Annotated in this window: 89 protein-coding genes and 10 pseudogenes (2 of these 99 only partly in view); 55 read left to right on the top strand and 44 right to left on the bottom strand. The window is 58.5% G+C overall.

What is annotated here, in order from left to right; translation table 11 throughout:
• From BRAGE_RS0128485 to panC, 3 genes are all read left to right on the top strand, one after another.
• On the top strand, window positions 1-870 hold the 3' portion of the coding sequence (locus tag BRAGE_RS0128485; RefSeq protein ID WP_027562309.1) for an adenosylmethionine--8-amino-7-oxononanoate transaminase. 396 nt of this gene lie to the left of the window's left edge; 870 of the gene's 1,266 nt are visible here — the last part of the coding sequence; its start codon lies beyond the left edge, outside the window; the stop codon is at window positions 868-870.
• A 1,384-nt stretch (window positions 871-2,254) separates the two neighbouring features.
• Window positions 2,255-3,127: a 3-methyl-2-oxobutanoate hydroxymethyltransferase gene (gene panB / locus BRAGE_RS0128475; protein WP_027562307.1), complete on the top strand. Its 873-nt coding sequence runs from the start codon at window positions 2,255-2,257 to the stop codon at window positions 3,125-3,127.
• Between the two features lie 13 nt (window positions 3,128-3,140).
• Window positions 3,141-3,980 carry a pantoate--beta-alanine ligase gene (gene panC / locus BRAGE_RS0128470; RefSeq protein WP_027562306.1) on the top strand — a complete coding sequence of 280 codons (840 nt, stop codon included), beginning with the start codon at window positions 3,141-3,143 and terminating at the stop codon, window positions 3,978-3,980.
• 246 nt (window positions 3,981-4,226) lie between these two features.
• Here the strand turns inward: panC and BRAGE_RS53130 are convergent, their stop codons facing one another.
• Window positions 4,227-4,430 carry a hypothetical protein gene (locus tag BRAGE_RS53130; protein ID WP_084334696.1) on the bottom strand — a complete coding sequence of 68 codons (204 nt, stop codon included), beginning with the start codon at window positions 4,428-4,430 and terminating at the stop codon, window positions 4,227-4,229.
• A 1,001-nt stretch (window positions 4,431-5,431) separates the two neighbouring features.
• On the opposite strand from BRAGE_RS53130, the gene BRAGE_RS0128450 reads away from it, so the two are divergent.
• Window positions 5,432-6,535 (top strand): Fic family protein, encoded by a 1,104-nt coding sequence (locus tag BRAGE_RS0128450; RefSeq protein WP_027562304.1) that lies wholly within the window; start codon window positions 5,432-5,434, stop codon window positions 6,533-6,535.
• A 1,262-nt stretch (window positions 6,536-7,797) separates the two neighbouring features.
• Here BRAGE_RS0128450 and BRAGE_RS49465 read toward each other — a convergent pair.
• From BRAGE_RS49465 to BRAGE_RS0128440, 3 genes and pseudogenes are all read right to left on the bottom strand, one after another.
• Window positions 7,798-8,312: pseudogene (locus BRAGE_RS49465) on the bottom strand (IS91 family transposase); the annotation flags it as partial.
• Between the two features lie 9 nt (window positions 8,313-8,321).
• Window positions 8,322-9,067, bottom strand: a pseudogene (locus BRAGE_RS57620) (tyrosine-type recombinase/integrase); the annotation flags it as partial.
• A gap of 173 nt (window positions 9,068-9,240) precedes the next feature.
• On the bottom strand, window positions 9,241-9,987 hold the full coding sequence (locus BRAGE_RS0128440) for a C13 family peptidase (protein ID WP_027562303.1): 747 nt from the start codon (window positions 9,985-9,987) through the stop codon (window positions 9,241-9,243).
• 1,172 nt (window positions 9,988-11,159) lie between these two features.
• On the opposite strand from BRAGE_RS0128440, the gene BRAGE_RS56065 reads away from it, so the two are divergent.
• Entirely contained in the window at window positions 11,160-11,366 is a 207-nt protein-coding gene (locus BRAGE_RS56065; protein WP_027562302.1) for a hypothetical protein, read from the top strand.
• A 619-nt stretch (window positions 11,367-11,985) separates the two neighbouring features.
• On the opposite strand, the gene BRAGE_RS0128425 is transcribed toward BRAGE_RS56065, so the two are convergent.
• Window positions 11,986-12,189 (bottom strand): hypothetical protein, encoded by a 204-nt coding sequence (locus BRAGE_RS0128425; protein ID WP_027562301.1) that lies wholly within the window; start codon window positions 12,187-12,189, stop codon window positions 11,986-11,988.
• A gap of 263 nt (window positions 12,190-12,452) precedes the next feature.
• Between BRAGE_RS0128425 and BRAGE_RS49455 the strand changes: the two genes are divergently transcribed.
• The 7 genes and pseudogenes from BRAGE_RS49455 (at window position 12,453) to BRAGE_RS49445 (ending at window position 32,435) form a co-directional block, all read left to right on the top strand.
• A complete protein-coding gene (locus BRAGE_RS49455) occupies window positions 12,453-12,815 on the top strand; it encodes a hypothetical protein (RefSeq protein ID WP_322596961.1) in 363 nt (120 codons plus the stop codon).
• A gap of 311 nt (window positions 12,816-13,126) precedes the next feature.
• Window positions 13,127-14,296 carry a hypothetical protein gene (locus BRAGE_RS49450; RefSeq protein ID WP_051378090.1) on the top strand — a complete coding sequence of 390 codons (1,170 nt, stop codon included), beginning with the start codon at window positions 13,127-13,129 and terminating at the stop codon, window positions 14,294-14,296.
• A gap of 11 nt (window positions 14,297-14,307) precedes the next feature.
• A complete protein-coding gene (locus tag BRAGE_RS0128410; protein ID WP_141263209.1) occupies window positions 14,308-16,170 on the top strand; it encodes a caspase family protein in 1,863 nt (620 codons plus the stop codon).
• Complete coding sequence (locus BRAGE_RS0128405) at window positions 16,167-17,198, top strand: AAA family ATPase (protein WP_027562299.1); 1,032 nt, start codon at window positions 16,167-16,169, stop codon at window positions 17,196-17,198. Before BRAGE_RS0128410 ends, BRAGE_RS0128405 begins: the two co-directional genes overlap by 4 nt.
• 1 nt (window position 17,199) lies before the next feature.
• Window positions 17,200-20,970 carry an SAV_2336 N-terminal domain-related protein gene (locus tag BRAGE_RS0128400; protein WP_027562298.1) on the top strand — a complete coding sequence of 1,257 codons (3,771 nt, stop codon included), beginning with the start codon at window positions 17,200-17,202 and terminating at the stop codon, window positions 20,968-20,970.
• 715 nt (window positions 20,971-21,685) lie between these two features.
• Window positions 21,686-22,072 carry an ectoine synthase gene (locus BRAGE_RS0128395; RefSeq protein ID WP_027562297.1) on the top strand — a complete coding sequence of 129 codons (387 nt, stop codon included), beginning with the start codon at window positions 21,686-21,688 and terminating at the stop codon, window positions 22,070-22,072.
• 450 nt (window positions 22,073-22,522) lie between these two features.
• Window positions 22,523-32,435: pseudogene (locus BRAGE_RS49445) on the top strand (amino acid adenylation domain-containing protein).
• Between the two features lie 176 nt (window positions 32,436-32,611).
• Here BRAGE_RS49445 and BRAGE_RS0128385 read toward each other — a convergent pair.
• Window positions 32,612-33,409, bottom strand: a complete 798-nt coding sequence (locus BRAGE_RS0128385; RefSeq protein WP_027562295.1) for an IclR family transcriptional regulator — start codon at window positions 33,407-33,409, stop codon at window positions 32,612-32,614.
• Window positions 33,410-33,612: 203 nt separating this feature from the next.
• Here BRAGE_RS0128385 and BRAGE_RS0128380 point away from each other — a divergent pair, with 203 nt between their 5' ends.
• The 7 genes from BRAGE_RS0128380 to BRAGE_RS54910 all read left to right on the top strand — a co-directional run bounded on the left by BRAGE_RS0128380 (window position 33,613) and on the right by BRAGE_RS54910 (window position 40,989).
• Window positions 33,613-34,773, top strand: coding sequence for an aminotransferase class V-fold PLP-dependent enzyme (locus BRAGE_RS0128380; protein WP_027562294.1), 1,161 nt, complete (start codon window positions 33,613-33,615; stop codon window positions 34,771-34,773).
• Between the two features lie 52 nt (window positions 34,774-34,825).
• The gene (locus BRAGE_RS0128375) at window positions 34,826-35,617 is read left to right on the top strand and encodes an amino acid ABC transporter permease (RefSeq protein ID WP_027562293.1); all 792 of its coding nucleotides are present in this window, start codon (window positions 34,826-34,828) and stop codon (window positions 35,615-35,617) included.
• On the top strand, window positions 35,614-36,309 hold the full coding sequence (locus BRAGE_RS0128370) for an amino acid ABC transporter permease (RefSeq protein WP_027562292.1): 696 nt from the start codon (window positions 35,614-35,616) through the stop codon (window positions 36,307-36,309). The genes BRAGE_RS0128375 and BRAGE_RS0128370 overlap by 4 nt, the downstream gene beginning before the upstream one ends.
• 55 nt (window positions 36,310-36,364) lie before the next feature.
• The gene (locus tag BRAGE_RS0128365; protein ID WP_027562291.1) at window positions 36,365-37,132 is read left to right on the top strand and encodes an amino acid ABC transporter ATP-binding protein; all 768 of its coding nucleotides are present in this window, start codon (window positions 36,365-36,367) and stop codon (window positions 37,130-37,132) included.
• A gap of 29 nt (window positions 37,133-37,161) precedes the next feature.
• Entirely contained in the window at window positions 37,162-38,055 is an 894-nt protein-coding gene (locus tag BRAGE_RS0128360; RefSeq protein ID WP_035730135.1) for an amino acid ABC transporter substrate-binding protein, read from the top strand.
• 121 nt (window positions 38,056-38,176) lie between these two features.
• Window positions 38,177-39,529 (top strand): amidohydrolase family protein, encoded by a 1,353-nt coding sequence (locus BRAGE_RS0128355; protein WP_028146383.1) that lies wholly within the window; start codon window positions 38,177-38,179, stop codon window positions 39,527-39,529.
• Window positions 39,530-40,590: 1,061 nt separating this feature from the next.
• A complete protein-coding gene (locus BRAGE_RS54910; protein ID WP_156950882.1) occupies window positions 40,591-40,989 on the top strand; it encodes a hypothetical protein in 399 nt (132 codons plus the stop codon).
• Here BRAGE_RS54910 and BRAGE_RS0128350 read toward each other — a convergent pair.
• The 7 genes and pseudogenes from BRAGE_RS0128350 to BRAGE_RS0128320 all read right to left on the bottom strand — a co-directional run bounded on the left by BRAGE_RS0128350 (window position 40,978) and on the right by BRAGE_RS0128320 (window position 47,544).
• Window positions 40,978-42,717 carry an outer membrane beta-barrel protein gene (locus BRAGE_RS0128350; protein ID WP_231164282.1) on the bottom strand — a complete coding sequence of 580 codons (1,740 nt, stop codon included), beginning with the start codon at window positions 42,715-42,717 and terminating at the stop codon, window positions 40,978-40,980. The two genes, BRAGE_RS54910 and BRAGE_RS0128350, sit on opposite strands and share 12 nt — an antisense overlap.
• A 1,177-nt stretch (window positions 42,718-43,894) precedes the next feature.
• Window positions 43,895-44,248, bottom strand: a complete 354-nt coding sequence (locus BRAGE_RS56450) for a hypothetical protein (protein ID WP_027562287.1) — start codon at window positions 44,246-44,248, stop codon at window positions 43,895-43,897.
• A gap of 35 nt (window positions 44,249-44,283) precedes the next feature.
• Window positions 44,284-44,439: pseudogene (locus BRAGE_RS52150) on the bottom strand (DUF736 family protein); the annotation flags it as partial.
• Between the two features lie 191 nt (window positions 44,440-44,630).
• A complete protein-coding gene (locus BRAGE_RS0128330; protein ID WP_027562286.1) occupies window positions 44,631-45,956 on the bottom strand; it encodes a DUF3422 family protein in 1,326 nt (441 codons plus the stop codon).
• A 16-nt stretch (window positions 45,957-45,972) separates the two neighbouring features.
• Complete coding sequence (locus tag BRAGE_RS0128325) at window positions 45,973-46,176, bottom strand: hypothetical protein (RefSeq protein WP_027562285.1); 204 nt, start codon at window positions 46,174-46,176, stop codon at window positions 45,973-45,975.
• An 18-nt stretch (window positions 46,177-46,194) separates the two neighbouring features.
• Complete coding sequence (locus tag BRAGE_RS57955; RefSeq protein WP_430644510.1) at window positions 46,195-46,446, bottom strand: DUF2169 domain-containing protein; 252 nt, start codon at window positions 46,444-46,446, stop codon at window positions 46,195-46,197.
• 867 nt (window positions 46,447-47,313) lie between these two features.
• Window positions 47,314-47,544: a hypothetical protein gene (locus tag BRAGE_RS0128320; RefSeq protein ID WP_027562284.1), complete on the bottom strand. Its 231-nt coding sequence runs from the start codon at window positions 47,542-47,544 to the stop codon at window positions 47,314-47,316.
• Window positions 47,545-47,888: 344 nt separating this feature from the next.
• On the opposite strand from BRAGE_RS0128320, the pseudogene BRAGE_RS57950 reads away from it, so the two are divergent.
• Window positions 47,889-48,011: pseudogene (locus BRAGE_RS57950) on the top strand (recombinase family protein); the annotation flags it as partial.
• Between the two features lie 62 nt (window positions 48,012-48,073).
• Window positions 48,074-48,325 carry a recombinase family protein gene (locus BRAGE_RS57945; RefSeq protein ID WP_433994933.1) on the top strand — a complete coding sequence of 84 codons (252 nt, stop codon included), beginning with the start codon at window positions 48,074-48,076 and terminating at the stop codon, window positions 48,323-48,325.
• 654 nt (window positions 48,326-48,979) lie between these two features.
• Here BRAGE_RS57945 and BRAGE_RS49425 read toward each other — a convergent pair.
• On the bottom strand, window positions 48,980-50,152 hold the full coding sequence (locus tag BRAGE_RS49425; protein ID WP_051378529.1) for a TlpA disulfide reductase family protein: 1,173 nt from the start codon (window positions 50,150-50,152) through the stop codon (window positions 48,980-48,982).
• A 1,140-nt stretch (window positions 50,153-51,292) separates the two neighbouring features.
• Between BRAGE_RS49425 and BRAGE_RS0128300 the strand changes: the two genes are divergently transcribed.
• Complete coding sequence (locus BRAGE_RS0128300) at window positions 51,293-51,496, top strand: cold-shock protein (protein WP_027562282.1); 204 nt, start codon at window positions 51,293-51,295, stop codon at window positions 51,494-51,496.
• Between the two features lie 368 nt (window positions 51,497-51,864).
• On the opposite strand, the gene BRAGE_RS0128295 is transcribed toward BRAGE_RS0128300, so the two are convergent.
• On the bottom strand, window positions 51,865-52,044 hold the full coding sequence (locus BRAGE_RS0128295; RefSeq protein ID WP_027562281.1) for a hypothetical protein: 180 nt from the start codon (window positions 52,042-52,044) through the stop codon (window positions 51,865-51,867).
• A 199-nt stretch (window positions 52,045-52,243) separates the two neighbouring features.
• Between BRAGE_RS0128295 and BRAGE_RS0128290 the strand changes: the two genes are divergently transcribed.
• Entirely contained in the window at window positions 52,244-52,738 is a 495-nt protein-coding gene (locus tag BRAGE_RS0128290) for a DUF4142 domain-containing protein (protein ID WP_027562280.1), read from the top strand.
• 296 nt (window positions 52,739-53,034) lie between these two features.
• Here BRAGE_RS0128290 and BRAGE_RS53120 read toward each other — a convergent pair whose 3' ends face one another.
• Both BRAGE_RS53120 and BRAGE_RS0128285 read right to left on the bottom strand, forming a co-directional pair.
• On the bottom strand, window positions 53,035-53,361 hold the full coding sequence (locus BRAGE_RS53120) for a hypothetical protein (RefSeq protein WP_084334690.1): 327 nt from the start codon (window positions 53,359-53,361) through the stop codon (window positions 53,035-53,037).
• Window positions 53,362-53,390: 29 nt separating this feature from the next.
• A complete protein-coding gene (locus BRAGE_RS0128285; protein WP_036056158.1) occupies window positions 53,391-54,008 on the bottom strand; it encodes a type VI secretion system-associated protein TagO in 618 nt (205 codons plus the stop codon).
• 210 nt (window positions 54,009-54,218) lie between these two features.
• Here BRAGE_RS0128285 and BRAGE_RS53115 point away from each other — a divergent pair, with 210 nt between their 5' ends.
• The gene (locus BRAGE_RS53115; protein WP_084334686.1) at window positions 54,219-54,449 is read left to right on the top strand and encodes a DUF6894 family protein; all 231 of its coding nucleotides are present in this window, start codon (window positions 54,219-54,221) and stop codon (window positions 54,447-54,449) included.
• A 33-nt stretch (window positions 54,450-54,482) separates the two neighbouring features.
• On the opposite strand, the gene BRAGE_RS0128275 is transcribed toward BRAGE_RS53115, so the two are convergent.
• The 6 genes from BRAGE_RS0128275 to BRAGE_RS0128250 form a co-directional block, all read right to left on the bottom strand.
• Window positions 54,483-55,052: a hypothetical protein gene (locus BRAGE_RS0128275; RefSeq protein ID WP_028146381.1), complete on the bottom strand. Its 570-nt coding sequence runs from the start codon at window positions 55,050-55,052 to the stop codon at window positions 54,483-54,485.
• A gap of 1 nt (window position 55,053) precedes the next feature.
• Window positions 55,054-56,268, bottom strand: a complete 1,215-nt coding sequence (locus BRAGE_RS0128270) for a hypothetical protein (protein WP_141263204.1) — start codon at window positions 56,266-56,268, stop codon at window positions 55,054-55,056.
• Complete coding sequence (locus tag BRAGE_RS54885; RefSeq protein WP_141263202.1) at window positions 56,207-56,926, bottom strand: P-loop NTPase fold protein; 720 nt, start codon at window positions 56,924-56,926, stop codon at window positions 56,207-56,209. The genes BRAGE_RS0128270 and BRAGE_RS54885 overlap by 62 nt, the downstream gene beginning before the upstream one ends.
• A gap of 325 nt (window positions 56,927-57,251) precedes the next feature.
• On the bottom strand, window positions 57,252-57,455 hold the full coding sequence (locus BRAGE_RS53110) for a hypothetical protein (RefSeq protein WP_084334684.1): 204 nt from the start codon (window positions 57,453-57,455) through the stop codon (window positions 57,252-57,254).
• 281 nt (window positions 57,456-57,736) lie between these two features.
• Window positions 57,737-58,000 carry a DUF3892 domain-containing protein gene (locus tag BRAGE_RS52140; RefSeq protein WP_027562275.1) on the bottom strand — a complete coding sequence of 88 codons (264 nt, stop codon included), beginning with the start codon at window positions 57,998-58,000 and terminating at the stop codon, window positions 57,737-57,739.
• Between the two features lie 45 nt (window positions 58,001-58,045).
• Window positions 58,046-58,783: a hypothetical protein gene (locus tag BRAGE_RS0128250; RefSeq protein WP_027562274.1), complete on the bottom strand. Its 738-nt coding sequence runs from the start codon at window positions 58,781-58,783 to the stop codon at window positions 58,046-58,048.
• A gap of 351 nt (window positions 58,784-59,134) precedes the next feature.
• On the opposite strand from BRAGE_RS0128250, the pseudogene BRAGE_RS56055 reads away from it, so the two are divergent.
• Window positions 59,135-59,289, top strand: a pseudogene (locus BRAGE_RS56055) (SOS response-associated peptidase); the annotation flags it as partial.
• Window positions 59,290-59,763: 474 nt separating this feature from the next.
• Here BRAGE_RS56055 and BRAGE_RS54880 read toward each other — a convergent pair.
• Both BRAGE_RS54880 and BRAGE_RS0128240 read right to left on the bottom strand, forming a co-directional pair.
• Window positions 59,764-60,012 carry a hypothetical protein gene (locus tag BRAGE_RS54880; RefSeq protein ID WP_141263200.1) on the bottom strand — a complete coding sequence of 83 codons (249 nt, stop codon included), beginning with the start codon at window positions 60,010-60,012 and terminating at the stop codon, window positions 59,764-59,766.
• Window positions 60,013-60,042: 30 nt separating this feature from the next.
• Window positions 60,043-60,429 (bottom strand): hypothetical protein, encoded by a 387-nt coding sequence (locus BRAGE_RS0128240; RefSeq protein WP_027562273.1) that lies wholly within the window; start codon window positions 60,427-60,429, stop codon window positions 60,043-60,045.
• A gap of 216 nt (window positions 60,430-60,645) precedes the next feature.
• Here BRAGE_RS0128240 and BRAGE_RS49420 point away from each other — a divergent pair, with 216 nt between their 5' ends.
• From BRAGE_RS49420 to BRAGE_RS0128225, 4 genes and pseudogenes are all read left to right on the top strand, one after another.
• Window positions 60,646-60,858: a hypothetical protein gene (locus tag BRAGE_RS49420; RefSeq protein ID WP_035730128.1), complete on the top strand. Its 213-nt coding sequence runs from the start codon at window positions 60,646-60,648 to the stop codon at window positions 60,856-60,858.
• A 748-nt stretch (window positions 60,859-61,606) separates the two neighbouring features.
• Window positions 61,607-61,794: pseudogene (locus BRAGE_RS54875) on the top strand (IS481 family transposase); the annotation flags it as partial.
• 579 nt (window positions 61,795-62,373) lie between these two features.
• Window positions 62,374-64,272 (top strand): methyl-accepting chemotaxis protein, encoded by a 1,899-nt coding sequence (locus BRAGE_RS0128230; protein ID WP_181411723.1) that lies wholly within the window; start codon window positions 62,374-62,376, stop codon window positions 64,270-64,272.
• 1,284 nt (window positions 64,273-65,556) lie between these two features.
• Window positions 65,557-67,002, top strand: coding sequence for an NEL-type E3 ubiquitin ligase domain-containing protein (locus tag BRAGE_RS0128225; protein ID WP_231164283.1), 1,446 nt, complete (start codon window positions 65,557-65,559; stop codon window positions 67,000-67,002).
• A gap of 568 nt (window positions 67,003-67,570) precedes the next feature.
• Here the strand turns inward: BRAGE_RS0128225 and BRAGE_RS0128220 are convergent.
• Entirely contained in the window at window positions 67,571-69,028 is a 1,458-nt protein-coding gene (locus BRAGE_RS0128220) for a hypothetical protein (RefSeq protein ID WP_027562270.1), read from the bottom strand.
• A gap of 590 nt (window positions 69,029-69,618) precedes the next feature.
• On the opposite strand from BRAGE_RS0128220, the gene BRAGE_RS0128215 reads away from it, so the two are divergent.
• Window positions 69,619-70,344: a hypothetical protein gene (locus BRAGE_RS0128215; RefSeq protein ID WP_027562269.1), complete on the top strand. Its 726-nt coding sequence runs from the start codon at window positions 69,619-69,621 to the stop codon at window positions 70,342-70,344.
• Between the two features lie 180 nt (window positions 70,345-70,524).
• Here BRAGE_RS0128215 and BRAGE_RS0128210 read toward each other — a convergent pair whose 3' ends face one another.
• From BRAGE_RS0128210 to BRAGE_RS49405, 4 genes are all read right to left on the bottom strand, one after another.
• Complete coding sequence (locus tag BRAGE_RS0128210; RefSeq protein WP_027562268.1) at window positions 70,525-72,063, bottom strand: tyrosinase family protein; 1,539 nt, start codon at window positions 72,061-72,063, stop codon at window positions 70,525-70,527.
• Between the two features lie 132 nt (window positions 72,064-72,195).
• Window positions 72,196-73,338: a hypothetical protein gene (locus tag BRAGE_RS49415; RefSeq protein ID WP_035730126.1), complete on the bottom strand. Its 1,143-nt coding sequence runs from the start codon at window positions 73,336-73,338 to the stop codon at window positions 72,196-72,198.
• Window positions 73,339-73,340: 2 nt separating this feature from the next.
• On the bottom strand, window positions 73,341-74,399 hold the full coding sequence (locus BRAGE_RS49410) for an NAD(P)/FAD-dependent oxidoreductase (protein WP_051378082.1): 1,059 nt from the start codon (window positions 74,397-74,399) through the stop codon (window positions 73,341-73,343).
• Window positions 74,383-76,842, bottom strand: coding sequence for a hypothetical protein (locus BRAGE_RS49405; protein ID WP_063617206.1), 2,460 nt, complete (start codon window positions 76,840-76,842; stop codon window positions 74,383-74,385). Before BRAGE_RS49405 ends, BRAGE_RS49410 begins: the two co-directional genes overlap by 17 nt.
• 962 nt (window positions 76,843-77,804) lie before the next feature.
• Between BRAGE_RS49405 and BRAGE_RS54870 the strand changes: the two genes are divergently transcribed.
• Both BRAGE_RS54870 and BRAGE_RS0128175 read left to right on the top strand, forming a co-directional pair.
• Window positions 77,805-78,143 (top strand): hypothetical protein, encoded by a 339-nt coding sequence (locus BRAGE_RS54870; RefSeq protein ID WP_141263198.1) that lies wholly within the window; start codon window positions 77,805-77,807, stop codon window positions 78,141-78,143.
• A gap of 927 nt (window positions 78,144-79,070) precedes the next feature.
• Window positions 79,071-79,460: a hypothetical protein gene (locus BRAGE_RS0128175; RefSeq protein ID WP_027562266.1), complete on the top strand. Its 390-nt coding sequence runs from the start codon at window positions 79,071-79,073 to the stop codon at window positions 79,458-79,460.
• Between the two features lie 74 nt (window positions 79,461-79,534).
• On the opposite strand, the gene BRAGE_RS53105 is transcribed toward BRAGE_RS0128175, so the two are convergent.
• Entirely contained in the window at window positions 79,535-79,729 is a 195-nt protein-coding gene (locus BRAGE_RS53105) for a hypothetical protein (RefSeq protein ID WP_084334680.1), read from the bottom strand.
• A gap of 452 nt (window positions 79,730-80,181) precedes the next feature.
• Here BRAGE_RS53105 and BRAGE_RS0128170 point away from each other — a divergent pair, with 452 nt between their 5' ends.
• Window positions 80,182-82,653: a putative bifunctional diguanylate cyclase/phosphodiesterase gene (locus BRAGE_RS0128170; protein WP_027562265.1), complete on the top strand. Its 2,472-nt coding sequence runs from the start codon at window positions 80,182-80,184 to the stop codon at window positions 82,651-82,653.
• A 124-nt stretch (window positions 82,654-82,777) separates the two neighbouring features.
• On the opposite strand, the gene BRAGE_RS49395 is transcribed toward BRAGE_RS0128170, so the two are convergent.
• Complete coding sequence (locus BRAGE_RS49395) at window positions 82,778-83,608, bottom strand: polysaccharide deacetylase family protein (RefSeq protein ID WP_051378081.1); 831 nt, start codon at window positions 83,606-83,608, stop codon at window positions 82,778-82,780.
• A 405-nt stretch (window positions 83,609-84,013) separates the two neighbouring features.
• Here BRAGE_RS49395 and BRAGE_RS53100 point away from each other — a divergent pair.
• Window positions 84,014-84,136, top strand: a pseudogene (locus tag BRAGE_RS53100) (transposase); the annotation flags it as partial.
• 242 nt (window positions 84,137-84,378) lie between these two features.
• Here BRAGE_RS53100 and BRAGE_RS0128155 read toward each other — a convergent pair.
• From BRAGE_RS0128155 to BRAGE_RS0128130, 4 genes and pseudogenes are all read right to left on the bottom strand, one after another.
• The gene (locus BRAGE_RS0128155; protein ID WP_231164284.1) at window positions 84,379-85,014 is read right to left on the bottom strand and encodes a 50S ribosomal protein L11 methyltransferase; all 636 of its coding nucleotides are present in this window, start codon (window positions 85,012-85,014) and stop codon (window positions 84,379-84,381) included.
• Window positions 85,015-85,956: 942 nt separating this feature from the next.
• A pseudogene (locus tag BRAGE_RS0128145) lies at window positions 85,957-86,985 on the bottom strand (IS110 family transposase).
• A 930-nt stretch (window positions 86,986-87,915) separates the two neighbouring features.
• On the bottom strand, window positions 87,916-88,581 hold the full coding sequence (locus BRAGE_RS0128135) for an RraA family protein (RefSeq protein WP_027562260.1): 666 nt from the start codon (window positions 88,579-88,581) through the stop codon (window positions 87,916-87,918).
• A 21-nt stretch (window positions 88,582-88,602) separates the two neighbouring features.
• Window positions 88,603-89,811 (bottom strand): aspartate transaminase, encoded by a 1,209-nt coding sequence (locus BRAGE_RS0128130; RefSeq protein WP_027562259.1) that lies wholly within the window; start codon window positions 89,809-89,811, stop codon window positions 88,603-88,605.
• Window positions 89,812-89,952: 141 nt separating this feature from the next.
• Between BRAGE_RS0128130 and nac the strand changes: the two genes are divergently transcribed.
• From nac to BRAGE_RS0128065, 13 genes and pseudogenes are all read left to right on the top strand, one after another.
• Complete coding sequence (gene nac / locus BRAGE_RS0128125; protein WP_035730124.1) at window positions 89,953-90,891, top strand: nitrogen assimilation transcriptional regulator NAC; 939 nt, start codon at window positions 89,953-89,955, stop codon at window positions 90,889-90,891.
• Window positions 90,892-91,003: 112 nt separating this feature from the next.
• On the top strand, window positions 91,004-91,444 hold the full coding sequence (locus BRAGE_RS0128120; RefSeq protein ID WP_027562257.1) for an acetyl-CoA carboxylase biotin carboxyl carrier protein: 441 nt from the start codon (window positions 91,004-91,006) through the stop codon (window positions 91,442-91,444).
• Window positions 91,445-91,447: 3 nt separating this feature from the next.
• Window positions 91,448-92,800: an acetyl-CoA carboxylase biotin carboxylase subunit gene (accC, locus tag BRAGE_RS0128115; RefSeq protein WP_027562256.1), complete on the top strand. Its 1,353-nt coding sequence runs from the start codon at window positions 91,448-91,450 to the stop codon at window positions 92,798-92,800.
• Window positions 92,797-93,456 carry a 5-oxoprolinase subunit PxpB gene (pxpB, locus tag BRAGE_RS0128110; RefSeq protein ID WP_027562255.1) on the top strand — a complete coding sequence of 220 codons (660 nt, stop codon included), beginning with the start codon at window positions 92,797-92,799 and terminating at the stop codon, window positions 93,454-93,456. Before accC ends, pxpB begins: the two co-directional genes overlap by 4 nt.
• On the top strand, window positions 93,453-94,439 hold the full coding sequence (locus BRAGE_RS0128105) for a biotin-dependent carboxyltransferase family protein (RefSeq protein ID WP_027562254.1): 987 nt from the start codon (window positions 93,453-93,455) through the stop codon (window positions 94,437-94,439). Before pxpB ends, BRAGE_RS0128105 begins: the two co-directional genes overlap by 4 nt.
• A complete protein-coding gene (locus tag BRAGE_RS0128100) occupies window positions 94,436-94,855 on the top strand; it encodes a hypothetical protein (RefSeq protein WP_027562253.1) in 420 nt (139 codons plus the stop codon). The genes BRAGE_RS0128105 and BRAGE_RS0128100 overlap by 4 nt, the downstream gene beginning before the upstream one ends.
• A complete protein-coding gene (locus BRAGE_RS0128095) occupies window positions 94,852-95,646 on the top strand; it encodes a LamB/YcsF family protein (protein WP_027562252.1) in 795 nt (264 codons plus the stop codon). Before BRAGE_RS0128100 ends, BRAGE_RS0128095 begins: the two co-directional genes overlap by 4 nt.
• 80 nt (window positions 95,647-95,726) lie before the next feature.
• A complete protein-coding gene (locus BRAGE_RS0128090; protein WP_027562251.1) occupies window positions 95,727-96,494 on the top strand; it encodes an SDR family oxidoreductase in 768 nt (255 codons plus the stop codon).
• A gap of 14 nt (window positions 96,495-96,508) precedes the next feature.
• Window positions 96,509-97,210 (top strand): amino acid ABC transporter permease, encoded by a 702-nt coding sequence (locus BRAGE_RS0128085; RefSeq protein ID WP_027562250.1) that lies wholly within the window; start codon window positions 96,509-96,511, stop codon window positions 97,208-97,210.
• 8 nt (window positions 97,211-97,218) lie between these two features.
• Window positions 97,219-97,985 (top strand): annotated as a pseudogene (locus tag BRAGE_RS49385) (amino acid ABC transporter permease).
• On the top strand, window positions 97,969-98,745 hold the full coding sequence (locus tag BRAGE_RS0128075; RefSeq protein WP_416207725.1) for an amino acid ABC transporter ATP-binding protein: 777 nt from the start codon (window positions 97,969-97,971) through the stop codon (window positions 98,743-98,745). Before BRAGE_RS49385 ends, BRAGE_RS0128075 begins: the two are co-directional and overlap by 17 nt.
• 40 nt (window positions 98,746-98,785) lie before the next feature.
• On the top strand, window positions 98,786-99,631 hold the full coding sequence (locus tag BRAGE_RS0128070) for an ABC transporter substrate-binding protein (protein WP_051378078.1): 846 nt from the start codon (window positions 98,786-98,788) through the stop codon (window positions 99,629-99,631).
• 227 nt (window positions 99,632-99,858) lie between these two features.
• Window positions 99,859-100,233, top strand: a complete 375-nt coding sequence (locus tag BRAGE_RS0128065; protein WP_035730122.1) for a hypothetical protein — start codon at window positions 99,859-99,861, stop codon at window positions 100,231-100,233.
• A 46-nt stretch (window positions 100,234-100,279) separates the two neighbouring features.
• Here the strand turns inward: BRAGE_RS0128065 and BRAGE_RS53095 are convergent, their stop codons facing one another.
• Window positions 100,280-100,798 (bottom strand): molybdopterin-dependent oxidoreductase, encoded by a 519-nt coding sequence (locus tag BRAGE_RS53095; RefSeq protein WP_084334676.1) that lies wholly within the window; start codon window positions 100,796-100,798, stop codon window positions 100,280-100,282.
• A 116-nt stretch (window positions 100,799-100,914) separates the two neighbouring features.
• On the opposite strand from BRAGE_RS53095, the gene BRAGE_RS49380 reads away from it, so the two are divergent.
• Entirely contained in the window at window positions 100,915-102,273 is a 1,359-nt protein-coding gene (locus BRAGE_RS49380; RefSeq protein WP_141263196.1) for a hypothetical protein, read from the top strand.
• 93 nt (window positions 102,274-102,366) lie between these two features.
• Here BRAGE_RS49380 and BRAGE_RS0128050 read toward each other — a convergent pair whose 3' ends face one another.
• A complete protein-coding gene (locus tag BRAGE_RS0128050; RefSeq protein WP_141263194.1) occupies window positions 102,367-102,891 on the bottom strand; it encodes a hypothetical protein in 525 nt (174 codons plus the stop codon).
• A gap of 371 nt (window positions 102,892-103,262) precedes the next feature.
• Between BRAGE_RS0128050 and BRAGE_RS57940 the strand changes: the two genes are divergently transcribed.
• Window positions 103,263-103,469, top strand: a complete 207-nt coding sequence (locus tag BRAGE_RS57940; protein WP_084334674.1) for an NUDIX domain-containing protein — start codon at window positions 103,263-103,265, stop codon at window positions 103,467-103,469.
• Window positions 103,470-103,618: 149 nt separating this feature from the next.
• Here BRAGE_RS57940 and BRAGE_RS54865 read toward each other — a convergent pair whose 3' ends face one another.
• On the bottom strand, window positions 103,619-103,777 hold the full coding sequence (locus BRAGE_RS54865) for a hypothetical protein (RefSeq protein ID WP_156950881.1): 159 nt from the start codon (window positions 103,775-103,777) through the stop codon (window positions 103,619-103,621).
• A 793-nt stretch (window positions 103,778-104,570) separates the two neighbouring features.
• Here BRAGE_RS54865 and BRAGE_RS0128040 point away from each other — a divergent pair.
• The 5 genes from BRAGE_RS0128040 to BRAGE_RS49370 all read left to right on the top strand — a co-directional run bounded on the left by BRAGE_RS0128040 (window position 104,571) and on the right by BRAGE_RS49370 (window position 109,844).
• On the top strand, window positions 104,571-104,909 hold the full coding sequence (locus BRAGE_RS0128040) for a helix-turn-helix transcriptional regulator (RefSeq protein WP_027562245.1): 339 nt from the start codon (window positions 104,571-104,573) through the stop codon (window positions 104,907-104,909).
• Complete coding sequence (locus BRAGE_RS0128035; RefSeq protein WP_027562244.1) at window positions 104,899-106,179, top strand: type II toxin-antitoxin system HipA family toxin; 1,281 nt, start codon at window positions 104,899-104,901, stop codon at window positions 106,177-106,179. The genes BRAGE_RS0128040 and BRAGE_RS0128035 overlap by 11 nt, the downstream gene beginning before the upstream one ends.
• Window positions 106,180-106,199: 20 nt before the next feature.
• Window positions 106,200-106,592 (top strand): hypothetical protein, encoded by a 393-nt coding sequence (locus BRAGE_RS0128030; protein WP_027562243.1) that lies wholly within the window; start codon window positions 106,200-106,202, stop codon window positions 106,590-106,592.
• A 786-nt stretch (window positions 106,593-107,378) separates the two neighbouring features.
• Window positions 107,379-108,017 (top strand): hypothetical protein, encoded by a 639-nt coding sequence (locus BRAGE_RS54860; RefSeq protein WP_156950880.1) that lies wholly within the window; start codon window positions 107,379-107,381, stop codon window positions 108,015-108,017.
• 588 nt (window positions 108,018-108,605) lie between these two features.
• Window positions 108,606-109,844: a tyrosine-type recombinase/integrase gene (locus tag BRAGE_RS49370; protein WP_027562242.1), complete on the top strand. Its 1,239-nt coding sequence runs from the start codon at window positions 108,606-108,608 to the stop codon at window positions 109,842-109,844.
• Between the two features lie 670 nt (window positions 109,845-110,514).
• Here BRAGE_RS49370 and BRAGE_RS0128015 read toward each other — a convergent pair.
• The 4 genes from BRAGE_RS0128015 to BRAGE_RS53085 form a co-directional block, all read right to left on the bottom strand.
• The gene (locus tag BRAGE_RS0128015; protein ID WP_156950879.1) at window positions 110,515-110,745 is read right to left on the bottom strand and encodes a hypothetical protein; all 231 of its coding nucleotides are present in this window, start codon (window positions 110,743-110,745) and stop codon (window positions 110,515-110,517) included.
• An 82-nt stretch (window positions 110,746-110,827) separates the two neighbouring features.
• The gene (locus tag BRAGE_RS54855) at window positions 110,828-111,196 is read right to left on the bottom strand and encodes a hypothetical protein (RefSeq protein WP_141263190.1); all 369 of its coding nucleotides are present in this window, start codon (window positions 111,194-111,196) and stop codon (window positions 110,828-110,830) included.
• A gap of 30 nt (window positions 111,197-111,226) precedes the next feature.
• The gene (locus BRAGE_RS57935) at window positions 111,227-111,514 is read right to left on the bottom strand and encodes a recombinase family protein (RefSeq protein WP_028146380.1); all 288 of its coding nucleotides are present in this window, start codon (window positions 111,512-111,514) and stop codon (window positions 111,227-111,229) included.
• Between the two features lie 735 nt (window positions 111,515-112,249).
• Window positions 112,250-112,438, bottom strand: a complete 189-nt coding sequence (locus tag BRAGE_RS53085; RefSeq protein ID WP_181411722.1) for a hypothetical protein — start codon at window positions 112,436-112,438, stop codon at window positions 112,250-112,252.
• Between the two features lie 1,093 nt (window positions 112,439-113,531).
• On the opposite strand from BRAGE_RS53085, the gene BRAGE_RS56045 reads away from it, so the two are divergent.
• Window positions 113,532-113,750, top strand: coding sequence for a hypothetical protein (locus BRAGE_RS56045; RefSeq protein WP_231164285.1), 219 nt, complete (start codon window positions 113,532-113,534; stop codon window positions 113,748-113,750).
• A gap of 1,522 nt (window positions 113,751-115,272) precedes the next feature.
• Here the strand turns inward: BRAGE_RS56045 and BRAGE_RS53075 are convergent.
• A protein-coding gene (locus BRAGE_RS53075) for a hypothetical protein (RefSeq protein WP_084334672.1) crosses the window boundary here: on the bottom strand, window positions 115,273-115,343 show its end. The gene runs 313 nt beyond the window's last position; the window shows 71 of its 384 coding nt (coding positions 314-384); the start codon falls outside the window, past its right edge; its stop codon occupies window positions 115,273-115,275.

The following is a 115,343-nucleotide window of genomic DNA, read 5'->3' as shown; positions in this document are numbered from 1 at the left end:
ATTGTCGTGATGCAGCACTCGTACCATGGCGACACGATCGGGGCGATGTCGGTAGGTAGCCGAGGCGTCTTCAATGCGCCCTACGGGGCGCTGATGTTCGAGGTGACCTCGATTCCGTTCCCGGCAAGAGATCGTGAGCAAACGGCGCTTGATGCGCTTGAAAACGCGTGTCGAAACGAACATCCGGCAGCCTTTATCGTGGAGCCCCTGATACTGGGTGCCGGTGGAATGCTGATGTATTCTCCCTCGGTGCTAAGAGAGATGAAGCGGATCTGCGAAGCCTTCGACGTCCTATTCATTGCCGACGAGGTCATGACGGGCTGGGGCCGGACGGGTAGCTTGTTTGCGTGTGAGCAGGCCGATGTCACGCCCGATATTGCCTGCTATTCGAAAGGCCTCACGGCTGGGGCGCTGCCGCTCGCCGTCACACTCTGTCGTGCCGATATTTTCGATGCGCATTATTCTGAAGATCGCAGGCGTACGTTTTTCCATTCGAGCTCATATACGGCCAATCCAGTGGCCTGCGCCGCCGCCAAGGCCAATCTGGACCTATGGCAGCAACAGGAATATCGCAGGCGAGTGGCATCCTTGGCCAGGATGCAAGAACAGGCACTCGCGCCATTTTGCGCCGATTCACGGTTCGCAAACGTCCGACGCACAGGAACAGTCACAGCGCTTGAACTCAACACGAGTGATGCCGGCTATCTGGCGGACATCGGGCCGAAGCTTTTGGCGTTCTTCCAAGCGCGGAATCTGCTCTTGCGCCCACTCGGTAACACGATCTACGTGATGCCGCCTTACTGCGTTACGGCGGCCGACCTTGATGAAATCTATGCTGCCATCCGAGGCGCTGCTGACTTGCTGATGTGAGATGCATGAGACTGTGCAATCGTCTGCAGTGACAGGATCTTGCAAGGCGAAAGTGTCCGTATTGCTGCCGTTTGATAGTGCAAGGAGGATGCTGCGCCCACGGCTAGCAGGCTAATCATGCTTTGAGCACTTGCTTTGATCGCTCCTGATCCAACTGGCGCAGCAATCCTGCGGACTAGCTATGAAAGCGCAGCATTTAGCTGAAATGCCGGCCGAATTGTCTCAATCACGATAGAAAAATCCACTATCTTTGAGGAAATTCTCGGCGAGGCATTCTGTGGAAAGTACTGCTTCGCGAGGCAGCCGCACCTCAGAGTCAAGGCTCTTTGATGGCTGCAAGACCAGGGAGACGGCCCGCCGGGCGGCCGCACCGTTGGTGCATGCGTGGTGCTGCCGTGAGGGTTAGCGGGGCTTCCCAAGTAAATGTCGACAGGAGGCGAGAAATGCACGTTGGCTTCCGTAATTCCCTCGACCATTCAGCCGCATGCTGCGCGATATGCGGCGGAAAGTTTGGGCTGATCCGCCATTACTGGTGGCGAACGGCCCTTTGCTCCAAGCAATGCGTCAACCGCTTCAAGGCGCGACGGGAGGCCGATCAGAAATGGCTTCGATGGTTGCGAGCGGCTTAGGACTGGGCCGAGCTGTGCCGGTACCGCCCTGGTCAGACTTGTTGCGAATTCGAGTGGGCCTATGGAGCGCGTGGAAATCAAGTGACAGAAGCATCGGCAAAAATAATCGACTTCAGGGCCTACAGGGCCGGCAGGCTGGCTCGGTCTGAGCGCCTTCGCGACGACGTCTACTCGACCGCGACTCTCGCTGCGTTCACAGCGGCCTGTCAGCTTTGGACGTTCCTGGCCTGCCATCCGTTCGCTTTGCTCGGCGCGCTAGCGCCGAAGCAGGAGCCTCACGAGTACCCCTAGGGCATGATCCGGAAAAGTGCGCAGCGGTTTTCCGAAAAGATCATGCTCAAACAGCAACCTAAAGCGCGATGACGATCAATCCTAATCTCATCGCGCTTTAGGGCAGGCACGGAGGTGGACCCCCAAGACGGAGTCCCCACTGCGCGCATCTCCAGCTCGGTCCGGTCGAGCCGTCACCGTTTGGAGAGACTGCAATCAGCCCAGAAACGCGTGCAGATGGTGGCTCGTCGCGAGCGTCGCTCCTCGATCGAGGCTCCGGCCGGCACTGAAACTGTTGGGGAAGACGAGCCATCGGGTGGAGAAATCGTGATGAGGAAGGTCTTGGCTCATGGTTGCGCGACCATTGGACTGTTTTTGCACTGTTCTCCAGTTTTAGAGAACTGGGATCTCCATCCTCGATACCATTGACAGGTTTCTCCCGCCTTCTCTAGGAAGCGCGGACGGTGTGTGGGAGCGGATTCAATATGAGCCACAGTTCAGGGCAGCCTCTAGAACGTGTCACGATTCCGGCACTGCAGCAGTGGAAGGATGAAGGGCGTCGTGTCGTGATGACCACCGCCTACGATGCGGTTGCGGCCCGCATCGCGGATCCCATTGTCGATATCATCCTGGTCGGCGATAGCGTTGGAAACGTCTGTCTGGGATTCGACAACACGCTGCCCGTCAGCGTGGCCATGATGAATCATCACCTGGAGGCTGTTGCGCGCACGAGGCCTCATGCCCTGCTTGTGGCCGACATGCCCTTTTTGAGCTTTCATGTCGGTTCTGAGGATACGATTCGCAATGCAGGAGGTTTTCTGCAGCGTGGCGCCGATGCTGTGAAACTCGAGGGGGGTGCCAAACGCGTCGAGATGGTACGCGCCTTGGTCGATTGCGAAATTCCTGTGATGGGACATCTCGGTCTGACCCCGCAGAGCGTCAACGTCATGGGTGGATTCAGGGTGCAGGGAAGGACAACGGATACCGCCTTGCGGCTGCTCGATGACGCGCACCGTCTGCAGGAAGCCGGCTGTTTCGCTTTGGTCCTGGAGGGGATCCCTGCCGAGCTCGCGGCGCGAGCGACCCAATTTCTCACGATACCCACCATCGGAATCGGAGCAGGACCCGATTGCTCGGGCCAAGTGCTCGTGTTCCATGATGTTTTGGGGCTAACCGAAGGCCACCGCCCCAAATTCGTTCGAGCCTATACAAATGGATTCCAGCTGTTCCAGGAGGCGCTATCGCGCTGGGCTGCCGATATTCGCAAAGGTGCATTCCCGGGCTCAGAGGAGTGCTATCGGCTTCCTGATCAGCTTCGCGATGCCATCGCCAATTGGGTGCCCTCCAATTCAATCTGAAGCAAGGTAAGAAATGCAAGTAATTACGAAGCTCGTTGAGCTGCGTCGGGCCCTTGCAGACGTCCGCAACGCCGGTAAGCGCATTGGGTTTGTTCCGACGATGGGATACCTGCACGATGGCCACCTGTCCCTGATCTCGGCCAGCCGTGGACACTGCGACGTCACTGTCGTTAGCATCTTCGTCAACCCCACTCAGTTCGGCCCAAATGAGGATCTCAGCAGGTACCCTCGCGACTTCGCGCGCGATGAAGCCTTGTGCCGTAATGCCGGCGTCTCAATCATCTTCGCGCCAGGTGCAGAGGAGATCTATCCGGCTCAGTTCGAGACCTTTGTCGAGCCGGGCGAACTCGCAAAACCGCTCTGCGGAGGTTTCAGGCCTGGACATTTTCGTGGTGTAGCGACTGTCGTCTGCAAACTATTGAACATGGTGCAGCCGGACCTCGCGTACTTTGGACAGAAGGATTTTCAGCAATGCGCCGTGATACGCCGCATGACGGTTGATCTGAATCTTCCGATCGAAATTGTCACCGTGCCGACCGTGCGGGAGCCGGACGGGCTGGCAATGAGCAGTCGCAACCGTTATCTCAGCCGGGAAGAACGCGGTCGGAGCCTTGCGATCAGCCGTGGCTTGTTCGCCGCAGCGCAAGAGTTTGCCTCAGGGGAGCGCGACGCGGCAACGCTGATTGCGCTTGCAACAAAGCATTTGGAATTGATCGATCGATTGCAGTACCTTGAGCTTGTCGACGCTAGGACTCTCAGCATTGCCGAGAGCCCGCTGCGCTATCCGGCGGTGCTCTGTGTCGCAGCGTACGTCGGCTCGACTCGGTTGATCGACAATGTAGTTCTGAGCTAGCCCGTAGCCAGATCGCGCAAGCGACTGCGCTCAGAAGCAGTCGAATCCGATCAGTTGGCGCTGAAATCCTCAAACATCCTGAAAGAGCTCTCGAACGCGATCCGAAACTGCTCCTTTACGTCCTAAACAACTGCCCCACACCCGATCACTTGATGTCGGTTGATCGGCTTTGCCGCTGACAAAGTGGAGCGAGACGGAGCCGCTCCACTCTGCGGAGAGCAGCCAAGCGCGGGTTCGCTTTTCGTATTATGACTTTGGCGGCTCGCTCAGACGTTCCGGGCCATTCTGACTGCTTTGCGCGCTTTCTACGACGTGGCGCAAAGCAATTTCAGAAAGTCGTACAACCAGCTGTTTGAGGCGCGCAATTTCCTGCCTGCAGCGCTCCAGCTCGTACTGTTCGGCCGTCATCACGGATGTTGTGCGACGTTGCCTGCTGCCGAGATGATTCATGTAGCTCCTTTTCCGATTCGACAAACACAGCAGAAAGTCTGAATTGCCCAGTCGGTTCTCTTCGCTGAACGAGGCGTCTCGCCGTCAGATCGGAGTTTTCACATGCAGCCGGCGGCGGGCTGGTTTGCTAGCTCACTCCCCTGCAAAGGGCTCGCGCCCAGCTCGCTGATGCGACCGCCCTTCGGCGACGCCATCTCGCTCATGGCTCATGCTCAGTTGCAGTATTGGCTCACAATGTGGCCGCGGAATATGCCGCCTCCGGGTGCGTGTGATCGCTCTGGGCGGAGAGACTGTAACAAAATGGCAATATCGATTAATGCGACGAGCCGCGCTCCCGCGCTCAAATCCTGCATTACGGCGGCACCCCCGATGATTTTTCACACGACGTTCGGGTGCCCGTGTGCCTGGGTCCTTCGGCTAAACCAGGCTTATATGTCCAAAACGCAAGTCGCTACTGAGATCATCCGCCTGCAAGCGGGCATTCCCAAAGGAGGCTCGCTCAAAATCGTGTGCTGCCAATACGTGCGATTAATCAATAGCCACACGCCCACCATGAAATCGCTTCACGATCGCGAGACAACCTCCCCAAGCTGCATAAAGCCGAAGATCGCCAAGAGCGGCTAGGGGGCGAGTCACGGGTCACTGATCGTAGGCGCCGGATCTTGGCGCGATTTCGTCGAAAATACGGGGCGGGCGCTGGTTTTTGGTGTGAAGATAGAGGGGAGCGCAAGCCGATGATCGATGTGATCTTTCCTTCCTATTTTCAGGCCGAAACACACGTCGTCAGCCTTCTCGAGCCGCGGCTTGGAGATCTCATTGCGTCCTAAAGTCGTAAATATAATTAAGGACAATCAAAGATTGCATTTCGGAAAACATTAAATAACAAATGCTTTTGCTTTGAGTGCAGAGAATCAAGTGTACATTCTCGTCAAAAAACGATGAGAATGAGATTGCGGATGACGAGATTGAGCCATATAATCTCCTCAAAGGATGCAGAGATTATGGGTTATATCCAGCAACTGGAGGGCTGGCCGGACTTCGCCTGGAAGGCCGACGAGCTTACTGAAAAGCTGGCCGCCGTTCGCCACAAGCAGGGTCGACTCATAGGTCGCATGGAGCAATTGGGGTTCAATCTCCGTGCCGAAGCTTCTCTCCAAACTTTGACCGAAGAAATCGTCGAGTCCAGCGAGATCGAAGGCGAAAAGCTGGATCGAGATCAGGTCCGCTCATCTATTGCTCGACGTCTCGGTATGGACGCAGGTGGGCTGCCGTCCGCTGACCGAAACGTTGAGGGTGTAGTCGAGATGATGCTCGACGCGACCGAGAAGTACGAACAACCTTTGACGAAGGAAAGGCTGTTCGGTTGGCATGCTTCGCTGTTCCCTACCGGCTATAGCGGCATGAGCAAGATCAAAGTGGGCGGTTGGCGGGACGATACGTCAGGGCCGATGCAGGTGGTATCTGGTCCAATCGGCAAGCCGAAGGTCCATTATGAAGCTCCGGCCGCCGACAAGCTTGAAAAGGCGATGGAGGACTTCATCGCTTGGTTCAACAACTCTGGCTCGCTTGATCCTGTTCTCAAAGCGGCTGTTGCTCACCTTTGGTTTGTCACCATCCACCCATTCGAGGACGGCAATGGCCGCATTGCACGCGCGATTGCTGACCTTGCGCTGGCCCGATCGGAGCAGAGCAGGCAGCGCTTCTACAGTATGTCGGCCCAGATCCGCAAAGAGCGGAATGGATACTATGACATCCTCGAAGCGACTCAGACGGGTGATCTTGACATCACCGAGTGGTTGGCGTGGTTCTTGGATTGTCTGGATCGTGCGTTTGACGGTGCTGAAGAAATCTTGGGCGGCGTGTTGCGAAAGGCCAGTTTCTGGGAGAAGTTCCGCGAACTGGCGCTCAACGCGCGTCAGCGCAAAGTTCTCAATCGTCTGCTCGATGGTTTCGAAGGAAAGCTTACTTCATCCAAATGGGGTTTGCTGACGAAGGTTTCACAGGCGACGGCCTCCCGCGACATCGACGAATTGGTTGCTCGGGGAGTTCTGAAGAAAGACGCGGCGGGTGGGCGGAGCACAAGCTATTCTCTCGTAGAGGACTAAACGGCCAGGACTGGGCACTGGATAAGGTCGGCCCGGATGCATCGCGGGTCTTTCCCGCGATACAACAGCAAATGGCAGAGCAGTTCAGGTCTTGCACAGTAAAATAGCCCGAGACCGGTTCGAAGCGCTCGTCGAGAAGACCGCCGCGAGCCGCGCGGTCAGTTAACTTTTGTTGTTCTTGCACCGTGTGGGTCCGCTGGCGGCACGAGGCTTTCGTCGATTTCATGGATCTGCGGGAGGATCTTCGATCGCCATACGCGGCCGATAGTGTGCAACTCTTGTCAGTTTCTCCGAAGAGCTCCACATCAAGCATCGTGCAGACGCAGCCTCCGAAATAAGCGTCTGATGAGCCAAACGGAGCTTCTCAATGTTTTCGAAGAGAGCGTTCCTCGGCCGGCGCAGCTTTGCGATTGCCGCCCGACTTTCGTCTCGCTGCCGGCGAGCCTCTGATATAATCGTTGCGGCGCGATCCAAGAGGTCATGTCCTTCATCCCGCGCTTCGGAACGATAGGTCGCACTAGAACAAAGGAGCAAGAAGAGCGCGCGATCAGCTTTGTAACGTGCTCCCGCTCGAGTATGCTCCGAGCCTGACATAAGAATTTGTCCCGCTGCTGCGTTGACGGCCCATTTCCAGCGGCTTCGCCCGCACTTCTTCAGCACGACTGTGAAATGTGCGAACGGCTGATATTCCCGCATGCCACGCCCCCAAGGACTGTTCAGGAGGGCAGTTTATGGGACCGATCTGATCAGGCAAGGTCGACTCTTGCAGAGCGATTTATCGCCCTTGTGGCATCCGTCGGCCATGCCATAGGTGGTTCTTGCCCACTCCACTCAAGGACATCGCGGACCTTCAGATCTTTTGCAAGTCGTTTTGGCGGCACCACCGGAGCCATCCCGCTTAACATGAGTTAATGCCCCAGCTGCCGCACCTAGAAGGCCTATGCTACTAGACGACCGGAAATGCTGCGCGAGTACATCAAGAACCGAGTCGCTCGGCAGCGCGTCAACGATGAAATGATGCAGGGGTATGCTGGCGGCGCTCGCGGCAAGCGTCGGCATGATCGGAGGAATTGCTGAAGCTTCCGGTGCCCGTCGTCTGGGCATCCGGAGCCGCCCATAACGTAAGGCCATCACCAGTGGCAGCCTGTGCCGATATTGGGTCTTGTGCAGGTTTTTGGACGCCGGCACCAAAATGGCTCCGCAGGCACAATTGACTGGCGTCCAAAAAGTGCCAAGGCACGAAGTCGCGGGGAATTGGCACCGCCTCCGCCCGGCACGATCATGTGCACGTATGGATGATGGGTGAGCGCCGAGCCCCGGTGTGCAACACGGCCGTAACACCGATCCGTGCGCCGAGGCGCTTGGGATCGACGGCGATGGCGAGCGTTCTCTCGGCCGCCGCCTTCATCAGTAGGTCATAGACCACGCGCTTGTTCTGGTAAGTGATGTCGCGCAACTGCCTCGGCAGCGTGTACACGGCGTGGAAGTACGGCACCGGCAACAGCTCCGCTTCGCGCCCGGCCAGCCATTGGCGTGACGCCACAGCCTGGCACTTTGGACAATGACGGTTGCGGCAGGAGTTATAGGCGATCTCCGTATGGCCGCATGCTACGTTCTCGCAGCGTGCGACATGCCCGCCGAGCTCTGCCGTGCGGCAGCGCTCGATGGCACTCATCACCTTCAACTGGTCGAGGCTGACATGCCCGCGATTGGCCTCGCGCCACGCAGGGCCGTGATCTAACAAATGGGTCGCGAAGCTTTGACGGAGCGCGTGCAGAGATGGCGCCTTGCGCAATCCACCGTCTTTGACCGCCTCCTTGAACAGCCGGCTGAACTGACGCGTGGTCAAGGGCCGATGTTGACTGCGGCCGGGAAACAGACAGCGCTGTTCCGGCGCGACGCCGGCATCATGCCTGGTCGGTCGCACCTTCCACCATTGTCGCAACAGGTCGAGGACTTCCACCGGCAGCATCACGTTGCGGTCCTCGACTGCACGATACGGATGATCATCTGCGCACTATCGATGTCGCCCGCGCGCAGCCGCACCACTTCGCCGGCACGCAGACCGCAGCCATAGGCCAGCGTCAGCATCGCCTGCGCCTTGAGCCTCGTCGCCATGGTCAGGACACGTTTGACCTCCTCGGGGCTCAGCACCGGCGGTAGCTTCAGCGACTCCTTGATGTGCCAGACCTCGGCCGCCAGATAGTGGCGGCGCAGCGTGACTCGGAACAGGAACCGCAACCCGGTCATGATCCGATTGCGGTTGCAGATGGTGGCACCATTCTCGATGAGGTGCAGCTGAAAATGCCGTACCTCATCGGGTGTGGCCGTATCGGGCGAGCGCCTAAGCAAGGCGGCAAGCCGCTTGCAGCTTTGGATGTGACTGCGTTGCGTGTGGGGGTTAACTTGCGCGCAGCCACATCTTCGATCACACGCTGGCGCAGCGGACTGACGGTGTTGGTCTCGCTCATGGGGAGCTCCATTCTGAGAGAGGTTGTCGACACCTCGATTTCTCAGGCCGGGGCTCTCCAACGGCTATTGGGATCCTCTCGACCGACTACCGCTCTCTCGGCTCTTGCCGCCGCACAGCGGGCTGGAGCGCAGCGACTTTGTGCTTTGGCCCGAATACGAAGTCTAACGGCAGCCAAATGGTCTGCTTGTCGGGGGTGACCGGAGCAATAACCTCTGCGCTCACGGCCGGTTGTTCAAGGGCGTCCGACGAGCAATGGCAGCACGTCCGCACCGCCCGCCATGAGCGGATTCGACGGCTCAAAATGTTCCCGCAATTCTCGCTTCCGGACGAGTGAGCGCGCATCGAGAAACGCATCCTTCAGGCTGGCGGCTTTCCGGAGCGCGACGTTGAAAAAAGCGTCCCCAAAATAGGTCCACTTGGCCTTGTCCTGGCAGCCGAACGACGGATGCTTGTCATCGGCCGCGGTGATGACCAGCACATCGGCAGTCGCCAGGCGCGGGATAAAAACTCCGGAATAACAAGCCGAGATGACCACCACCTTGTGTCGCACACCTGTCCTCGCGAGCATGTCGCGGAGACGAGATGGTGTAAGCGTTTCTGTCAGCTGCCCCGCTTTGATTGCAAGGCCATCAGTAGAGCCATGCGAGGTGAGAATCAAAAAGAGAACATCTTTCTCGGGATCCAAGCGGTTAGCTACCGTCTGCAACGACTTGGTCAGAGCTTCGATCGTTGCATTTCCCCCTTTCTTGGAATTGTACTCCACGTTGATCGGTCCAGTCTCGAAACGGCCGGCCACGACCTGAGCCGCGCCGGTTGCCTCGGATCTAAACACGCCTTGATCCCCATACAGGCCAAAGGACACCACGCCAAGCTTTGCAGCGTCCTCAATAGCATGTACCGGAAGAACCAATGGCCAGATGGTCAGAAAAAAAGCGACTAGCGGCGCGCCAAGCCGCCTGATCGAGGACCTGGAGGTCATCGCGAACCTCGTTTCGAGATCGCCGCTTCAGAACTGCGGCTCAATACAAATAGCGTAAAGCCAGTGGATTTTCATCCTTTCGAATGAAGTGCAAGGTCCGGGCATGGCGGACGGCGGCCTTCGATGCGCCTCAAAAAAAAAGGTCAGCTTGTCAGGCAGGCCCGGAAGCCCCGATCCGGCACATTGGGGGCCGAGTCTGACGTTCAGTCGGGGCCGCCCCAATCGAAACCTACGGCGATCCGACGAGTTGATCCGACAAGGCTTCGGGGCTTAGCAACGCGCGAGCCATGCAATGACCTGCTTATCCGCGAAGGATGCTCTCGACCGTGTTGACCATGAGCTCGGCGTTTTGCTCGAGGTCGGCTTCTTCGCGTGGATGGGGATATTCTGATCCCAAACGGAAGCCCCACGCCGGTTCGCAAGTCGCAGGGCTGGTGAAGGCGCAGCTCCAGACCTTCGCCTCCTGAGACCAAACAATGAGATGCGCAACATCGCCTGGGCCATGACACCGTCCGACGAAGCCGGCTCCTACTGCGGGTTCAGCGCCTAGGCGATTATCACATGGGCTTGCCGCGGCTTGAATTTGGACAAACGTCAACCAGCCTGATGATAGGAGACTCAAGCCTGCGCCTCCGCCCTTAATTGGCATCGCATCAACAGTGGTCGATCCCATCAGTCCAAAAGGCTGCATCAACTTCGAGTCGAAAAGCGCGAGCTGTCCGTCGTAGATTTCGAATTTCGGTCGCGCGGCGCGGCGATCGACGTCTCTTATTTTGTTGATGTTTTAGGTTTTTGTGCTTCTGGCCGCAATTGAACCTGATGAGGTCCGCAACCGAACGGCACCCTCCGAACACATTGGCCTGCCGCAGCCGGCCAGCCAATCCGGCGCGCATAGAAGTCCCAGCATGCCCGGCGTAATCGCAGGGCGTCGCATTGGGCTCTGAGCTCTGCCAAGCTTGTCTGTTAAGCCGGAGAGGAGCGACGAGAAAAGCAAAAGCAGGCCGGTTAAGCGAGCTGCCGCAATTGATCCGCGATCGCAGAGATGCTGGGCATAGCACCGTCGTGAAAATCGACTGACGCGCAGTCACGAAGCCTCATACGATCTGATGTACTTGCGTTGCCGCCCAGCAAATGCCCATTATCTTCCTCGATGGAATGAGGGAGATCTCCCAATGCTGGACGGTGTCACGACCGCGCTCCTGCGCACGATCTTGGAGGAGGTTTGCGAGAACGTCTCACCGTATGACGCCGGCGTCCGCGCCTACGTTGCCTCCAAAATCCTGGAGGCCGCCACCAGAGGTGAGACGCGCCCCGATCTGCTTAGACAGATCGGTCGGGAAGCTCTTTCCAAAGCGCCAACGATGTGGCGATACACCTAGGACCTGGCTTGTCATTGAGGTAAATTTCCAAATCACAGTGCTGAAGATCCTGGCCTGTTCTCTAGGTTCGCGCCGTCGCGCCGCCTGCGGCGTAGCGATCCGGCCAGCTCGCAGAGGTCTGTTGTGGTCGCAAATCGATGGCGGCCTACGTCACCCAAGACGCAGCGTCATCGGATGGAGCATTGTGATGGCGCATCCTTTCGCGCGCAGCGGACGCGAACGCGATCCACGTGTTGAAGCTCATTGTTCATGTCGTGGCTCATAAACCATCCAACCCTTCCCGCCCTTCCGAACGAAGAATCTGTTTTGCGAACAAGCGCCGTCAGTCAATCTTAGCCCCCAGGTCATTGCCTCGATACGTCACGATAGGCCCATGCAAGCCGCCGCGCCGCATTTGCATATGTGAACCGGTAGGCGGGTTGCTCGCTGCGAGCGGCCAAGCGTTGAAAGAGAGCAGCTCGCGCAAAAGGCAGCGCATCCAAGCCTTGGCGCACGCATCCTTGCGCGCCACGATACCGGGGAGGCGTTGTGCTCATAACATTCATTCGCAAATGCGGGCGAAGTCAGTCTTCGGCGCCGGAGCGCCGTCAACTCACGCGAGCCGGTGCGCCGTTGCTGTTTACTCCTGTGGGAGCGCCGCAAGTGCCTTTTCGATCACTGTAATTTCTTGACTGATCTGAGCGATTGCTTCCTTCGGATCAGTTCCGGTAACGCGGTTCAACTTCTGCAGTAGCTCCCGCCGATGCGTCAGAAGGTTCTCCAGCGCGCTGCGGTTGTTTAGTTTCACATAGCCGTCCACAATCAATCCAATCGAAAGAGACATCGAAACTCTCAAACAAACCTGTTCTCAACGAAGCTGCGTATAGCACATCGGCAGATGATGTTCAGCTCGCCGGGAGAGAATACTGGCGGGCGAGCTTGTTGGCGACAAGCGTCCGCCACCCGCGGCCTGCCGACTATTCCTTGCGCCTTACAAGCGTCCAGCTCTGTTTGAGGGACTACCGGAGCAGAAAATCGGCGCATGGCGAGCGAAAAACGCTGCGGATCGTCGAAATGGAAATGCTAGGAATGATATCACGAGCTGCCATGCCGAACGGTTTCCGCGATGCGACGACAGGCAGCGCGTTAACCAGCGACATCTCGCCTGAATATCTCTTCGTAGACATTGCGACGACGTCAGGAGCGTCCAGGATGCTCGATGAATACTTCGCCCGCATTCGTGCTTACCGCAACAACATCCACCGCTATCGTCGCCTGCTGAAGTCGAACCTGTCGGATGTGGAGCGTCAGTTCATCGAAAAACGCCTCACCGAAGAGCAGATCGCGCTCGAGTCTCTTTCGGCCGAAACCTTCCCGCTCGCGTTTGGCCTTCGGAAAGGGGGCGGACGAGCCGGCGAGCTAGGTGCGGAGCCGCGAACGACGTGCGCGTCCGGAACCCCGGCGGTCTGATCTGCTGACCTGCGTGGGGCGCCGTGGCACCCTAGTTCTACTCAGGGATGCCCAATTTTTCCGACGAAATCGAATTAAAGATCAATATGTTAGTTAGAGTGTCTCTGGGACGCGCACGCGACTCATCGAAGCAAAATGGCCGCGCGAGCGAGCGGCCGTTTGTCCCTGGGACGAGCGGGCTGGCAAGGGAATAGCCTGGCTCAGTAGGTTGAGCGTGCGCGTTCCGTCCGCGTTCCAACAGAACGCCACCGATTGAAGACGTGCAGGGGGCGCGGTAGGCTCGTGCAGGTGGTGATCAGCGGAGTCCTATCATGCCGCAAGGATCTATTCTTCTCGTGCACGGCACTGGTGTTCGCCTTGGCAATTACGAGAAGAGCTTAGAGGTCGCCGAGAAAACGGCCAGCGAGTGCAGCTTGGGACGGAATTTGTTCCCCTGTGCTTGGGGAGACCCCCTCGGGGTTGAATTCGAAGGGCTTTCTCTTCCGGATGTTCCGACCGCGGAAGTCGAGCTCAAGGCGGAAGAGGATCTCGCTCAGTGGATCTGGATCCTAGATGATCCGCTTGTCGAACTTTCCTTGCTCGGAATTCCCGATGGAAGTGCTGCAAATGCAGGCGTTCTGAATCCGGAAGGACCAACGCCGGCCGAGCAAAATCTCGAACAGGTGAGGGCGTACGCTCCCAGCCTGGAGTTCCGGCAATTGCTCGCTCGCGGTGGCCTTGAGGATGTTTGGGAGCCCGCCCGAACCCGGATTTTATCCGATAAGGTCACCGAGCGCGCATTTGAGGCGTCCGAGCATGAACCTCAAGAAGCGTTCCGCGCGCTCGCCCGAGCTTTGGTGGCGCAGCTGCATGTGGAAGCCATCTCTCGCTCGCGCCCCGCTCTGTCCGCCGTTCACCGCGAGAAGCTGGTGCAGCGGCTCTTGATTGACTGGAAGCAACAGGTGTTCGGGATAAGCGACCGATTTCTCAAATTTGTGGCGCGCGCCGGGACGAGATACGTCAGAGATCGTCGCAACGCGCTCAATGCGGTCGCGGCTCTCCCTCTCGGAGACGTCCTGCTTTATCAGACCAACGGAGCCAAGATCCGCTCGTTCATTAAGAGCAAGATTGAGTCCTGTCCTGCGCCAGTGACCATCGTCGCACATAGCCTCGGCGGCATCGCCTGTGTGGATCTGCTGGCTTTAGGCGACATTCCGCAGGTCGATGGTCTCGTGACCCTCGGCTCCCAATCGTCGTTCATGCACGAAATAGGTTCGCTTTCCTCATTGAAACTTGGAGAGAAGCTGCGCGAAGGCTTTCCGAGATGGCTGAATGTCTTCGACAGAAATGATTTTCTGAGTTTCTTCGCCTCGAGAATTTTTCCCAATGCGATCGATTTCGAGGTCGCCTCAGGGCAACCCTTCCCTGAATCTCACAGCGCTTACTTTGGCAACGAGGTCGTCTGGACCAGGATCAGAAGTTTCATCACCGGGCAGGAATAATGAGAGAGATTGTGGCCGTAATCGTTGGAATTGAGAAATATTCCCGTAGCGGAATAGATATCTCCTCGCCGTTTGCTAACGCGATGACTGCTGCTCGCCACCTCTTGGGGATGGGCGCCAAGGCAAAGAACATCCACCTTCTCGTCAATCGGACCTCATCGTCGGACGGGTGTAGGGGCGAAGTGGACATCGAGAGACTTCGGGCCAAGGGCGTAACAGTCTTGGAGGAACCGACGAAGGCGGCTATTCTCAATGAACTGGCCTCCGTTCCAGCTGGGATACCGCCGGACTCGCGGCTGTTCTTATACTGGTGCGGACATGGATATGCCGGCGCAGGAGATCGGATCCTTCTCTGCAGCGACTACGATGCTGGGAGATGCGATGACCGAACTTTCAATGCCACACGGAGATTCCGCCGGCTCGGCTCCCATCCGGAGTACACTTGTTTCACCGAGCAGATCTTTCTGGTCGACGTCTGCGCAAGGTACAGCGACGTGATTGATCCGGACCAGCTTTCGGTCAGCGGGCAACGGCACGCAAGACAGGTCGCAGCTTTCGCCACACGGGAAGGCGGGTACTCCAGAGGCGGATTTTCTGACGTCGCGCTGGATTGGCTTGGTCGGCAGAAAACCTGGCCTGACACGGGTATTGTGCTCGAGACACTCCTACCTGAGCTGGATAAAGCCAAGCTGAAGCCGTTCACGCTTGATGCCGATGACGAGGCGACGACGATCGCAGGCCGACGGTTCGGCGGAGCCTCCGCACGGTCATATCCGCCCCATGTATTGGAGATGCAGGCGTTGCTTGCCAGCGCAAATCTGAGTTCGCAAGCAATCCGCAACTCCTATGAGGCGACCCTTGCAGATTTGAGACTGCCAGTGGAAGGTGATCCCGACTTGGTCCAGATGCTCGCCGAGCTCGCGGAAATGTTGGATGCCGAGCACCTTACGGACATATCGGACGCCTTCCTGCAATTCGTGACGAGGCTCAGTTTCGATCCCGAGGGCGCGCCTCTGAAACGGTGGCTCGAGGAGTTGCCAGCACCTCTCGCGTACCGGCGAAACTCGGTCAGGGAAAGATTAGCCGCCGAAGCAGACGAGAAGCTGCTTATCGTTGAAATTGACGGCAATGAACGCGCAGACCCTTCGCTTCTTTCCGCATTTGCATGCACGCGGGCGGGGAAGTGGCTGAATGTTCCGCCTTTCCAACGGCAGCTAGCGGATTGGGATGAGCTGAGCGCTGCCGTGAACAGCGCGCTCGACTCCATGGTTCAGAAAGGAGTCCAGATCAGCGAGATCCAATTCGTGGTGCGGCCTTTCCTATTTCATCACGAATTCCACAAAATACCGCGGCCCAACGAGGGCGAACTAGGTGAGCACTACGTCGTGGTGCTGCGCGACAAGTACCGAGCCTATCAAGATCCGCCGCCACAAGCCGTTCTGGCTTACAAGCAGGCAATGGCGAAATGCTCGCCGGACAAGATCAAGCTCGTACAGATTCCGAGCGAAGCAACCAAGCTGCCGCAGATGTTTTCTGGTGATCAAGGCTTCTGCTATGCCGGCTTCATTTGCGGGCCCGATCCTCACGCGGAAACAGGGCGCCGCGATATTCTAAGACGCGTGGTGCTGCGCGGAGTTGGTTACGCCTATTGGCTTCAGAAGGAGCCGGCCTGCGGCGGAGACTGGACGATCGCACTGAAGAAATATCTTCTAGACGCCCTAGCCGGTGTGGGTCAGCTCAAAGACCTTCCAAGCTGGATTCGTAACGGACGGCAGGAATGCAACGACTTGGCGGTGCACGGGGCCTTGCTATGGGACGATCCTGATTTCAAGCCATTTTTGAAACTCTCATCTCCTTCGCGAACGAGCACATGACACAAGACTGGAAGATATTTACCGGCAAAGACGCAGAACAGACCGACAGGCTCTACGATCTTCCGCCGGCGCCGCCATGGCGGTTCGCTGGCCGCAACAGCCAATTATCGCGTCCCGCGGGGCTGGACTTGGCCTCCGAGAAGAAGAGGGCCGACCCCTTTATTCCCACTGAACCGATGAGGATGGCTGTCAATGCTGCCCTCTATCTTAGGCGCCCGCTGCTCCTTACCGGCAGGCCAGGAACTGGCAAATCGACCCTCATTTCGAAAGTTGCTTACGAACTCCGCCTTGGATCTGTCATCCGTTGGCCGATCTCCTCGAAATCTACAGTGAAGGGCGGGATCTACGAGTATGATGCGGTTGGCCGCCTCCAAGCGAGCAAGACAAAGGATCCGCCTGTGGAGGACTTCCTCCGCCTTGGCCCCTTGGGTACAGCGCTGATGGGCCAGACCTGGCCGCGGCCTCTGCTCATCGATGAGATCGACAAGTCCGATCTGGATTTCGCCAACGACTTGCTGAACGTTATTGAAGAGGGTACCTATGAAATCCCCGAGCTCGTGCGCCTGAAGCCGAAGCCGACGACAGCCCGATCCCGGAAGCGGGGCACGAATGCGCATGAAGTCCGGGTGCGAGACTACTTTGGAGATCTGGTCACGATCGCCGACGGAAGGATCGTGTGCGGCGAATTTCCCTTTGTGGTCATCACTTCGAATGCTGAGCGCGATTTTCCTGCTCCTTTTCTGCGCCGCTGCATCAGATTGAACGTTACCCAGCCCTCCGAGACACAACTGGCTGACATCGTCGAATCACAGCTCGGCAAGTACGAGGATGAGGATCGCACGAATAAGAGACGTCACCTCATCCAGGAATTCGCGGAACGGCTGGCAAAAAATGAGGATCTCGCAACGGACCAGCTGTTGAACGCCATGTTCCTGACGGTCTCGCTAGCCGATGGTACAAGATCCTTCGACAAGGAGGAACTCGAACAACTGAAGCAAAACCTTCTCCGCTCACTCACCGCGAGCTGATATGCAGCTTTCCGACCTTTTGAGGGGGCTGCGCTCGGGCGGTGTAGATCTAGCCGCTGAGCATATGCTCGACTGCTTTTGGCTGGCCCACCACGTCAGTGGCAAGTTATTCGACGACGTGGAAGACGTGCAGCAACGCACGCCGGCCGTCCAAACGCAGCCGGCGCTCGGTGGTGCTGCCGTCATCGAGCGGACCAGCGAAGCCGCCGCCGGTCCACGAAGCGCCGCGCCCGCCCAAGTCTGGGCCGACGCGCCGAGCGGGGTGGGGACGCGCAGGGCCTCGCTCGGCTCCGTTCCTTCAGCGCGTGCCTTACCAAACCGCCTAGACTTCTCGCGCGCTTTACGGCCGTTCACGCTCCGTAGAAAATCTGCCGAGCGGTCAGAAATGGACGAGGAGCAAACAGTCGACGCATCCGCGACCATCGGTTTTCCCTTTCCGATCCTTAAACCCTCGGAGCAGCGCTGGTTTACCGTCGATCTCGTGCTCGAGGACGATCCGGCGATCCCAATCTGGCGACAAACGCTTCGCGAATTTTTCAAGATCCTGCATGAAAGCGGCGCTTTCGACGATGTGCGTTTCTGGCACCTTGAGAAGCGGTCGCGCGCGACGGATGCGGAGGGTTCTGATTTCGTGCTCGTGTCACAGGCTGGCGCCCGCATCTCAACGAAGTTCGTCGCCGGCAGCGGAGTTGCAAGGCTCGTCCTTCTCGCCACGCACGGTTCTTCGCTGAATTGGACGAACGGCAGTTATGATCGGCTTCTGCGCGATTGGCTGGACACATCGTCGGTCGCTCTCATCTATTTACTGCCAGAGGGTGATCGCAAGCGCTCCCCCTTGGGAGAGCCTCAAGGCCTCTGTTCGGCTGTGAAGCCGGGGCTTCCGGTAGCGCAGCTCGACGTACGCCGTTATTGGTGGACGATCTCTGACGAAACGACCAGTCCCTTCGTGCCGGTGCTAGGCCTGGATCCCGCGAGCGTACACCGATTTGCCAAGATGCAGATGGGGCTCGGCGGAAGCAATCCGGTGATCTTCCTGGATTCCTCGCGCATCACGTCATTGCTGCCGAACCGGGCCAACCGTTCCGAGTCCGATTTCGAGCAGATCATCTCAGCTCTCGCGGTGCAGTCACCCGACGCGCTCAGGCTTGCGCGTCTATTGTGCACGACCCCCTTCACGCTTCCCGTCGCGCGGCTGATCCAAGAAGCAGTTCTCGGACGAGATACCTCTCCCTATGTGCTTGCGCAGGTTATGCTGAGTGGGATCGTCGGCACCGCGGAAGCGGCGGCGAACAGCGATCCGGAGCGCACCTATTTTGAGGTCCGTGCGCTCGCTCGAAGAATCTTATTGCGGTCTCTGCGCAAGTCTGAAGCCGAAGCTGCTGCGTCCGAGTTGGAGGCGCGCGTCTCGATGCATTTGGAAAATATCCAGGATCGCGTGGGCAGATACGCCGTGAGATACCTCGACGAACGCGGGGAACATTCAATTCCCGATTTCGCATCAGCATTCGCCCGAGTGAGCCGGGCTCTGCTTGGCGATCCAGCAACGGCCGCTGATTTGAAGGCGAAGGCTCACCAATTTAGAAACAGGTTTTCCGAGCGCCGGCTTGCTGACGTTCTGGATAAGCTCCGATACGGGCGCCATCTACCACTTGACCCGGAAAGCACAGAGGATGACGTTTGGAAAGGGCTGCTTGAAAACGGACTCGTACGGCAGAACTCGAGTGGCGAATGGCGGCTGAGGGTCGGAGTGTGGGAGGAAATCGCGGGCGAGCCGCTGGCCGACGATGAAGGTGAGCAAGCTCCGACTGCACCCCTCAAGACCGTTAGCCAGTTCGCCCTGGTCATTGGCGCTCCCGGCGTGCCGGGGATGCCGCTGATTGCCGATGTTCAAGCCGACGCGCAGAGTTTTGTGGGGTGGCTCGGCGAAATAGGCATCGCGCGCGAGCAGGTTCTCTATTTGGAACAGCCCGACCGAATTCAACTGCTGGATGCGGTCGAAAGCTTAGCCAAGCACGCCAAAGGCGCTGGCGACCATCGCCGAGTTTTCATCTATTTTGCTGGACACACGGTTGTCGACGGCCAGCAGCAGCTCTTTCTGAGGATGGGCTCGTCAGAACCGGAAGATATTGCGCTCTCGGAGATTGTATCTCAGTCGGCAAATCACGGCTCGTTTGACGATATCGTGTGCATAATCGATGGAGAAGGCGCGCCCCTATTGGGGAGCGAGACCATCATGCCGCTGTCTCTCGTGCAGCGGATACCTCATCCCGTGCTCCCAAACATCCTGACAATTGTTGCCCAGGGATTTGGGCGGCGGGCTATTGCACCACGGTCCTTTACGGCGGAGATACTGGACGCCTTGCGTACGGCGACCGTGAACGGCTACGTGACGACGCGATCCCTGACCCAAAGGTTGCATAAGCGTCTGAGTAGCGAGGTCTCGATTCGCTTATCCGGGAATGATTTCACGATTTGCGGACCTTTAGCCGCAATGATTCCGACCCAAGGCCCAATCCGATCTACGTGGATTGTCACCAGTATTGGCGAAGTGAAGGAACTGCTTGCCCGCGAATTTCGTCGGACTGGGAGCTCGCGGGACGAGCTCGACTCGTTTGAACTCAAAGGACCTGATGGCGGGATGAGCTTGTCACTTTTTCCAAGCAAATTTCGTATGCCGCGTGCCGATCCTCCTCAGGCAATCATCGTGGTCGGGACCGCTTATCGAGCAAACGAGTCCGACCGAAGTCGACTATTGGTCGCGACCGAGTTCGCCCGGGAGGAGCGCGAAACGCTGGCTCCTTCAATGAGACTTCTCAATGCTGCGCACAGAGTGTCCTACGGCGACGACTGGTCTCGGTATATCTCTATTCCAAACCCTGGGGCGCCGCATGTAGCCTTCGGGACTCTCGCCGATATGCGAATGGAAAGGGGCCGGTCGGCTTTGTCCGCCGCCGGCTTTTCGTCCGGCATGGACGAAATCGCCGAGCTGCAGGAGGAGTTTCCGCAGGCGCATCTTCTAGCAGTATACGTGTTGAGCGATGCTCCACGGCAGGATCTAACGGTCAATAGACAGCTTGCGTCGTTGTTCGTGCGCGCACTTGTTCAGTCTCTGCTGGAGCGGCCGGAACAGGAGCAAAGCCGATCGTCAGTTGCCCTCGATGTTCGACAACAGCTCGAACGCCGCCTCACTGCGGCCCTGGCCGCTTTGCCGCAGTCTCCAGCCGAATCCGAGCGCGAGCTTGGACAGGTCGCAAAGTTATTGTCGAGAGATGGCAAACGAGACATCCCATGGATGCATTTAGAAGCACGGCTCGCCGCTGCCTATGTCGAAGTCTCCTCTCGGATAAACCAAGCAAAAAACCTCTCCGCGGCGATAAAGCACTACCGGCGCCTTCGGGACTATTACTCCAAAGTCGAACGGGATTCGCTTGAAGTTGGGCGCATGGAGAGCCACCTAGGTGACACTCTCTCGCTCAGAGGGGAGCTTACTCAAAGCCTGACTGATCTCGAAGCCGCAGAGGCGTGTTTCCGAAGGGCCGCAGACCATTTCCGCGCCGCTAACCGGACGAATGAGGCTGCGAGCTTGCAACACCGCATCCAGGTGTTAGCCGATCGACGACGAGTGCAGAGCGCCTTTCAAGATACTCCTGTGACTAAGAAGACCCGCCCAGGATCGCCACGAGCGAAGAAGCCTCCCTCCGAGTCAAAGTCTGCTAAATCGGCGGCCAGAGCTCGGAAGCCGAAGCGCAAGGTTGCGAAAAAAAAGAAATAGCTCAAAGGACAGCCACAGGGCGGCGCAGCTTATGCCAAGACCTCCAAGATTTCCGAGCGCGACGCCAGGAGTAGTTTGCAACTTCTAAAAGCGCGGATTGAAGTGGTTTGGGGACGTTGAGGCTCCGCTCTGCTCGACCGGTTCTCGCTCGAGGACCTGTTTGTATTCGGCCAATATCTCGCCAGTTTGTTAGATTGGCTACACGCGCGGCCAAATCGCTCACTCGCTAGCCAGCTGAGACAGCCACAATATTTGTCGTTCATCGGTATGCTATCACGGCATGACATTTGCTCTAGTGAGACGATGGGTATCCGTGTTCGCGGCGACAGGCACAGCTAGGAAGGAGACGACTTGCCAAATCTGGGACTGGAGACAGTTGATATCGCCGGCAATATCTCCAGCTGCATTCTGGGAAATACAAAGGTAAGCGGTACCGCGCGAAAGGTGGAACATCAAGCTGGTACGCGCCGATCGGGACGGCTGCGAAATACCCTCGCGCCTAAAGTTTTAATAGTCGATGTGGGGCTAATGGCAGGGCGTTTGCGTGTAGCCAATCCCGTAGGATTACTGCACGGGTTCTCGGCAACCGGCGGCGGGGTTTTTCGACGGAGATCCCAGTCGGCCGCGCGACGGGGGAGGCCGCAGTTCCGGGGCAGAACAACCGCCTCCAGTCTTTGGATCAATCACTTCAATCTGCACGGGGCAATCGAACACTATGATTGTGCGTAGTCTGCACGACGTTGAAGCAACCGATCACTTCGTCGATTGGGGCAATGGTACTAGCCACCGCCTCCTGACGGATAAGGACGGCATGGGTTTTAGCATCTGCCACACCGTCGTGCGCGCCAACACCGTTTCGCTTCTGCAATACCGGAATCATCTCGAAGTCTGCTACTGCATCGGCGGAGAGGGTGAGGTCGAGGACATGGACGGGAATGTCTTTCCCATTCGCCGGGGCGACATGTATGTTCTTGACAAGCATGACAAGCATTTCCTGCGCGGGGGACGGGGCAAGGACTTGATCCTCGTTAGCATCTTCAACCCGCCCCTCACCGGAACCGAGCGCCACAAGCTCGACGACCCTGCAGGCTCCACATATTGAGCGATGCGAAGAAACACCGATCCAATATGAACTGCCGCTAATTGCGAGAAACGTTTACTCGAGCCATCCAGCACTGCCCCTTACCGCACGCGCGGACCTCAGAAAAACTCTTTGTCCCGGTTTTGCGAAAGGCGCAGGCGATGCGGTTCGGCTGACTCGACAAATTACTTTGGGAGTCCAGGCTTGTCCGGAAGACCAGGCGGGGGAATGCTTATTCCGATTAATGGCGCGCTCAATTGTACGATGTCGGGCGACGCTGTTGGAGAGCTGACATAGCCCCGCTGTGACGATCGCAGTGATCGCACTCGATTTCACCGTTGGCACGATACATGCGTAATCCTCTAAAGAGCGCCATAGAGGAGAAGTCGTTCGATGAGAACGCTTACCAGAAACGCTGACGCGGTTGAGTGGCAGCTGCGATACTGCCGACACCATACTTGGTGATGCGGAATGAGCGATGAACACGTGCAGAGCATATCTGGCGCACATGAGCTGCTGGCGCGCGGGGAGGAGTTTTGGCGACGGCGCCTCGAGCAGTTTAGAAGATTGCATCCTCCTTTCGTGTCGTCGTCCGTGGCTGCGGCGCCTTCCCGATGGCAGTCGAGTTCGTGGTTTAGCCCAAGCGCGTTGGCTAAACTTTCCCCACAAGACCGCTCGGAATATTTGGTAACGGCTTGGCTAATCTATCTCGCTCGGATCACGAGGCAAGAAGAGTTTCAACTGGGATGGAAGCCTGCATGGGACGGATTGCAAACTGACTGCAAACTCGTCGAGTTGTTGATCGCCTCCGTCGTGCCGATGGATGTTTGCATCGATCTTGGTCATGATTTTGAAAAGGTCGGCAAAACCGTAACGGCCGAAGTCGCTCAGCTGAAAGCGTACGCTAGCTTTTCCCGAGATCTGATCGCGCGCTGCCCGACATTGCGAGGAGTGGAGGCGCTACGGGCGCCTCAGCCTTGGCCGATCGGCATTGCCATCACGACAGAGAGCTGTTCCGTCGCCGACGGTCTGTCGACGAACCATAAGGCTGCCCAAGCCAGATGCGGCGATTTGCTGACCTTTGAGGTTCGCGCTCTGGATGGGCGCTTCCGCTGGCATTTTGATGCCGCTCGATTAGCGCCCAAGCAGATTGACCGCATGACACAGCATTTGCAAGCTTTGTTACGCGGCGTGATGGACGATGCGGGGCAGTCTGTCGGCCGAATCGGTATTCTGCCAACCGATGAACGCGCGTATCTACTCGAGGATTTGAACCGGACGGCGGCGCCTTATTCTTTTGAGCGATGTATCCATGAGCTGTTCGAGGCGCAGGTGCAAAAGGCACCGGAAGCGGTGGCGGTGGTCCATAAGAAGGAGAGACTGAGCTATGGCGAACTTAATGCGCGCGCTAACCGGCTGGCGCATCATCTGATCGAGCTCGGGGTCAAGCCGGACCAGCCGGTGGCGATCTGCCTGGAACGCAGCCTAGCGATGGTGGTTGGTGTCTTGGCGATCCTGAAGGCCGGAGGCGCCTATCTGCCGCTAGATCCGGCGTATCCCTCAGCGCGGCTGCGGCAGATTGTCGACGATGCAAAACCGAAACTGCTGCTTTGCGATGTCGCCGGTCGAACCGCATTGGGCGCCGAGGCCGTGGCCGATGTGAAGGTGGTCGATCTGGAGATGGCGGCCCCGACTTGGGGCGAGCGGCCGCCTTCGAACCCGGACCCAGTCACGCTTGGCCTCACATCGCGCCATCTCGCCTATGTCATCTATACCTCCGGCTCAACCGGAATCCCCAAGGGCGTTGAAATGTCCCACGGCGCACTCATGAATTCGCTTGCAGGGATCGGCGCGTCAAAACTGCGCACACTTCAATTTGCGACCTTGAACTTCGATGTGTCCTGTCAGGAGCTGTTCATCTGTTGGAAGGACGGCGGAGCGCTTGTGCTCGTGCAGGAAGAGACCCGGAGGCGCTTCTCCGACCTGCTGGAATTTGTACAGCGGGAGGCGATCGAGCGGCTTTTCCTCCCGTTCGTAGCATTGAATCATTTTGCGGAAGTCTGGAGTAGGCAGCGCGTGCAGCTGCCCTCTTTAAGAGAGCTTTATACAGCCGGCGAACGACTGCAAGCCACTCCACTGCTTAGGGCGTTCTTCGAAGCACACCCGAACGCGAGATTGATCAATCAATATGGGTCCACAGAAATCAGCGTCATTTCCGAGCACCGCCTTGCAGCTGATCCGTCATGTTGGTCCGAAATGCCTCACATCGGCCGTCCAATCGCCAACACGCGGGTGTACCTGCTGGACGGCCATGGCGCCCCCGTGCCGTTCGGTGCGGTTGGCGAGCTTTACATTGGCGGGGCAGGGGTGGCTCGGGGCTATCTGAACCGCCCCGAGCTGACAGCCGAGCGGTTCATCGCCAGTCCCTTTGTCGAGGGCGATCGGCTGTACCGGACCGGCGACCTGGCACGCTATCTGCCGGACGGCAATCTTGAGTTCCTGGGCCGCAACGACGATCAGGTGAAGATCCGCGGCTATCGCATCGAGCCGGGCGAGATCGTCGCAAAGCTTTGCGAACACGCCTGGGTGCGAGAGGCGGTGGTGGTGGCGCGCCAGAACGGCACCGGCGACAAGCATGCTGATCGCCTATGTGGTCTGCGCGCCCGAGGCCGGCTCGGACGAGGGCGATGCGGGCGGGCTTGCGAGCGCCTTGCGCGCGCACTTGAGTGCGCGGCTGCCGGACTACATGGTGCCGAGCGCGTTCGTGCGGCTGGCAGCGCTTCCGCTCACGGTCAATGGCAAGCTCGATCGCAACGCGCTGCCGGCGCCGGCCGATCAGGCCTATGCGCTGGCAGCCTATGAGGCGCCGCAAGGCGCGGTCGAGACGGCGCTGGCGCAGATCTGGGCCGAGCTCCTTGGTGTCGAGCGCATCGGGCGCAACGACCACTTCTTCGAACTGGGCGGCCACTCCCTCTTGGCCGTGCAGATGTCGAGCCGGCTGTCGCAGGCGGTTGGGGTTGAACTACCGCTGTCAACGCTGTTCGCAAGGCCAGTGCTGACTGACCTGGCGGCAAGTGTCGTCGAGCTGTTGAGCCGCTCCGGACCGCAACAGCTGCCATCGATTGCAGCCGTGTCGCGCCATGAGCCGCTTGTGCTGTCATTTGCGCAGCAGCGGCTATGGTTTTTGGCGCAGCTGAACGAAGGCAGCACGAACTATCACATTCCGCTGACCCTGCGACTGCGCGGGGGGCTCGACCGCACCGCCTGGCAGCGCAGCCTTGACCGTCTGTTTGCGCGTCATGAGGCGCTGCGCAGTGTCTTTGTCGCGACGCAAGGTAAGCCCCGGGTTGAGGTTCTGCCGCCAGATGCGGGACTGCCGATAGTTGACCACGATCTGCGGGAGAGATCGGATGCGGAAGCGGCACTTTTGGATCTGTGCCATCAAGAGGGGCGCACGCCGTTCGATCTTGCGCGCGGTCCGCTGATCCGCGGGCATCTGGTGCGGATGTCGGACGAGGAGCACGTCTTCCTGCTGACCCAGCATCACATCGTCTCGGACGGCTGGTCGATGGGCGTGCTGCTGCGTGAACTTAGCCAGCTTTACCGGGCGTTCGAGGCTGGGCAGGACGATCCCCTGCCGCCGCTTGCGATCCAGTATCCGGATTACGCCGCCTGGCAACGCCAATGGCTGTCGGGGGAACGCCTGCAGAAGCAGGCGCAGTATTGGCGCAGCGCTCTGGCAGGCACGACCCGTCTTGTCTTGCCGACGGACCGTGCGCGGCCTGGCCAGCAGTCGTTTGCCGCGGCCACGGTCCCGGTTACCGTCGATGCGGATCTGACGCGGGAGCTGAAGCGGCTGAGCCTGCAGCATGGCACGACGTTGTTCATGACGGTGCTGGCGGCCTGGGCGGCGGTGCTGTCGCGTCTGTCGGGGCAGGACGATCTTGTGATTGGCGTGCCGAGCGCCAATCGGGGGCACCGGGAGATCGAAGAGCTGATCGGCTTCTTCGTCAATACCCTGGCGCTACGGCTCGACCTGTCGGGCAAGCCAAGCGTGTCGGAGCTTCTGGAGCGGACGCGGCGCACGGTGCTGGCTGCGCAGGAGCATCAGGATCTGCCGTTCGAGCAGGTGGTGGAGATCGTGCAGCCGCCCCGGGCTCTTGATCACACGCCGTTATTCCAGGTGATGCTGGCCTGGGAGAGCAATGCGGTTGGGTCATTGGAGCTGCCGGGGCTGAGTGTCGAAGCTGCCGGGCATGAGTTTGACCAGGTCAAGTTCGATCTGGAGCTGAGCCTTGGCGAGCATGGCGAGCAGATCGCCGGAACGCTGGCTTATGCCACGGCGCTGTTTGATCAGGCGACGATCGAGCGGCAGCGTGGCTATCTGCTGGCGCTGCTGCGGGCGATGGCTGCCGATGCGCAGCAAGAGGTCCACCGGATTGAGCTGCTCTCGGCTGCCGAGCGCACGTATCTGCTGGACGACCTGAACCGGACGGCGGCGCCATACCCTGCGGAGCGGTGCATCCACGAGCTGTTCGAGGCGCAGGTGCACAAGGCGCAGCATGCGGTGGCGCTGGTCTGCGGAGACGAGCGGCTGAGCTATGGCGAGCTCAACGCGCGAGCCAACCGCCTGGCACATCATCTAATCGCCCTCGGGGTCAGGCCGGACCAGCCGGTTGCGATTTGCGTCGAGCGCAGTCCGATGATGGTTGTTGGGCTTTTGGCGATCCTGAAGGCTGGCGGGGCGTATGTGCCGCTGGATCCGGCCTATCCCTCGGCGCGGCTGCATCAGGTGCTCGACGATGCGGCGCCGCGGCTGCTGCTGGCCGATGTGGCCGGCCATGCCGCCTTCGGCGCGGTTATGCCGGCCGATGTGAGTGTGGTGGAGCTCGATGCTGCGGCGCCGGCCTGGGCCAGCTTGTCGGAAGCGGATCCTGACCCGCGCGCGCTCAACCTGACGTCCCGCAATCTCGCCTATGTGATCTACACCTCGGGATCCACGGGCACGCCCAAAGGGGCACAGAATGAGCATCGGGCTATCGTCAATCGCCTGATCTGGATGCAGAGCGCCTATGATCTGAAGGCAACAGACGTCGTGTTGCAGAAGACGCCATTTAGCTTCGATGTCTCGGCCTGGGAGTTCTTTTGGACTTTGCTTGAAGGGGCAACGCTGGTGGTGGCGCCGCCCGGTGCGCACAGAGATCCCGATGCATTGGTCGGCTTGATCGTCAGCCGGCGCATCACCACGGTTCACTTCGTGCCGTCCATGGTGGTCAGCTTTTTGGATGCAAAGAGTGTTGACCGCTGCACATCGCTGCGGCGGGTTTTATGCAGCGGCGAGGCGCTCCCTGCCGCCAGTGTGCATAGGGTTCGGCACGTATTGCCCTGGACGGCCCTGCACAATCTCTACGGTCCGACTGAGGCCGCGATCGACGTTACATCCTGGAGCTGCCCGGCTGAGTTTGATAACGCTATCGTCCCGATTGGCCGTCCAATCGCCAACACGCGGGTCTACTTAATGGATGGTCATGGCGGGCTGGTCCCGTTCGGTGCGGTGGGCGAGCTCTGCATTGGCGGGGTGGCGGTGGCGCGGGGCTACCTGAACCGCCCTGAGCTGACAGCTGAGCGGTTCATCCCCAGTCCCTTTGTCGACGGCGATCGGCTGTACCGGACTGGCGACCTGGCACGCTACCTGCCGGACGGCAATCTTGAGTTCCTGGGTCGCAACGACGATCAGATGAAGATCCGCGGCTTCCGGATCGAACCGGGCGAGATCGTAACAAAGCTTTGCGAGCACGCCTGCGTGCGCGAGGCGGTGGTGGTGGCGCGCGAGGATGGTCGCGGCGAGCAGCGTCTCGTTGCGTATGTCGTTGCCTCTGAAGCTGAGGAATCTGATCTTGCCGGCGGTTTGCGCGCGCACTTGAGTGCGGGGCTGCCGGACTACATGGTGCCGAGTGCGTTCGTGCGGCTGCCGGCGCTTCCGTTGACGCTCAACGGCAAGCTCGATCGCAAGGCGCTGCCGGCCCCGCGCGACGAGTCGTATGCGCGCCGGACCTATGCGCCGCCACAGGGCGAGATGGAGGCGGTTCTGGCCCAGATCTGGGCCGAGCTGCTGGGGCTGGAGCGGGTCGGACGAGACGACAACTTCTTCGAACTGGGAGGGCACTCGCTCTCGGCGGTGCAGATGATCGAGCGTCTACGGCGGCGGTCACTGCGCATCGAGGTGCGCACCTTGTTCGTCAAGCCGGTGCTGGCGGATCTGGCTGCAAGCCTGGGTCGCCATCACGAGGTGGCGGTCCCGTCCAACTTGATCACCGAGCGGACTGCGGCGATCACGCCCCAGATGTTGCCGCTGATCGAGCTGACGCAGGGCGAGATCGACCGGATCATCGCCGCGGTACCCGGCGGGGTTTGCAACATTCAGGACATTTACGGCCTGTCGCCGCTGCAGGATGGCATCCTGTTCCATCATTTGCTAGCGGCAAAGGGCGATCCATACCTACTGGTCTCGCAGATGGCGTTTGCCGAGCGTGGGCTGCTCGATCGCTATCTTGCCGCGGTCCAGCGGGTGGTGGATCGCCATGACATCCTGCGTACTTCGTTTGTCTGGGAGGGGTTGTCGCGGCCAGCCCAGGTGGTGTGGCGGCAGGCGCGACTGGAGGTGATCGAGATTCAGCTGGATGGCGCTCACGGCACTGGCGCCGAGCAGCTCAAGGAGCGGTTTGATCCACGTCGGCACCGCATCGAGCTTGGCCGCGCGCCACTGCTGCGGTTTGTGATTGCGCGCGAGCCCGGTAGCGCGCGCTGGCTGCTGCTGGAGCTGCAGCATCATCTCATCGGGGATCACACAACGCGCGACGTGATGCATGCTGAGGTCCGGGCCGAGCTGGAGGAGCGTGTGCATGAGCTGACGGCGCCGCAGCCATTCCGTAATTTGGTGGCACAGGCGCTTCTACGTGGTAATGCCAAGTCCGATGAAGCGTTCTTCCGGGAGCTGCTGGCCGACATCGACGAGCCGACCACGCCCTTCGGCTTGAGCGAGGTGCGCGGCGACGGTGGCGGGGTTCGAGAGGCTCATCGGATGCTGCCGCCAGCGCTCCATGCGCAGCTGCGCGAACAGGCGCGTCGGCTGCGGGTGAGTCTGGCGAGCCTGTGCCATCTGGCGTGGGGACAGGTGGTGGCGCGCAGCAGCGGCCGCGAGCAGGTGGTGTTCGGCACGGTGCTGTTAGGCCGGCTGCAGGGCAGCGCTGGCGCCGACCGCGCCATGGGGCTGTTCATCAACACCTTGCCGCTGCGACTTGATCTCGATGGGACCGCCGTCGAGGCGAGCGTGCGGATGACGCAGGCCCGGCTGGCCGACCTGCTGGCACATGAGCATGCCTCGCTGGCATTGGCACAGCGCTGCAGCGCTGTTGCGGCGTCGGCGCCGCTGTTCAGCACGCTGTTGAACTACCGTCACAACACGGCGCCGGCTGTGCCCGGCTCCGGGACGGATGATGTCTCGTCGGGCATGGAATGGCTGGGTGGGGAGGAACGCACCAACTATCCCCTGACCCTTTCGGTGGAGCACTTTGGCGAGGCGCTGGGCCTCACTGCGCAGGTCGCGGAGCCAGTCTCGGCGGATCGGATCTGCGGCTACATGCAGCGCGCGCTCGAGCAACTGGCAAAGGCGCTCGAGCATGCCCCGGATACGCCGGTACGCGACCTCGACATCCTGCCGGCCGAGGAGCGTACCTATCTGCTGGAGGATCTGAACCGGACGGCGAGGGCCTATCCATCGGACCTGTGCGTCCATGAGCTGTTCGAGGCGCAGGTGCAAAAGGCGCCGGAGGCGGTGGCGCTGGTCTGCGGTGATGAGCGGCTGAGCTATGGCGAGCTCAATGCGCGGGCCAACCGCCTGGCACATCACCTGATCGAGCTTGGGGTCAAGCCCGACCAGCCGGTTGCGATCTGCCTCGAACGCAGTCCGGCGATGGTGGTTGGTCTCTTGGCGATCCTCAAGGCGGGCGGTGCCTATCTGCCGCTGGACCCAGCCTATCCCAGCCAGCGGCTGCATCAGGTTGTCGACGATGCCGCGCCGCGGCTGCTGCTGTGCGACGGCGTTGGTCGCGCAGCACTCCGCCCCGAGGTGCTGACCGATGTGACAGTCATCGATCTGGAGACGGCCACACCCGCCTGGGCCGAACGGGCGGCTTCAAACCCTGACCGGCGCACGCTTGGCCTCACATCGGACCACCTCGCTTATGTAATCTACACCTCAGGCTCAACCGGAATCCCAAAGGGGGTCATGGTCCAGCATCAGGGGTTGGTCAATCTGCTGGCGGCTCAGGTCGGCCTCTTCGGCGCTTCTTCCAACAGCCGCGTCGTGCAGTTCGCCTCCATTGCTTTTGATGCGAGCGCTTGGGAGCTTGTTATGGCGTTTGGCTCCGGAGCTGCTTTGCACTTGCCTGCGGAAGAGATCCGTCAAGCGAGTAGCAAGCTATCGGATTATCTCCAAAGCGAAGCCATCACCCACGCGACATTACCCCCCGCGTTGCTTCAGACCAGCAAGGATCCGAATGGTTTGGCCGTACAAGTTCTCATTCTTGCTGGAGAGCTACCAAAGCCGGAACTCATCCGAAGTCTGACCCCAGCCTCAATTGTCAATGCTTACGGCCCGACCGAGGCAACCGTCTGCGCGACGATCTGGACTTGCCCGGCTGATTTCAATGGTTCGGTGGTCCCGATCGGGCGTCCAATTGCCAACACCCGGGTGTACCTGCTGGACGGCCATGGCGCCCCCGTGCCGTTTGGCGCGGTGGGCGAGCTTTACATTGGCGGGGCGGGGGTGGCACGGGGCTATCTGAACCGCCCCGAGCTGACAGCCGAGCGGTTCATCGCCAGTCCCTTTGTCGAGGGCGATCGGCTGTACCGGACCGGCGACCTGGCACGCTACCTGCCGGACGGCAATCTTGAGTTCCTGGGCCGCAACGACGATCAGGTGAAGATCCGCGGCTATCGCATCGAGCCGGGCGAGATCGTCGCAAAGCTTTGCGAACACGCCTGGGTGCGCGAGGCGGTGGTGGTGGCGCGCCAGAACGGCGCCGGCGACAAGCATCTGATCGCCTATGTGGTCTGCGCGCCCGAGGCCGGCTCGGACGAGGGCGATGCGGGCGGGCTTGCGAGCGCCTTGCGCGCGCACTTGAGTGCGCGGCTGCCGGACTACATGGTGCCGAGCGCGTTCGTGCGGCTGGCAGCGCTTCCGCTCACGGTCAATGGCAAGCTCGATCGCAACGCGCTGCCGGCGCCGGCCGATCAGGCCTATGCGCTGGCAGCTTATGAGGCGCCGCAAGGGGCAGTCGAGACAGCGCTGGCGCAGATATGGGCCGAGCTCCTTGGTGTCGAGCGCATCGGGCGCAACGACCACTTCTTCGAACTGGGCGGCCACTCCCTCTTGGCCGTGCAGATGCTCAGTCGAGCATTAAATCTTGGGCTAAGTTTTAGCGCCATCGACCTCTTCCGAGCCCCTGTTCTGAAGCAGCTTGCATCGAAGATTCGTTTGCAGGTGCAGCCCAGTAACAGGGCGGTGATTCCCGTTCGACCGACCGGATCACAGCCACCTCTCTTCTTTGTCCCCACAGGTTTTGGGGATTGTTCGTATGTCCTCGGTTTGGCAGCGGAAATAGATGTAGACTGCCCGGTCTACGCTCTGCCATGGCCCCCGTTCGATGACGTTCGTCCACCGACTCTTGAGGCGGTGGCCGCAGAGATGATCCTTGCGATCAAACAAATCCAGCCACGTGGCCCATACCGTTTTGCTGGATACTCGTCAGGTGCAATCCTGGCTTATGCAATTGCCGAGCAGTTACTGAGTGCTGATGAAGTTGTGTCATTCATGGCGTTCATTGATGTTAGTCTACCTGCGGCTTCTTCAAACGGATCACTAAAGAATTTGGCGCGAGAATTTGTTTTGGATCGTTGTGGAATCTTGCGCGATGAGTATCACGAGGTTTTGGAATGCAACACCGAACAATCTTCCATCTCTGAGTTGCTTGAAAAGGCGCAGAAAATAGGAGCGCTAGCTCCAGATCACGATCTTCACAGTGACGTTTCGATGTATCAAAAGGTCGACACATTTCACCGCGCGCTACGATCGTATCGCGTTCCGTCGCTCGCGATCCAAATACATCAGTTCTATGCGAGCGAGCCTCTCATCAGTCATCAGGTCCCACCTGACAAACAACTCAGAAGCGACTTGCCAAACCAGGGCTGGGACCGGGTTGTGAATGCTGAGGCTATTCGTGCTGTACCGGTTCCAGGCAACCACGCAACAATGGTGAGCAATCCAGAAAACCGCCGAGTTTTGGCTCGAGCCATTTCAGAAGCCCTTGATCGCGGCTGTTGAATAGACCAAGAGAACTTTCTCCGAGGCCCCGACCTTTTAAAGTGTCAGCGATGGCTTACACATGGCAGTATGCGCAAGCTGACATGAGGATCGAGGAGGTCGTCGATCACATCGATGGAGATACGTTCTCAGCCGATCAAGCTCTCTCCTCCCGAGCAGGCTGGCGCTGAGGATCATCAAGTATCCTCCAATGTGTCGTCTTCACTGTCCGTCTGAAGGATGGTTTGCGACAGGAGCGCGGCGGCTCTTTGAAGCGGAGGAATGAAGCGATCCAGCTCTGTGAAGCTCACTCGCGCTACGGGCACCGATACGCCAAGGCAGGCGATCAGTTCCCGGTCCGGGGAAACGATGGGGACCGCGCAGCCGACGACGCCCTTCACGTATTCCTCATTGGTTTTGGCCCATCCTCGACGGCGGGTTTCCTCGAGAAGCTTCAGGAGGGTTTCGAGATCCACGATGGTATTGTCGGTGTACCGCGTCAAAGCGAGCGAGCGGCATAACTTCTCGCGCGCCCTCTCGGGTAACCGACTCATGTAGATCTTGCCAGTCGAGGTGCAATGAAGTGGAGCAGCCTCGCCGGGATTGAATTGAAGTCCCTGCGGCTGAGACACCCGTACGCTGTCGACGTAAGCGACAACATTGTCGCGCACGACGCCAATTTCGCACTGTTCGCCGATCTCGCTGGCGACTGCGCGCAGCACCGCATGTCGCCGGGCTGTGCGAAAAGCCGCGCCGATGACTTTGGCGGATAGGGTGACCAACTGATTGCCCACTACGTAGCGCTTCGATCCAAGCGCCTTCTGCAGAAGGCCGCGTTCTTCCAAGTTTCCGACAAGCCGGTGGGCTGTCGGAACGGGTAACGAGAGCGCCTTCGCGATCTCCGCGACCGAGGGAGCCTTCGTCTGACTAGCGACGTAACCGACAACGGCGAATGCCCGGTCGAGCGGTCCAGCCGTTCTTTCTTGCTCTTCCATACTTACCTCCGTAGTCAACGTATTATCATTTTTCGGAATAAATAATACTATAATTTGCAAAATAACTTGGACGCCTGGCCGTTTGCCCATATCGTTGGCGCTGTCGTCTCACGACCACAGTTTGTGCAGCGCACAGGTGTTGGGATGGCCGCTAGGCCCGAATCCGACGATGCGGGGCGACGTGACCAAGGATGGAGATGGGAATGTCTCGTCATTACGACGTGGAAGCTGTGCGCAAGGAGTTCCCGGCGGCCAGACGGATGGTCTACCTCGACTCCGGTTTCCAGACGCCGCTGGCGCGTCCTGTCATGATAGCGATCGAGACCTTCCTCCGTGAAAGCATGGAGACGGCCGGACCGAAAAGCGTATGGCTCGATCGGGTTGAGCAAACGCGTGCCAAAGTCGCCCGTTTCCTCGGGGTGGCGTCCGAGGAAATTGCCTTCACGAAGAACACATCGGAAAGTATGAACATCGCGGCGAATGCGTTGCCTCTGCGAGCCGGCGACAACGTTTTGATGATCCACGGTGATCACCCAAATAACGCCTACGCCTTCCTCAATCTGAAAAAGAAGGGCGTCCAAATCGACTTCCTTCCGATGACGGATGTCGTAAACGCGGAAACGTTTCTTCCCCACGTCGATGAAAAGACTCGCGCGATCTCGCTCTCGCACGTCACCTTCCACGCCGGACATCGCTTCGACATCGAGAGCATCGGCGCTCTTTGCGCGGATAAGAAGCTGTATTTCATCCTCGACGTCATGCAGGCGATCGGGGTCGTTCCGATAGACGCGAAAGCCATTCAGGCAAGCTTCGTCGGCTCCGGCAGTCACAAGGGATTGCTCGTGCCTCAAGGGCTTGGATTGCTCTATTGGGATAAGAAGCTGCAGGAGTTGGAGCCTGCCTATCTTGCCGCTGCCAGCTTGGCCGAGGTTCCTGACGACCTTATCGCGCGCGCCGATCGCGTGTCACCATCTCCGAGCGCGCGACGTTTCGAACTAGGAAACTTCAACCTTCTTGCAATTCACGCGCTTGGCGCTTCCCTCGATATGATCGAGCAGATTGGCGTGACCAACATTCAGAACCATTGTTTCGACCTCGGTGATCATCTCATCGCCCAACTGGACGAACTCGACCTCAGTCTCGTCGGTCCACGTCAACGTCAGCATCGCTCGCCTCACATCTACGTCGTTGGCCTGCCCGCGACAGAATGGCTCGGCTACTTCGAAGAGAACGGCGTGCGTGTTTCCCCCGAACGCGATGGCATTCGCGTTTCGTTCGGCATGTTCAACACAGTCGACGATGTGGATCGTCTGGTGCATCTCATCCGTGAGCGGCAGTCTAAAAGGTCATTCAGGGCCGCTTAGGATTTGGCATGGGAGCGGTTTGAGAAAAACACCTGCAATCGTGAGGCTCGCGATGTTCGGAGTTCTTCTTGAAAATACAATGGATGGCCAGCGGTACATCGACTGGCTTCTTTCGGGCCTTGGTTGGACGTTGGCGCTTGCCTTCTTCGGCTGGTGGATAGCGTTCGCGGCCGGAGTGGTGGTCGGCATCGGGCGAACAGTGCGGCACCCCGTATTCGGGGCACTAGCCCGATTCTATGTCGAGATCTTCCGGAACATCCCCGTCCTCGTGCAGATGTTTCTCTGGTACTTCGTCCTGCCCGAGCTTCTTCCGAGTGCGATAGGCGACTGGATCAAGCAGATTCCTCCGCCTTGGGGATCTTTCTTTCCGGCCCTGTGGTGTCTGAGCCTATACACCGCGGCGCGCATCGCAGAACAGGTTCGCGCAGGTATCGAAGCCTTGCCTAAGGGGCAAGCCGAAGCGGCTGCCGCACTTGGCCTGAGCGGATATTTGACCTATCGCCATATCATCCTGCCCCAGGCTCTGCGCCTCATCGTGCCAAGCCTGACAAGCGAGGTCATGGGCATCTATAAGAACACGTCCGTGGCTCTGACCATCGGCTTGATGGAGTTGACCGCCCAGGCGCGCCAAATCAGCGACGCTACGTTCCAAACCTTCACTGCATTCGGTGCCGCCACACTCATCTATCTTGCTTTGGCTCTGATCGCCTACCAGACGATGATGCTCATCGACAGAGCGGTGCGCATTCCAGGTACCGCACCAGGCAAGGAAGCCGTCGGGTCAGATTTTGACGATGTGGAGCTGGAAAGCTCCTTGCCTGGCAGTATGGAGGTCGTGAAATGAACAGCCTCGATTTCTCGATCATCGCGCAGGCATGGCCCTATTTATGGTCAGGATTGCTATTCTCCCTCTCCTTGACGGCAACTGCCTTCCTGATTGGGATGTTTCTCGGAACGCTCTTCGCTCTCGTGCAGCATTTTGAACTCCGCATTCTGAGCCAGCTCGTCCGTGGCTATGTTGCCCTGATGCGATCGATTCCGCTCATTCTCGTCCTGTTCTGGTTTTTCTTCTTGGTGCCCGTCGTTTTGGGCCACCTGTCAGGCAATGGTCGTCCGATTCCGGTCGGTGCCACCTATACGGCGTTCATCACGTTCGGCTTGTTCGAGGCGGCCTACTATTCGGAAATCATCCGCGTCGGCTTGCGCGCGGTGAACAAGGGACAGTTCGAGGCCTGCCAGGCTCTCGCCTTGTCGACATTCGATACGTATCGCCACATCATCCTGCCGCAGGTGTTTCGGGTGGCCAGCCCCATCATCCTGAGCCAGACCATCATTCTGTTTCAGGATACGTCGCTCGTGTACGTGCTGTCCCTCACCGATCTCCTTGGTGCGGCTTCGAAGCTTGCACAGCTCAATGGTCGCCTCGTCGAGATGTACCTCGCAGTAGCCGTTGCTTATCTCATCATAAGTTCCGCCGCGTCCCAATTCGTCGCCTCACTTCGCAAGAAGTACGCGATCGCGGGCGCCCGCCGATAGTCATCGATGATCTGCTATCCCGTCATTCCCTGGCGGCTTCAACCTGGAGACCAGCATGCAGCAAGAGCGCACGGTTAGCCCAGCCGACCAATTCCCGATGGTTGTCGTCGAGCAACTCGTCAAGCGATTCGGCAGCTTCAATGCCTTGAGTGATATCAATCTCAACATTGCAAAAGGAGAAAAGATCGTACTCTGCGGGCCGTCGGGTTCGGGGAAGTCGACCTTGATCCGCTGTATCAACCAGATCGAAAAGCATGATTCAGGCCGCATAGTCGTCGACGGGACCGAGCTAACAGATCGGATTGGCCATATCAACAGCGTCCGCTGCGAAGTGGGTATGGTCTTTCAAACCTTCAACCTGTTTCCACACCTCTCGGTGATCGAAAACTGCATGTTGGCTCCGATGAAAGTGAGGGGGCTACCCCGAGCTGAGGCGCATGGTCGGGCGATGATGTTGCTGAGGAAAGTTCGCATCCACGATCAGGCCAAGAAGTATCCCGCCCAATTGTCGGGCGGCCAGCAGCAGCGTGTTGCGATAGCTCGCGCCCTGTGCATGCAGCCCAAGATCATGCTTTTCGACGAGCCGACTTCCGCTCTCGACCCGGAAATGGTCAAGGAGGTGCTCGACACCATGGTTGAGCTCGCGCAGGACGGGATGACGATGGTCTGCGTCACACACGAAATGGGTTTTGCGCGCGAAGTGGCAGATCGTGTGGTCTTCATGGATCGCGGCTCGATCGTGGAGGAGGGTGATCCCAGCACCTTCTTCCAAGCACCGAACACGGAACGGGCCAAGACCTTCCTCAACCAGATCATTCATTAGCCGCGTTTTATCCGAACCGAGACATCTCCATGCTCAGAATGCTTGCACTGCTCTCCGCAACTGCTATCGCCATGCTTTCAGTCTCCACGGCTCAGGCCGGTCCGACGCTCGACAACATCAAGTCGAAAAAGGCGATCACCATTGGCTACCGCGAAGCTTCGATCCCCTTTTCCTATCTCGGCGGCGACCAGAAGCCAGTCGGTTTTTCCCTGGACCTGTGTGCGCATATCGTCGATCGACTGAAAGCTGATCTCAGCACTCCAGACCTTCATGTCAAGCTCACGCCGGTCAATTCGTCCAACCGCATCCCGCTGATACAGAACGGTACGATCGATATCGAGTGCGGCGGCACTGCCAGCAGCAAGCAGCGTCTGGAACAGGTCTCATTCAGCGTTTCGACTTTCGCTAGCCAAACGGCTTGGCTCGCAAAGGTGTCGAGCGAGTTCAAGACGCCGAAAGATCTAAAGGGCAAGACTATCGTTGTTACACAGGGGTCCGATGCGCTTGGTATCGCCAAAGGTATCTCGCAGGATGAAGGTCTCAATCTTACGATCGCGCAAGCCAAAGACCATGCTGAATCCCTGCTTCTGCTCGCCACCGGGCGGGCATCGGCGTGGGTGGAGGCGGACATTCTCTTGGCCGGTATGAAGGCGGATTATTCGAACCCCGCTGACCTAACTTTCTTAAGAGCCAATTACGGCACGATCTATTATTATGGTCTGATGTCCTCGAAGGATGACCCCGACTTCAAAAAAATGGTCGACGACGTGCTCTCCAAGCTCATGGCTTCCGGCGAGTTCGCGAAGATCTACGACAAATGGTTCATGGCTGCGATCCCACCGAAGAACATCAACCTCAACTTTCCAATGACGGAGGCTCTTAAGGAGCGCGTTGCCCATCCGAGTGATGTCGTCAACAATTGATCTAGTCCGAGTGCGGTCGCGAAATGCGCCGTTGGCGAACGTTAGACATACAGCATGGTTAACGCAGCGGTGATCGCGAATGCGGATGCAAGCGGCTGTCCTTACCTGAAAGGAATCCAAAATGAGTGGCGCTGCGATTGGTTGGGAGGCAATGACGGACTCCGATCGAAAGATTGCGCAGTGGGTGGAGGAAACGCCGTTTGTGGACACCCACGAACATCTGATTGAGGAAAGTCAACGCCTTGCTGGAGCGATCCACCCACGAACATTGCCATGCAACGACTGGGCTTATTTATTCAGGTCCTATACGGCCGAGGATCTGGTCGTTGCCGGCCTTCCGGCGGCCGATCTGCGCAGGTTCCTCTTGCCGGATCTTCCAAGCCAGGAAAAATATCGATTGATCGCCCCCTATTGGGAGCGCATCCGCCACACCGGCTACGCCCAGGCCCTGCGCCATACATTTCGCGGCGTTTACGGTGAAGATGATTTGACAGCCGAGAGCCTGCCGCGCATCGCTGAGAAATACCGAGAAACGGTTCAGCCCGGGTTTTATGCCCGCATTTTTGGCCTAGCGAACATCGAGGGCTGCCATGTCAATTCGCTGCAGCGTATTTTTATGGAGACCGAACAGCCAGGGCTACTCGATCACGATATAAGCATCCTTCAACTGTGCCGGTGTAGCGCTGCTGATTTTGCGTGGGTGGAGGCTGAGACAGGCAGGCGACCCGCGACGCTCGATGAGTGGCTCGACGTCATCGACTTCTACTTCACAACATACGGTCCCAAAGCCGTCGCCGTAAAATCGCAGATTGCCTATTCGCGCGCTCTCAATTTCGAGCCGGTCACCAAGGCGCATGCGTCAAGGCTATTTCCTCATCACGCCGACAGAGTCGGTGCATTACACGCCCTGGGTCCCGAGGACCTCAAGGCGCTACAAGATTATCTGTTCCGCTATTGTGTCGACAAGGCTGGCGAGTGCGGCCTTCCGGTCAAACTGCACACCGGCGTTTTGGCCGGCTATGGCGTGATGCAACTCGGCCGTACCCACAGCAATGCCGCAGACGTATGCCGTCTGTTGCAAGACTTTCCCGAAACCCGTTTTGTTCTCATGCATATCGGCTATCCATACGAGCACGAGTTTATCGCGCTGGCCAAACATTACCCGAATGCCGCGATCGACATGTGCTGGGCGTGGATTATCAATCCGGTGGCGGGCGTTCGCTTTCTGAAGGAGTTTCTGGTGGCGGTCCCGTCGAACAAGATCTTCACCTTTGGGGGCGACTATGTCGCTGTCGAGCCAATTTACGGCCATGCGTTTGTAGCGCGTCGTGGAATCGCGATGGCACTCTCGCAATTGGTTGCCGAAGGGTGGGTTGCGCTTGAAGAGACTCGTGGTCTGATAGAAAGGATCATGCGCGGGAACGCTCAACAGTTCTTCTGTAAACCACATCGAGAGCGCGCAATTCATCCCTGAACGGTGCACAAGCACGATCATTTCGCTGGGGGAAGCTTGGAAAATGGTCGCGTCAGCGGGATAGCCTGGCTCGCTTTGGTCTGCGGGTCTCCGCATCAGGTAAGCGAATGAACCCGCGGTCACTCGAGTTGGCTATTCGAGCCTATAGCCTAAGCCTCAACAGCGTTGCCAAGCGCATCAGCGGATCGACTCGCGGGCGCGTAGGTCGGCATGCTAGTCTAAGCGGGCGCCGTGCGCCACATGACTAAGGGCAGTGGCCGAGTCGCGAAAACTGAATTGCACCTGTACAGGCCAAGTCGAGGGTTAATTCTCCGCCACCTTGGTAGAGAGTTGGAACAAGCCATCGAACTTCTCGACAATCGCCGACCCGCTGGCGGCACGATTCGTAGCGCTGATCTACGATCAGGCACGGTACCAAATATCCTTCGCAACCCGTGGCGCTTTGCAAGACGGACTGTGATGAACTGGTCCGGGAGTTTAGGTTTGTCAACTGCTAACGGGGGCGTGTGCACGAGGTGTGACCAGGATATCGCTATCGGGGATACGATATGACGGGCATTGGCCGAGCTGGCACATCGCACGTTGGGGTTGCAGGATGAGGCAGTTCGAGCCTGGAGCCCGGCCTTGTCCCAGAGGAACGCAGCCAATCGTTCGACGCCGTTGTGAAGCGGATGCGCTCCGCCTCAAGATTGAGCCGCGGCGCTTGCGAACCCGCCACCGACTTCGGATGCGGGCCGCCAACGCGGTCACGCGGCAAAGCGAAAATTGGGGAGCCTCCTTGAGGAGCTTGAAACTTGTCGTCGAGCGGCCAGGCGCGCGCGAGACTTGCCCGAGGCGCAAGAGCTGATCGACCAAGTCGTCAGGGCAGGCTCAGCAGTTCTGGACTACTACGCTGATCTGCTCCCAAACTTGAAGCGTCGCATTCTGCCCGACGATGGGGCCCGCCAGCTTAGCTCATCCCGGACTTTCGGATCATCTCAATGCCGCGCCGGCACAGATTGCGGGAGCGCGCGACATCGGGGCCTTCTCGCGCGCAGTAATGCACAAAAGCAAGCGGTTTCGTGGCGCAGCTTGCTCATTCCGAGCCAACTGAATTGCTGCCGCGTTTTCTCAACTTGAGGACGCGCGCATTGAAACTATTGTCCAAGAACGAAGTGAAAGCGCTGACACTTTCTTCTATTCTTCTATTCTCATGTTGGAAAATCCTCAAGGAAGGCCGGGTGGTGGGTGCAAGCGTGTCGGCACTGAGGCTTTCGGGGGCCGGAGAAACCCGAGAGGCGTGTGGGGCTCGCACCGGCTGGCACTCATTCTTGGCATGCAAGCTGCTCTGCTCGATTCCGAGGTGCTTCACCATCCTTACCCACGACGTCCGCGTCCTGTTTGGCGCCGACGTCGATGCTTATGAGCAGGCCTGGATGGCTCGAGAAGTAGTCTCGAGCCGGCCAAGATCAACTGTTTGAGTCGAACTTGTAAGAGGCCTGAAAGAATGTACCCCAGCGCTCCATACTGTACTTCGCAAGAATGCGCGGGGCACCGACGCAGCCGCTGCTGCTGCACAAAGAGCCGCTGTCCTTTTTGGTCCACATGGCCCAATAGCGGCCACCGACGCCGACGCTGATGTTTTTGGTGATCGAGTAGGACAACACGCCTTCGATCTGGACGCCGCCACCACCATTTCCGCGTTGTTCATCAAAGGTGGTCATGTCGCGCAAGAGATGATAGTCACGTCCCTTGAAACCGGTCCAGGGCAAGTAGGCCACGTCGGCGTTCAAACGCCAACGCTCGGTCAGCATGGTTTCGGCGCTCAGGCCGATCCGAGGCGCATTCCATTGAGTATCCTCTCCGCCGATGATCCTGCTGTCACCCGACGTCAAACACGAATACAGCGAGTTAGCCACCTGCATGCATCCGGTCGAGTCCGAACTCTGGCCATAATAGGTCCAGCCTATAAATCCCCCGACCTTGTAGTCGCTGCTGCGCAGGAAGTCGTAACCGACGTCAGCCGTGTAATAGGCAAACCTCCCGTTTGACTGGCCGGAAAGGTTGTTGATGTAGGAAAGTCCGTCCTCGGGTATCCAATCTTCATTATTTATTTTTCCTTTGTTAAACTGCCCGATACCAAGATTGCTTTTCAAGAAAGCTCCCCATGGACTGTCAACACGGCCGAATAACTCCCCGGAAAGTCCGTCCAGTCCATGATAAGTGAGCCTCGATTCCAGTATGCTGGGGTCTTCAGGCCAGCCGTTCCGAACTGCGCTGTGATCCCACTGGAAACGTCCCCGGCTCAGCCAGAGCCGCGAGCCGCCTTCGAAGGACCAGCCGGGCGCGTAGAAAATGGGTGGTACGCTGCCGGCTGATTTCGCATACAGCGGCGCATCGGACCATTGTGCGGCCTCTGGGTCCGCACCAAAGTGGTAGTTCAGGCCAATCTTTCCGATGTGATAGTTACTGGTCAGGCTGGTTGTGCTCGCCGGCAGAATCGCAAACGGCGGAAACTGCACTGTCGCAGCCGTCGCGACACTCGGCCCGCCAAAATGCAGATAGTCATATTCGACGTTCACCGACCATGCGGGCGTTAGGGCTTGCTCGACGCCCAGCCCGATAATGCCACCGACCCGACCATCGTCGAAATGCGTTCTGCCCTGTGGCCAGCCGCCTTCAAAGTTGTTGACGACATCGCCCCGATTGTTTTGCCAGGCTAGGCCTGCCTTGAGATAGGCCAGCGTGTGCGCGAGCGCGCCAAAGGCGTAACCGACGCGAGCGGTCCCGGTGGCAAAGAGGCTCGGACCTGCCTTGCAGTTTGCGCTCACAACGAAGCCCGAAGAGGCGAGGCATGTACTTGTGCCGTTGGAGACAGCACCGCTGGCATCCAGCTCGATGCCAAACACCCAGCTGTTGTTCTGCCAGTTGTAACCGATCTGGCCACCAGCAAGGAACGCCGGGGTATCGACGATGCCGCCATAGATTGATGGACCGTATGGATTGCTGAAGGAGGTGCGGCCGTACCCACCGCCGGCATGCCCGCCAATATAGCCTCCAGACCAGTTCCACACCCCTTGTGGCGGTTTAAGTTGTGGCTCAAGATCCGCCGGCTTCGCTGCGCTGCTTGCGACGAGCGCAATTGTTGTCGCACCACAAAAAAAGATTCTACATCGCATCAAAGTTTGCCCCGGAACTTGCCAGTTCACGACCCGCCTCCTCAAGTATCGCCGCACGACAATCGTCGGAGCAGACCAGACACGCGGGCGCGCCGGGTCCGTCCCGAAGATCACCGCACTTCGATTGGTGATGATTTCCCGAATAAGCAAGGCGCGTGCCGAATTGAACTCGTAGGCTTTGCGGGGTCTTCGGAAGTGTTTGTCGCGTCAACTTGCCGACGTTGTCTCAAATTTGACAATCTGAGCTTCCGACAGTCTCTCCATACCCGACATTTGCGAGGGCAGATCCAATGCGCAACGTTTATGTTTGCGTGGAAATAGTTGCGTGCCAAAGCGCCGCCAAACGGAAGACAGCCAAGGCTTGGGAGTGAGTGGCGATTGTGACCCGGATGCTCAAAAGCAACACACACGATGGAGTAGCAGCCGAAATGGAGAAGAACACGGGACTTTTCTGAAACTGATTGCGCTAGGTGATTTCAAACGGCAGGCGCCCACTTGAAGATCAAAAAGAATCAAATGCCGATTGCACGAGCCCTTTGAGCGCACGCTCGGCGCTAATAAAAATCGCGCAACTGGATTCGTGACGATCGGGTCGCTGAGTGTCCTGCTATAGTATCGCGCGCGCCGTGGTGGTGGTGGAAGGCGCAGCCGTCAGACCTCTATCTCACGGAACCCACCCGCCATGTTCATCCTCGGACCACCACTCATATCCTTGTTATCGGCTTGATTTGTTGGCTGGTGGTCATGCTTGCTGCCTCAGCGCTCCCGGTCTTCGTTGGCATGACGATCGCCATGTTCGGCTTCCATACCCGTGCCGGCTTGAACGGAGGCATTGTGGCGGGCGCTGTGAACTTTGGTGTCGCCGGGCTTGCGCTCGCTCTCGCGCCATGGGCTTGGGTTCGGCTCCTGATATCCTTCTCTACGTCGCGCCCGCTACCGTAGCAGGCTATAGCGCCACATATGGAATCGCCCTGATGACGGTGCCTTCACCAATCTGGCGGACGAAAGTTGCCGTCGTGGGCGCCATTGACGTCAGCATCACAGCGTTGATCCGCTTCACTGGAATAGCCGTAGCTGGACCTGCCCGGCAATGATTGCGCCACTGAAGGCGTCGCATCGACGGGCGGGACCGCACCAGATATCCGCAATGCTCGCGGTCCTCACCGTCGGAATTCGATCGAGAGCGGGCTGGCCCTTGAAGCTCCGATCAACAAGCTTGCGCCCCGGCTTCGTCAAGGTGATCATAGAGGCATGGACCAAGCGGTCGCATCTCAATGGATACGGCGACAATAAATGTGAACGAGCGGCGCGGCCGATGTGTAATCACGGTCCCAAATCCGTCCGTTGCTGAAGGGACAAAGCGCCTGTCACCATCGAACTCAGTTGCCGGCCTCTCGGTGCGGTCGAACTTGCCGCGTTCTCCTTGACGCCAGTTCTGCAGGCCGAGCGCACCAACGGCCTCTTCGATGGATTGATCTAGCCCGAAGGACGGCTGACGCCTCAACCGCATAAGGCGCAACAGCGGCGTCACAACTTTCTTCCCCGCCGACTCGGCCATCATTCTTGGCCCTAGCCAAGAAAGTTGCTGCTTTGCTGTCAGGCCCCTTGTTCGCCGTCGATCGCCTCCGGCCTGTCGATCACCATCGAGGGGTTGGCGAAGATCGGAGCGGTGAAGCTCGGATCGTCGAGCTTCAGACCTAGATAATCGCGGCCCTCGTTGGAGCGCTTCGACCAGGCGGCCCCGATCTCCACACTGGATGAGGAAGGTGAGGGCTTCAGCCTGATCTGGCCCCGTCTCAGCCGTCGCAACGGCGACTGACCCGATCCACAATGCCTCGCCGGCTGCATTCCCTTGCGCAGGAGCCGGCCGCGATCTTGCGGCAGCGTCGCACCCCGACCATGCGAGCTTCGCAGGACGGAGGCACCGATTCCCTCAAGGAGCTTTAGTCGCAAGTAACCGAGGGCTCGTCGTTGTGCTTGAGGTGTCGCTTTCGGACATTGTAACTCACCAGCCAGATCACGCCGACCGCGATCGGAACGAAGGCTGCGGTCAGGAACGAGGGCTCTACTCGCAGTCCGACATCATGCGCGCCCTTGGCAAGATAACTAAACAGGCTGACCACATAATATCCTATCGCCCCGACCGACAATCCTTCGACCGTGCACTGCAGCCGAAGTTGCTGTCTCGCGCGCTCGTTGATAGCCTGCAACAGGTCACGATTCTGTCGTTCGATTTCGACGTCGACCCGGGTTCGCAACAGGTCGGCGGCCCGCGCGAGCTTGACCGACAGAGTGGCCTGACGATCCTCCACAGTGGCGCAGGTTCGCATCGCCGGCGCCATGCGGCGTGCCAGAAACGACGACCAGGTTGGATAGCCCGAGACATCGTTGCCTTCAATGATGGATAGTCGCGATTGGACCAGCTCGTAATAGGCCCTGCTGGCGCCGAAGCGAAACAGGCTGCCGGTCGCGCCTCTTTCGAAGGATGCGGCCAGCGCCGTCAGCTCGGCAAGCAGATGGTTGTTGAACTGCAGCCCCTCACCGCTTTGCATTTTCTCGAGCGCCTCAACAAGACGGCGGTCGATGCGATCAACAGATGGTGCAAGCTCAAGGGCCGCCGACAGGCCAAGCAGCGCCAATGGACGGTAGGTCTCGATTTCCAAAAGCCGCTGCACCAGCGCTCCGAGATCGTGCGATGTCAACCCGAGGTCGCAGACGAGTATTTTCGTGAAGCCTTTTTCGTCTACGCGGAAGTCTGAAGCGGCAACGCCTGTGCCGCTCTTTGTGACAACCATGGCCAGGCTATTCTTGTCAAAAATCTGTTCGGCCCGCCTGGTCGGCGAGGTGTCCCGCTCCACTTCTAGCCTGATCGCGACCAGCAACTGTCCGGTCTGACGCAGCGCGCGGATCAGCGATCGGACGGTCCCATCAACTTTGTCAAATTGGTCTGCGGCAGAACAATTTGCGTTAGTCCAGATCCAGGTAAAGGTTGTAAATTCCGAATGCTGCTCCCAGCGTAACGTAGCGGGACCGATGACAATCTGATGAAGTTTCGCCGATTGCTCAGGCGGCGTAAGATTGCGCTCGAGGCAAAAATCGATAAAACGGCAGCGGTCGCTTGTGGCCGCCTCGCCCTGTGCAAGAAAAGCGAAGTGGATCACGCTGAACGGCGAAACAAGGCGCGTGAAGGGGCGCGCGTGCACTTCGCGGAGCACAGCGTCGCGTTGCGGATGTGGCGTGAAGGTTCGCAGATCCAGTTCATCGACCATGTATTGACGCCTCGCTTCAGGTGAGTAGGCAACCGGCAGCCTTGACGCGGGATGCAATGGCGGTGCTGGGAAACGGTTGCGCGGCTAGGTTACTGATGAAAGTCATGTCGACGGTCACTACCGAGGCCGCCTTGAACTCGGGAAAGAGGTCTTGCGGGAGGAGCGTCGGGCCATGCAGATTGAGATGGAGCCGCCCCATCCAGCTTTCGAATGACGGCATCAACGTATGGTCCGGTGTTCACGGCGAAATGTCGGCATTGCGGCTCAATAGCTGTAGCGCTGCGTGCGCGAACTTGGCGGCGGCGCGCAGCACGGTTCGACGAATGCCTAGATTGACGTGGACATGGTTGTCTGGTCGTCCCTCAAGTGCCGCCGCGTGTCCGCCGATGAGCACCTCGGCTCGTGGCTTGATTATGCCGATGTCGAGCGGGGGGCGGGCGGAAGCTCCTTCGCGGCCATGACCAAAGGTCCTGCTCGCCCTGCAAACGATGTGCGCGCGGGTTGGCGAGGTCGAACATCGCGAAGACCGAATTTATGAGGTTCGCCCCAGGAGGACGACGCTCGCATTTGGTCAACAGACCTAGTGCGCGGGGTTTTACAAGAACGGGCATGAAACCTGCCAAGACGTTTTTCGTCCCCACCAATATCTCTCTGGCGTGACAGACTTTCGGTCGCACGATGCAAACGCGTCTTTAAGTCCCATACCAAATTTGGTAGGTAGCCGTTTTAGCTCCGCGTTGCGTAAACTGTCGTTCCCGCGGCGAAGGTTGATATTCGAAGCAAGCGCAATTTGCGCCAGCAGAATCATCGGCTCCCAAAGCCGATCGATCGACCCGATATCGGACCAGACTGCCGCTCACCGAAGAATTAAAACTGTTTTGTCTGTGAAGAATCGATACTTCGTGGCCGTGGGTAAGTTGCTTCGTTAGACGAAGCCGTTGATGCGGTGGACGCGGGCTAGACGCATTCGTCTTGCGACTGAGCAGGCAGTGCGTGGGGCGCCCTCGAGGCGGCTCGCTACATCTAATCCCAGCCGAGTGCACACGAAAGCACCGAGCCCGATCGGCGGTCCGGCCGGAAATCTTCGGACTACACGAAGAATCTCGACAATCGCGTTCGGGCAATCGATCACCTTCTGAACGAGGAATCGCGCAGCATTTCGCTTTTGCACATCGCGACCACCTCACGATCCGGCATCAAGAGCTACGATGACTATCAGAGCGATGTCGCGGCTCTTCGAGGACGTCAACGCTCGGCATGGCGCGGACGGCTGGATGCCGATCCGCCACGAACGAAGCCTCAGATTTAGGCTGTGCTCGCCGCCCTCTACCGCGCCGCACGTGTCACGTTGGTAACATCATTCCGTGACGGTATGAATCTCGTAGCGAAAGAATAGGTTGCAGCGCAGGATGGCAGCGATGCCGGCGTACTGACTTTGTCGAAAGTTATCGGCGTGGCTAAGGAACTCGACGCGGCGCTGCTCATCCATTCCAACAGACATAGCGGCCAAGATTTCGATCGCATTTTCAATGTCGCAGCCCGACCGCATCTGCCGCTGGATGATGGCGAAGCTTCGAGTGTATCCCATCCAGAAATGGTTGGTGCACTTTATCTCCAAGTTGGAGAAAATTCGGGCCGAGAAACTCGCGAGACAGAGCCCTCGGGATGTGCGCGGGTCCAGCAGTCTAAAACCAAAGATCGAGGGAAAATTGGCCGGAGGAGCTGGCCGCCTGCCGCGGCAGTAGGCATGCCCAGCATTCGATCTGAGAGCTAGGAGATTAAATGAGGATTTCACCTGATGGCGGCAAGGTTCATTCGCCACGATTGGTGAACGAAGACTGCCTGCGCGGCTGGACAACTCTGACGAGTTTGAGGCTTGTAGCATCGCTGTTCTAAGTCAACTGGGGTGCGTCGTGCCCCGCAGTTTACCGAATTCGAGGAATTGATCGCGGCCGTGTAAGGGTAAGCACGCTTGATCAGAAGACCGATCGACAACTTGCCGGCATCGAGCTTTACCGTACTTTCACCGATCAGGCCTCCGGCAAGGACACCGATCGGCCCGCGCTCACGGAATTGGTGGCATACGTGCGTCAGCGCGATACGGTCGTGGTTCCTCCATGGACCGCCTGCCACGAAACCTTGAAGACCTTCGCAGTCCCGTTAGGATGCGCACCGAGAGGGGCGTCCGTGTTCACCTTATCAAGGACAGCCTCACGTTCACCGCCGAGGCGTCGCCCTTATCGCAGCTTCTCTTGAACGTCATGGGTTCGTTTGCGAAGTTCGAGCGCGCGTTGATTCGGGAGAGGCAGCGCGAAGGCGTGGCGCTCGCGAAGGCGAGGGGGGCTACAAGGGGCGCAGGCGTGCGTTGACTCCCGATCAGGTCAAGCAACTGCTGCAGAGAGTGGCCGCTGGCGCCAAGAAGGGCTGTTATGGCGCGTGAACTCGGCGTCAGCAGGGAGACGGTTTACCGCTATCTCCGGGGCGCCTCGCTGCTGGGCGCGGCCGCGGCTCACGATCGTATCCGCCTGGTCCGCCTTGTGGCCGCGCTCCAAGCGCTCGCAGTGCTGCACCGCGAAGACAAGTCTGAACGCCTTGCGTGGCGGTGTGCGTTTGCCGGGAGGTGGATAGACTGCGGTCGGGCGGTGCAAATCGTCGAGGATGTTCTCTACGCATACTCTGAATGCCGTGGTTCACGGCGATGGCCCCAACGAGTGGGAAGCGATTTCCGCCTTCTACCGGCTGGAACACAATCTGGTCCCCATCTACCCCGGATTTCTGCGCCTCCACGCAAGAACACAGGCTTGTACCGTCCAACCCACTCCGACATATCCGGCAGGCTTTCGATCGGCACATCGAGAGCTTCTTTTGGAGGCCCGACGAGGTCTGGTAGAAGCGGGCAAAGCACCACGACGGACGCATCGGTGCGACTCGGATGGCATTTTCGTGTAAAACGCCGGACCGTCAGATTTGGTTGCCACTCGCCGCCGGAGAAATGGATGATGGCCAGCGAGCAATTCCGGCTATCACCCTGATTTTTGTTGTTTGCTCCGTTGCCTGCGCTTTGACGCTCTCGGAAACCCGGCTTGCGGAGTTGCACAAAGACTCTCGTAGCAAGCCTTCTCACCCTTGTAGTTGGCCAGCGCTTCGACCAACCGCGGCATGACGTGCTGTTTCAGTTCGTCGGGCATAGGCTCAGGACCGCTTAGCGAGTTCAATGCCACCTCGACCAATTCGATTGCGCGATCCTTGTTGCCGCTCTCATAATAATACTGCGCGACCGCCCCATAAGACAGCCACTTGGGGCCACCGTCCCGGTGCGGAGGATCCAGCGCAAGAATGTGTTCGGACAACTCTTTGCCCATCGCAAAGCGCTCGGCAGACGGGACGTGGGAGTTGTCATTCGCCGGATTGAAGAGTTGGCGCAGCGCCTCTTCCATCCACACCTCATTGCTTTTGTCGATCGCGTCGCGAGCGAATTGCCTCATAACCGGCAAGCCGGTCTGCATGTTGCGCAGTTTGTGAAGCAACAGATCCGCACGGCGCACGCGGAAGTTGAGGTCATCCGGCATCACCGCGACGGCCTCTTCGACCGCCGAAACCGCCTTTGTCCAATCCTCCGCCTTCATCGCGGCGAGAATCGGCTCAGTCAACGCCCGCTTGCGCGTCCTTTCGTCCATTTCGCGTCGTCCGGTTTCGATCCGCTCTGTATCGGCGGCTTTCGCTTCATCGCTGGTCCGCCAGCTGCCGTTAAGAACTTTCGGCAAGACGTCATCGAGCTGCATCGGAGGACCGATAAAGGCGATGTGGCCGTCACGGTCAACCACGAACGAGGTGGGAATCCCGACAGAAAAGCTGGAGTCCATCCACAGCTTGCTGATTTCGCCTGTGGAGTCGAACCCTATCCGATAGTTCATGTTCGAGAACTTGTCGGTCAACCACGCGTCCAAGTTTGTTCGGGCCTCGTCCGCCGTTGCAGCTTTTTCGTAAGCTGCGACGCCGAGCAGCTCAAGTCCGCTGTCTTTGTATTTCTCTTGCAGCTCTACTAGATGAGGCATCACTGCCGCACATGGTCCGCACCAAGTTGCCCAAAATTCGACGATGTACACCTTCCCGGGCTGGAAGCTCGTGAGGGGCTCGCCTCGCAGCCAGTTCTCCACCTTGATCGGGGGAGCTGGGGACTCCATGTGCAGCACCATGTTGCTCTCCAAAACTATTGCCACTCGTTGCGCGATTTTGTGTGCTAGCCTGTCTCTCTCAGAAACAGCGCACACGGGGGTCAAGAGAAGGCGAGCATCACTCGTTTGCGCATCTGATCTGCGCTCAGCCCTCACTCCGCGTTTCTGCATCCCAATAGCAACAGGCGTGCCGTCTCGGTAAGCAAGCATCAAGCGCCTGACTACGCTTTGAAAAATCCAAGGCGCCCCAAAAGCAGCCGGTGTTTTGGACCTGACAGACTTTGTCCGGTGTCAGAACTTGGACACGGATCGCGCGCTTCGCGCCACCAGAAAAGCTGGTTTGTGAGTCAGCGAATGGAGCCTGCTAACCCCTTTCGCCGCCAGGCAGGATGAGAGGAGAGCTCGATGCAGATCGGAATCGAAATAGCCAAGGCAAGGACCGCGACAGGTTCGTGGTCGATGACGAGGGAATCATTCGAGGGGCACTGGAGCGCGAGCTGCGGATCGGTGCGCCTTAAAAACTGCCAGTGCTCGCCGGCATGCCAAGCGTTTGCTGCACCAACTGGCACTTCGATCAATTTTGCTGTTCAGCCGCGTGAATCGCGGCCGGACAGGAGTTTTCGCGGATGTTCGAACAAGGCTGCCGCCCGAAGCGAGCGGCCCGCTGGTCATCGACATGCCAGAGAACAATGGTGCGCTGAGCGGTTGGACCACGGAGAATCGGGATGAGCCGCGAGTATGGTAGCATCGTTATTCCCGTTGTTCTTACGGAGCTTGCGCGGCTTCTATTTGCGCCAATTTTACGTTATATTTGCCTACATGTCCGACCACAAGTATGGTCCGCCCATCTCAGAATTGTCCCTCATCAAGCATGAGGTCGCGCCGGGCTGTCGCATCGTGTTGGCTGAGTCGGCTGGTCGAAGATTGTCCGGTAAGTTCGGGGTTGTCCTTGGGCTAGGCGCCACGCGCAACCGGGTACGGGTGCTCTTAGACGGCTCCAAACAGCCGCTCACACTTCACATTCGGTATTTGGATCTGTTTGACTCGGGGCATGCCGACTAAATCAGCGTGCCGTCTATCGGATCCGCGCGCCGGGCGGCCAGCCTTTCTTTTGTCGGAATTCCCACACTAGTTTTGGTTTTTGAAAAATGGAGAATTTAAGTGGCTATGGGGACTGTGAAGTGGTTCAACCCGACGAAGGGTTACGGGTTCATTCAACCTGACGACGGCGGCAAGGACGTCTTCGTCCATATTTCGGCAGTTGAGAAGGCCGGTTTCACCTCGCTCGCGGAGGGGGCTAAGGTCAGCTTCGACGTCGTGCATAATCGCGGAAAAGATTCGGCGGAAAACCTGCGGATCGGGTGAGCCTTTCAAACAGCGATGCGACGGTAGGTGCCACACGAAAAGGCCGCAGCGACGAACCACTGCGGCCCAGCCGGCTTAAAATGAAAGCGTGAAATATGCATTCCAGCCCCGGCGAAATAGACCTGTCGCGACCGCGCCGGGGCGCAATGTCATCGATGTCACACTTTCGAAAAACTTAAATGTCAGCTGCTGACTGACTGAGGGCTCACCGGGGCTGGCTGGCGAGCCCTCAAACGCGAAGCCGCATTTACAGGCTTCATCGCACAACCCATATTCTGCACCCGATCGCGTCAGATTGATGTCAATGCGACATTGAATTCTGGCAGGTCGCTTCTGATCGAGTGTGATCGAAGCAGCCCGCGGTCGAATCACCGCTGATGCCCGAGTCCAATCCCCAGCACGATGGCCTTCTGGCCTAGCGCGCCAACGGTGCGCTTCGTCTCTTTCGCAATCTTCGCGACCGGCGTCTCCGCGCTGGAGTGCGCCTTCAATTCTTTGATATCTTCCTTCGTCCACTCGCGACGAATTACTTTTTTCTTTCTAGCCAAAATCAGCGCTCCTTTGATGTTGAAGGCGCGATAACAACACGGCGCGGCGTGTGCAAGCCGCACACTTACGCAACGATCTTAGTACCTGCGCCCGGACCTCTAGCGACGTCCGCCGGCACCTAAGCGGCCCCCTTGTCCTCAATTGGAACCTCTACTGCTATTGGCGTGTTCATCGACAAACACCCCACAGGAGTCGCCGATGAATAGAATGCTTTTGTCGCTCGGGACAGCAACCTTGATGGCGATGTCAATTGCCAGCGCACCTGCGAAAGATAAGCAAAGCGAAACGTTCCTCAAGAAGGCCATCGAGGGCAATTTCGCTGAAGTGAGCATGGGAGAGCTGGCGCAGCAGAACGGTCAAAGCGATGGCGTCAAATCGTATGGCCGAATGCTTTCCACAGATCACGGCGCCGCTAATCAGAAGGCTTTAGATGCTGCCCAGGCAATGGGAATGAACCCACCTGGCGGACCGAATGCGAAGCAAAAAGCCGAGTATGACAAGATGTCAAAAATGTCCGGCGCAGGCTTCGACAAGATGTTCGCTACCCACATGGTCGCAGACCACCACAAGGATATCGCCGAGTACAAGAAGGCATCGAAAAGTAAGGATGCTGCAGGAGAATATGCTTCCGGCCAGATAGATACGTTGCAAAAGCACCTGGACGCCGCGAAGGCGCTGAAAACCGGAAGTTGATCCAAAGAGCTTGGCGAACCGTCCGTTGGGCCAATTGCCGGCCGAGGCCAAACCTGCTTGAGGGCAGGACACCCGGACGGAGTGCAAGGATGCGGCCGTGGGCGATGCACACGGACATTCTCATAGACGATCTCGGGGTGGCCGACCGGGGCGTCGTCGTAGCCGTAGGTGAGCGTGTCGCGAATGATGCGCACGCCGGGCGTCGCCTTCGATCTCGAATCGGCGATAGGCGCCGCTATTTCCAGGCGCATAGTCGCTCTCGGGAAGTGAGGCGAATTAAGGCTTAAGAGACAATCCTACCGCTCATAGGTGCGGCCACCCGTACTGATGCCGTAGAGGGTCGCTGAGTAAGGAAGTCGAGCGAGGATTGTCGCGTTCTTCGCTATCGCTCCTGCTGTGATCCCTCGGCACAGTAGCGTAACACCTCCGCTATTTCGTGCGCAGAACGCGTCCGCGCTATCGATAAAGGCCAGCCCCTTTGCGCTCTTCCAAGGATAACGGAGCAAAATGACAGTGCGACCTTCCGGAAGCGCACCGATCGGTTGAACGACAAAGATCGATATGAATTGTGCGCCGATGATCAGCGCAACGGTCGCAGCCAGAACAGATAGCCATGCTTTCATGAGGCCCCCTCAAAAAACACTCAGCGAGCTTATTTGCCCGCCTTCATTGAGCTCGACTTAGATGTGGTCCAACGGCAGGTCTCTGCGATCCGATTCCTTGCGGCTGTGACGTCATTCAGGAGAAACGCGCCGTCGCTTGATCTGCCTTGAAAACCGGTCGCTCTGATGAACAGCTTGCCTTGGTCCGGGAGCAATTTCATAAAGTCTCGGGCGTTAGGAATAAAAATCGCCCTTCCATTCGTGCTGCCGATACCAGCCACACTCGCTGGTGGCTCGCCGTTGATCCGGATTAGAAGGTCGTAGCGGTTTCCGGTGCCGGAAATAACGAGGTCGGGCGGGATAAACACGGCCTCGGACTTGTTCTCCCAACATCTGAGGATCAGCAACGCTTCCCCATTTTCGCCCTGGAGCATTGCAACGAGTTGATCGCTGTCATCGATCGGCGATTTGCTCTCTCGAAAGGTCCACTTGCCTTTTACTGGAGTGGGCTCGCTGCTTGAGTCTTGATCTTCGCCTTTTTCCCCGATCGCGTCGAAGCACTTTAATCTGTCTGCGTCGCTCGGGATCTTCTTGCACACCGCGAATGCCAACGGTTCGAACTGAGCTTCAGCCGCCGGCGCCCAAGTAGCCGACAGAAAGACCGCCATCAAGCTGGCTGCAATTATCGACCTCATTGTGATTCCCCCATCCGTTCGCCCGAATTCAACCGCAACCAACGCGAGAGCGCAAGGCGCAGCGCGACAAAGCACGTAACGATCCATTGCGCGAAGTCGCTGTCGCACGGACCCTGTCATTTTTGACAGCTATCGACCTCCCGACATGAGCGCATAATCGGTGCGAAGGGCGAGAGCCACCGCATGCAACGTTACTACGTCCCGATTTTCCACAATGGGCAATTACAGCCGGACGATGAGGGCGAGATGTTTGGCTCGGCTGATCTCGCGGGACAGTACGGCGCCCGTGTCGCTCGGGATATCGCCAGCGATCCCGAATATGACCGTGATGCGGGCACGGTCGTAATTGTGGTCGATGCCAGCGGAGCAGAGATCGCTCGGCATAGGGTGGCGGATTCTGACGCGGCTCCCTAGCAGGGGTAGCGTTATGGTGCGGTTCCTCACTTCCTAGCTGTTGTTGGCCAGTGCCGCCATCATGCTCTTCGCGTCTCTGGTAGGTAACTCGGTGAAATATTGTTTGGTGACTCCTCGGATCGCCGCCATTGCGTTGAACAGGTTAAGGGCGACATCGGTGAGCTCGCGCAACTCGGCGGGAGTCACCTTAGCTAGATGGAATACATCATTATAGGATACTGCACTGGTCCGGTGGGCGAACGCGTTGTTGCGTAGAATGGCGACTTTCCGAGCTGCAGTTTGAGCGGTCAGCATGAGCGCCGCGACCTCCGCCTGTTGCGGGCCTTGGAGATGACCCGCGCCCGTCATGTCTCCGATCAAAGCTCCAAAATTTATCGTGTCGCGCCTCTTTTCGAAGGCTCCTGCCATGTAGATACAGTAGGTGAGAAGATGAGCCTGCGGAGTGAACCGAAAAAACTCATTGTAGTCGCGCATCGTCTCGATGATGTGCTTTCTGGTGTCATCCAATTCGAAGTAGGACCAGAGATCCAGAAACAGTCGCGCTCTCACGACATGCTGGCCAAGGCGATCCAAGCGTTGATCAATCGATAACTGCTTTTGCACGTCATTTTCCCGAAACTGCGGCGACGTCGGGAATAGCCTTCATGTAGTAAGCTACGCGCATCCTGATCCGCTTACGGGTGACAGGCCCGCATGTTTCGCAGGCGTCGAGAAGTTTTCTCTTTACAGCTTCTGCCCACGGCTTCTCAGTCGACAAGTCATTATCTAATTGGCTATGGTCATGCCGAGATTTGAACATCATGAAGACAACATGCTCTTCTGCGATTGGAAGATCCAGCATCGTAAGGACAAACTTGTCTGCATCTAGGGACGCAAGCAGAGGGGTGTTGTAATAGATGTTGTCGTCGCTATTGGTTATGCACAGTCGGCGGTAGAACAACTGGATGTCAGTTTTCATGACCTCAAGCAGTTGAGACGCCTTTTCTGGGTATGTATCGCGGAGCGCTTTCTCGCTGTTTGCTCGCAGATAGTCAAAAAGCTCTCGATATTCCGAAGTGTCTGAGCTTTGCATGCCCAACCCTCCGTAGCCATCGAAGCGGAGTGAATAGTCATCAGGACGGGTCGCTTCCAGCTTTTTAGTTTTGTATAGATCGTCGATGTATCGCTTTCCGTCCTCGACAACCTGCCGCTTTGAAGACTTGATCACTCCCATGTCAGAAAGAAACAGCTGAAGACCAAGCACGTGAAGTATTTCGCCTTCGATTGTGAATGCCCGCAGCTCGGACTGCTCGCTCATCTTTCCCGCAGCAGCCAACACCTCGCTCTCGGTGCGTTCCGTCCAATGCCAGACCGTGCGCCAGGGGGCTTCGTCGGCCACTTTTACAAAGAAGTTGCTCGCATTGAGGGAGGCCTGAATTTCGTTAGGATCGACAATGCCGCGGACCAAGCAGTTCACAAGAACCGGACTGGACAGAATTGAATCGTGTATATCGACATTCTGATATCGATCGGCAACTCGCCTGATGGGAGAGGGTTCTTTATCCTTATCGACGTGGGCTTGTACCATAGCTGCTAGCCCGCGCCCCTTTTCGAGATCTTCGGCATTTATCTGATTGGATTTGAATTCGAACGAGAGCACGAAGAACAGGCGCAACAGTGTCAACATAGCATCGGGGTGCCCTCGGTGCTCATCCGTTACGGCCTTACATACCCGCTCAAAGTCCCACAGGATGCGCAAATTGTCTTTTTTCGACTGCTTATAGAGAGAGGAAATTTCCTCCGCATTGTTTTTTGAAGAACTCTTGAGTGAACTTGTCATCAATCAGGGCGACGAACGCTGAGAAGGCCTCATCGAAAGATGATTGGACTTCCAAAACCTTTCCGATCAACTTCTCTTTGCGGCGCTCGTAGTCCTCGCCGGCCTTAATTTCTTTATCATTAGCAATGATTATTACTTTGGCGCCCTCGTGCTCGACGAATTGGTTGATGTAACCGAGTGTGGTGCTTTTATTCCCTTCGTATCGTTCAAGGTGATCGAAGACGTAAACGTCTGCGCTGAAACCGATGACATCGCCCACGCTGATGCTGCCGGCATCCACCTTTACGTACTTGAGGCCTGCAGTAAGCAGGCTTCCAAAAACCTTGGCTGGTTTTCCTGTGAGTAGAGGATACGCGGCTTGAAACAGCGCGTCCCTAATTTCATCGAGGGTCGAGAGGCCATAAAGCTTACGTAGAGGAGTTTTTTGGGTTCGGGCCGATGGTGTTGGAGAAACCGTTTTACCTGATAAGTTTTTTCCACCCCCCCACGGCCCCGAAATCAAAACCGCATAGCGCGGCGAGTGAGTAAGCGAGAGATAATAGCCAAGGTAGTCTAATAAGTGCTGATTTTTGGATTCTGACATGGTGGTCCCTGATCCACGGTTCTGCCCGAGGCCGGTTAGCGTGCGACAAGCGTTGATGAGTTCGGCGTTACGCAAGATTTACTTAAGTGATCCGGACGTCGCCGTAATCGTCTGGAATCGGCCGCTCACCGTCGAAATCCGCGTGCCCGAGCAGGGCGCCGACGCCAAACAACACCATGCCGCCGATCCAAGAGGCATGTTGCCGTCAAATAGGCTGAGGTCCCAATGCCAATATTGCCGGTGAGCCCGAACAGCGTGCCGGCATTGAACAGCAATCCGACGACGCCCCAGAGTCAGAACAGGACGCTCAGTATGCTGTGCCCCGAACTCTGATGGCTACGGAGCCGAAACGTGCGCTCCCATTTCTGCGCGCGCGAAAACGGCCCCATCGCGCGGTATCCTACTTCTTTGTGCCGTAGGGGCTCTGGTTGGTTGGCGCTAGCGAAATACCTTCCTCTGATGCTTTATTATAGATCGCGTTCTCGGTCCGGCCCAACTTCAGACCGATCACTCGCGTCGGCGTATTGCCCTTCACGAGTTGTTTGAGCTGGCTCACTTCGCCTGGCGTCCACTGCTTGCCGCTATTTCGAGTCGACTTCGCCATTTCACGCGCTCCTATTGGTGGGTGCCGTACCGATTGCCGGTGTTCGAATTCACGTACGTCCCGCCACGGTGAGACGAACCAGAGCCCCCAGCAAAGCTTCCACCGTGGCTGCTCGTGTGATGTCCGCCGCCGTAACTGACGCGACCTCCGTGGGACCCACCGCGTGCACTCGCATCTTGGGTCAGAACTAGAACCACCAGTAATCCCATAGTGGCTATGATCGCGTTCTTCATTGTTTGCCCCGAAGTTTCTGAGAGTCTGGTTTCGCGAAATTCTGAGTGCTACGGGCACTCGTGGAGCGCCAGCAGGTTGTCGTTATAGTAGCCGTCGGCGTGCGTTCGAACGTATTTGCCGTTGGGGCCATCGACGACGCCGATGTCAGCCCGCTTGCCATCGACCATCGTGAAAAAAGTGTTTGAGCCCGACTCGATAGATTGAACCTGCAGTCTAGGCCATTTCCAGTTAGACCCGCCAAGGTGAGTGATGCCCTCATGGGGATTATCTCTAGGCTGCTTGTTGATACACGTGACCTGAGCATCGGCCATGTTAGTTGATCCTCCGTTCTAGAAAAGGATGTTTCCGCGATGCGGTCAGACCCCTAGCGGTCCTTGCGCCACGTCGACCACATGTCGTTCCGCACCTACTGTGATAACTATGGTGTAGCTCTTCTGTGCGCCGGCCTGATCGGTTGGCGGCGCCACATGAAGTTGACCTCCGTACCATTCACCTGGCATTAGCGTGTTGTCCTTGATGACCGACTGCTCAAGCAAGGCCATGTTGCGCTGCCCAGTTTCCACCGTTGCAGCAATCATGGCCTCGTTCTGCACGGCTGCGTTGTTTTGCGCTATCACTGCAGCGGTCGGGCTGTAGAAGGTGCCAGTGCGCCCGCTCGGAGTGGTGTAGCTCCCATGCCCCGCGTGCGATGCGCTGTAGGCATTGGCGCCTGCTGCCAAGCCTGTGAGGAGGGCGGCTGCAACCTGCCGATTTCGCTCCTCTTGCACCAACATCTCGTAGGTCACGACTTTCATTTCGAAGTCAGAGCCCGCGGCGTGCTGGACAGCCTCGACTTGCGCAACGCGGAAGTCGACCGGCTGCTTGCTTAGATTGTTGATGCCGACGATGAACACAGGTCTCCCGTTCGCCTGGAGTTGGCGCGAAGCCGGTCTAACGAGAACGAGTGAGTTCTTTTGCCGTGACACCAGGGCCGGCTGCCCATCTCGCATAAGCGCCTGCTGCTGCGAATTTGTCGCTCGAAAGGAAACGGTCTCGCCAGTAGATACGCAGCCGCCTAAGGCGACGCAAAGCGCCGCAATCGCAATTTTACGCATGTAAAAACCCCCGGCCTAAAAAGTAGGTACATCCAACAACAACCAGCGCGCGAGATCAATAGGTTGCGCGCGTTTGTATCCACAAACCGGGAAAAATATGCACAGCCGAGCCGAAGCGCCCCCAAGGGTCAGGACCGCTCGTCTGCTGTCCAGCGGGCGTGAAGAGCTTCTAGATTGGGCCAGTGGGTGCGGTGGGGCGTTCCCCGACGATCCCGTTATCCACCGGGTTGCGCCAAGGCGCCCCGGATTCAAAGAGACGGTGAGAGAGGGGAGTTTAGCCGAACTTGGCCGCAATCAATCTGGACAATTCGAGGATCGCATTAGCTCCCCGATGAACTGTCTTGTCGACAGAAGGCTATGCCCGTGATCCTGACGACCGACGAGAAACCGGAGGTTTGGATGCGCGCGCCCTGGACGACGCGAATGCCCTGCAGCGGCCGCTTCAGAACGATGCACTCAAGATCGTGATGCGCGGGGCGGACAAGGAAGATCGGGCGGAGGTATAGCAGGCTTTGCACCGCTTTGGCTCGCTGCTGTTCGCGATCGCGACGGCGGTTCTATTCTTCTACATCTGATGGTGGATCGAAGAAGCGAGGCCCGGCAACAGAGACGAATCCTAACCGGGCCTCGCGACCGCCGATCACCTGGCGGGATAGACCGGCGAGCAGGAAGGATGTCGCATGGCAGGCTGCCATTGTACGCGATAAGCGCTTTTTGACGCGAGATTACCGCAGACCGCTCGGTCAGCGGGCAGCTTTCCTGCGCAGCGCATGCCCGCGCCGTGGATAACTGCCTGCTCCTTCGGTGCCGGCAGACCCCGGGGCGATGCGCAGGCACGACACCTCCCTGGACCTCCGCCCCCGTGATCTGGAGCCGAAAGGGCCCGGGTGGGGGGCTTTTTTTGTGCCCGGACTTTGTGGGTGCTGCTAGCGGATTGAAATGAAAGAGGCCGCCAACTGAGGGCGGCCTCTGGATTTGATCTAATTGCAGTTATCAATTGGATATTGATCAGAGCCGCCGATTCCGACGAAGTATTTGTTGCCGGCCTTGCAACGCGCTCTGCATTTAGGAATTTCTTCACGGCATATCCCAATAGAGGCGCTTTGCCTTGCCGCTTCAGGAACGTTTGCTTTCGCCCAACTCACGCACAACGCTCCTTGCTCGGTGCAGGAGCGAGCCGAGACGGTTTCGACCGAAGCTAAGCCGATTATGCCGATCAACAAAAACATCAAAATCGAACTTCTATGTCCCTCCCTTTTTCAATTTCCAATGTGCCGACGCCGCTGCGCCATGCCGATCTCATCGATCGCATCCGCCAGCCCTTCTAAGAACGCTCGGTGCCACGCATCATCATCGGGCAGCTCCCATTCCCGTAAGCCGGCGACGTATCTGGTCAGAGCGATCACGCCCGCGATCGTGGCTGGCTTGGAACAGATGAGCACATTTGCATGCTCCGTGAGAGCCAGGTTAGTTTGGCCGGTGACTTCGTCGGCGGCAGCAAATTCGGCACCATCCTCGAGCTTAGCCGAAACCGACGCCGCCGCATCGTAGTGCGCGGACAGCTCGCGATGGCGCTCGATTACTACGAAGATCAGATCCCGATCGGCTGCAGCAACCGACGGCGTGTAAAGTTCTTGCGATGACAATGTTGACCCCGAGCGAATATGAGGCCGATATTAGCAGCGCTGTCATGACTAAAGTCGGCCCACATTACTTGGGATGCGCTGGTTTTCTGCGCAGCCAAGCGGCTGCGTCGGTTGACTCCGTGTCTGCAACACAATGGACGGCTTTGGTGAAATTTAGCCTTTTTTGACACTTGGGCGATTTCGGGCGCCTTCAATTTTCCCGTTCAAAGGATTGGCATGGCGGCCCTCACGCTCGATCTGAAATTCCGTGTAGTGCCTGCGCCCCGCAAGGCCTTCGACTTGCCGGCAATCAAAGATGCCGCCGAAGCCGCCTCAGCAACGGGCGCAATTCTCAGCGCGGTGGCGTCGGGCCCGATCAAGCATGGCGAAGCTGCAGAAGTGGCCAAATTGGTCGAGACGTTCGTGATGGCTTTCGTGATCGCGGATTGAGCGCGAACCAGAACTTACAGGAACGGATTGCTCTCCTCGAGGCGGAGGGGAAGCCAGATTTTCAGGTGATCATCCGAACAATCTACGAAGGTCATACCGGCGTCATCATGCTAGCGTGGCACGAGAGTGGTTCGTCTTCGGGGCAACCGTGTCCTTGGACAAAACCAGGCTGGATACCATCCGGTTTACAGGCCGGCCAATTCCTACACGCCCACTCTATACGCATGTCATAGGCGACGATCGGAAAAGCTACTACTCGGAAAAGAGGAGAATAAGCGCGACCCGGCCAAGGCCTTAAGAGCAATGCAGTGGTGCATAGCCTCGACAGTCCGCCGTCGGGCGAAGATCGGACGATCCTCGAACGGGCGCCTATTCTACGCGATCTGCTTTCGTGCGACCGAACTCCTAAATTGAGGCGCCCAGATTGGAGGAGATCTGCATGCGCGTGTGGTCCATTCAGGATCATGCGCGTCGTTTGTCAAATCTACATTGAACTTGCGATGGCGAGAGGCGCAGGACAAGTACAGGAAGACAAGGTCGCTTGCGAAATTCCTCTGCAGCCGACATTCAAAGAATGGATCGTCCTTCTAACGCTCTCTATGGCGTACGGATGAACGCTTCCGCTTAAGTTGTGGGAGGCGACCATCGACGCTCCCTGGCGCATTGAACAGCCTCGGCATCAGCGCACTAGGTGTTTAGTCCCAGGCCTTGATGGTGCATTCTTATCGCGCGATTCGAAGGATGCGCTATGGGACAGGTTTTACACGGCTGCGCCACCACGACGGAGGCAGTCCGTCCGAGCAATACAAAATAGTCAAGAGAGCCTGAGAGGTCTCGTCAAGCGCTACGGGATCAACCAGAAAGACTGTTGCGAAGTGGAAGCAGCGCGAGACCGTCGCCGATCGTTCGACTGGCCGTAAGGAAGCCAAGTCGACCATCGCGTACTCGACTTGGCGACTCAAACCGCCGGAGTGTCCCACGCTCTTCATCGCTGCTGCTTTAATGGAATTCCAGGACGATCGAATGCGAGCTCCATTCAGGTAAGGACCAGCGCACTAGTCAAGTGCGGATTGAGCCCTCCGGCAGCGGACGACCCGGCTTCAAGCTGATATTCGATCGATCCGTCGGGGGGCACACTCGAAAGACGAAACGGCAGAGTCTTCGAAATATCTTTTTGGTTGGGCCTCGCGGCACGATTCTCACCGCGGAACTGTGATGGGCCATTCTGCGCGCGAATCCTGCGGGCATGAGTAGCAAACTGCAGAATTTATGCGTCGGGTTATTACTGCTACGCTGCAGAGTGCGTGGCCATCTCTCGACTATTCGCGCATGTATGATTCGGATGACAACCGAGTTCAAACTTATGTAACCAATCAAAACTAGGGGTTTCGCGAAACGATCTCATATTCAATTGGAAGTCTGATGACCGCCCCTACAATCGCGAAACGGCTCCGATCAACGGTCCTTCGTCGGTTTCGACCGAGCCTACGCACTCAAATTGGTTTTTTGGGAATCGTGAGCGTGCTTGTCACTGGCGCGACTTGCGTTGCCGGACTTAATTATCTCGCGAAGGCGCAGAGTGAGGTAAGCGAGAGCGCCAATCTTCGCGCCCATCTGACGTCTCTTTCTCAGGCCTTTCTTGAATCGCAGCAGCTGGCGTTGGAGTTTTTGCGCAGGCGCGACGAAGCCGTGGTCGCGCGGCAAGCCGAGGGCATCAATAATGCACTGGCGGACCTTGGCCAAATCGAGGAGCGGGCCGCTTCCTCGTCCGAGGGCGATCCCCTGAGAGACGTGAAGTTCCTTCGCGCCGGAATCAACCTTTATGCGGCTCGTTTTAATAACATCGTCTCCGCGCAGCGGGTGCTCGGGCTGACGGAAAATGATGGGCTCCAAGGCAAGCTTCGCGAAGCCGTGCATCAGGCAGAAGCGCGACTTGCACATTTCAATGAGCCGCACCTGACGATGTTGATCTTGATGATGCGACGGCATGAAAAGGATTTCATGCTACGTCATGAGGAGAGGTATGGCGATGAGCTGGAAAAGCGCGTCGTCGAATTCGAGGCCGCACTTGCTGCTTCAGAACTTGCCCCGGAATCCAAGAGTGAGCTGAAGAAGCTTGTTGCCTCTTATCGATCGAGCTTTCTTGCGTTGATTGTATCGCAGCAGGCGCTGGACGACCAAGTTGACGATCTCGTCCAAATCTACGGCCGGAATCGTCCCCTTCTTTTGAAAGCAATAGCAGGCGCGGACGCTCGCGCTAGCTCTGTTGAAGAACGTGCGTCGCGCCTCCGAGAGGCTTTGGTGTGGACAATTGGGCTTGCCACTCTCGGGATCGGCTTCGTTGCGTTGCTTGTTGGTCAGAAGCTGGCAAGGCTTATAAGTCGGATGAGCGAGGCGATGCGTCAACTTGCGGCCGGGCGGTTCGATGTCACGCTGCCGGGTCTTGGCCGCTCAGACGAGATCGGCGATATGGCTCAGGCCATGGAAGCGTTTAAGGTGAGATCGAAGGAAAAATTGCAAGAGGAACTTGCCGCGAATCAAGAGCAGGACCGTGTAGCAGCGGAGCGGCGCAAGGCGGAGCTTGGCGAGCTGGCCGGCACATTTGAAGGCGCCGTTAGCAGCGTCATTGATACGATGTCTTCCGCGTCGAACGAACTGGAGGCTTCCGCTCGGGAGCTGACAGAGACGGCACAGCTCACTCGGGAGATCTCTGATAACGTTGCGTCGGCATCGGAGGAGGCGTCAGCCAATGTTCAGCTGGTTGCTGCGGCAACGGAAGAGATGATGGCGTCCGCTTCCGAAATCGGCCGGCAGGTCGCGCGATCAACGGAGATCGCCCACGAAGCCGTGCGCCAGGCTGCAGAAACGGATCGCCGGATGAAGCAGCTATCGGCTGCTGCAACAAAAGTCGGTGGGGTGGTTGACCTGATTGCAGCGATCGCCAGGCAAACCAACCTTCTGGCGCTCAATGCAACAATCGAGGCCGCGCGTGCCGGCGGCGCCGGCCGCGGCTTTGCAGTTGTGGCGCTCGAGGTGAAGTCGTTAGCAACTCAGACGGCGAACGCGACCGTCGAAATCGGACAGCAGATTGCTGACATTCAGGCAGCGACACTGGAGTCGGCCAGCGCCATCACAAACATTGGAAACAGCATTAGCAGAATCTCACAAATTGCATCAGCGATTGCCGCGGCGATCGACCAACAGGGCGCAGTCACGAAAGATATTGCCCAAAATATTCAGCATGCGGCCGCGATGTCGACGACTGTCGCGGGCAACATCCGGCAGGTCGCGCAGAAGGCGTTTATCACAGGTACATCATCGTCGCAGGTGTCGGCATCTGCCAATGTGCTTGCCCGAACCGGCCATCAACTTAAAATCGAAGCCGATCACTTTCTCTCCGGGATCCGATCATGATCCCTCCTCGAGATGCCATGCAAGGCTCGGCGAAGGCGCTCCAACACCGCCCGGCGCTCGCCGGGTTCCTGTTAGAGGCATTCTCCCCCCACAGCGCCGTGCTCGCATCCTTTGCTCGGCAAAGTCGGCTTACCACCAGCCAATGTTGCCGCATTGCGCCGAGCGAAGCACGACAGCCCCCCCATGGGCGCGAGATTCTGAAGGTATCCCCTTATTCTGCCGCCTTGCATCGACACAGCTGCATCGAAGTAAAACCTTTCGGGTAGACTCTCGCGCCAACGACATTTGAGTGCCGGTGGACACAAATGCGTTGCCGTCGTCATCCGCAAGCTCTCACTATATCACGAACAGTTCCTTATGACTTCCGATAGGTGTTTAAGCTCCACCTTGCAATTCATCGCGGGGAGCGGACGTCCTCGCCGCAGAGTTGCGCAATAACCCAATTTGCAAAGGCTCGTACTGCCGATCTTTGTCGGCTCGCGCATGCTCCCCTTCTTCTTAGTTTGCAGCCAGCACTAAACTTCCATTGATGGTTGGCCGTCCAGGCAGCTTTCCTTTTGTTAGGCTCGTTCTTTTTGAGCTTGCTCAGCGTTCTATTGACTATGCCATCGATGATGCGAGCGTCATCGGGATAAGGATAATACGGATCCTGCTTCCTTTGGGGTTCGGCGCCAAAGTAGAGCCGAAGCCGATCGGATAACTTGACCTCGTCAGCTTATCGACAGCTGAGCTTCTTAGCATACGAACGTCTCGATCTAGCCGATAGAGCCGCCTTATCGGCCGAGACCAAACATGTCATGAAGTTCAATGAATACAGAACAGGCCCAGACTCGCGCTGGCATACCCTCCGAATCCGAAAGCACCGAGCCAACGTCTGGGGTCGCCGGGCAGTCCCCCTCCTGCCTAACCCAGTGGGCGTCAGCCCTGACGCGGTGGGCCACAGGAGCGGCCGCCGCCGACCTCGTCTCATCGCAGGACAGCGCCCTGGCGAGCTGGGCAGCGGAAGAGGGGCAGGGCGAAGGCGAGAATAGGCAAGAGGGGGTCCGCCGGACGAGGGCATGGCGGGACGAGGGTGATGTCAGAGACGAGCTGAATTTGTCGTCATTGTCCCTGACTGCCTTGCCAGCCTCACTCCTGCCCAGGCTGCGAACCCTCAATGTCATCGGTAACCAGTTGAGCAGTCTGCCGGCCCAGCTTCCGGGCGGGCTCCGGGACCTCTACGCTTCTGACAACCGGCTGACTAGTCTGCCCGCCCTTCCGAGCAGGCTCCGGCACCTCCACCTCATGGCCAACGAGCTGGCCAGCCTGCCGGCAGCGCTGCCGTCCAGGCTCCGCAGCTTGACCGTCGATGGCAACCAACTGACCGATCTGCCCGCCCTTCCGGCAACGATCGAGGAGTTCTCCGCCTGCAATAACCAGCTGACCCGTCTGCCCGACCTTCCTGCCAGGCTCCGCCGCCTGGATGTCAGCGAAAATCAGCTGACGAGCCTGCCCGATCTTCCGGCAAGGCTGCGGTACCTGGACGCAGGCGACAACCAGCTGACAAGCCTGCCCGACATTCCGGCCAGACTTCGATACCTGGACGTCAGCGAAAATCGGCTGACCAATCTGCCCGAGACACTCCCCGTCAGCCTTGAAATGCTCGGCGCCAGTAACAACCAGCTGACCGGCCTGCCCGCGACCGTGCTGACGCAGCTCGGCAGCGCGTCCAGCATCGACCTGCGGTCTAACCCGATACCGGCCCCGGTGCTGACCGATTTGGCGACAGCCACGCGCGGCGCGGACTATGCCGGCCCGCAGGTCTTCCTGTCGATGTCGCTACAACCAATGGAACACCAGTCGCGGCCCCTGCACGAGGTTGTCGCGGACTGGCTCGCGGACCAGCCTGGCGCAGCGGACGCGTGGCAGGGCTTCGCCGCAGAGCCGGGTGCGCAGGACTTCGCTCTGTTTCTCGAAAGACTTGCGGGCACCGTAAACTATGGTCATCAGGCGTTCCGCGACCTGGTGGCCGAGAATCTGCTACAGGCCGCGATGAGGCCGCGACTGCGCAAGCAGTTTTTCGAGCTGGCCAATGAAGCGACTGCGTCCTGCGAGGATCGCATCACTTTGACCTGGAACGGCATGCAGACCGCACGCCTGAACGCTGATGTCAAAGATGGGCTCTATGACAATCGGCTCGACCAACTGCTCCAACATGGCCGTGTCATGTTTCGTTTGGGGGCGCTTGACGACATCGCACGCGAGACGGTCAGCTCGCTTCGGCGTGCCGACCCGCAGGCCAATATCGACGAGATCGAGGTCTATCTTGCCTTTCAGACCCAGCTACGGGATCGGCTGGAACTGCGTCACATCGCTCCGGATATGCGCTTCTTGAATCTCTCTGACGTCACTCCGGAGGACGTTGCCAGGGCTGAGACGTCGGTGCGGCAACAGGAAGCGACGGGCTTGGAGGATTTTCTAGCAACGAGCTGGGAGCCTTGGGATACGGTGGTGAGGCGAATCGCCTCCGATGATCATGCCGCTATGCAGGACCGGCTTGCCGATGCGCTGGAAGATGAGTTTCCGACGCGCTTGAACGAGCGGCTCGCGGAGCATGGCCTGACGGATGATGTCGATGCCCGGCGGGTGGTCGGAGCACAGATCCTCAGCGAAATCGCACGTGAGATCAAGGGCGAGCTGATGCACAAGGTTCTCCGGGAGCACGGCCTCGAGCCCAGATCGATGCAATAGCCGGAAGCCGTCATGCCTATGGGCGCTATGATCCCGGTTTGCTCTCCCGGTAATACTTCAAGGATATCAAAGGGCCTTCATCGCTCTGGTTTGCGGTTACCTTGTTGAGACTGCTGATCTTCAGGACTCTTAATCAGCGGGTTCGAGCCACGGCGCCCCAAACCAAATATCCCAATATTGTCAGTAGCTTATTTGGTGTGATCCTTTCCCGGAGAAACTTAAGGAAAATTCTTGGGGCAAGCCTGGGTCGCAATGCCTCGACATCCCTTCGCAGCGATCTAGCTTCGATCGAACAACATCGCGCCGACGTGATTGTCACGCTGTCGCAGGACAAACTGTCGTCACGGTTTCGCCAGCGCGTGAGAGTATCGTTTAGACAAATCGAGGATGTGTGCTTAGCCGCACACAACCTCTAACAAACAGGGGTTAACCCCTTGGTAGCGCGTTGACTTGTAGAGTCGAGGTCGCCACATTCGAGGTGAATCGAGACAAGCCCAAACGGGCTTACCCTCCGGTTCGAACATGAAGGTGCTATATGGCTCGTCGTCCTATCTTCCCTTGGTAGTATTCATAGGTGCAGTTTGCGCCGCCACCCGTGAGCCTGATAGAGCTCGCAGTAACCATGCCCAGCCTCCCCGGATGACAGCAGCAGCTTCGATGCCTCCCAAATGAGGTCGAGTCCGTCATCGAGCTTGCTGTCGTCCCCGAACACCACCAGATAGGCGCCCTTCGTATTCAAATACGCCGTGCGCTCGAATTTGTCGATGAAAGGCTCAATTCCAGTAAGTAGCGCCGCAACCTCCTGTTCAGCGTCCTTGTCGAGTTTCGGCCGATCTAGGCAAACTTCGGTGACGTAGTTAGCCAGGTTGTTGGCCAACACCGCAGTCCGCTCGTCGATCGGATTCTCGGCCAAAAATCGTCGCAGGATGGCGATCGCGTCCGAGACCCGATTGGTCTGGTACAGTGCCGAGCTTTCGATCCATACCTGCATGATCGGCTCAGCGACCCCCTGATCGCGCTCTTCCTTCTTCCAGGCATCGATCGCGTCGTCGATCCGCGGGTCGAGGATGCCGTCGTCTCGGTAGGATGCCAACGCAACCGTCAGCTTCAAGCGGTCCTTTGCATTGACGCCGACCTCTTCGAGGCGCTCGATTGCCGCGAGGAGGTCCGCCAAGTCCGCATCGCGCGCCGCGCACGTTGAAAGGTGGACATGGTCCATCTTGATGCGTGCGATCAACCCATCATAAGCCGCACTGCCCTCCGGCGAGCTGATGCGATGGCGGGTGAGCTTGGACATCAGCTCCAACCTCGCATCGCGCCGCTTGGAATGCATCAGTTGTACCCTCGATAGAATCGAGTCGCGCAGCGTCTGGCTTTGCACCTCGATCGCCTGAAGGCTTTCGCCGAAGCTTTCCATCAGAGCTTTCAGTCGCGGGTCCAGGTCGCCGATGGGCTTATAGGTCAGATCGTGAGTCTTAGCGCCCCACGCATCGTGAAGCATGGTCTTGACCTGTATCTCCACCCTCAATCTTTCCGTATCGACCGATTTGTACCCGATGCGAAGATGGGTGGCGTGGTATCCGCGATCCTTATGAATCTTGCTGATCTTCCCGTCGCTGAACTTGTCCAGGAACAAGCCTTCCTTCTTGGCTTCCGACGAGAAGACCTGGATGAACGCGTTGATCTGGTCCGGATAGAAGACTACGACCGTCATTCCGACCATGTCGGCGATGTTGTCGATCCGAAAGTTGGCGTCCGCAGCCCGGCCTTCTATCAGTTTGTGGATGATCTTCGCGCGGTCCTTAAACTCCTCGCCGCCTTGCTTCTTTGCGCGCGTGTACGCGTCGGCGATGAGAATGCCTTTGGAGCCGCGGCGGATGGTTTCCACCACGTCGCTCGCTTTCTCGAGGATGTCGAGATACCGGCGCGAGTTCGTCTTCAAGTATTTGTCGACGGCGTCCCGCGCTTCCTCGTAGGTCATCGAAAGCGTCACCTTGCCGATGGCGTTTTCCCTGGCCTTTTTCATCTCAAGTCACTCCTTCGTCGAACCGCGAGATCAAAATGAGAGCCGAGCTGCGCTACACGAGCTCTTGTTACGCAACTTACTTAAGCGGCCGATAGTGCCGGAACGGGCGCCGGGCTTATGGTTCGACCGAAAGGACGATCAAAACCTTCAAACCAAGAGAGCCGCCCTTTCAAAAGGCCGCCGAGCGGCCGTATTTCGCTAACTGCTTCATCGAAATGCCTCCTGAACGTTCGACATTGAAGCCTGGTGCGAATCCGGCCCCGCCGCCCAGGCGCTTCAGGTCGGCTCTCTCCTGCGGATCACATGGAGAGCAGATCCGCTCTCCAATCCGCCTGCAGCAGCTACTTGATCTTTGTCCCCATCTACGGCGCTCCCCGTGCATTGGTCGTGGCTCCTCCCGCTGGTCGCAAGAATGCCAAGTGGTCCGCGCGCGGGTCAATTTCGATTAGAGGGGTCAATTAGTTGGGTTGCTTCGTTTCGTACCCAAAGTTGTGCCGTACGAAAATTTCGAGTAATTTGACATTCCCGTAAATTTGTACCCAATTTGCGCTCCCGCATCATTTCTGCATTTTTTTCTCCCGGAATTCGGCATGGATATCGAGCTCTACACACGTGAGCGTTTGCATACTGCGATCGAACGAATGCGAAAATCGACGGAAGAACTCAATCGCGTCCTGGCGATACTGAATGAAAATAACGCTAGGACTCTCAAGGACGATCTCGAGAATTTTGAGAACCGAATTGCCGGCAGAAGACTCAATCAAGCCTACGTGCAAGCCGTCTGTAACGCCTTTTACGTCACGACGAAATCGAAGCTGCATTCGGCATTGCTCGAGGCGGTCGTGGCCGAGCCGACGTCGCAGAAGCTTCTCGACAACATGATCGGAAAATACGAGGCTTATTGGCCCGCGAGCAACGACAAGTTCGACAAGTTTCCGATGGAGATCTCATACGCCGACGACACTTACACCGTGTCGGATCGTACCATCGGAAAAAGCAAGATTCAGTTCGGGCATTCGGGCTTCGCCTTTTTGATCAGGAAGCGGGTTCACGTAGTTGAACCGGTCGAAAGCGGTCTCCGTTCTATGATTTTCCATTACGAGGAAATGCCTGCAAAAAACCCTGTCAAAGGGATCATAACGAACATATTGGACGCCGGATCAGAGGACTTGAGAGCTGGGGAGCAGATCTTCTCCGCGCACTTCATTGCATTCCATGAGAATGACACCACGCATTTTGGACAGCGGATTCAGCCGAAGCGGTTAAATGAACTACTGCACCATGCGCGCAATCGAACCGGCGTCATTAGGGTTTAAGGGGCGCCCCTTTCGGCCCGATATGACCAAGCTTGCGTTTGCGCGGGCCGCGGCTTCCTCTTCCTGGTCGCTACTTCTTCAGCACCATCTTGATGCTAGGTTCTCGCAACGCCCCGGGAATTAGGATCACCTGCTCCATCCGAAACATGTTTGGACGATTTTTTCGGACTTTAACGTCCCTTACCGATCCTGCGCGAGAACGGAGATGCTCGTGATCCTTAACGGGCTTCCTTGGAGATTCGGCCGGCCCGTACCGATGCTTTGCGTGAGCGCGACGGGCACGAAGGTGACGGCCGGAGACGCGGAATCGACAACTGTCGGGTCCTGAATCGTGAAATCTTGAAAGACCTCGTCGTCATGGTGTGCATGGACGAATAGATGTACGGAGCCAAGAAAACTCGGATCAGTGCGTTTCAACTCCCCGCTTGGAGCCGCGCGGGTCAGGTGAACATCGAAGCCGACGATCGGCAGTCTATTCAAGCCCGTTATCGAAATTCGGAGCAATAATCGTTTCTGAGAACGGTCGAAGGAGGCCGATCGCAACGCATCAAGCGTTCGAGAAGGAAATACGATCGTTGTGTTCTGAGCCGATCCCGCCTCGATTCTCGAATCGAGAGTCGCGACCGCCTGAGTAGACTTTATTCTCGACGCCGTTCCGCTGTCTGCCACCACTAGCGCCGCGGGAAAGGAGGGTAAGGGAAGGGGCATGCTGGACAGGTCTTCGTACTTGAACTTCACGCCGAGCGCTCGGTGATCGAAGTAGGATTTCCGCGGTTCGTTGATGCAGTTTCCCTTCGCATCGAAAAAGAACCATGGCCTCTCCATGAACCAAGAGGCGTCTGGAAGGGTACCCCACTTCTTGCCTGGCATGACGCTCCATTGAGTCCATATCCAATCGATATTGGTATGATGCACCGGAAAGATCGGATCGAAGCCCGCGGTCGGCGGTTGCGCCATGGCGCCAAGCGCATCGACCTCTATCTCATGGCCATTCTGGTCATGGCCAACCGCAGCTCCGGGAATGATTCCCCCGACAACACGATGAATGTTGTCGTGAGGCCGGCTCTCGAGCAGTCCCCGCGTTCCAGGGTTGTTGTCCGCTATTCCCCCTCCGATACCGGTATCCTCTGTGGTACCGAAGAAGATGTCCGTGGCCAGAGCAGAAGTGTTGTCGACGACAGCGTCGGACAGCTCCAGCAGCGGCATGTTCGGTATTAGGGGATGTTCGTAGTAGGTCAGGTAGAAGTCGCGTTCCTTCATGAATAGCGGGTTTATGTTGTCATCGGCGTCGTTGCCGGTATTGCCGTCCAGATGCTGTACTCCAAATGCCTTCGGAAATTTCCGGTTCGTGCTCGGGCCATAATTCCAATAGGGAAGCGAAAAGTTGCTGTCGCCGGTATGCTCCCGCAGAATTTGTTCGAAGTGGAACGTGTAGGCCCGGTGCCACGGTAGAAAGTCCGCGGAATGCTGCCCGAAGTGAGGACATTGGTTCCAGTACTTCTGATCGACCTGCGCCACTCCAGGATCCTGGTCTAAGGCCGCCTTGTAGTATTTGTAACCTAGGTCCGCAGGATCCAGCTGGACGCCGTGGATCGCGGCTTGAAAGAACCAACTCAATGGATCGGACGGTTTCCTTTTCTTCATCTCCCTGACGCCGCGTCTCAAGGAGTCGAGCAGGCTCGCGGTCTCGACGAATTCTTCGAGGGGCATGCGCGGCATGACCGAGCTCGGATTCGGCGTAATTCCTACTGTGCAAGCCGCAGCGACGGATCGTATAGAGCCTCCCCCAGCCGCGAACGCTCCTGCAAACTTCATCAAGTCTCTACGCGATATGCTCAAAGCGATGTACTCCTAGGCGATGACGACCCGGTTGTTTAGCAGCGCGACATCAAAATGAATGAATTTGTCTATTGTGACGCGATCACTGCCGGCGCCGTCCACGGTCACGTCATAAATCGGAGGCGTTCCGTCACGACGGATCAAGGGGTCTGGTGGCGGTTGCCTGTATGCGCCCGACGGCGGCAGGTAGGCGAGGTGATAGGCATTGTCGACGAAAGCGACTTTGCGCAGGACCTTTGGAGAGACGTCTACGATGCGCTTTTCTGGAATTAGAATTCCAGCCGTGCCGTCGAACCTGGTCGGTTCCCAGAACGCGGGCACATCCTTCAATTTTGCGACTGAATGGAAGCTTGGCGCACCTATGATGTGATGGTCCATGAATACGTCGTCGGCATCGCCATAGACGAGATATCTCAGGCCGAGAGGATAGCTGGCGTCCGGGTCGAACTGATGGAAATGCAGGACCCGGTCGATCCGGACCGGAATGTTCTCCTCCAGGCCAGGGACGGCGATCCCGTCAGGGCTTTCGGGAGGATAATATTCGACCGATGCTTGCGGCAGATCCTTTATGGTCCCGTCGCCGATATCGACGAGTGAGAGATGATCGTGAAATATTTGGACTTTGCCGGCACCGAATGACGAGGCCCTGAGCTTGTCGTAGATGTCGCGGTGCTTCTGCTCGACGAAGCTGCTGCGCAGAATGACTTGAAAGCGGTGACGATCGTCGGCGATCACGGGCGTATGGGACATGTACAGTTTTGTCCCCGATCGGCCTCCGGTCACAAAGCCATGAAAATGGAAGAGATTGTGCCCTCCATGTCCCGGCATATCGTGCCCGGGCATGTCGTGATGTCCGCCATCCATTTGCGCGGGCTGCGGCAATTTTGCGCCGCGAGCGACAACCTCGATTTCGCCGGTCATGTCCGCGTGATATCGGCATAGATAGGGAAATTTCCCTGGTTTTCCAAACCAGACCGGACTGGAGACCTCGCCTGTCGCAAGAGGACCGACATTGAAGTAGAAACTGGCGTCGGGAGCGGTCTCGACGGTGTGTGGTACAGCGTCGAGATTTCTCCAGACGACGAAATCGTCCGCTTCGATCGCCGCCGGAGCGAAAACATGATTCCGAATATCGACGATTTTGGTCTTTGTCATAGCTATGCCCCTGCCTCCGACTGGTGATGTTCACGGGTACTGCTTGATCGATCCCACGTTGCGTCCAATCTGAGGTACATCTCGGTTAGTGCGGAGGTATCGCGCCTCCACCATTCTGCCATCCAACCGCGGTAGAGCTGCGCAGCCTCATCTGGACCGACCCTGCCTTTGATCGCTGCAGCCGCCTGGTACGTCGCCATGATGCCGCTCATCATGGCCCGCAAAATTCCGTGGCCTGCGGCTGGATCCAATTGAAAAGCTGCGTCCCCGACAAGAAAGAAGCCGGGGCCCGAGTATGCATCGGCTCGCTTCCAAGTAACGTCGGCTCCGCGGGTCGGGCTCACGTCCGCGAGCGCAGCGAGCGCAGTCGGCTTAACCGGGCGAGCGGAAGCACCGGGGAGAGCCAAGCTGACCCAGGCAAGGGTATCGTCCGATACGCGGGCGATCCATTGCCAGCCGCTCTGGTCGCCCTTGATCGAGGGGGAGCCGAAGTCTCTTAGATCGTCAACTCGACAATATCCGTAACGAGCTAACAGGCGCGGCGATAGGACGTCTACTCGCGAGGGGTAGCTCTTTCGAAACCAATTGCCGTTCCCGGAGGCGTCGATCACAAAGGGCGCCTCGAGAGGGCCGGAGTCGGTCTCTACTCCGACCACCTCCTGGTCGCGCACAATGGGACGAAGTGCACGACAGGGGCGCCGCACATCCGCGCTCAACGTTTCCGCCCGCTCTATGAGGACAGCATCCAATTTGTCTCTGAAGATGTGAAACCCGCTGGCCGCCGCCAGTGGTATCGACCCTCGATCGCTCGATCGGGCGGTGCTCCACTCGACTTGAATGGATCCGTAGCGACCGCCGATAGCGTGTTCGAACGCCTCTCTGACGCCGAGCTGCTCCAGTATCGAAGCGGCGCCGCTATGCAACGTTTCACCGGGTCTACGCCGCGGCTGACCGTCGGCCTCAATGACGATGACGGTCAGCCCCGATTGGCGCGCATGTATCGCCGCCGCCGATCCGGCCGGCCCCCCGCCGACCACTATAATGTCAGCGTCGGACTTCATTGGCGCTCCAATCGCCCGCCGAATCTTTGGTCAATACGAGCGTCGGATCGGCGAAGAGAAGCTTGAGCGATCCAAAGTTGACCAACACCTTCTTGAAATCGGTCGGGTCGGCGGCTCCGCGATCGGCATGGTCAAATACGAGGTAGCGGTATGTGAAATGCTTGTTTAGACGACGTCCCGTTGCCTTTTGGGCAGCCAGCAAGTCGGCGTCCGATGGATCGGCCATGCGGAAGCTGAGAACGGACCATTTGAGTTTGTCGTCGTGCGTCTCTACGCCGAGCGCTCGGTAGACAAGTCCCATGGTCAGGGTTCTGGCGACGTACTCCTCGACGGTCGTCTTTCCTATCTCGCTTATATCGAACCCTCCGCTGAGCGCCTTTTCGACATAATCCGCGTAGGCGAGGGAGGCGTATTCGACCTTTCCTTCCTTCTGCCTGAGGGTCGGCCCCCGGACCCCGTCCCATGGCGGCTTCGATCCCAGTCCGATGACTTCGTCGGTCAGCGGCGTCGCCGTTGCATAGTTCTTGCTTGGGGCAAAAGTACGAGTGATGTCCGGTGCGGCCGCAGGCCAGAACGAGCTGAGAGCCGCGCACAGTTTGCTATCCTCCATGAAGGGAGAGCCGAGCCCGTAATTGGTAAGGAACGTTACCCCCGGAGCCAGCTTTTTGCCGGTGTCTTCGGGATCCGTCTCAGACGTTCTGTCGTAAGAAACATCCCACCCCGGTGCGAAAACGCCAGCGGCTCCATCGGGAAGCATCGAAGCGCGGTGGTTGTTTACGGACTTTAGCTGGCAGAGCGCACCGTCGCCGGAGCCGAAGGGACCAACGATGGCGGTCATCGTATCGTCGTCCGGATCGAAGTTCGCGCCACTGATCTGCAGATTGGCGGCGTATCGCTGGTCGGAAAGAGCTTGGGGAAGGCCGGATCCAGGCGCGTCCCAAAGCGAGTGCATCAACGAGGGCAATACGGATTGATCAGCCCACTGCATAAGCGATGTCTGATCGACCAGGGGGAAGAAGTCGGGCGATGCGACTATCGAATAGGCCGGGATTCTGCGAGGAAGATCTAGCGCGATTTCGGGGCACTCGACGTCGATCCAACCGTCGCCGGTAAAGTCGACGTAGTGGCGGGCCCGGTACCCTCCACCCTCGACGAGCTTAATGATGTCGGGCTCGTCGTTGAGGTCTCGCTCCGATCCATCATCGGCTATCGCGTGTCGTGCGTGGAGATATTCCGGTGCCGAGCGGGCTCCGCTCGGTTGCGGAAGTAGGTTCAAGCTGGACTGATAAGCACGCCAAGATCCGCCGCTATCGGGAGTCTTCGGTACGCAAAAGGTCAGTGGCTCGCCCTTGTAGGAGGCGGGCTCGGTCAGTCGCGGGTGAGAGAAGGGTCGTAGCAGCCAACCGCCGTCGTCGGGTTCGGCCGAAAAGTCCGCGATCCCATCATGGAAAATGAACGGGGCATCGCTCAAAGCGGGCTCAGACCACCCGCCGAAGTGTCCATTGGAGAGAAACTTCAGGTGAGCTCGCCTGATCTTCTCGTTCACATGGGAAGCGGACAGCCGCACTTCGATGTCACGGTCGAGAAGGCATTCACCTCCCGAGAATAACTTGTGAAGCGGCACCCAGAAACGTCGATTGTGGTCGCCGGGCTCATCCACGCGTAGCGCTTCGGGTGCATCTTGTAAGCCGGCCCGCAGCGCGCTTCTTCCCGACGTTCCGCTCTCCTGAACGTCTCCGTCGATAAAGCGGAGAGGGCCGTGAGCGCCCTTCTTTCCTGGCACCAGACAGGCGACGTATGCGGCGTATCGACAAGGAAGTGCGCGGATACCGGTGTCCTTGTCTTTTACGAAGGGGAGAAACCCGCGTGCTGCTCCGTCGTACAGCGGCGGCTCCGTACCAATCCGAGCGATTCCAGTTCGCGCAAAGACCATGTCGGCATGCCGACCATGGACCGTCCCCAGCGCCGCCCTGTATTCGGTTGCGAAGACTACGATGGCCAGGCGGGCCCCTTGGGCTCGAGCGCGCAGATCGTCGATCGAAGGCGGCTGATGGCCGAATACGTAGTTCTCGATCGCTTCGATCTCCGTGAGGGTGGGGAATCCCTTCAGCTTCGTGAGGCGTCCGCGATGTCGAAAGCTCGTGATCCGAGGGGATGCAAAGGCGTGAAATAGGAGACTTCTGGCGGGCGCGCCCGGCTCGACGCCGCGATTGCCTTCTTGGGCGAAATCTTCGAAGCCGGGGAAGGACCGGTCTATGCGGGTTAATGGTCGCGATAGCTCGTGTGCGAGATCATCCGCGGAGAGATCGAGCCCGTGGTGCTCTAGCAGCGCCTCCCATCCGAGCGGTCCGAGACGCTCAAGAGCTGCCTTGACCCCAGAAAGCAGCTTACCCTTGGGTTTACTCGCCGTTACGACGAAGCGCCGCGTTGGGCCATTCTCCATTGATTTCCCCCAATCCACAAACAACCGCGGAAACTATGAAATGCATTGTGAAAGCAGCTCGTGCGACCAGCTCGAAAGGTGGCGCAGAAAAAAAGTTTATATTGGAGATCATAGTTGTGTTGTGCTGGATGCACAACTAAATTGTTGATGGATAGCTTTTAAGCGAGCCCATTCGGACAGCATCTCGTTCAATAGCGCGATCCCGAGCTCGATGCACTCCATGGCGCGGGTCGCGTCACCTGCAAGGCGCGGCCAAGCCATCCAAGCTCTTTTTTGAAGTACTCCTGCTGGTGCAGGAATTCCGTCTCGCCTGAAACGACTATCGTCCGGGTTCACCATGAACACCCGAACGTCGCCAGTCGCTGGATCAATCTCGCGAGCATAGCCTTGGATCGTGTTCGATCGGTCGCCTTGAATTCGCGATACAGCGACGCAAGCACGGGCCCACAGGGCCATGCCTGGAAATGCTCGCCCCACAGCCGGAACGCCGCGCGTAGCAAGGTACTACCCGTGCAGGCGGTCCACGAGGGATCGATATCGCGAATACCCTCGAGGCTCGTGCGATACAAAAATGAGTACGCAACGTGGCGGGTACGTACGCCATATGATCAACATATCGCTTCTGCGTGATAGACTAGGTTAAATACGGCGTGCTTTTCATGGCGTTAGATAGCCGTTGCAGGAGTCCGCTTTTTGTAGGGGCCGTGCTTTTTTTCGAGGTTCGCCGGTGCGGGCCGCGCCGCGCTCGCGACGGCCGAAGAGAGGTCTGATCAGCGCACCGATGAGACCTCCGAGTGTGAGACCACCCAGGACCAGAAATAGCAAATCGAGATATTGCATAGTCGCGCGTCCTGTGAAAACCGCAGTCTTAATGGCGAGTCAGGATGAATAGCTGCAGATCTTTGGCGTTTGCGCGGGATTTGTTCGAATTTTTCTGATTCGCAATCTTGATTGAGCAATGATTGCCCGATAGCCGCGCGCGCCATTCAGTCGACCTCATCGAGAATGATGTGGTTACCGTCCACGCTGTTTGTCGAACTATTTGGTTCGAACCGCATCAGTTTCCCGGTCTTCGAATAGCCGATCATGGCGTTGCCGCCGTGGATGAACTCGATCCTATGGATGACGAACTTACCCTCCGTCGAAAGATCGTAGCTGCCCACGCGCAAAATATTGGCGAGTGTTATCTTCCGGATGGGATCCACTTTGACCGTAACCGTACCTTCGGATTCGATCCGCGTACCGACCACAGTCTCGGTGACCGCAATGGGTTGATCGCCACTGATTTTAGCCTCGCCTGAGCTCCCCGTCTGAAATCAGAGTAAGGCACTAGCCACCGACAATTGCAGGGCCAATCGAGCATGGCACTCGGGGGCTGTAGTGCTCGAGCACTGCGAGCTGCGATCATCGATAAAAGCCGACCATGTAGCGGATTGCGACGAATGTGCCGACGGCAACTGCGGCTGTGATAGCGATTGAGAACGCTACTCGCGCCAAAAACTGGCCGGGGCTTAGTCCGTCCCATGAACTCCTTTTCATGCTTTGCGTTCTAAACTCGGATTTTGGCCTGAGGCGTCAAGGCCTTCAGTTAGGTGTGCGCGTAGATCCAGTCTCAGACCGATTGGGACAATCGACCACGATACTGACCACTCACCAGGTCGTGACCATATGCCTGTCTGCGTTGTCCATGTATTTTCGGATGTCGGCATATAGCGCCTCAGCTGTCGATGGTGCTTGGATGAACCACACGGAATCGAGGCCCATCGTCTTAGTGTGACCTAGCGTGAAATGTGATCGATCAGGTTGTGTCGCGCCTGCGTATAGTTCGCCCTATATTTGTTTAGATACCAAGTGACCAAGTACACAGCCATTACTGATTTCCATAGCTCACGTGATGCGCTCAGAATAAGCGTACCACACGCACTCTGCGAGTAATCGGCGGCAGTGGGAATACACGCGCAGCGAATCATCGCGCGCGCTCGGAGGCGGCCGTGAGTGAGCCGAAGTGACGAACCACCGTGCCCCACGAAGGTAGGTCAGAGTCATGGGAAATCCTGCGATCCACCAGACGGGGGCAGCGTGACGATCGATGCAGCGTATCTGGCGAAGAGCGACGTCATCATCCGGGAGCGCTTGCAAAAGGCGGGCGTGCGCCTTGCACATCTGCTCGATAGTGTTTTTGCAGATTGACGCCGGCGGATGAGCTCGCAACACAGGCACGGTGAGCGATGGACGCAGGGCTGACGTTATGGGGCCTGTACATCCCGGTGGATGTCCTCCTCACCTCGATTGCGCTCTATGTGGTCGTCTCGATCACTCTGATTATTCTCGTTCCGGTCTATGCGGTACCCATCGATCGCGCGGTAGGTGAAGACGGCAGGCTTATTCCAATTCCGCCGGAGGACCTGGGCAAGATCATCGAGATGCGTTCGAAGGTCCGCTCCGCTGTCTTGCAGACGCTTGGGGCCTCGCCGTCTTCGGTACCGTCGTCGCGAGCCTCCAGGCATCCGCGGGACCGAAGACGCGTTCAATCAGAAAAAGGCCGAGCTCTTCGCCTCGGCCCGCGCGGGCTCCGAACCAGCCGTCGCATCCGTCGCCAGCAGCGGCTTGATATTTGATGCGCACTGTCAGCCAGCAACAGTGAGCGAAACCAACTCAGGCTCCTTAACCAGGCCAGGGCAACCCAGACGCGTTATTGATTGCGGATCGCTTTGATGGAAGGCTGTACAGTCAAGCGATAAAGCACGAGGTGAGCCGCTCCGAGCTCCTCGATCAGTGTGCCGCAAGCAGGGCAGTGGTAGTTTCCTTGGATGCCGCGTTCAGACGTAAGCTCAAGACGGCGAAAGCCAGCACCGCATTCCGAGCACGTCACATCGCTCTTTTTCATGCGTGGTCTCCTCGCGCTGGCAACCGTCACATTTCTTTAACATGCGCTTAGTTATCGTGCATCTCCCTGGGACGGCCTTTCAAGCACAATCAACATTGTGGACCTGCTGACGCCTGCGACCGTCCATAATTAATGGTCGCACAAATCGGACAATCTGACAAAAAATTTCGGGCGAAACTGACTGCGCTCCTTCGTAGAATGCGTGACGCTCAAATCGTTAGCTACGAAGCTTCTCGTCGTCACCGTGGCACTGGCAACGCTTTTCGTCGAATTCTGCCTTATCGCCGCAGAGTTTCTGCGCAGTGAGGCGCGAAAGCGATCGGGCCTGATGTTCCAGGCAACGCAATCGATCAGCAGGGCTAGAGCGCGACCGTCTCGTCTTTTAAGAGCGAATTAAGCCAAGCTGGATTTTATGCCACCCGGGCAGGAAGCTTAGGTCAGTGGGGCGTGTGATGAGTGCTGCTAACAGGCAATCCGTGGAATCAGATACCAGGTTGCTCAATGACATGCCAATCCTGCGGCGCAAGTGGCAAGCTGCGCTCGAGCCCGGCGAAACGCTTCCCCGCTATGAAAATGTGCTGCTGGGGAGCCTCGGGCGGCTTGCCGATCATCTTGTGCTGCTCAGGTATGACAATGGCGCGTTTACTGTTTCGCGCACTGGCCGTTATGTGCAGAACTGGTTGGGCGATGCCCGCTGGGACATTCCGCTTGATGCGTTGCGTCCAGACTGCGCGACAGCCCTCACCGGGGCGGCCTCGAATTCGATTACAAACAACCATCCCTATCTCGCAAGCGCTCATTGCGTGCAAGCCGGCATGGTGCGGACCTACGACGTGCTGGCGCTGCCTACCTTATCGCGTTGGGCCGGTACGCTGGTCGGCGTCTATGTCAACGAGCGCGCTACAGAATACAATCTGATCGATGCAATCTTTTGCAAGACCGACGATGGCGTTATCTCGCTCTCAACCGTTCGCGATCCCGCAGGCAGGCCATTTGATTTTCAAGTTGTGCACCACAATCAGGCAGCCGCAAGGCTCCTCGATGTGGAAGAGGGCAACCTGTTGTGGCAGCGCCTCGGCAATTCAGTCCATCTGCTTTGTTCGGAAGAGGTGATGGAGCGCTTGGTCGACGCGGTCGCGAATGAATTCGGCGACCAATTCGAGCTCGAATACGGTGATCAGAGCCTGCGCTTGCGCCTCAGTGCCTTCGGAGACATCGTGTCCGTGGTCATTTCCGACGTTACGTCGTTCAAGCGCCGGGATGCCTCGTTCAGGTTGCTGTTCGACAGTAATCCGATGCCGATGTGGGCGTTAGATGCCGAGACAATGGACTTCGTGAGGGTCAATGACGCGGCAGTGCAGCACTACGGCTATGCTCGCGAGACCTTCCTGCGAATGAAAGTTCAGGAGATCTGGCCAGACGACGAGCGGGTCAGCTATACGCGGGCGCTGCGAGAAGCGGGCGACATCTCTCAGTCTGAACATCCCTGGCGCCATGTCAGGGCTGATGGCACTGAGATTTCTGCGCTGACCTTTGGGCGGCGCCTTATGATCGAGGGACGCGAGGGCTATCTGGTTGTGGTGGTCGACATCACCGAACGGCGCAAGGCCGAGGCCCGCATCGCCCATATGGCACTTCACGACGGGTTGACCAACCTGGCCAACCGCGCACTCCACCAGAGGTGGCTCGCAGAGGCACTCGAAAGCGCTAATGCAGCCGGCAACCGCGTCGCGGCGTTGTGTATCGACCTCGACCTCTTCAAGAACGTCAACGATTCGTTCGGCCACCTCATCGGCGATCGCCTGCTCGAGCAAGTGGCCGACCGGTTGCGGTCCAGGGTGGCCGGCAACAATCTGGCGGCACGGCTCGGCGGCGACGAATTTTCGATCATTCTCACGGATGATACCTCGCCGACGCATGTGGGCCAATTCGCGGGCGACCTGATCAGAACATTGAGTGCGCCATACAAGATTGACGATAACGAGGTCATTATCGGTGCCTCGGTCGGAATCGCGCTGTCACCAGGCGACGGCGCGAGCAGCGCCGAGTTGATGCGTAACGCCGATATCGCGCTCTATCGCGCCAAAGAGGATGGCCGCGGAACGCATCGCTTTTTCGAGCGGGAGATGGATCAGCAGGTGCAGCGACGGCGCGAGATGGAGCTTGATTTGCGCCGCGCCTTTGCCAGCAGCGAGTTCGAGCTATACTATCAGCCCCTGGTCGAAATCGCGAGCGACAAGATCTCAGGTTTCGAAGCGCTTCTGCGCTGGCCGCACCCAGGGAAGGGCATGATCTCGCCGGCCGAATTCATTCCCCTTGCGGAGGAAATGGGGCTGATCGGGCCCCTCGGAGAATGGGTGCTGCGCGAAGCCTGTAAAGAGGCGGTAAAGTGGCCTTTAGAGATCAAGGTCGCGGTCAACCTGTCGCCGGTGCAATTCCGTAGCCGCAATCTGGTTCAGGTGGTGATTTCAGCGCTGGCGAATTCCGGCTTGGCCCCGAAGCGGCTCGAGCTTGAAATCACCGAATCGGTATTTCTGGCGGAGACGGAGGCAAACCTTGCGATCCTGCACCAGCTCCGCGAGCTCGGCGTCTCAATATCGCTGGATGACTTTGGAACGGGCTATTCGAGCCTCAGCTACTTGCGCAGCTTTCCCTTCGACAAGATCAAGATTGATCGCTCTTTTGTCAAGGATCTGGCGAAACGCTCCGATTGCGGGGCCATCGTGCGAGCAATCTCGGGCCTCGGCCGGAGCCTCAACATCACGACGACAGCGGAAGGGGTGGAGACCACGGAGCAGCTCGATTGGCTTCGGGCCGAAGGTTGCAACGAGGTGCAAGGATTCTTGTTCAGCGGTGCCAGGCCAGCCGACGAAGTGGGGCAGCTCTTGTTTCGCTTTGGCGCAAGGGCGTCCAGGGCGGCATGATCGCCATGCCGCAGGAACAGCTTCGTCACGTTGAGGCTTGGCAAATCGAACGAGATCAGGCCATGAGGTCGCCCGTAGCCGTCTCTGAACCCAGGAGGTGATCTCCGACACTTCTCGCGCGCCTTCACTGCGGGAAGTCGCGGTGCCAAGACTTCAAGGGGGCTTCAGCGCTCTTGGCGGCAGCCGGCACCAGATGCACGATCCGATACCCGTTCTGATGCAGGTAACGCAGGAACGCAGGCAGCATGGCCGCCGTCCGCATCTGCGCATCATGCAGCAAAATGATGCCCTTACGAGCGGCCTCGAGCCGCTCGATCAAGGTTGTGAGCTCCTGCTCTGGAGTTATGTTCTCCCAATCGCTCGCCCAAAGGTCAGCTCCGAACACGACAATTCCGCGCGCCTGCAAGAGATCGAGCGTCGCAGGTGTCGCGTCGAAGTAGGGGAACCGGAAGAACGGTGTCGAGGGCATTTTGGTGGACACACCGTTGAGTGCCATTTCGACGGCGGCGATACCGCGCTCGATGTCCTCTTTCGCCTGCTCGAACGAGATTTTCGACATCTTCGGATGCGACCAGCTGTGGTACGCTACGGTGTTCCCCTGGGCGGCCATACGCCGCACGAGTTCGGGAAATTCCGCCGACGATCGGCCGACCAGAAAGAACGTGGCTCGCGCGCATTCCTGTGCGAGCGCGGCCAGTACCTTATCCGTGTTCGGCGGCCGCGGTCCGTCATCGAAGGTGAGGACGACTTCATGGTCCGCCAGAGGAAGCGTCTCTGGAAAGTTCTGCAGCCCCACGCGCGGGAAGAGCGCGGCATCGACAGCGAGCACCCGCGCCGTGCCGAGCGCATCCCGCCGATTGCAGCTAGAGGCGTCTGGCATGGCAGTACCGGCGAGCAACGCCAGCCCAGCGCAGCCGATGCGAAAAGCTAATCTAGGCAGGCGCAACTCTGTCATTGCGCTTGGCGCGACCTCGATCGGTTGGTGAGCCCGGTGGTGCTCAGCAGACTATCTGATCGGCATCGCGGGATTTCGGCGCATCGAGGCTATGTCGTGCGCAAAAAGGTCGCCGAACGTCCGTTATCCGCTCGAACCGCCCCCGCTGCCTGACTTGCTTGAGCTGGGGGTGGCCCTGATGCGACATGGCGTGTGATCGCTGATGTAAGCGTGACGGGATGGATTTCAGGTTTCTGTGGCGACAATATCCCTTGCCAAGCTTGCCAAGCGGCCGGGCCGTGATGATCGCTCCGCTTCTTCGCGTGCGAGTCGCTGCTTCTCGCGTACGCGCTTATCAAGCTCGTTGGAGTTCCTCCTAGCTTTAAGGTCACGTCGGGAATGCAGGTCAATGTGTTGGGCGCCGAGCGTCGGCGGCGATGGAGTTACGACGAGAAGGTCCGCCTTGTCGAAGAGACCTTGCAGCCCGGCGAGACGGTCTGGGGGGCACGCCGGCACGGGGTGGCTCATAGCCTGCTGTTCACCTGGCGTTGACAAGTGCGCCAGGGGCGACTGGGCGGAGATGCTGCGCCTGCTGTTATTTCCGTCGAGATCACACCTGTAGTGGCTCCGATCTCGAGGGGCGCACCACAACTGGCGTCTTCACCGCCTGCGCAGCGTGCAAGGGCTGGAATCATCGAGATTGATCTCGGGGCGGTTGGACAACTGCCGGGTTGTCATGAGGTCATTCAATCCGATCGACCGGCCTCCCTTGAGTGACGGCAGAAGAGGCTTCACCGAACCGTGAGCTCCCAGATGATACGAATGTGCCCCCCTTCAATCGAGGGTCGGAAAATATGCATGTTTCTAACGCGCAGCTTACTGTCATCGATCACGTTCAGGACGCGCCCAATATCTCCCTGATCAGAAAAGACGACATACATCAGGCCATCAGCCTTGAGCCAATTATGCGCTCCCCCCAGAGCTGCGGCCATGGCGCTGTGACCTTCGTCAAAGCAAGAGCGCTCCAGGTCGTCCTTTGCTTTTCGGTTCCAGTATGGGGCGGCAAACAGAATAAGGTCGAACGTTTCTTTAGGCTGTAGCGCAGAATAAATGTCACTGAGGCGCACTTCTGCGTGATCGGAATAACCTAACCGCTCGATGTTTGTCTTTGTGGTGAGAACGGCTTGCGGATTAATGTCGAGAGCCACCAGGCGTTCTGCCCCAGCGCGGAGTGCCGCCAGCCCCAACACGCCTGATCCGCATCCTAGATCCAATATTGTCGCTCCAGATTGGATGTGCCACTTCGATATCAAGGCGTCGGGAGCGTGACTCAGGCGTGGCGACAGAACGCCAGGGAGAATGTGCAACAGCATACCGCACACTTCCACATCGTGCGGGTGTTCGCACGCCCGGAGGTCAGCGATCATTGCGTCTACATCGGACATTTGGTGCCGCGGCGATACGGCTAGGGGTGCAGTCATTTCAACTCTCCAGTTCGCTAGCGCGCGCTTTGCCTGATCCTCGTCCCATCCGATCAATGGATCGCCCTATTGGGCGAGTACGGTAGCTGTCGCACGCTCGGTACTCTGTACAGGGTCCGTTTTAGAGACGCTGCGATCATGGTTTTCCCATCCTGTCTGAATGCGCGTCGCGCCTTCGCTGGCTATCGTCGCCTCGTAGCAACGGCCGTGCCATCGGCATCCAAAGCGTACTTGGCTTCTGATTTTCCTTGAAGAACGGCTGCCGGCAGACTCTGGCGTGTTCTGCCGCTCCAGCGAGCGTGTCGGCGCCGGTGTCGCAAACCCAACACCGTACAACCGAGTTGGTGTACGAATGGCTTCGTCTCGCAGCTATTCTCACGGCAGGTTCGACCATAAATCAGAAGTTGCGATCTTCGTTGAAAACTGACGTTTCGACGAAGCTCGTCGTGAACGGGCAAGACTTCGCTCAATTCGCGGTTTTGATGCCGCCCCAAATGACTATCTAGCTGATCTAAGGTGTCAATCGGCCCTTTAATTGCGGGTTGTTGTCAAGCTGCCATTCATTATCTCCAGTGGCGATTGCTCCGTCGGAGCTGGTCGGGTTGCGGAGACGGAGCGATCGCGGATGGTGAGACGATCGCCCAGAGGGATTGTATAATCGATGTCGTTGGCGGCTTCGGCGTAGTTGGGTTGATGTCGTAGCTGGGGTCATGGTCCTTTCCGAGGTCGCGAGACGCGCCTCATGATGATGTCCGGATCGGGCGCCCCAACGTTTGCAGCGGAGTGCGGACGAACCGCCACCAGCCGATTGACCGAGGTCGCCACGACCACCGTCCCAGCGGGACATCGCCAGTCCGGCAGGCCGGACCAGGAACTTAAAAAATAGGGTTAGGCCTCCTTCGCCTGGCCCCAGTCGAACGATGTGCCGTCGACCCAGATACAGTGCAGGATTACGGCGATCTTCCGGGCAACGGCTACCTTTGCCTTCCTCATGCCAATCCGCTTTGCGAGCTTCATGCCCTAGGCCTTGAGGCAAGACCATTTCTTTGTTCGGTACAGCAGAACGGTTGCGGCTTCGAATAGGTAAGTTCGTAGAAGTCGATCGCCCCAGCGGGATATCTTGCCGTTGGTGTCAGTTTCGCCAGATTGGTTGCGTCGCGGCGTAAGCCCCAAATAGGCGCCAACTGTCGAGGCCGATCGGAAGCGCGAGGGATCATCGATCGTATGGCGGAACGTTAAGGCGGTCACGACGCCGACACCTGGGACCGTCATCAGACGGCGCGTCGTCTCGTCCTGTTTTGCCAACCGGCGGACTTGGTCATCGAACTTATCCTGTTGCTGACAGACGTTCTCATGGATCGACAGGAGCGGCGCTATCACGCTGAGGAGTGGATGATTATCGCCCAACAGCTCGCTGACCTGGTTGCGGAACTGCTGGCCGATTCCGCGTGAGAACAGCAGGCCATATTCTTTGATCAAACTCCGGACTTGGTTCTCGATATCCCGGCGAATGGTCACGAGACGAAATCGCGCAACGAGTATCGCTCGAATCTTCTGGCTTTCTTCGCTCTTGACCTTCACCTCCCGGTACCAACCGACCCGCACCAACTCGGCGAGGCCTCGGGCGTCGTTTTGATCACTCTTGTTCATGCGAACCGACAAGGCCGCGTGCGCGTGCCGAGCGTCGATACAGACGACGGGAAGATCAACCCTACGGAGTTCATGCCAAAGCCAACTCGCCATCGCACCAGTCTCGAATCCGATGCGCTCGGCATGAGGCGCATGCTTGCGAAGCAGGCTGGTCAACGCGCCCGGATCAGATTTGGCCTTTCCTTCGAAGATTACTTGTCCCATCTCGCCGACTACGCATATCGCAGTTTCCCTCTGCGAGACGTCCAGCCCAACGTATTGCTTCATCATAGCTGCTCCGAATCGTTTGATTGCGAGAGCTCGACAATAGCGCGAGTACCTCCTTCCCAAACGTCGACCGCAATTACGTCATCGTTTGCAAATTTGGCTCTGACCCTAAGTTTGGTCCAGCGCCGACTAGTCTGCACCGATTAGCCTAGCCTGAAGCAGATCTATTCTACCGCGGCCGTACATTCGTACATTTGACGTCGGACGAGCTTGAGGCGCGTGATCTGACCTTCAGTCTGGCCGTTGGACCAGTCGGTCTCACCAGAGTTCGAAAAAGAGAACCGCGAGGTGGTCGTGCCGATGCTTAAAACCGATATGTCTTCCAGCCGTTCTTCGAGAAAATGCTCCGCCTCATGAAGCGCGAGGTGGTCGGGAGAGTTTGCGTAGAGACCTCCGTCAGCGAACAACTCGCCACGTATCTTGCGAAGGGGGAAGAACGTCGGGGCTGCGGAATGAGCAAGCGCTACCACAGGTGGCCCAGGACGTCGGCCGGATCAACATCGCCTATTTGGGGCCTGCTGACCTGTCTGGTGGCTGACGCGCGACTAGGGGCCTGTCGAGCGCGCTTTCACCGGCCCCGTCGATAAGCGCAGTACAACTAAGCACTATGATCGTGCGACGAATGCCCATCTACTGCCGGATAAGCCCAGGTGCGACCGCTAAGTTATTGATTGTTCTTAGTCCGTGGCTGTCCCTTAATCAGCGGCTCCCAGGTTCGAGCCCTGGTGCGCCCACCAAGCAATTTCAATTACTTAGAGCGGTTGCGCGTCGGAACGGACCTTTTTAGTTGGGAAATTTCGCTAGGATTGTTCGCGATTTCGTAGGTCGCCCTACGATTTGTTGCGATCAGTTGGGCGCTTGATGATGCGATGACAACTGGTTGGCGACGGCCAACGTCAGCTTGTTCGAATTCGAAAGCGCCAGGGCCGTTCAGTTCGCGCAACGCGCCTCGAGCGCATCGACGAAGGCGCGATCCCATCGGCCCCCGCGGATCGCATCGATGGTGCCTTGTTCCTTTTGCTCCTGCGCCAATGCTGTCTCGATGACCGTTGCGGCCAGGGACGGTGGAAATGCCAGCAGGCCGTCCTGGTCTCCCACAATGATGTCGCCCGCGTTCACGGGCATGCCGCCGACAGTGATCGGGACATTGATCGCTCCGGGACCATCCTTGTAGGGACCGCGATGAGTCACGCCGCGCGCATAGACGGGAAAAGTGCGTGCACGGATTTCCGCAACGTCGCGAATCGCGCCGTCGAGCACCATGCCGGCAAGCCCGAGCGAGGCCGCGGCGAGGGTCATGATGCCGCCGACGAGCGCGTTGGAGATGTCGCCGCCGGCGTCAACAACCATCACGTCGCCGGGACGGCAGAAGTCGTAGGCACGAAGGATGGCAAGGTTGTCGCCGCCGCGCGTCTTCACGGTCACCGCGGTTCCCACCATCGGCGCCGGGGAGTGATAGGGGATTAGCCCAACGCTGCCGCAATTGCGGTGCAGCTGGTCGCTGAGCAGGGCGACTGCGATGGTCCGCAGTTCTGCGATCACCGCGGGATCGACTTGCGGAGCCGAGGGATTCTTTTCGATGCCGGTGTTTGACATGAGGTGCTTCCGATCGGGAGGCTAGCGAAGTTCGGAGACGGCGCGAGCGATGCGGTTGATGCCGTCGTCGAGCACATCGAGCGACGCGGCGATCGAGATGCGGAAGTACGGCGACAAGCCATAGGCGCTACCTTGGACCACGGCGACGCCCACGCTTTCGAGCAGATACATCGCGACGTCGCCGTCGGTTTCGAGGTGCGCACCGGCGGGAGTTTTTCGACCGATCAACCCGGCGCAATTGACGTAGAGATAGAACGCGCCGTCGGGCGGCAGGCAGCTCAAGCCCTCGATCTGGTTGATGCGCGTCAGCATGCGATCGCGGCGGGTACGGTAGATCGCGACGCTTTCGGTAACGAAGCGCTGGTCGCCGTTGAGCGCTTCGATGGCGGCAGCCTGACTAATCGAGCAGGCGTTGCCGGCGGCCTGCGACAGCAGCGTGTTCAGCGCGCCGATCAGATCGGAGGGGCCGGCGATCCAGCCGATCCGCCAGCCAGTCATCGCGTAGGTCTTCGACACGCCGTTAACCGCAAGCACGCGGTCCGCCAGTTCGGGGGCGGCGTTCAGCAGGTGCGGCGTTGCGCGACCGTCGAAGCGGATGTGTTCATAGATGTCGTCCGTCATGACCAGCACGTTGGGATGACGTCGGAGAATGTCGGCCAGCTTGCGGTATTCCGCCGCCGAGTAGCTCGCGCCCGTCGGATTCGACGGCGAGTTGATGATTAGCCATCGCGTCTTGTTCGTGATGGCAGCTTCGAGTTGCTCTGGCGAGATTTTGAAGCCTTGGCTTTCCGGGCACGCGACAATCTTTGGAACGCCCTCGCAGGCGATCACCATGTCGGGATACGACACCCAGTAGGGAGCCGGGATGATCACCTCGTCGCCGGCCTCAATCGTCGCCTCTAGCGCGCTATAGATGCCGCTTTTACAACCGTTGGTGACGATGATGTCGGAAGGGGCGTAGACAAGGTTGTTCTCGCGCTTCAGTTTGGCTGCAATCGCCTCGCGCAGATCGACGGATCCAGACAGCATCGTGTAACGGGTGGCGCCCTTGTCCATCGCCTTTGAGGCCGCGGCGCGAATGTTCGCAGGCGTATCGAAGTCCGGCTCGCCGACGACAAGGCTGACGATGTTCCGGCCCTTTCGCTTCAGCGCCGTTGCCCGATCGGCTGCCGCCGAGCTGGGTGAAGGCTTGATGCGCCTCACCCGTGCGGAAATACGAGGATGGTTCATAGTGATTGACCCTGGCTAAGCGAGGTGCGACGCTAGAGATTGAGCTCGGCCCTGGCCAACACGAGTTCAATCTGGCCTGATAGGCATCTCTTATGGATGCTCTGCTCGGGTCTTGAGCAGACCGCAGTCTGAGGACAGGACGTGAATCTCAGGCGACTGCAGTATTTCGTGAAGATCGTCGACGTCGGCAGCCTGACGCAAGCCGCCGATGTGCTGCATGTGGCGCAGCCAGCGCTCAGCCAGCAGCTTGCAACGCTCGAAGGCGAGGTGCGTCAGCAGCTTCTCGTGCGCACCAAGAGCGGTGTGGTGCCGACCGAGGCCGGCAAGGTGCTGTATCGCCACGCCCAGCTCATCCTGCGGCAATGCGACCAGGCGCGCGCCGACATGAACGCGGCCGCAAAGAATATCTCGGGCGCCGTTGCGGTGGGACTCGCGCCGGGGACTGCCGCGGCAGGACTGGCTCTGCCGCTTCTGCGCACGGTGCGGGCGCGGCACCCCGGCATTTTGCTCTATTTAAACGAGACCTATGGCACCACGCTTTCCGAGCTCGTGATGAATGGCCGCATGGACCTGGCGGTTCTCTACGGCGGCAAGACGGCCGTCCACGGCCTCGCATTCCAGCCGCTGTTGCGAGAGCCGCTTTACGTCGTCGGCCGCGGCAGCATGGTGGCGCCGCCGCCCGAAGTGCCGCTCGCAATGCTCGTTGATACCGAGCTCTACCTCGCGCGCCCCTACAATGTCGTCCGCAAGATGGTGAATGACGCTTTCGCGGCCATCGGCAAGGTCCCAAAGGTCGTCGCGGAAATCGAATCCGCCAGCACGCTGACCGCCGTGATCTCCGATGGGCTTGGCGCTACCATCCTGCCCGAATCGATGGCGCGGCTGGTCGCATCGTCCTGCGATGCCTGGCAATCCTGCATCATCGATCCGGTCATCGAGGCGCCGCTGGCGCTGTGCCAGTCCGGTCATTTGCCGCTCTCCGAACCCGCACAGGCGATTAAGGAAATCCTGCTGGAGCTTGTGGCCGGTCTGCCGGGAAATCTCCTTCCGCGTGAAGAGCGGCCCCAGAAGGCGTCATAGCGCTCCCTTATAGGGGCAAAGCCAATCCGTCTTGGTCGGCGGGAATCGACGGCGCTAGCGTCGAGGCCGGCGTGGCGCATCCAGCCCCACGATCCCGTATGGGTGGCGGAACATGGATTTGGAGCGGATCAAGACCCTGATCGATGCGATGGCTGCGTCTGATCTGAATGAGATGGAGTTCAGCGAAGACCGCTGGTCGCTCAGACTGGTCCGACGGGCGCAGCCTGGCGATACGGTTCGGGTACCGGTTAAGACGGTCCCATCCACACGCGCCGGACAGCGGCCAATTCGCGCCGAACCTGGTGTCGCGCCGAAGCGACAGGCGAATGTCGCAGCGCCCTTGTTCGGAATTGTGCATCTGCAACCGGCGCCGGATGCGCCCGCCTTCGTTTCGGTAGGACAGGCTGTGACGTCAGGAACGACAGTCTGTGTGATCGAGGCGATGAAGATGTTTCACGGGGTTCTCGCCGAACGGGATGGTACGGTGTCGGCGATCCTGGTTGCCTCGGGTCAGGAAGTCGAGGCTGGCCAAGAACTTATACGGTTCGCGTGACTCATGTTTGAATCGGTACTCATAGCCAATCGGGGAGAGGTTGCCTTACGCCTCCTGCGGACATGCCGGCGTCTCGGATTGCGAACGATCGTGGTCCATTCCGAGGCTGACCGAGAGGCTCCGTATGTGGGTCAGGCTGACCTCGCTCTGTGCATCGGCCCCGCCGCGGCAGCGCAGAGCTACTTGAACCAGAAAGCGATTCTGTTTGGGGCCGAGGTCAGCGGGGCCGAAGCGATCCACCCCGGCTACGGATTTTTGTCCGAGAATGCCGGCTTTGCCGAGCAAGTGGAAGCCGCAGGCCTGACATTCATCGGCCCGACGGCCGCGAGCATGCGCGTCATGGGGGACAAGATCGCGGCCAAGCGCGCCATGAGAACGGCAGGCGTTCCGTGCGTCCCCGGTCCCGATGCAGCCCTGACTGAGGATCTCGATGTCGTGCGCGCGGCGGCGCGTGAGATCGGCTATCCCGTGATCCTGAAAGCCGCGGGCGGCGGGGGCGGTCGCGGCATGCGGGTGGTGGAGAGTGAGGGCGGCTTGCGTGACGCGCTGACCCTGACCCGGGAAGAAGCGCGGCGGGCGTTTGGCAATAGCGCCATCTATGTCGAGAAATTCCTGGGCCGCCCGCGCCACGTCGAGATCCAGGTGATCGCCGACACGCACGGTAACGCAGTCTGGCTTGGCAGCCGCGATTGCTCACTCCAACGCCGACATCAGAAGGTGATTGAGGAAGCGCCAGCCCCGCAGACCGAAGATGGGCTGGTCCGCGAAATCGGCGAGCGCTGTGCGGAGGCTTGCCGGCAAATCGGCTATCGCGGCGTCGGGACTTTCGAATTCCTGGTGCAAGATAACGCGTTCTACTTCATCGAGATGAATACGCGTCTCCAGGTCGAACATCCCGTTACCGAGATGACCGCTGGAATCGATCTTGTCGAGGCTCAGATCCGTGTGGCGCAGGGTGAACGGCTGCCGTTCAGGCAGGGCGACATCGCCTGTCGCGGTCATGCCTTCGAGTGCCGCATCAATGCCGAAGACCCCGACAGCTTCGTACCGTCGCCTGGTGTGATTGATATCTGGCAGATGCCGGGCGGACCTGGCGTGCGCATCGACAGTCATGCGAGTGCCGGTTACCGCGTATCGTCGTACTACGACTCCCTGCTCGGCAAGCTTATCGTCCATGGTGCGACGCGCCATGAGGCGTTGGCCCGTTTGCGCGTGGCGCTCGACGAGGCGCGGATCGAGGGGATTGCAACAAACCTGCCCCTGCACCGGCGCCTCGTTGCCGACCCCGAATTTATCCGCGGTGGTGTCAGTATCCACCATCTCGAGACGAAACTTCGGTTGAGTAGGCAGCCATGACGACGGATCGGCCTCGCACAAGCCTGCTCGGGACGACGGCGCTGCTTTTCGAGGCGCCCGGCGAGACCACGCTTGAAACGCAGCGGCGGATTTGGGCCATGGCGCGCGCGGCTGCCGGATTTTCCGGCGTGCGCGAGGCCGTGCCAGGCATGAACAATCTCATGCTGGCCTTTGTTGAGCCGCCGCGACGACCGGAAGAGATCGAGCAAAGGCTCGTCGAACTCTGGGACGTCGTCGAGCCGCTTCCGATCGCCGGGCACTGCATCGATCTGCCCGTCACCTATGGCGGGGAAGCGGGACCGCATATGGCCGATGTCGTTGAGCACACCGGCATGAGCATCGATGAGATCGTCGAACGCCATAGCGCGCCAACCTACACCGTATTCGCGCTCGGAAGTCATCCTGGCTATTGCTATCTCGGCGGCATGGATGAGCGTATCGCGACGCCGCGCCGCAAGGTGCCGGTGCTTAGGATTCCGGGAGGAGCCGTGTCGATAGGCGGTAATCAGACCGGCGTGTCTGCCTCGGTCGGACCGAGCGGGTGGAACACAATCGGCAGCACCCAGGTCGCATTCTTCGATGTGAATCGCAGCCCGCCGGCACTGCTTCAGCCGGGCGACAGCATCCGCTTTAGGGTTGTCCGGGTGCTGCGATGATCAAAATCTTGTCAGCGGGCGCGCTAGCGACCGTCCAGGATCTCGGCCGTACCGGTGGGCTCAATCTTGGCGTCGGGATTTCGGGCGCCATGGACGCGCTCGCCCTTGCAGGAGGCAATATCCTGCTACGCAACGAGGAGAACGCCGCAGCCATCGAGATTCCGGTTCTTCCCTTCAAGGTTCGTTTCGAGCGCTCGACTGTTTTTGCTGTCACCGGTGCCGATTGTGCGGGAAGGATTGATGAGGCGCCTGTGTTGCCGTGGTGGGCGCATCGCGCCGAAGCGGGGCAGGAGCTGTCGCTTTCGCTTCCCAAGCAGACGACATGGCGCGCGAGCCGCGCCTATCTGTGCGTCGCGGATGGCGTTGACGTGCCGGCCGTGCTGGGCTCGCGCAGCACGCAGTTGAGAGGCTCGTTTGGGGGCCACGAGGGGCGGCCGCTCCGCGATGGCGATGAACTGCCGACCGGCCGTTCGAACGAGCGGGCCACTCCCGGCTTCGGCCTGGTCCCGCCAGGGCTCGCGCTGCCGCTTGACGTCGACGGTGTGCCCGCCGCTCGCGTGTTACCAGCCGCCGAGTACGACTGCTTCACCAATTCATCGCACGATGTATTGTGGTCGACTGCCTGGAAGATCACCCCGCAGAGCGACCGCTACGGTTACAGGCTTGCGGGCCCTGAGCTCATCCCCCTGCGTCCGCTGGAATTGCGCTCGCATGGTATCGTGCCCGGCGTCATTCAGGTACCCCATGGCGGCCAGCCCATTATCCAGATGCGCGATGCACAGCCCTCCGGCGGCTATCCCAAAATCGGCACGGTGATCGAGGCAGACCTCTGGCGCCTCGGCCAGGCTCCGATCGGGAGCAGCGTCCGCTTCATCCGCTGTAGCTGGGATGATGCGCTGGGCGCCGCGACAGACGCCCGCCGCTGGCTTGCCAACGCCCGTCGTCTCGTCGAGCTTCACTGCGGCGAAGGGGGAGACCGATGAGCGCTCCTCTCGATCACGTCGACCAGCTGAGCGTTTGGCTCAAGGACGCCGGTCTCGCGCTGCTCGAGCTGCGCGGTCCGAGCGCCTCGCTGCGTTTGGTCAACGACGGCGTATCGGTGCGCGCCGTTGACGGTGAGGAGATCCCGCCCGTCGATGCGCCGTCAATCACCGTCCGCGCTCCATCGCCGGGCATTTTTCTCGATCGTCACCCGCTTCACGAGCACGCAATCGCTTTGGCTGACGCCGATGTCCGGGGTGGCGAGCCTCTCGGCTTCCTGCAAATCGGTCCTTTGCTTCTAGCCGTGCCTGCCCCCCTGTCAGGAATGGTGACCGATGTGCTGACCGATCACGGCACGATCGTGGGCTACGGCACGCCGCTGCTCCTACTGCGTCCGATTGAAGGTGAGACATCATGAAGATCGATCTCAACGCCGATATGGGCGAAGGTTTTGGTCCGTGGCCGATGGGCAATGACGAGGCGCTGCTCGACCTTGTGTCTTCGGCCAACGTCGCATGCGGCTTTCATGCCGGTGATCCCCTGATCATGCAGCGCACGGCGGAGCGCGCCAGGGCGCGAGGCGTCGACCTTGGAGCCCATGTCGGGTTTCCGGATCGTCAGGGATTTGGCCGGCGCGTGATGCAGATCGACCTCAGCGAGCTCGCCGCCATGGTCACTTACCAGCTCGGCGCGCTCGACGGCATCGCGCGGGCCGTCGGGCATCGCGTCACGCATATGAGCTTTCACGGCGCGCTGGGCAACATGGTTGCTGCCGACGCCGATCTTGCTCGACCATTGGTGCGCGCGGTTGCCGCGTTCGATCCCAATCTCCTGATCCTTTCCTCGAGCAGTCGCGCCATCGAAGGGGCGGCGGCGCGGTGCGGTATCAGGGTCGCCACGACGTTCCTGGCTGACCGGGCCTATGACGACGAGGGCCTGCTGGTGTCTCGGGCGAAGCCCGGCGCGGTCATTCACGACGCCGGGGTGGTTGCCGAGCGGGTCGAGCGTCTGCTGCGTGACGGCGTGGTCATTGCCTCCAGCGGAAAGCCGCTCGCTATGCCGGTCAAATCGATCCTGCTGCATGGGGATACCCAGGGCGCCGTCGAGCTGGCCCGAGGGATTCGGGCCTCGATCGAGGCTGCGGGCGGCGAGATCCTGCCGGTTTCCCGGCTTGTGGCGGGCTCCGACGGGGCCGTTGGGCGACCATAAGGGGACCTTATCCCGCCACAGCTAATCCGTCTTGGCGAGGAAGTTGCGCGATCGTTTAGCGTTGAGAGGTGAGGAGCCAGATGCCATTCTCCGATTACAGGACTGCTCTCGTTACCGGCGCCTCGTCGGGCATCGGTCTTGCGGTCGTCGAGTGCCTGGCGCGCGAGGGCCTCAAGGTTCATGCGCTCGCGCGGAGCGCGGATGCGCTGAAAGCCTTGGCCGATCGCACCGGCTGCATCCCGCATGCGATCGACGTCAGAGATATTGCGGCTATGACCAAGCTTGCTCAGGATCTAGAGGTCGACGTGCTCGTCAACAGCGCGGGCGTCGATCGGCCGAAGAAATTTCTCCAGGCGGATGTGGAGGACATCGACCTTCTGGTCGACGTCAACCTGCGCGCGATCCTGCATCTCTGCCGCCTGCTTGTGCCGGGCATGGCTCAGCGCGATCGCGGCCACGTGGTGAACATCACGTCGATCGCCGGCGCTTACAACTTTGCGGGCAACTCGAGCTATCATGCGACCAAGGCGGCCGTCAGCATGCTGACCAGTCAGCTCAGGGTCGATTGCTTCGGCAAGCGTGTGCGCGTCACTGAGATCTGCCCTGGCCGGGTTGCAACCGATATCTTCGCCCATGTCCACGGCGACAGCGCTGAAACGCGCGCGAACTTCATCGATGGCTTCGAACTGCCCGAGGCAAAGGACATTGCCGACGCGATCGCGTTTGCGATCGCCGCGCCGGTGGCGGTAAATGTCGGCTACATCGAGATCACACCGACCTTGCAGGTGCCGGGTGGCTTGTCGACCACTCGCCCCGAGGGTTCCCCAAAACCCATTCTCCCGACCTAGACGAGGGGCGCGCGATGAAGGGTTTCGACCTCATGGCCGTCCTGCTCAATCCGGAGTTCAGCCGGATGCTGGTCCACGGGGTGAAGATGACCTTCATTATCTTCGTTGGCTCATGGCTTCTGGCGATGAGTCTTGGAATGGTCCTGGTTGCGATTCGGATGCTGCCGAGCCGGATCGCTAGCGGTTTCGTCGCGATCTACGTCTCCTACCATCGCAATGTGCCGACCTTGGTGCAGCTCATGCTCTGGTATTTCGGCATTTCGAGCTTGCTGCCGGACTCGGTTCAGATATGGCTCGGCGATCACAATGGCGAAGCGGTGTTCGCGGTCGTTGCTCTGGGGTTGTGCCAGGCCGCGTATTTCAGCGAAGATCAGCGCTCCGGTCTACGCGCGGTGCCGAGGGGGCAGTGGGAAGCAGCTCGTGCGCTGGGGCATAGCTACGTCGGAGCCATGGCCTACATCCTGCTGCCACAGGCCGTTCGCAACGCGATGCCGGCGCTGGTGAACCATACGGTCTCGCTGTTCAAGAATTCCAGCCTTGCGATGGCGATCGGCGTCGCCGAGCTGACCCATGCCGTCAAAGAGGTGGAGAATCAGAGCTTTCGTCCGTTCGAGACCTACCTGATTGCCACGATCGTCTATCTCGTCTGCTCGCTACTGCTGATGTGGCTTGGCCACCATCTCGAGCAACGCAGCCGCATGGCCGGAGCGGTCTGATCATGTCGCTGCTCGCGAGCATGTTCGAGATCGTCAGGAATAACTGGCTGTTGCTGCTCGTCGGCCAGTATCCGAACGGGCCGCTTGGCGGTATCGCGGCCACCCTCATTCTCTCCGTGCTCGGCATTGCCTTGGCCTTTCCGCTGAGCGTCGTGATGGCGCTGGCCAGCCTGTCGCCGTGGCGGGCGCTGCGCTGGCCGGTCATGGCCTTGGTCTACGTCACCCGCGGTGTGCCGCTGCTGCTGATTATTCTGTGGGTCTATTTCGTGCTGCCGCTTTTGATCGGCCATAGCGTGCCGGCGTTCGCGACCATGCTGGTCACGTTGGTCGGCTATGAAGCCCATTCCTGAGCGAGATCGTGCGTGCCGGAATTCAGGCGCTGCCACAAGGTCAGATGGACGCCGCCCGCGCGCTCGGGCACAGCCGTCTCGGCGCGATGCGCTACGTCATCCTGCCGCAGGCGCTGTTCAACATGATCCCGAGCATCCTCAGCCAGTTTGTCTCAACCATCAAGGAGACCACGCTCGGCTACATCATCAACGTCCCCGAGCTCACCTTCGCGGCGGGACAGATCAACAACCGGTTGCTGACCAAGCCATTCGAAGTCTACTTCATCCTTGCCGTCAGCTACTTCATCGTTTGCTGGACCTTGACGCAGGCCATCAACATGGTCGAGCGGCGGATTACCGTGCGCCGAACCGCAGGCCCCGTTGCCGTGTCTGCACTGCCTGCCGTACCCGCAAGCGCATCAGGGGCATTTGACCATGTCGCATGAGACTCCGTCCCGGGAGGCCGATCCGATGATCAAATTCGTCGCCGTGCACAAATTCTTTGGGGCACTCGCCGCGTTGAGCGACGTCAACGCCGAGGTGAGGAAGGGCGAGGTGGTGGTGGTCTGCGGGCCGTCCGGCTCGGGCAAGTCGACGCTCATCCGTACCGTCAACAGGCTCGAGGAAATCCAGTCTGGCTCGGTGCTGTTCGAGGGCAGAGACGTTCACGGCAAGGTGGGTGGCACGGCGCTGAATCACTTGCGGAGCCGGATCGGATTCGTTTTCCAGAGCTTCAACTTGTTTCCACATTTGAGTGCGCTCGACAATGTCATGCTTTCACCGATGAAGGTGAACGGCGTCAAGCGCAGCGAAGCGCGTCAAGCGGCCCTTCGTCTGTTGGATCGCGTCGGACTCGCGGCCAAAGCCCAGAACTATCCGGGCCAGCTCTCCGGCGGACAGCAGCAGCGCGTGGCGATCGCGCGCGCGCTCGCCATGGAGCCGCCGGCGATGCTGTTCGACGAACCGACCAGCGCGCTCGATCCGGAGATGGTGGGCGAGGTGCTGTCCGTCATGCGCGGCCTTGCGCGCGATGGAATGACCATGATGTGCGTGACCCACGAGATGAACTTCGCGCGTGATGTGGCTGATCGCGTCTGGTTCATGGACGCCGGAAGGGTGCTCGAGACGGGAGCTCCGGTCGACTTCTTCCGCTCACCGCAACACCCGCGTGCGCAACGCTTCCTGTCGGACCTGCACACAAGGTGACCGCGCTGGCTTGACGAGACCAATCTGGAGGAGAACACAGATGTCTTTTAGGAACCGTTCAGTCGGCCTAGTGGCCGCGATCGGAGCTTTTGTCGGGCTTGCGTCGTCGGCGTGCGCCGACCAGCTGTCGGACATCATCCAGCGCAAGGAACTGCGCTGCGGAACCTTCGCGGACGTTCCGCCATTTGCGGCTCCGGATGCCAAGTCACGTGAGATGGTCGGCTTTGACGTCGACCTCTGCAAGGCGATTGCCCGACACTGGGGCGTTGCCGCAAAGGTTACGCCGCTCTCGGTCGAGGCGCGGGTGCCCGAAGTCCAGCTCGGTCATGTCGACATCACGGTGGCGAACCTCGCCTACACGCTGGGGCGCGCCGAGCAGATCCAGTTTTCCGATCCCTATTACATCGCCAAGGAAATGCTGGCGGTGAAGGCGAGCGACCCTGGGACCGCCAAGGCCGACTTCAAGGGTAAGCGGCTGGCATCGACCAAAGGATCGACCTCAGAACTCGCCATCAAGTTGAACGAATCCGCCCCGCTGACTTTCGTCGATACCGGCTCGGCCTTCATGGCGGTTCAACAGAACAAGGCGGTCGGAATGGTGGCGAATACCATGACCATTACCAAGCTCGTCAGCCAGTCCAAGGAGGCGGGGCAGCCGCTGAAGATGATCGAGGAGCCCATGGTGCTGCAACCGATCGGCATCGGCATGAAGAAGGACGAGCCGGCGCTGCTCGCAAAGGTCAACGAGACCCTGCTGTCAATGGACAAGGCTGGCGAGATTAACCAGATCTGGGACAAGTGGCTCGGTCCCAGCACTGAGTTCAAGATGACACGTACCGACAAGGTCGCACCGCTCAGCCAGCTGAAGTTCACGCCGCTTCCATGAGCTGTGAATTGGCGCCACGCGCGGATGCTGCTGTTGGCGGGTGGCAGAAGCTACGTGATGCGAAGCCGAACTCAATATGTTGGCGGGTGGTTGGGTGAGGACGAAAGCCGGGTGAAGTCCTCCAGCGCTCCCTGGAGGGACGCGCTGTCACACACCAGGACGACATCCCTCCCTGCTACCAGCAAGTGCCAGCAAGGTTCGGGCGTGACCACCATCACTTGGCGTGCGTGCGGGAGAAGATCGACAAGTTCGTCATCCATGATGTGCTCAGCACGCCCTTTCGTGACGTACCCGGCCCGCAGCACGACTTGATTACGGCAATTGGTCTGTTTGGGCTTTGCAAAAGTCCAGAACACTACGCATGGGCTCTTGGAAACGCCGCGGCTCAACTCGCTGAGGACGGCTACGTGATCGGTGCCGACTGGGTCAGGAGCGCGCGTTTTATCGACGCGGAAGGGCATGATAACTCATATATCAACGAAGCATCTATCAGGCGCGCCGCCGACGAACACCGGCTAGACGTACTGTCTCTGAGCAAGGTTTGTATTCGGGGCGACCCGCTTTATTCGACCGTGTTTGTCTGGCTCATGCGCAGAGAGTGAGGCCGCTCGGATTGGACGCCAGTGACTAGTCCTCGCTCTGGTGCGGCTATTGCGGTGAAGATTTGATGATCTGCAGCAAGTTCAGTTGTTTGACCCAGCGGCTACGACGACCTTCTTGAGGTGAAATGACCTGGAGAGGACCGGTCCCGCTCGGCAATGGGGAGCCATCTTGCGCATCTGCCACCAGGAACGTGCCGTTATCAAACTCGGGCAGAGAAATAATCGCGACGAAACCATCAGCGCCTTGAACGTGGAGATATTTTGCGACGTCGGCACCTTTCAGGTCTTGCTTGAGCGGCACCCCCGCTTTGTTCAAAAGGGCAGCCAGGTCAACTCCTGAATAGGTCGTACTTTTCCCGGCCGAATCCGTGACTGTGATCGATGTGTGAGGAAGTGCCTGAAAGTCGGGTTCAGAGAAGGACAGTGGAGTCGTCACTTGTCCATCTACCGTCAAATAAGCAGATGACGTTGCAGTCTGCGCTTGCGCGCTTGCTGCAAAGAGAAAAAGGAGAAGCGCCGTACGTTTCGTACAGAACACGATCATCATCCTCTCTTTAAAAGTCACGGCCTACTTCCAAGCTCTGAGCGAAAACTTACTGGGAATCAATTCGGGCTTGCAAAGGCAGATTCGCGCTGTAATTGTATCGGAATGAAGTGGTGCGTCATAGAGGAAAGAGGCTCATGCGCGTTATTCAACATTTAGGAAGCCGTATATTTCGCAACGTCCTTTTTGCGACCACGATTACATGCCTTGCTCCGACACATGCACATGCCGCAAGCGGTTGTGCTCCCGGATCGACTTGCCTCTCGGTGACAGGGAAGGGCGTTCCGGCTCCTGAGCCGGCACCTTTCATTGCGCAATGCACCGGGGCCTTTCCAGACTTCGTCACGCCATCAGCGATGATACCGAGCGCTGGTCCGTGGTTCAAACTGTCCCAATCGTACCCTGCGGCGGTCCCGGCGAACGACGCACCGTGGTCGAATATCGACTTCAAGGACGGAGTGACGGGGGCCAATGCTTACCTCTATGCTCTGCGAGACTATGCATTTGATGGCATGATCGATGCCGACTTCAAGCCGGAAGCCAACAACGTTCGGCCCTGGTTTCACATGCCGCTGATGAATTTTGGACCGCGTGCACGAGAGCCGATGCGCGGCTTGACCTCAGAACGTTCCGTGACCGGACCGGAGCTCGGTCTCAAGCCAGGAGTGGCCATTCATAATTATGCGGTCGGCTTCTACAATGCAGCGGGTGCCGTCACGATCGGACAGGTCTTGGGCGGCGCTTCGCCCGATCTAGCAAAAGCTCAATTCCCCCAAGGAGCAATGACCTTCAAGATCTTGTTCAGCGACGTTACTGCGAATGACTTCCAGGGTTCTGACGTCTTGTCGGGTGCTCCGCAGTGGACGATCCGGACAGCTGCCGGCCCCCAAACCGTGCGCCTCATGCAGATGGACGTCGCCGCGGTGGATAGTCGCTCGCCAACCGGGTGGGTCTTCGGGACTTTTGCTTTTGACAGCAATGCAACTGATACCTCCCCGTGGCGGAGGCTCCGGCCCGTAGGCCTTTCATGGGGAAATGACTTTGGCTTCACACCCGCTGACCAGCAAGCAGGCAAAAAGCTGACCGAAACCACGATCTCGGACCAGGCGCCTGCTTACGCAGCCTCCCATTTGGGATGGGCGGGGCGCGCGAACGGGCCGGTCGACAATCCGATTTCGGGGTGCTTGAGCTGTCACAGCACCGCCCAATTGCCGTCGGCGCCCATTACATTTTCGAACGCCTGTACGACGGACGCTCAGAAGATGCTTTGGTTCAGAGATCTGAAGGGTAATCAGCCGTTTGGAGGTGTAGATGCAAGCTGCAATCCCATCACAAGCGCACCTCCGCCGAAGCCTCTCGACTTTTCACTCCAATTATCGGTCGCAGTCCAGAACGTGGTGCAGTTTGGTGATGCCAATCCGTGTTCGCCATCGGCCTCTATCATGAACCTTCGGGTCGAGGACCATCCCGGAGAGCACCCGCGTATTGCTCGCTAGCGCCAATTACAGGGATGGAAGAGGCCCTTCCGCAAGATGGTTCTTCTCAACTCGCGCTGCGACATCTTCGTCGCGGCGGTTGGCATCATGCTGTCAGGTCTTTGACGAAGTCCTTCTCGGAATAGGTCTTGGCGTCGAGCCCGAAAATTTCGAACTCAGTTCGGGATTTCTGGCGATCGTCTGCAACTCTTCGATCTGCGGTGGGGTTGCAGGCAGGAATCCAGCAAGCCTATGTGCTCGCTCGACTTCACCCGCATATAATGCTGTGCGCTGAGACCACTCGAGCTTGAGCTCCTGCTCGAAGCGGGCGTCCATGTATGGACGTGCAATAATGAGCTCTGCCAGCAAATTGGCATCAAGAAAGGCATCCGTAATTTCCTGGGCGGTGACCGAGTCCTTGTGAGACCAAGCATCGCCAATGAGACACGCTCCGGTGTCTGACACGGCGCGGATGAACGATGGTTGATTCAACGCCCTTCGAAAGCCCTCACAGAGCGTGGCCTGGAGCGGGAGCGTGACGAAGTTTGCTATTCGAGTTGCCGCTTCGCGCAGAAAACGTTGGGGACCAGCCTTGAAACTGTCGAAGAGAGCCGCCGGTCGCTGAATGACGTAGATCATGTCTGCGTCTGTGGTGGGAACACAGGCTTGGGCACCCCACTCGTCCACAAGAATGTAGCAATCACTCTGGACCCTATTTGGTACATACTTGTAGAGCGTGAAGTGATCGAACGATGAAACATTGAGTATTGGACCAGGAGCCGCGATGCCACGCTCGACATCATGCCGTCGGCGGCCACAAGGAAACGGGCAACCACCGTCCGACAAGAGCCTCGGATAGACGCGCCGTGAGAGTCGACTCTCCCTTGCCCGGTGCCCCCAGTACGCCGAGCTTAATTGTCCCGCTCGGCGGGCCTGGCCGAAATCGGTCTAAAATATCGTTGAGACTCGTTATACTGGCATTTTTTCCTACTACACATTAGATTAGAAACATGGCGTCCAAAACGCAAATTGTCGCAAGCGCGCTAATCCCGGACCCGTTGGGACGGATTTTCGTGCGGAAGCGCACAATGAGCCGTCGACTCTTTCCCGGTTGCCGGGACCTCGTCGGCGGTCAGGTTGATGAAGGCGAAGACGTGTTCGCTGCGCTGAACCGAGAAATCGAAGAAGAGACCGGTTGGAAACTAGGACGATCATAGAAGAGCTCACCGTCAAGCCTTGGTCCAGCAACGGAACGGAGTACGAGGAGCGGCAGTTCATCGTGACCGTTGATGGCGAGCTTGAAAGGACGATGTGCCTCTTTCCCGGTAGAGCGCGCCGGAATGAATCATGCTCAACGTTTGATCGATCAAAGCGATACAGCATTTAGCGAGGGCGCGCAGGCGTGCCAGGTCTTCTCAACGCGGTCCTCGAGGATCCGGTGGGGCGCGTTTGCAACCGGCTCGATAAACGTGCGAATTTCAGCCGGCGAAAAGCTGAAATACGCCGGAATGGCGCCCTTCATCATGAGCTTTGCCTTGCCGTCCGCGGCATTACATTCCGAGCAGACGAGCTCGCGAGGGAACCTGGATACCAAGTGTTCGACGGTATCGGCTATTTCTCCACATCCTGGCGGAAGATCCAGGGTCCAGCGGTCCCCGAACAACGTGCGCCCTCGACGCCCCCATAGTCCCGCAGGTGATCGTGATGCTCTTCCAAATTGGCGAGCAGAATACCGCGACTGGAAAGGCGGAAGAGTATCGACTTTGCTGCGCCGGCAAACGGGACAGAACCAATTCTGTTCGACAAGAGCCCAATTCTGATTGAGGTCGAGACCCTTCGCACCGTGTCTGAAAACGGCAGCCTTGGTTTGGCTGCTGCTCCAATCTTCCATTTCGGTCCGGAAAGCAGGATTCCATTTCATCGTCGGCCAGCGCTGAAGGGCGCCAGAAGGCGAGTTCGACAAGCCACATGCGGCTCGGTCCTCGTTCGAACTCAGGCTCAATTTCAAAGTCGCCGGATATGTCTGCCATGAACTTTTTCAATTGTTTGCGTTCATGCTATGTTCCGGAGGTCGATTCCGCAACCTGGCGCGCTTTTGGATGCGAGATCTCCTGTGGGAAGCTAGGACGAGGCGAGATCTGGGATTGATGGCGTCCTCGCCAGCTTCTTGATAATTCCCACGTTTCTCTGGAAGCTAGATGGTCCATTAATGGACCATACGGACTGATCTGGTCTTTTTATGCACCAGCTCGGTTGAAATTTCTGCGGCGGTGGTCTATATATGATCCACAAAGGGCGTGGCGATCTATTTATGAACCATGGCTAAGATCCATCATCCCATTTCTGCCTATGCAGCCGATGCTGCGGTGCTGCTTGGGCAGCTCCTGCGCAAGGCCCGCATCGAACGGAAAATGAGCACGCTCAATGTCGCGGAGCGGGCAGGGATCTCGCGCGGGCTGCTGCGGCGTATAGAGGCGGGCGATCCGCGATCCACCATTGGCGCTGTCTTTGAGGTCGCTGCGATTGTCGGCGTCAGGCTGTTCGACGTCGAGCAGGCGACAATGTCTCAGGCAATCGAAAGCAATCGCGAAGTCATGACGCTTCTGCCTAAATCCATTCGTGCCCGGCGGGGTGAAGAGGTCAAGGATGACTTCTGATCCCAAATTCACTGAGGCCTATGTCTGGACTTGGCTACCGGGCCAGACGAAACCGGTTGTTGCAGGCCTTCTGTCGGCGCGTGGCGAACAGCTCCTGTTCAATTATGGACGGAGCTATATCGAGCGCAAGGACGCCATTGCGCTTTACCAGCCCGAATTGCCGCTACGGAGCGGAATCCTTCCGCTTCTTACGGGTCTGAACATGCCGAACTGTATTCGCGATGCCGCTCCCGGCGCCTGGGGCCGGCGCGTGATCCTCAATCGGAAGTTCGGCGCCCGCGGGAAGGAGATTGACGCGGGCAGTCTCGATGAGCTGACCTTTCTCCTCGAGTCAGGGTCGGATCGCATCGGCGCGCTCGATTTTCAAGTCTCACCCTCCGCCTATGTCGCGCGTGAAGGCGAGGGCGCCTCTCTCGATGAGCTTTTGAATGCGGCGGCGCTCGTCGAACAAGGAACGCCGCTGACGCCCGAGCTCGACCGGGCGCTTTTCCACGGTAGCTCCATTGGAGGGGCGCGCCCGAAAGCGACGATTACCTCGGATGATAAGAAATTCATCGCGAAGTTTTCTTCGCAAACCGACCTCTATAGCGTGGTGAAGGCGGAATTCATCGCAATGCGCTTGGCCGCGGCGGCCGGGCTTCGCGTCGCGCCTGTGAACCTTCAACGCGTGGCGGGCAAGGACATCCTCCTCATCGAGCGCTTCGATCGTGCGAAGGCTACCGACGGATGGTACCGCAAGGCCATGGTATCCGCCCTAACATTGCTTGAGCTGGACGAAATGATGGCCCGTTACGCCAGCTACGAACAGCTCGCCACGACCATCCGCCACCGTTTTGCGGAACCCAAGGAGACGCTACGGGAGTTGTTTTCGCGCATTGTCTTCAACGTGCTCTGCGGCAACACGGATGACCATGCCCGAAATCACGCAGCCTTCTGGGACGGCACGAATCTGACGCTCACACCTGCCTATGATATTTGCCCGCAAAGCCGCACGGGCGGCGAGGCGACGCAAGCGATGCTTATATTGGGCCAGGATCGACACAGTCAGATTGCGCTCTGCCTGAAAGGCGCGCCATCGTTTCTTCTCAACGAGGCGGATGCCGTCGCGATTGTCGTGCATCAAATCAAGACCATCAAGGATCGCTGGTCGGCTGTTTGTGACGAAGCCGCGCTTGGACAAGTGGATCGAAACTTGTTTTGGCGCCGCCAGTTCCTGAATCCTTACGCCTTCATTGGCGCGCCGCAGGCCATAACGAGCCTGATCAGCTAGTTCGATCGGAGACCAAACACATGAGCGACAAACACGCGATCGAAGTCTTCCAGGATCTCTCGATCCTTGGTCCCGAAACCAGGCGTGCAGAGCTGCGGGAGGCGCTTATTGCCGCTGCAGCAACGCCATGGGAGCGTGGGATAGACGCCGAGAAGGACCTTAGTCGCATGGCACGCGGCGACGATGTCCTCGTCTATCAACGGCAGAGCGACAAGAGCCTGCCTGCGGCCAGGCTCACGCTCTGGTCCCGCGAAGGCGGGTATACGATTACAAATATCGTTCCAAGAGAGCTCGACCGGCTTACTTACACGCAATGCAATGGCCTCTTGCAAGAATTCGAACGCCTGATCGCCAAACCAGCAGCCTTCGACCGGCTTCGTCGTAGAACTCTCTTCTCCCCGGCAGTCCCTTGAAGAGTGGGTCTCGCCTGAGGCGGCTAAGGCGCTCGAAGCTTTCTCGGATTTGGCGAACAAATCCACTGGCTCATCGCATCCGCTCGACCAACAGCGCTGGCTCCGCTTTTTGATCCTGGCGCATTGCAGCGCGCAAAAACCGGACGGCGAACGGTTACGCCGCTGGTTAATGGAGGTCGAGGGGGGACGAGGACCATGCCTTGAAGCTCGTCATTGAATATGAGTCCGGGCTCGATTTGCTGAATGCCTATGATTCCCAGCGCGCGTGATGGCTTTTCCAGTCTCCGACATCGTGACGCGGGGCCCGGCGGTGCTGTGCCTCGACACCTGCATTAGCGAGTCTGATGTTCCTTGCGATACCAGTACCAAGAACTCAGGAATGAATTGATTGGGATGACGTTGCGATCATCACTGACAATGGTTTGGAGATTCCGGGCAATCCCGTCGTAACGGGCTCGCAATTCGGCTTCCGGCATGCGACCGAGATAGGATGGACGCGGTATTCGAACTCCCAAACATCCGGCTCATAGGATGAGGCTGCTGTCCCCACGATCGCATAGCCTCGTCCCGCGGAAGGGAGGTCGGCAGGGGCAGAGACGGGATCTCGGACATGACAATATCACTCTCTTGAGCGCCATCAGCAACACGTCTTATAGCCGAGTCGTTCTGTGATCCTGTCGTCCGCTGTTCGGGGAATTGCCGAAATTGAGGACCGTTGTCGTCGGTCCCGATAAGCCCACTATCAGCTGCAAATCGGTTAGGATGCCGGCCTGTGGGGCCTGAATCATGAAGACTTTTGAACAGATATTTGAAGAATTGATCGAAAGGGCCTTGGAAGCGCATCCTGATCTAACTGAGCAGGATATCGCCGGGGCTTCGGCCAACTTGCTGTCGCAGTTTATTCCAGCTGTCGCGCGCGATATGTGCAAGGATCTGAAGCGAAGGATGCCTCAGCTTCTTGCGCGCGCCAGAAAATCGGACGCAGGTTTCGAGAAGAGAAATTTTAAGCGGTGGCGCAAGCCGCTCGATCTTCTGGAGCTGCATCAGCGGGCCCCAGGTTCGAGGCGCCATGTGCCAAGCCTACAAATCAACCACTTACGACCTGCTCCTTGGAAGAGAACTTTCAGTTGGACGGGTGCTGCGCCATCCGATCCATGGACCTCCCAACCGCGCGAAGCAGTGCGTCTTTCCGTTTCATCGGCGAGCTTTTCGTTTAACGTGTTGATGCGCTCGAGGCGCATCCGTATTTTGCATGCCCTTCCATTCGTCATAAGGCGACCGCTGCGATTCAACCGCGGGCTTGAGCCCGGACAGCCGGTCAAATGCTGCATCTATAGCTTTCCTGTCCCACCGATGTGTTCCGGGAATGGGTCCCGGCATGATCCCCGCCCAATCCAGTCGTTGAAAGCTGATACCGTTTCATAACCGGCGTAGGCCGCGGCCTGCTCTTTTGACATCCCGCGAGGTGGGATCATTTGATCGTCGTTATCGTCAACGAGTTCCTTGGTCCAAACGTCACTAAACTGCAATGGTAGGTCTGCGTGGGAATCGGCTCGATAGTAACTTTGGATCCATAACTAATTGCCTCGACCATAGCACCCTACGCTTCGTCCGGATGGCCCGTTCTTGAATCGTGCCGAGACCCGAGTGTGAGCTTTACTGATTCCCTACCGCTGTTGTCGTCTTTACTTATTTGTACGATTTTACGCTCGAGTGCGCGATAGAGGTGGGGCTGAGCTTGCCCACGGAGTAGGTCTCCGCGACGAATGTTGCAGCACGAGTAAGCTTCCGCTCTACAATATTCGATAAGGCGTCGATGACAAATCGAACGCAACCTGAAATTACACCCGATACCCCTCTTCGCCTTGCTGATGCCGTGAAGATCGCGTTTCCTTTGGGAGGAATGACGGTCGCGGGCTTACGTCGCGAGCGCGATCGTAACCGATTGGTTATTGAGAAGATTGCCGGCAAGGAATTTACAACGCTGGCTCATATCGGACGGATGCGAGAGCTATGCCGCGAAGAAGCAAGGGCGCCAGACTTCAGCTTAAGGCCGCCCGCCGAAACAAGAGGGGAAAGATCACCCACCAAGCAACCTGGATCATCAGAGACAACGGCCGGGATGTCGGCACAGGCTGCGCTGCAGATGAGATTGCGGCCGCGGAGGAAAAGCTAAGGGACTACATAACATCCAAGCACACACCGAGCCGAAGAATCCGCCACATAGACGATATTCCAATCGCAGATGTCCTCTCGATCTACTTGGATGCGCAACTGGACAAGCTTCGCAGTCGCTTCAATGTCGATAGCCAAAGCGATGATACCATCCCGGATATCCGCAAGTTCAAGAAGCGAATCGAACGACTGAACGACTGGTGGGGGGCAAAAATGCTGGGCGAGGTCAATGGGGAGGCCTGCCGGTCCTACACCAAGTGGCGCCGCAAAAAGGGAGGCGCTCGGCGAGACCTTGAAGACCTACGAGCTGCGATTGGCCACCATGCAGCCGAAGGATTTCACCGGGAAATCGTGAAGATCTCACTACCAGAGAGAGGCCAGCCTCGAGACCAGTGGCTGACGCGCAGCGATGCGGCCAAACTGATTTGGACGTGCTGGCGCTATCGTGAAATGCAGAAGGGCTCGCGTCGGCCGACCGACGACCTGAAGGTCCCGACAAGCAAGCGTCCGCTACGCCATCTTGCACGATTTATCTTGTTGGGGATCTACAGCGGAACTCGTGCTGGAGCTATCGCTGCTGCATCTCCCATTCCCGCGATTGGTCGCTCTTACGTCGACTTAGAGCGCGGCCGCTACTACCGCCTGAAGCAGGGCAGCGCGAAAACCAACAAACGGCAACCCACCGTGCCGATCCCCTTGCGCTTGCTCGCGCACCTGCGGCGCTGGCACCGAGCTAGTCCAGAGGCGAAGCATTTCGTGGAGTACAATGGGAAGGCTGTGACGTCAGTCAAGACTGCATTCAAGAGTGCAGTCAGGCTCGCAGGCCTCGGCCCGCGAATCTCCCCTCACACTTTGCGGCACACAGCTGCGACTTGGCTCATGCAGAGAGGTACGGACCCTTGGCAGGCAGCTGGCTATCTTGGAATGTCGCTAGAGGTGTTGCTCAACACCTATGGTCATCACCACCCCGATTATCTGTCCGATGCCGTGGAAAAAATCACCAGTCGAAATCCGGCTGGGGAACGAAAAGCCCACGTATCTGGTGCGGTGATTCCGATCCGGCGAAATGGCGCCTGAATGAGTTACGGACTTTTTGGTGAGCCCGGCAGGTCCCTCAGACTCTCAATTTATCATTGGTCTGCGACGAAGTGGGCAACTTGCGCGCTTCAAGCGATTTCAGGGGTTTTCGCGACACTGTTACCAACTTTTTGAGCCACAGGTCCGGGTTAACCGCAGCAAAGGGCTGCTTCGCAGCTCGTCGTGTAAGCCTAGGGCACAGCCACGACTGCTTCGCCTTCGGGCCAAACCGCACTGGCTTTCCCGCAAGACGCACCAGGCTGATCAAATCGTAGGCGGCCGTGAGTGAGCCGGAGTGACGAACCACCGTGCCCCACGAAGGCAGGTCAGAGTCCTCATCGATAAGTCGGCTGAAACCGGCCCTTTTGCTCCGCTAGCCGCTTCAGTCCAACCAGGATGTCTTCTGAGCGATACCATAGACGGGCGCGCTGCCCTTGAAGTCGGGGCTGACGTCCAATGATCGCCCTGCCTTCCTCCTTCCGCTTCAAGGCGGCCTTCATGACCTCGGAGGCCGTCCGGGGTGGCAAGTCCGCCAAGGTCCTTGCATTCGTAAGCGAACCGAAGCGCTTCGTAAAATGGTAGGCGCTCGGAGTAACACCGTTCTGGTCGAGCAGCGTCGCCGATATGTAGCCGTTCTGCTCCTCAAGCTGGCGCAAGGCCTGTAGTAGACTCACCTCCGTCCAACGAACGCCATGATAGAATTCATCGCCCTGGCGTCTTTCCTGCCCTTCCACAGACGCTGCTGAATTTGACTGCGGGATAAAACAGGAAAGCCGGCCTGTTTCATTGCTGCTGTCCTTGAGCCGAAGTAACGGCGAATGAGATTATTGGACGGCAGGTCGGGCGCGCCATCAATGAGACCGGTGGTGATCTGCCCGTGCTCAGCATAGAGCTTCCGCAAGCCGGCCAATATCTCCTTCTTGCTCCAATGCAGCGCATTCATACCGAACGGAGGTATCGGCGGCGGAGTCTATCCAATGGCCTCATACGCCCTTCGGAGCGAACCGAAGTAGCTGAGGATGGTTTCCGGCGCCGGGACGGCAATCGAGAGCTTCTGGCGCACGTACATCCGAAAAAAGTCGCCTAATCACCTCAAGTTCTTCCGGTGGTCCTGGGATGACCATGACCTTGTCGGTGGTGAGCGCCTTCCTTTCTCCACGTTGCAGGACCTGCCGAGCACTCTGCTCAGCATCGACCAACAGACGACGGAAGCCGTAGATCAACGTGCCGCCCTGTCCATATCCTAATTGGGCCTGCTGGCGCTTACGGGGCATTTTCTCGGAAAGTTCGCGGCTATATTCTCCAGCCATCATCCGTTTCAGATGTTTGATGATGGTGGTGATGGAAGTCACATCGTCACCGAACGGTTCGCCGCAGTAGCATCACGCGTACCCCAGCTTGCCTGCAAAGGAACTCATAGTGGGCGGCCTGGTCGAAATTCTGAAAGCGGGCCCATCTCTGACGTCAACAACCAGGATCGCTTCGAATTTGCGCTGAACCGCCAGTGCATCGCTAACCAGAGTCTTGAGTGCGTCGCGGCCTCTTAGCGACAGTCCACTTTTTCCGGCGTCGATGTACGACGCCACAATTTTGTGTCCGTGCTGGCTCGCGTACTCGGCAATTGCATTCCGCTGATTTGCAGTTGAGTAGCGCTGGTTATCGGAGGACATGCGCAAGTATTGGCGGCTCGCAGCATCCCCCAGGCTCCATGAGCCTAGGCGAATCAGCCGCTGCAAGTGAGAAAAGGGCTCAGCAGGCGTCCAGCTTGAACAGACTTCGGGACACAATTTCTAGCTAAAGAATCTGCACGCGCCCTTCGTCAGCGCTGATTGACGGCCTGGGGTTGGGCGACTCCGAAAGACATGGTCTGTTGCGGCGCCGGTTGCCGAAGCGGTGCGCTTTCCGACGCTTGCTTCTGAAAGGAGGAAGTCATTGCAGGCCCATCCGCGCGCGGTCATCCTGCTTTGCCACATCGTCATGGCCCTGAGATCGATCATTTGCGACGCTCGAGACGGGCGCCAGGTCTCTGTTTACCAATGCCGACTCGCCTGGAAGGACTCACCCGCGAGCGCGATGGTGCATAAAGGCAATGGATATAAGCGGTGGCCTACGCGCGTTGCGCAGCATCTCAATTAAGCGTCGACGAAAGGCAGTTGTAGGCACCCCGAGCTGCGCGCTAAGGAGCTTCAGACGTTCGCTTTCTTCCTGATCGTCGCCTACTTCCCGTTTTTGAGCTTAGCAAAAACAACGCGGCTTCCGGCCACCAGTGACGATGTGCGGCCATCGGCGCGCTTGGAGGACTGGATTCTCGGATCGGCAATCAAGCGTCGATTTGCCAGGGAGCAGGGAGGGCAAGAGTTTTCGGAAGGAGGAGCCAGGCTAAACCGCTTCTCTCTTGGGCGTTCCTAGCGGTCCTGACGAAGTTGCCGCTCAATGTCGATTGCTTGATCTGCATTGCGTGCTCGCTTGAGCAAGGCATTGCGCTCGTTGCCGGGAGGCTTTCCATCTGCCCGCTCACGCATATCCTGTGCAAATTGCTCGAGTCGCATTTCCAGAGAATCCGTCTGCTTGAATCGCCGTCGCTTCAATCCCATCGCATGTTCCTTCTGCTGATGGGTATTGATTGTACGTCCGCGTGCAGATCATCGCAGGAACATAAGTTATTTCGGACTTAGACCTTTGAACTATCAAGCGCCTTGCGAATGTGCGCCGATGTTGTCCGAATCCAGCCACTGACGCCTACGGGCAGAGCCTTGGCCGGTGATGGTGCGGTAGGTAGCGCACAAAGACCTTAGTTCCAGCTTTAACTTCTAAGGAGCCCCGGGCGCGGGGCATCTTTGCTGCTCCTCCCTTGTCAGCGCATCAAGCCGATCCAATTGACCCGCTAACCCGGTAAGGCTCCGAGCTATGTTCTTCGTCAGGAAGGCGCGGTCTGGGGAAGTGTTGGGGTTCTGGGAGAGGGCTCTGTACTGACGTGCAAACTCTAAGCAATGCGCGGCGGAAATCATCTTGCCTCCGAGGACCATAAAAACGATCAAAACGTTCAACCTCCGGCTTAGTTCCATGAATGAGAATGACTATAGAATGCATCTGTCTCGGAAGGCAACGTTCCCCGTCCGGATCGTCGCCAACCCGGACACAACGGAAGCGGGAGCCCCGGAAGGTCGGCTCCCGCGACTGGAAGAATAGAACTTGCCTCAACCGATGGCGATCCAGTTTCAGCGTACGCCCCGCTCCCAGTTTCATTGGACCCTGCATCGCCACGGTCGCCAAGACCGCACCGGTAGGGCCGGATTGGGTCTACGAAATCAAGCACGACGGCTACCGGCTCTTGGTGCGATCTTCGCAGCTGGGACGTCAGCCAATAACTCATCTCAAAGGGGGCTTGTTGCTCGCTCAATGTGATTCGCCTCTCCTTTAAGTGGGATCAGATCGCGAGTTCGGCATCAATAACATGGATTATGCCGAGGACGGCTTGGTAGCACCGGCGTCGTCAAGACACCCATATTCAATACGCGCCGATTACCCGCGACCAGGGCGGTGGCACAACTGTAGCGGACCGCCTAATGTTGGGGATCGCTCCTGTCGGCCTCTTTGCGGTCGCGACCGAGGCGTGCACCGTCAATCGCGCGTTCAACGTCGATAGATGGTGGTGAACAGGCCATGCCCCGGAGCACAAAACGTAACTTGCCGAAGTCCGCAGACCTATTTGTTATCAAAGAAGAGCTGATGACTGGGCGCAGGATTGTTGTTGCTGCTTCGGCCGGGCCGCGCCTGAGTGGTCGGATCGGTATTATCGTTGGTCAAGGGGCAACGGCGACTCAGGTCAAAGTGCTCCTCGACGGAGCCAAGCGCTTTGTAACATTGCACGCGCGCTACGTTGACCTGCTCAAAACACGCTCTTAGTCGCCGGCTACCGCGACGCCATTATGAGTGTAACACCGGCGAATGTACGAGCGGCAAAAATAGGCGACGGAACTGTGCGAAAGTGAACAGGGGTGCTTTTCGCCATGTGGGTAGGGTCGCGTCTGCTTGGTGCAACCGAGACTAAGCACAGCGGCCCCGGCCTACGCCCCGAATGCCTCGCCGGCCGGGGCCGTCTGGCGGTTTAATGCTGAACAATGCTGCTCATCATGACGCCTGGCGGCACTGGCGCATCTCGAAGTCCCGGACTGTCCGAATTGCCGGATCACCATGAGCTGGTTTCGCTCGGAGTTGGTGCGAGACACTCCGGATCCGTTAAATCGGCCACCGTTTTTGTCTGCCCGAACTGCGAAGCTTTCACGAAGCGGGAACAATCGGTAATCGCGCGGGTTGGCGCACTACTACGGCCCAATCCCGCGGCGTCCCGAGCGTTCCACTGCCCCAGCTGGCCCGATGCTGGGGCCGTCGTTTTAGGTCCGGCGCTTGTTTCCACGACATAGCCATCTGGCATGGTGGGGAGGCCGAAGCGGCGCCCGGCAAGCACGAAGAGCCCACTCTCCAAATGTGGATGACGGTCTGCGGCACCGCTGATGCGAGCATTACCCCACTTGCCTCTGCGGGAACCTGGGCTACCGGCTTGTGTTGTTCGGCTGAGCGAACCGGAGGTTGGGTGATGAGCACCGAGACGACGTTCGTCTGCCATTGTTGCCTACGGAAAGCGGATAATCGTGTTGGTTGGGCTCATATCAGTGTCAATTGGGCCGACGGGGATCGGCAGGTCATGCCGGACGAACTCCGCGATCTATGCGAAATCTGTTGGAGCCCACTCCAGCAATTGCTGAAACAGCAGCTTGAGCAACATGCTCGAAAGCGAGGTGCATAAACACGCAGATCATAGGATTCAGATCTCAAAAAGGATTGAACGGTCAGCACAAAATGTCGGCCGGAATGCAGCGAGGTGGCATGTTCATGATGTCTCTACCGTCGGACCTTCGGCAACGTCTTCTAAACTGTCCTGAGCTATTCTTGTGGCATGGACGACGATGATGTACCTGCGGGGTTTGGCACCGCTCTTCGACAGAGCTATGCCCGTCTAGCCGCTTGGATGGTCGGTTCAACCGCGCATCTGAGCCTAGTCGATCGCCGCACCCGACGCGGGTTGAATAACCCAATCGAGTTCTCGACAAATCGCGTCAGCCCGCGCCTCCGCGCCCATAAGCTCGGACGAGGCCACGTTGACGGAAAGCCGCAACTTGCGCCGATCTTGGTCACCGGAAGAGGAGGGCAATTAATCTCCCTTCTTGGCGATGGAGCCATTGCCGACGAAATTGGAGAACGGCTAGGTTGGACGCGTCAGTCGGTTTACACTCGCCTCCATCGCTTTCAGAGGCAGCGGTGGCAAGCGAGCAGAACAAGCGGGAAATTCTTCCCGCAGTTGCCCATTGTTTGAACCTTACCGCTTCGCATTGCTCTTTCGCCAGCTACCGCTTCAATCCTCAGGCCATCACGCGCCGCACATGCATGTCTCCCCAGAATCATCTGGGGCAGAGACCCTCCCGACGTCGAGCGGTAACC

Origin of the sequence: Bradyrhizobium genosp. SA-4 str. CB756, assembly GCF_000473125.1 — a bacterium.
Classification (GTDB): domain Bacteria; phylum Pseudomonadota; class Alphaproteobacteria; order Rhizobiales; family Xanthobacteraceae; genus Bradyrhizobium; species Bradyrhizobium arachidis.
The sequence above is the reverse complement of the archived record's forward strand: the minus strand, read 5'-3'. Positions and strand labels throughout refer to the sequence as shown.

What these genes read in the sequence shown, in the direction of transcription:
- BRAGE_RS56450 (WP_027562287.1), bottom strand. Translation starts at nt 44,248, where the DNA reads ATGATGGCCGAGTCGGCGGGGAAGAAAGTTGTGACGCCGCTGTTGCGC.
- BRAGE_RS0128215 (WP_027562269.1), top strand. Translation starts at nt 69,619, where the DNA reads ATGGATATCGAGCTCTACACACGTGAGCGTTTGCATACTGCGATCGAA.
- BRAGE_RS53085 (WP_181411722.1), bottom strand. Translation starts at nt 112,438, where the DNA reads ATGGGATTGAAGCGACGGCGATTCAAGCAGACGGATTCTCTGGAAATG.
- BRAGE_RS0128290 (WP_027562280.1), top strand. Translation starts at nt 52,244, where the DNA reads ATGAATAGAATGCTTTTGTCGCTCGGGACAGCAACCTTGATGGCGATG.
- BRAGE_RS0128325 (WP_027562285.1), bottom strand. Translation starts at nt 46,176, where the DNA reads ATGCCGTCATTCGAAAGCTGGATGGGGCGGCTCCATCTCAATCTGCAT.
- BRAGE_RS49425 (WP_051378529.1), bottom strand. Translation starts at nt 50,152, where the DNA reads ATGGTGCTGCACATGGAGTCCCCAGCTCCCCCGATCAAGGTGGAGAAC.
- BRAGE_RS53105 (WP_084334680.1), bottom strand. Translation starts at nt 79,729, where the DNA reads ATGAAAAAGAGCGATGTGACGTGCTCGGAATGCGGTGCTGGCTTTCGC.
- BRAGE_RS0128035 (WP_027562244.1), top strand. Translation starts at nt 104,899, where the DNA reads ATGACTTCTGATCCCAAATTCACTGAGGCCTATGTCTGGACTTGGCTA.
- BRAGE_RS57945 (WP_433994933.1), top strand. Translation starts at nt 48,074, where the DNA reads ATGGACCGCCTGCCACGAAACCTTGAAGACCTTCGCAGTCCCGTTAGG.
- BRAGE_RS52140 (WP_027562275.1), bottom strand. Translation starts at nt 58,000, where the DNA reads ATGGCCGATGCTCAGGTCACGTGTATCAACAAGCAGCCTAGAGATAAT.
- BRAGE_RS49420 (WP_035730128.1), top strand. Translation starts at nt 60,646, where the DNA reads ATGGCGGCCCTCACGCTCGATCTGAAATTCCGTGTAGTGCCTGCGCCC.
- BRAGE_RS54880 (WP_141263200.1), bottom strand. Translation starts at nt 60,012, where the DNA reads ATGTTTTTGTTGATCGGCATAATCGGCTTAGCTTCGGTCGAAACCGTC.
- BRAGE_RS53130 (WP_084334696.1), bottom strand. Translation starts at nt 4,430, where the DNA reads ATGAATCATCTCGGCAGCAGGCAACGTCGCACAACATCCGTGATGACG.
- BRAGE_RS0128360 (WP_035730135.1), top strand. Translation starts at nt 37,162, where the DNA reads ATGCTCAGAATGCTTGCACTGCTCTCCGCAACTGCTATCGCCATGCTT.
- accC (WP_027562256.1), top strand. Translation starts at nt 91,448, where the DNA reads ATGTTTGAATCGGTACTCATAGCCAATCGGGGAGAGGTTGCCTTACGC.
- BRAGE_RS0128425 (WP_027562301.1), bottom strand. Translation starts at nt 12,189, where the DNA reads ATGTCTCTTTCGATTGGATTGATTGTGGACGGCTATGTGAAACTAAAC.
- BRAGE_RS0128100 (WP_027562253.1), top strand. Translation starts at nt 94,436, where the DNA reads ATGAGCGCTCCTCTCGATCACGTCGACCAGCTGAGCGTTTGGCTCAAG.
- BRAGE_RS0128320 (WP_027562284.1), bottom strand. Translation starts at nt 47,544, where the DNA reads ATGGGATACACTCGAAGCTTCGCCATCATCCAGCGGCAGATGCGGTCG.
- BRAGE_RS0128405 (WP_027562299.1), top strand. Translation starts at nt 16,167, where the DNA reads ATGACACAAGACTGGAAGATATTTACCGGCAAAGACGCAGAACAGACC.
- BRAGE_RS54865 (WP_156950881.1), bottom strand. Translation starts at nt 103,777, where the DNA reads ATGATGAAGGGCGCCATTCCGGCGTATTTCAGCTTTTCGCCGGCTGAA.
- BRAGE_RS0128030 (WP_027562243.1), top strand. Translation starts at nt 106,200, where the DNA reads ATGAGCGACAAACACGCGATCGAAGTCTTCCAGGATCTCTCGATCCTT.
- BRAGE_RS0128330 (WP_027562286.1), bottom strand. Translation starts at nt 45,956, where the DNA reads ATGGTCGATGAACTGGATCTGCGAACCTTCACGCCACATCCGCAACGC.
- BRAGE_RS53115 (WP_084334686.1), top strand. Translation starts at nt 54,219, where the DNA reads ATGCAACGTTACTACGTCCCGATTTTCCACAATGGGCAATTACAGCCG.
- BRAGE_RS0128175 (WP_027562266.1), top strand. Translation starts at nt 79,071, where the DNA reads ATGGACGCAGGGCTGACGTTATGGGGCCTGTACATCCCGGTGGATGTC.
- BRAGE_RS53120 (WP_084334690.1), bottom strand. Translation starts at nt 53,361, where the DNA reads ATGAAAGCATGGCTATCTGTTCTGGCTGCGACCGTTGCGCTGATCATC.
- BRAGE_RS0128400 (WP_027562298.1), top strand. Translation starts at nt 17,200, where the DNA reads ATGCAGCTTTCCGACCTTTTGAGGGGGCTGCGCTCGGGCGGTGTAGAT.
- BRAGE_RS0128105 (WP_027562254.1), top strand. Translation starts at nt 93,453, where the DNA reads ATGATCAAAATCTTGTCAGCGGGCGCGCTAGCGACCGTCCAGGATCTC.
- BRAGE_RS49410 (WP_051378082.1), bottom strand. Translation starts at nt 74,399, where the DNA reads ATGAAGTCCGACGCTGACATTATAGTGGTCGGCGGGGGGCCGGCCGGA.
- BRAGE_RS0128040 (WP_027562245.1), top strand. Translation starts at nt 104,571, where the DNA reads ATGGCTAAGATCCATCATCCCATTTCTGCCTATGCAGCCGATGCTGCG.
- BRAGE_RS0128225 (WP_231164283.1), top strand. Translation starts at nt 65,557, where the DNA reads ATGGCCAACGAGCTGGCCAGCCTGCCGGCAGCGCTGCCGTCCAGGCTC.
- BRAGE_RS0128155 (WP_231164284.1), bottom strand. Translation starts at nt 85,014, where the DNA reads ATGATCGCTGACCTCCGGGCGTGCGAACACCCGCACGATGTGGAAGTG.
- BRAGE_RS0128070 (WP_051378078.1), top strand. Translation starts at nt 98,786, where the DNA reads ATGTCTTTTAGGAACCGTTCAGTCGGCCTAGTGGCCGCGATCGGAGCT.
- BRAGE_RS0128130 (WP_027562259.1), bottom strand. Translation starts at nt 89,811, where the DNA reads ATGAACCATCCTCGTATTTCCGCACGGGTGAGGCGCATCAAGCCTTCA.
- BRAGE_RS0128095 (WP_027562252.1), top strand. Translation starts at nt 94,852, where the DNA reads ATGAAGATCGATCTCAACGCCGATATGGGCGAAGGTTTTGGTCCGTGG.
- BRAGE_RS0128285 (WP_036056158.1), bottom strand. Translation starts at nt 54,008, where the DNA reads ATGGCGGTCTTTCTGTCGGCTACTTGGGCGCCGGCGGCTGAAGCTCAG.
- BRAGE_RS0128365 (WP_027562291.1), top strand. Translation starts at nt 36,365, where the DNA reads ATGCAGCAAGAGCGCACGGTTAGCCCAGCCGACCAATTCCCGATGGTT.
- BRAGE_RS0128385 (WP_027562295.1), bottom strand. Translation starts at nt 33,409, where the DNA reads ATGGAAGAGCAAGAAAGAACGGCTGGACCGCTCGACCGGGCATTCGCC.
- BRAGE_RS0128090 (WP_027562251.1), top strand. Translation starts at nt 95,727, where the DNA reads ATGCCATTCTCCGATTACAGGACTGCTCTCGTTACCGGCGCCTCGTCG.
- BRAGE_RS49450 (WP_051378090.1), top strand. Translation starts at nt 13,127, where the DNA reads ATGCCGCAAGGATCTATTCTTCTCGTGCACGGCACTGGTGTTCGCCTT.
- pxpB (WP_027562255.1), top strand. Translation starts at nt 92,797, where the DNA reads ATGACGACGGATCGGCCTCGCACAAGCCTGCTCGGGACGACGGCGCTG.
- BRAGE_RS0128370 (WP_027562292.1), top strand. Translation starts at nt 35,614, where the DNA reads ATGAACAGCCTCGATTTCTCGATCATCGCGCAGGCATGGCCCTATTTA.
- BRAGE_RS0128050 (WP_141263194.1), bottom strand. Translation starts at nt 102,891, where the DNA reads ATGATCTACGTCATTCAGCGACCGGCGGCTCTCTTCGACAGTTTCAAG.
- panC (WP_027562306.1), top strand. Translation starts at nt 3,141, where the DNA reads ATGCAAGTAATTACGAAGCTCGTTGAGCTGCGTCGGGCCCTTGCAGAC.
- BRAGE_RS56065 (WP_027562302.1), top strand. Translation starts at nt 11,160, where the DNA reads ATGCTGGACGGTGTCACGACCGCGCTCCTGCGCACGATCTTGGAGGAG.
- panB (WP_027562307.1), top strand. Translation starts at nt 2,255, where the DNA reads ATGAGCCACAGTTCAGGGCAGCCTCTAGAACGTGTCACGATTCCGGCA.
- BRAGE_RS0128085 (WP_027562250.1), top strand. Translation starts at nt 96,509, where the DNA reads ATGAAGGGTTTCGACCTCATGGCCGTCCTGCTCAATCCGGAGTTCAGC.
- BRAGE_RS0128250 (WP_027562274.1), bottom strand. Translation starts at nt 58,783, where the DNA reads ATGCGTAAAATTGCGATTGCGGCGCTTTGCGTCGCCTTAGGCGGCTGC.
- BRAGE_RS0128120 (WP_027562257.1), top strand. Translation starts at nt 91,004, where the DNA reads ATGGATTTGGAGCGGATCAAGACCCTGATCGATGCGATGGCTGCGTCT.
- BRAGE_RS49405 (WP_063617206.1), bottom strand. Translation starts at nt 76,842, where the DNA reads ATGGAGAATGGCCCAACGCGGCGCTTCGTCGTAACGGCGAGTAAACCC.
- BRAGE_RS54860 (WP_156950880.1), top strand. Translation starts at nt 107,379, where the DNA reads ATGAAGACTTTTGAACAGATATTTGAAGAATTGATCGAAAGGGCCTTG.
- BRAGE_RS57935 (WP_028146380.1), bottom strand. Translation starts at nt 111,514, where the DNA reads ATGTCCTCCGATAACCAGCGCTACTCAACTGCAAATCAGCGGAATGCA.
- BRAGE_RS49380 (WP_141263196.1), top strand. Translation starts at nt 100,915, where the DNA reads ATGCGCGTTATTCAACATTTAGGAAGCCGTATATTTCGCAACGTCCTT.
- BRAGE_RS0128450 (WP_027562304.1), top strand. Translation starts at nt 5,432, where the DNA reads ATGGGTTATATCCAGCAACTGGAGGGCTGGCCGGACTTCGCCTGGAAG.
- BRAGE_RS0128395 (WP_027562297.1), top strand. Translation starts at nt 21,686, where the DNA reads ATGATTGTGCGTAGTCTGCACGACGTTGAAGCAACCGATCACTTCGTC.
- BRAGE_RS53110 (WP_084334684.1), bottom strand. Translation starts at nt 57,455, where the DNA reads ATGGCGAAGTCGACTCGAAATAGCGGCAAGCAGTGGACGCCAGGCGAA.
- BRAGE_RS49415 (WP_035730126.1), bottom strand. Translation starts at nt 73,338, where the DNA reads ATGACAAAGACCAAAATCGTCGATATTCGGAATCATGTTTTCGCTCCG.
- BRAGE_RS57940 (WP_084334674.1), top strand. Translation starts at nt 103,263, where the DNA reads ATGGCGTCCAAAACGCAAATTGTCGCAAGCGCGCTAATCCCGGACCCG.
- BRAGE_RS0128375 (WP_027562293.1), top strand. Translation starts at nt 34,826, where the DNA reads ATGTTCGGAGTTCTTCTTGAAAATACAATGGATGGCCAGCGGTACATC.
- BRAGE_RS0128380 (WP_027562294.1), top strand. Translation starts at nt 33,613, where the DNA reads ATGTCTCGTCATTACGACGTGGAAGCTGTGCGCAAGGAGTTCCCGGCG.
- BRAGE_RS0128270 (WP_141263204.1), bottom strand. Translation starts at nt 56,268, where the DNA reads ATGACAAGTTCACTCAAGAGTTCTTCAAAAAACAATGCGGAGGAAATT.
- BRAGE_RS0128355 (WP_028146383.1), top strand. Translation starts at nt 38,177, where the DNA reads ATGAGTGGCGCTGCGATTGGTTGGGAGGCAATGACGGACTCCGATCGA.
- BRAGE_RS0128170 (WP_027562265.1), top strand. Translation starts at nt 80,182, where the DNA reads ATGAGTGCTGCTAACAGGCAATCCGTGGAATCAGATACCAGGTTGCTC.
- BRAGE_RS0128135 (WP_027562260.1), bottom strand. Translation starts at nt 88,581, where the DNA reads ATGTCAAACACCGGCATCGAAAAGAATCCCTCGGCTCCGCAAGTCGAT.
- BRAGE_RS0128220 (WP_027562270.1), bottom strand. Translation starts at nt 69,028, where the DNA reads ATGAAAAAGGCCAGGGAAAACGCCATCGGCAAGGTGACGCTTTCGATG.
- BRAGE_RS49455 (WP_322596961.1), top strand. Translation starts at nt 12,453, where the DNA reads ATGCCGAACGGTTTCCGCGATGCGACGACAGGCAGCGCGTTAACCAGC.
- BRAGE_RS0128440 (WP_027562303.1), bottom strand. Translation starts at nt 9,987, where the DNA reads ATGACCTCCAGGTCCTCGATCAGGCGGCTTGGCGCGCCGCTAGTCGCT.
- BRAGE_RS49370 (WP_027562242.1), top strand. Translation starts at nt 108,606, where the DNA reads ATGCCGCGAAGAAGCAAGGGCGCCAGACTTCAGCTTAAGGCCGCCCGC.
- BRAGE_RS0128210 (WP_027562268.1), bottom strand. Translation starts at nt 72,063, where the DNA reads ATGCCGCGCATGCCCCTCGAAGAATTCGTCGAGACCGCGAGCCTGCTC.
- BRAGE_RS49395 (WP_051378081.1), bottom strand. Translation starts at nt 83,608, where the DNA reads ATGACAGAGTTGCGCCTGCCTAGATTAGCTTTTCGCATCGGCTGCGCT.